Annotated in this window: 96 protein-coding genes and 1 riboswitch (1 of these 97 cut by a window edge); of the genes, 23 read left to right on the top strand and 73 right to left on the bottom strand. The window is 49.2% G+C overall.

The genetic code is table 11. The features are described 5' to 3' along the window. Positions 1–192: 192 nt before the first annotated feature. The 3 genes from Psfp_RS22620 to Psfp_RS22610 are packed head-to-tail and all read right to left on the bottom strand — an operon-like array spanning position 193 to position 1,477. Complete coding sequence (locus Psfp_RS22620) at positions 193–522, bottom strand: hypothetical protein (protein WP_348981102.1); 330 nt, start codon at positions 520–522, stop codon at positions 193–195. Next, a complete protein-coding gene (locus Psfp_RS22615; protein WP_348981104.1) occupies positions 498–698 on the bottom strand; it encodes a transposase in 201 nt (66 codons plus the stop codon). The genes Psfp_RS22620 and Psfp_RS22615 overlap by 25 nt, the downstream gene beginning before the upstream one ends. Before the next feature lie 56 nt (positions 699–754). Then, complete coding sequence (locus tag Psfp_RS22610) at positions 755–1,477, bottom strand: transposase (protein WP_348981101.1); 723 nt, start codon at positions 1,475–1,477, stop codon at positions 755–757. 198 nt (positions 1,478–1,675) lie between these two features. Between Psfp_RS22610 and Psfp_RS03230 the strand changes: the two genes are divergently transcribed. The 4 genes from Psfp_RS03230 to Psfp_RS03215 all read left to right on the top strand — a co-directional run bounded on the left by Psfp_RS03230 (position 1,676) and on the right by Psfp_RS03215 (position 5,485). After that, positions 1,676–2,077, top strand: a complete 402-nt coding sequence (locus Psfp_RS03230) for a hypothetical protein (RefSeq protein WP_243120450.1) — start codon at positions 1,676–1,678, stop codon at positions 2,075–2,077. Between the two features lie 718 nt (positions 2,078–2,795). Beyond that, on the top strand, positions 2,796–3,650 hold the full coding sequence (locus Psfp_RS03225) for a hypothetical protein (RefSeq protein ID WP_134217110.1): 855 nt from the start codon (positions 2,796–2,798) through the stop codon (positions 3,648–3,650). Between the two features lie 548 nt (positions 3,651–4,198). After that, positions 4,199–4,771: a hypothetical protein gene (locus Psfp_RS03220; RefSeq protein ID WP_134217109.1), complete on the top strand. Its 573-nt coding sequence runs from the start codon at positions 4,199–4,201 to the stop codon at positions 4,769–4,771. Between the two features lie 360 nt (positions 4,772–5,131). Beyond that, positions 5,132–5,485, top strand: a complete 354-nt coding sequence (locus Psfp_RS03215; RefSeq protein WP_243120449.1) for an IS110 family transposase — start codon at positions 5,132–5,134, stop codon at positions 5,483–5,485. Positions 5,486–5,565: 80 nt separating this feature from the next. Here Psfp_RS03215 and Psfp_RS03210 read toward each other — a convergent pair whose 3' ends face one another. The 4 genes from Psfp_RS03210 to Psfp_RS22095 form a co-directional block, all read right to left on the bottom strand. Continuing rightward, the gene (locus Psfp_RS03210) at positions 5,566–6,096 is read right to left on the bottom strand and encodes a group II intron maturase-specific domain-containing protein (RefSeq protein WP_192895245.1); all 531 of its coding nucleotides are present in this window, start codon (positions 6,094–6,096) and stop codon (positions 5,566–5,568) included. A gap of 52 nt (positions 6,097–6,148) precedes the next feature. Continuing rightward, the gene (locus Psfp_RS22105) at positions 6,149–6,649 is read right to left on the bottom strand and encodes a group II intron maturase-specific domain-containing protein (RefSeq protein ID WP_282434317.1); all 501 of its coding nucleotides are present in this window, start codon (positions 6,647–6,649) and stop codon (positions 6,149–6,151) included. 78 nt (positions 6,650–6,727) lie between these two features. Beyond that, positions 6,728–7,015, bottom strand: a complete 288-nt coding sequence (locus Psfp_RS22100) for a hypothetical protein (protein WP_134217107.1) — start codon at positions 7,013–7,015, stop codon at positions 6,728–6,730. 161 nt (positions 7,016–7,176) lie between these two features. Further along, positions 7,177–7,401: a hypothetical protein gene (locus tag Psfp_RS22095; RefSeq protein WP_243120447.1), complete on the bottom strand. Its 225-nt coding sequence runs from the start codon at positions 7,399–7,401 to the stop codon at positions 7,177–7,179. 545 nt (positions 7,402–7,946) lie between these two features. Between Psfp_RS22095 and Psfp_RS03190 the strand changes: the two genes are divergently transcribed. The 5 genes from Psfp_RS03190 to Psfp_RS03170 all read left to right on the top strand — a co-directional run bounded on the left by Psfp_RS03190 (position 7,947) and on the right by Psfp_RS03170 (position 11,598). Further along, positions 7,947–8,318: a hypothetical protein gene (locus tag Psfp_RS03190; RefSeq protein WP_134217106.1), complete on the top strand. Its 372-nt coding sequence runs from the start codon at positions 7,947–7,949 to the stop codon at positions 8,316–8,318. Positions 8,319–8,347: 29 nt separating this feature from the next. After that, positions 8,348–10,141: an aldehyde ferredoxin oxidoreductase family protein gene (locus tag Psfp_RS03185; RefSeq protein ID WP_134217105.1), complete on the top strand. Its 1,794-nt coding sequence runs from the start codon at positions 8,348–8,350 to the stop codon at positions 10,139–10,141. Beyond that, complete coding sequence (locus tag Psfp_RS03180) at positions 10,135–10,725, top strand: aldolase (protein ID WP_134217104.1); 591 nt, start codon at positions 10,135–10,137, stop codon at positions 10,723–10,725. Before Psfp_RS03185 ends, Psfp_RS03180 begins: the two co-directional genes overlap by 7 nt. Positions 10,726–10,786: 61 nt before the next feature. Then, positions 10,787–11,323, top strand: a complete 537-nt coding sequence (locus Psfp_RS03175) for a hypothetical protein (protein WP_134217103.1) — start codon at positions 10,787–10,789, stop codon at positions 11,321–11,323. Between the two features lie 98 nt (positions 11,324–11,421). Further along, positions 11,422–11,598: an asparagine synthase gene (locus Psfp_RS03170; protein WP_134217102.1), complete on the top strand. Its 177-nt coding sequence runs from the start codon at positions 11,422–11,424 to the stop codon at positions 11,596–11,598. Positions 11,599–11,869: 271 nt separating this feature from the next. Here Psfp_RS03170 and Psfp_RS03165 read toward each other — a convergent pair whose 3' ends face one another. From Psfp_RS03165 to Psfp_RS03155, 3 genes are all read right to left on the bottom strand, one after another. Continuing rightward, positions 11,870–12,433 (bottom strand): hemerythrin domain-containing protein, encoded by a 564-nt coding sequence (locus Psfp_RS03165; protein ID WP_134217101.1) that lies wholly within the window; start codon positions 12,431–12,433, stop codon positions 11,870–11,872. Positions 12,434–12,468: 35 nt separating this feature from the next. After that, positions 12,469–14,391, bottom strand: coding sequence for an NAD(+) synthase (gene nadE, locus Psfp_RS03160; protein ID WP_348981100.1), 1,923 nt, complete (start codon positions 14,389–14,391; stop codon positions 12,469–12,471). A 91-nt stretch (positions 14,392–14,482) separates the two neighbouring features. Further along, positions 14,483–14,923 carry an NUDIX domain-containing protein gene (locus tag Psfp_RS03155; RefSeq protein WP_134217099.1) on the bottom strand — a complete coding sequence of 147 codons (441 nt, stop codon included), beginning with the start codon at positions 14,921–14,923 and terminating at the stop codon, positions 14,483–14,485. A gap of 92 nt (positions 14,924–15,015) precedes the next feature. On the opposite strand from Psfp_RS03155, the gene Psfp_RS03150 reads away from it, so the two are divergent. Beyond that, a complete protein-coding gene (locus Psfp_RS03150) occupies positions 15,016–15,759 on the top strand; it encodes a histone deacetylase family protein (protein ID WP_134217098.1) in 744 nt (247 codons plus the stop codon). Between the two features lie 12 nt (positions 15,760–15,771). On the opposite strand, the gene Psfp_RS03145 is transcribed toward Psfp_RS03150, so the two are convergent. Next, the gene (locus tag Psfp_RS03145) at positions 15,772–16,959 is read right to left on the bottom strand and encodes an MFS transporter (protein ID WP_243120446.1); all 1,188 of its coding nucleotides are present in this window, start codon (positions 16,957–16,959) and stop codon (positions 15,772–15,774) included. 445 nt (positions 16,960–17,404) lie between these two features. On the opposite strand from Psfp_RS03145, the gene lepB reads away from it, so the two are divergent. Then, the gene (lepB, locus tag Psfp_RS03140; protein ID WP_134217097.1) at positions 17,405–17,929 is read left to right on the top strand and encodes a signal peptidase I; all 525 of its coding nucleotides are present in this window, start codon (positions 17,405–17,407) and stop codon (positions 17,927–17,929) included. 292 nt (positions 17,930–18,221) lie between these two features. On the opposite strand, the gene Psfp_RS03135 is transcribed toward lepB, so the two are convergent. Continuing rightward, positions 18,222–18,842, bottom strand: coding sequence for a nitroreductase family protein (locus tag Psfp_RS03135; protein WP_134217096.1), 621 nt, complete (start codon positions 18,840–18,842; stop codon positions 18,222–18,224). 165 nt (positions 18,843–19,007) lie between these two features. Here Psfp_RS03135 and Psfp_RS03130 point away from each other — a divergent pair, with 165 nt between their 5' ends. Further along, the gene (locus Psfp_RS03130) at positions 19,008–19,775 is read left to right on the top strand and encodes an alpha/beta fold hydrolase (RefSeq protein ID WP_134217095.1); all 768 of its coding nucleotides are present in this window, start codon (positions 19,008–19,010) and stop codon (positions 19,773–19,775) included. Between the two features lie 10 nt (positions 19,776–19,785). Here the strand turns inward: Psfp_RS03130 and Psfp_RS03125 are convergent, their stop codons facing one another. Next, complete coding sequence (locus Psfp_RS03125) at positions 19,786–20,271, bottom strand: ferritin-like domain-containing protein (RefSeq protein WP_134217094.1); 486 nt, start codon at positions 20,269–20,271, stop codon at positions 19,786–19,788. A 195-nt stretch (positions 20,272–20,466) separates the two neighbouring features. Between Psfp_RS03125 and Psfp_RS03120 the strand changes: the two genes are divergently transcribed. The 3 genes from Psfp_RS03120 (at position 20,467) to Psfp_RS03110 (ending at position 23,650) form a co-directional block, all read left to right on the top strand. Beyond that, positions 20,467–20,832 (top strand): metalloregulator ArsR/SmtB family transcription factor, encoded by a 366-nt coding sequence (locus tag Psfp_RS03120; protein WP_134217093.1) that lies wholly within the window; start codon positions 20,467–20,469, stop codon positions 20,830–20,832. A 17-nt stretch (positions 20,833–20,849) separates the two neighbouring features. After that, positions 20,850–23,153 carry a heavy metal translocating P-type ATPase gene (locus Psfp_RS03115; protein WP_205079455.1) on the top strand — a complete coding sequence of 768 codons (2,304 nt, stop codon included), beginning with the start codon at positions 20,850–20,852 and terminating at the stop codon, positions 23,151–23,153. Between the two features lie 275 nt (positions 23,154–23,428). Beyond that, complete coding sequence (locus tag Psfp_RS03110) at positions 23,429–23,650, top strand: hypothetical protein (RefSeq protein ID WP_134217091.1); 222 nt, start codon at positions 23,429–23,431, stop codon at positions 23,648–23,650. Positions 23,651–24,035: 385 nt separating this feature from the next. Here the strand turns inward: Psfp_RS03110 and Psfp_RS03105 are convergent, their stop codons facing one another. The 7 genes from Psfp_RS03105 to adhE form a co-directional block, all read right to left on the bottom strand. Next, positions 24,036–24,770, bottom strand: a complete 735-nt coding sequence (locus tag Psfp_RS03105; RefSeq protein WP_134217090.1) for an ABC transporter permease — start codon at positions 24,768–24,770, stop codon at positions 24,036–24,038. Next, on the bottom strand, positions 24,770–25,609 hold the full coding sequence (locus Psfp_RS03100) for an ABC transporter ATP-binding protein (protein WP_134217116.1): 840 nt from the start codon (positions 25,607–25,609) through the stop codon (positions 24,770–24,772). Before Psfp_RS03100 ends, Psfp_RS03105 begins: the two co-directional genes overlap by 1 nt. Continuing rightward, complete coding sequence (gene cobI / locus Psfp_RS03095) at positions 25,606–26,322, bottom strand: precorrin-2 C(20)-methyltransferase (protein ID WP_134217089.1); 717 nt, start codon at positions 26,320–26,322, stop codon at positions 25,606–25,608. The genes Psfp_RS03100 and cobI overlap by 4 nt, the downstream gene beginning before the upstream one ends. Positions 26,323–26,351: 29 nt before the next feature. After that, positions 26,352–27,323 (bottom strand): ABC transporter substrate-binding protein, encoded by a 972-nt coding sequence (locus Psfp_RS03090; RefSeq protein WP_134217088.1) that lies wholly within the window; start codon positions 27,321–27,323, stop codon positions 26,352–26,354. A 15-nt stretch (positions 27,324–27,338) separates the two neighbouring features. Then, a complete protein-coding gene (locus Psfp_RS03085) occupies positions 27,339–28,133 on the bottom strand; it encodes an ABC transporter ATP-binding protein (RefSeq protein ID WP_134217087.1) in 795 nt (264 codons plus the stop codon). A 9-nt stretch (positions 28,134–28,142) separates the two neighbouring features. Beyond that, complete coding sequence (locus Psfp_RS03080; protein WP_134217086.1) at positions 28,143–29,210, bottom strand: iron ABC transporter permease; 1,068 nt, start codon at positions 29,208–29,210, stop codon at positions 28,143–28,145. Positions 29,211–29,501: 291 nt separating this feature from the next. Further along, positions 29,502–29,690: riboswitch (cobalamin riboswitch) on the bottom strand. Between the two features lie 137 nt (positions 29,691–29,827). Then, complete coding sequence (gene adhE / locus Psfp_RS03075) at positions 29,828–32,515, bottom strand: bifunctional acetaldehyde-CoA/alcohol dehydrogenase (protein ID WP_243120445.1); 2,688 nt, start codon at positions 32,513–32,515, stop codon at positions 29,828–29,830. Positions 32,516–32,837: 322 nt separating this feature from the next. Here adhE and Psfp_RS03070 point away from each other — a divergent pair, with 322 nt between their 5' ends. Next, complete coding sequence (locus Psfp_RS03070; RefSeq protein ID WP_134217084.1) at positions 32,838–33,464, top strand: DUF1847 domain-containing protein; 627 nt, start codon at positions 32,838–32,840, stop codon at positions 33,462–33,464. A gap of 226 nt (positions 33,465–33,690) precedes the next feature. On the opposite strand, the gene Psfp_RS03065 is transcribed toward Psfp_RS03070, so the two are convergent. The 4 genes from Psfp_RS03065 to Psfp_RS03050 form a co-directional block, all read right to left on the bottom strand. Beyond that, a complete protein-coding gene (locus Psfp_RS03065; RefSeq protein WP_134217083.1) occupies positions 33,691–34,017 on the bottom strand; it encodes a type II toxin-antitoxin system RelE/ParE family toxin in 327 nt (108 codons plus the stop codon). Next, positions 34,001–34,273, bottom strand: coding sequence for a type II toxin-antitoxin system Phd/YefM family antitoxin (locus Psfp_RS03060; RefSeq protein WP_134217082.1), 273 nt, complete (start codon positions 34,271–34,273; stop codon positions 34,001–34,003). The genes Psfp_RS03065 and Psfp_RS03060 overlap by 17 nt, the downstream gene beginning before the upstream one ends. Positions 34,274–34,358: 85 nt before the next feature. Then, the gene (locus Psfp_RS03055) at positions 34,359–34,559 is read right to left on the bottom strand and encodes a helix-turn-helix transcriptional regulator (protein ID WP_134217081.1); all 201 of its coding nucleotides are present in this window, start codon (positions 34,557–34,559) and stop codon (positions 34,359–34,361) included. Positions 34,560–34,595: 36 nt separating this feature from the next. Then, positions 34,596–35,894, bottom strand: a complete 1,299-nt coding sequence (locus Psfp_RS03050) for a PD40 domain-containing protein (RefSeq protein ID WP_192895244.1) — start codon at positions 35,892–35,894, stop codon at positions 34,596–34,598. A gap of 207 nt (positions 35,895–36,101) precedes the next feature. Between Psfp_RS03050 and Psfp_RS03045 the strand changes: the two genes are divergently transcribed. Next, on the top strand, positions 36,102–37,301 hold the full coding sequence (locus Psfp_RS03045; protein WP_134217079.1) for a cofactor-independent phosphoglycerate mutase: 1,200 nt from the start codon (positions 36,102–36,104) through the stop codon (positions 37,299–37,301). Positions 37,302–37,538: 237 nt separating this feature from the next. On the opposite strand, the gene Psfp_RS03040 is transcribed toward Psfp_RS03045, so the two are convergent. From Psfp_RS03040 to Psfp_RS03025, 4 genes are all read right to left on the bottom strand, one after another. Next, entirely contained in the window at positions 37,539–37,853 is a 315-nt protein-coding gene (locus tag Psfp_RS03040; protein ID WP_134217078.1) for a FlxA-like family protein, read from the bottom strand. A 348-nt stretch (positions 37,854–38,201) separates the two neighbouring features. Next, positions 38,202–39,413: an aspartate kinase gene (locus Psfp_RS03035; RefSeq protein ID WP_134217077.1), complete on the bottom strand. Its 1,212-nt coding sequence runs from the start codon at positions 39,411–39,413 to the stop codon at positions 38,202–38,204. A 68-nt stretch (positions 39,414–39,481) separates the two neighbouring features. Beyond that, entirely contained in the window at positions 39,482–40,384 is a 903-nt protein-coding gene (thrB, locus tag Psfp_RS03030) for a homoserine kinase (protein WP_134217076.1), read from the bottom strand. Positions 40,385–40,440: 56 nt separating this feature from the next. Then, positions 40,441–41,730 carry a homoserine dehydrogenase gene (locus tag Psfp_RS03025; protein ID WP_134217075.1) on the bottom strand — a complete coding sequence of 430 codons (1,290 nt, stop codon included), beginning with the start codon at positions 41,728–41,730 and terminating at the stop codon, positions 40,441–40,443. 397 nt (positions 41,731–42,127) lie between these two features. On the opposite strand from Psfp_RS03025, the gene Psfp_RS03020 reads away from it, so the two are divergent. The 4 genes from Psfp_RS03020 to Psfp_RS03005 all read left to right on the top strand — a co-directional run bounded on the left by Psfp_RS03020 (position 42,128) and on the right by Psfp_RS03005 (position 44,626). Further along, positions 42,128–42,901: a hypothetical protein gene (locus Psfp_RS03020; RefSeq protein WP_134217074.1), complete on the top strand. Its 774-nt coding sequence runs from the start codon at positions 42,128–42,130 to the stop codon at positions 42,899–42,901. Positions 42,902–42,922: 21 nt separating this feature from the next. After that, positions 42,923–43,354 (top strand): hypothetical protein, encoded by a 432-nt coding sequence (locus Psfp_RS03015; RefSeq protein ID WP_134217073.1) that lies wholly within the window; start codon positions 42,923–42,925, stop codon positions 43,352–43,354. A 74-nt stretch (positions 43,355–43,428) separates the two neighbouring features. Then, positions 43,429–44,016, top strand: a complete 588-nt coding sequence (locus Psfp_RS03010) for a CBO0543 family protein (RefSeq protein WP_134217072.1) — start codon at positions 43,429–43,431, stop codon at positions 44,014–44,016. A gap of 118 nt (positions 44,017–44,134) precedes the next feature. Then, positions 44,135–44,626 carry a CBO0543 family protein gene (locus Psfp_RS03005; RefSeq protein ID WP_134217071.1) on the top strand — a complete coding sequence of 164 codons (492 nt, stop codon included), beginning with the start codon at positions 44,135–44,137 and terminating at the stop codon, positions 44,624–44,626. Positions 44,627–44,653: 27 nt separating this feature from the next. On the opposite strand, the gene spoIVA is transcribed toward Psfp_RS03005, so the two are convergent. The 26 genes from spoIVA to Psfp_RS02875 all read right to left on the bottom strand — a co-directional run bounded on the left by spoIVA (position 44,654) and on the right by Psfp_RS02875 (position 72,032). Beyond that, on the bottom strand, positions 44,654–46,132 hold the full coding sequence (spoIVA, locus tag Psfp_RS03000; protein WP_134217070.1) for a stage IV sporulation protein A: 1,479 nt from the start codon (positions 46,130–46,132) through the stop codon (positions 44,654–44,656). Positions 46,133–46,845: 713 nt separating this feature from the next. Continuing rightward, positions 46,846–47,070 (bottom strand): UXX-star (seleno)protein family 1, encoded by a 225-nt coding sequence (locus Psfp_RS02995; RefSeq protein ID WP_134217069.1) that lies wholly within the window; start codon positions 47,068–47,070, stop codon positions 46,846–46,848. 63 nt (positions 47,071–47,133) lie between these two features. Next, positions 47,134–48,183 (bottom strand): NAD(P)H-dependent glycerol-3-phosphate dehydrogenase, encoded by a 1,050-nt coding sequence (locus Psfp_RS02990; protein WP_134217068.1) that lies wholly within the window; start codon positions 48,181–48,183, stop codon positions 47,134–47,136. An 18-nt stretch (positions 48,184–48,201) separates the two neighbouring features. Then, entirely contained in the window at positions 48,202–48,792 is a 591-nt protein-coding gene (gene plsY / locus Psfp_RS02985; protein ID WP_134217067.1) for a glycerol-3-phosphate 1-O-acyltransferase PlsY, read from the bottom strand. Between the two features lie 209 nt (positions 48,793–49,001). After that, on the bottom strand, positions 49,002–50,324 hold the full coding sequence (gene der / locus Psfp_RS02980; protein WP_134217066.1) for a ribosome biogenesis GTPase Der: 1,323 nt from the start codon (positions 50,322–50,324) through the stop codon (positions 49,002–49,004). 278 nt (positions 50,325–50,602) lie between these two features. Continuing rightward, entirely contained in the window at positions 50,603–51,949 is a 1,347-nt protein-coding gene (locus Psfp_RS02975) for a DUF512 domain-containing protein (protein WP_134217065.1), read from the bottom strand. Between the two features lie 53 nt (positions 51,950–52,002). Continuing rightward, a complete protein-coding gene (locus tag Psfp_RS02970; protein WP_192895243.1) occupies positions 52,003–52,431 on the bottom strand; it encodes a DUF3189 family protein in 429 nt (142 codons plus the stop codon). Beyond that, the gene (locus tag Psfp_RS02965) at positions 52,316–52,930 is read right to left on the bottom strand and encodes a DUF3189 family protein (RefSeq protein ID WP_243120444.1); all 615 of its coding nucleotides are present in this window, start codon (positions 52,928–52,930) and stop codon (positions 52,316–52,318) included. Before Psfp_RS02965 ends, Psfp_RS02970 begins: the two co-directional genes overlap by 116 nt. After that, a complete protein-coding gene (locus Psfp_RS02960; RefSeq protein ID WP_134217063.1) occupies positions 52,930–53,121 on the bottom strand; it encodes a hypothetical protein in 192 nt (63 codons plus the stop codon). Before Psfp_RS02960 ends, Psfp_RS02965 begins: the two co-directional genes overlap by 1 nt. Continuing rightward, positions 53,118–54,038, bottom strand: coding sequence for a YIEGIA family protein (locus Psfp_RS02955; RefSeq protein WP_192895242.1), 921 nt, complete (start codon positions 54,036–54,038; stop codon positions 53,118–53,120). Before Psfp_RS02955 ends, Psfp_RS02960 begins: the two co-directional genes overlap by 4 nt. 14 nt (positions 54,039–54,052) lie before the next feature. Beyond that, positions 54,053–55,351: a stage II sporulation protein P gene (gene spoIIP / locus Psfp_RS02950; RefSeq protein ID WP_134217062.1), complete on the bottom strand. Its 1,299-nt coding sequence runs from the start codon at positions 55,349–55,351 to the stop codon at positions 54,053–54,055. Next, complete coding sequence (locus Psfp_RS02945; protein WP_134217061.1) at positions 55,338–56,126, bottom strand: DUF1614 domain-containing protein; 789 nt, start codon at positions 56,124–56,126, stop codon at positions 55,338–55,340. The genes spoIIP and Psfp_RS02945 overlap by 14 nt, the downstream gene beginning before the upstream one ends. Positions 56,127–56,257: 131 nt before the next feature. Beyond that, entirely contained in the window at positions 56,258–58,258 is a 2,001-nt protein-coding gene (locus tag Psfp_RS02940; RefSeq protein WP_134217060.1) for a bifunctional 4-hydroxy-3-methylbut-2-enyl diphosphate reductase/30S ribosomal protein S1, read from the bottom strand. An 85-nt stretch (positions 58,259–58,343) separates the two neighbouring features. Beyond that, a complete protein-coding gene (locus tag Psfp_RS02935; protein ID WP_134217059.1) occupies positions 58,344–58,922 on the bottom strand; it encodes a lysophospholipid acyltransferase family protein in 579 nt (192 codons plus the stop codon). Next, on the bottom strand, positions 58,919–59,602 hold the full coding sequence (cmk, locus tag Psfp_RS02930; protein ID WP_134217058.1) for a (d)CMP kinase: 684 nt from the start codon (positions 59,600–59,602) through the stop codon (positions 58,919–58,921). The genes Psfp_RS02935 and cmk overlap by 4 nt, the downstream gene beginning before the upstream one ends. A gap of 364 nt (positions 59,603–59,966) precedes the next feature. Beyond that, positions 59,967–61,205 (bottom strand): Ger(x)C family spore germination protein, encoded by a 1,239-nt coding sequence (locus Psfp_RS02925; protein WP_134217057.1) that lies wholly within the window; start codon positions 61,203–61,205, stop codon positions 59,967–59,969. Next, positions 61,202–62,317 carry an endospore germination permease gene (locus tag Psfp_RS02920; protein ID WP_134217056.1) on the bottom strand — a complete coding sequence of 372 codons (1,116 nt, stop codon included), beginning with the start codon at positions 62,315–62,317 and terminating at the stop codon, positions 61,202–61,204. Before Psfp_RS02920 ends, Psfp_RS02925 begins: the two co-directional genes overlap by 4 nt. A gap of 22 nt (positions 62,318–62,339) precedes the next feature. After that, positions 62,340–62,573, bottom strand: a complete 234-nt coding sequence (locus Psfp_RS02915; RefSeq protein ID WP_134217055.1) for a hypothetical protein — start codon at positions 62,571–62,573, stop codon at positions 62,340–62,342. Between the two features lie 60 nt (positions 62,574–62,633). Further along, positions 62,634–64,289 (bottom strand): spore germination protein, encoded by a 1,656-nt coding sequence (locus Psfp_RS02910; RefSeq protein ID WP_205079453.1) that lies wholly within the window; start codon positions 64,287–64,289, stop codon positions 62,634–62,636. Between the two features lie 337 nt (positions 64,290–64,626). Beyond that, entirely contained in the window at positions 64,627–65,061 is a 435-nt protein-coding gene (locus Psfp_RS02905; protein WP_192895241.1) for a PaaI family thioesterase, read from the bottom strand. A 1-nt stretch (position 65,062) separates the two neighbouring features. Further along, complete coding sequence (menC, locus tag Psfp_RS02900) at positions 65,063–66,172, bottom strand: o-succinylbenzoate synthase (RefSeq protein WP_134217053.1); 1,110 nt, start codon at positions 66,170–66,172, stop codon at positions 65,063–65,065. Beyond that, the gene (gene menE / locus Psfp_RS02895; protein ID WP_134217052.1) at positions 66,162–67,517 is read right to left on the bottom strand and encodes an o-succinylbenzoate--CoA ligase; all 1,356 of its coding nucleotides are present in this window, start codon (positions 67,515–67,517) and stop codon (positions 66,162–66,164) included. The genes menC and menE overlap by 11 nt, the downstream gene beginning before the upstream one ends. 14 nt (positions 67,518–67,531) lie before the next feature. Continuing rightward, positions 67,532–68,374, bottom strand: a complete 843-nt coding sequence (menB, locus tag Psfp_RS02890; RefSeq protein WP_134217051.1) for a 1,4-dihydroxy-2-naphthoyl-CoA synthase — start codon at positions 68,372–68,374, stop codon at positions 67,532–67,534. Positions 68,375–68,400: 26 nt separating this feature from the next. Beyond that, the gene (gene menH / locus Psfp_RS02885; RefSeq protein ID WP_134217050.1) at positions 68,401–69,192 is read right to left on the bottom strand and encodes a 2-succinyl-6-hydroxy-2,4-cyclohexadiene-1-carboxylate synthase; all 792 of its coding nucleotides are present in this window, start codon (positions 69,190–69,192) and stop codon (positions 68,401–68,403) included. 23 nt (positions 69,193–69,215) lie between these two features. Continuing rightward, positions 69,216–70,874 (bottom strand): 2-succinyl-5-enolpyruvyl-6-hydroxy-3-cyclohexene-1-carboxylic-acid synthase, encoded by a 1,659-nt coding sequence (gene menD, locus Psfp_RS02880; RefSeq protein ID WP_134217049.1) that lies wholly within the window; start codon positions 70,872–70,874, stop codon positions 69,216–69,218. Positions 70,875–70,889: 15 nt separating this feature from the next. After that, positions 70,890–72,032: an isochorismate synthase gene (locus Psfp_RS02875; protein ID WP_134217048.1), complete on the bottom strand. Its 1,143-nt coding sequence runs from the start codon at positions 72,030–72,032 to the stop codon at positions 70,890–70,892. A gap of 713 nt (positions 72,033–72,745) precedes the next feature. Here Psfp_RS02875 and Psfp_RS02870 point away from each other — a divergent pair. Beyond that, positions 72,746–73,984: an IS110 family transposase gene (locus tag Psfp_RS02870; RefSeq protein WP_134217047.1), complete on the top strand. Its 1,239-nt coding sequence runs from the start codon at positions 72,746–72,748 to the stop codon at positions 73,982–73,984. A gap of 686 nt (positions 73,985–74,670) precedes the next feature. Beyond that, positions 74,671–75,666 (top strand): RNA-guided endonuclease TnpB family protein, encoded by a 996-nt coding sequence (locus tag Psfp_RS02865; RefSeq protein WP_243120443.1) that lies wholly within the window; start codon positions 74,671–74,673, stop codon positions 75,664–75,666. Between the two features lie 187 nt (positions 75,667–75,853). On the opposite strand, the gene Psfp_RS02860 is transcribed toward Psfp_RS02865, so the two are convergent. The 19 genes from Psfp_RS02860 to Psfp_RS02770 form a co-directional block, all read right to left on the bottom strand. Next, entirely contained in the window at positions 75,854–76,165 is a 312-nt protein-coding gene (locus tag Psfp_RS02860) for a hypothetical protein (RefSeq protein ID WP_243120442.1), read from the bottom strand. A gap of 23 nt (positions 76,166–76,188) precedes the next feature. Beyond that, complete coding sequence (aroF, locus tag Psfp_RS02855; protein ID WP_134217045.1) at positions 76,189–77,205, bottom strand: 3-deoxy-7-phosphoheptulonate synthase; 1,017 nt, start codon at positions 77,203–77,205, stop codon at positions 76,189–76,191. 340 nt (positions 77,206–77,545) lie between these two features. Next, a complete protein-coding gene (gene trpA, locus Psfp_RS02850; protein ID WP_134217044.1) occupies positions 77,546–78,352 on the bottom strand; it encodes a tryptophan synthase subunit alpha in 807 nt (268 codons plus the stop codon). Continuing rightward, positions 78,349–79,554, bottom strand: coding sequence for a tryptophan synthase subunit beta (gene trpB, locus Psfp_RS02845; protein ID WP_243120441.1), 1,206 nt, complete (start codon positions 79,552–79,554; stop codon positions 78,349–78,351). Before trpB ends, trpA begins: the two co-directional genes overlap by 4 nt. Continuing rightward, positions 79,544–80,179 (bottom strand): phosphoribosylanthranilate isomerase, encoded by a 636-nt coding sequence (locus tag Psfp_RS02840; protein WP_134217043.1) that lies wholly within the window; start codon positions 80,177–80,179, stop codon positions 79,544–79,546. The genes trpB and Psfp_RS02840 overlap by 11 nt, the downstream gene beginning before the upstream one ends. Next, positions 80,166–80,987 (bottom strand): indole-3-glycerol phosphate synthase TrpC, encoded by an 822-nt coding sequence (gene trpC / locus Psfp_RS02835; RefSeq protein WP_134217042.1) that lies wholly within the window; start codon positions 80,985–80,987, stop codon positions 80,166–80,168. The genes Psfp_RS02840 and trpC overlap by 14 nt, the downstream gene beginning before the upstream one ends. Next, a complete protein-coding gene (trpD, locus tag Psfp_RS02830; protein WP_134217041.1) occupies positions 80,984–82,021 on the bottom strand; it encodes an anthranilate phosphoribosyltransferase in 1,038 nt (345 codons plus the stop codon). The genes trpC and trpD overlap by 4 nt, the downstream gene beginning before the upstream one ends. 119 nt (positions 82,022–82,140) lie before the next feature. After that, on the bottom strand, positions 82,141–82,710 hold the full coding sequence (pabA, locus tag Psfp_RS02825; RefSeq protein WP_134217040.1) for an aminodeoxychorismate/anthranilate synthase component II: 570 nt from the start codon (positions 82,708–82,710) through the stop codon (positions 82,141–82,143). Further along, a complete protein-coding gene (gene trpE, locus Psfp_RS02820; protein ID WP_134217039.1) occupies positions 82,694–84,172 on the bottom strand; it encodes an anthranilate synthase component I in 1,479 nt (492 codons plus the stop codon). The genes pabA and trpE overlap by 17 nt, the downstream gene beginning before the upstream one ends. A 333-nt stretch (positions 84,173–84,505) precedes the next feature. Beyond that, positions 84,506–84,925: a HutP family protein gene (locus Psfp_RS02815; protein ID WP_134217038.1), complete on the bottom strand. Its 420-nt coding sequence runs from the start codon at positions 84,923–84,925 to the stop codon at positions 84,506–84,508. Between the two features lie 117 nt (positions 84,926–85,042). Beyond that, a complete protein-coding gene (locus Psfp_RS02810; protein ID WP_134217037.1) occupies positions 85,043–85,510 on the bottom strand; it encodes a hypothetical protein in 468 nt (155 codons plus the stop codon). A gap of 91 nt (positions 85,511–85,601) precedes the next feature. Beyond that, the gene (locus Psfp_RS02805) at positions 85,602–86,072 is read right to left on the bottom strand and encodes a hypothetical protein (protein WP_190240416.1); all 471 of its coding nucleotides are present in this window, start codon (positions 86,070–86,072) and stop codon (positions 85,602–85,604) included. A gap of 126 nt (positions 86,073–86,198) precedes the next feature. Beyond that, a complete protein-coding gene (locus tag Psfp_RS02800; protein WP_134217036.1) occupies positions 86,199–86,939 on the bottom strand; it encodes a pseudouridine synthase in 741 nt (246 codons plus the stop codon). A gap of 440 nt (positions 86,940–87,379) precedes the next feature. Then, complete coding sequence (locus Psfp_RS02795) at positions 87,380–87,910, bottom strand: nucleoside recognition domain-containing protein (protein WP_134217035.1); 531 nt, start codon at positions 87,908–87,910, stop codon at positions 87,380–87,382. A 4-nt stretch (positions 87,911–87,914) separates the two neighbouring features. After that, a complete protein-coding gene (locus Psfp_RS02790; protein ID WP_134217034.1) occupies positions 87,915–88,505 on the bottom strand; it encodes a nucleoside recognition domain-containing protein in 591 nt (196 codons plus the stop codon). Positions 88,506–88,624: 119 nt separating this feature from the next. After that, entirely contained in the window at positions 88,625–89,902 is a 1,278-nt protein-coding gene (locus tag Psfp_RS02785; RefSeq protein ID WP_134217033.1) for an FAD-dependent oxidoreductase, read from the bottom strand. A gap of 114 nt (positions 89,903–90,016) precedes the next feature. Further along, positions 90,017–91,438: a SpoVR family protein gene (locus Psfp_RS02780; RefSeq protein ID WP_134217032.1), complete on the bottom strand. Its 1,422-nt coding sequence runs from the start codon at positions 91,436–91,438 to the stop codon at positions 90,017–90,019. 250 nt (positions 91,439–91,688) lie between these two features. Then, complete coding sequence (yhbH, locus tag Psfp_RS02775) at positions 91,689–92,837, bottom strand: sporulation protein YhbH (protein ID WP_134217031.1); 1,149 nt, start codon at positions 92,835–92,837, stop codon at positions 91,689–91,691. Between the two features lie 12 nt (positions 92,838–92,849). Further along, on the bottom strand, positions 92,850–93,873 hold the 3' portion of the coding sequence (locus tag Psfp_RS02770; protein ID WP_134217030.1) for a PrkA family serine protein kinase. The gene runs 872 nt beyond the window's last position; the window shows 1,024 of its 1,896 coding nt (coding positions 873–1,896); its start codon lies off the right edge, out of view; it ends in the stop codon at positions 92,850–92,852.

Below are 93,873 nucleotides of genomic sequence, written 5' to 3'. Positions count from 1 at the left end.
TTCCTTTTTCCCCATAGCACCTACCGACATCGGCGGTTCCGTTCAATCAAATTATCTGAAGCCCTACGTAGCCTCTGCTTACATGGGGTTTCTTTTTTGGGCTTCAGATAATTTGCTATTCATTATGTAGAGTTAAATATTATGGGGAGTGAATACGTATTTTCCTGTATTTTACGCTGTTTGTAAGTCATGTTATTTTTCTTCTTTACTTAAAAAGCTATTTATGAGATAATATGGTATAATTTGAAACTGATTCATATAATTTAACTCAACTTTCGCACTAGCCTGCTTCAAAGCCTTCTCTCGTTGCCTATCGCGAAGCTCTATGGGTATGTCGACCTGAAAAAGGTCGCAGGGATTAAACACTTCGCCGGTTTGGAGCATGTGATAAACGGCAGTGAGCATCATTCTGGCAATGGCGATAATGGCTCGTTTTTTGCCCCGACGCTTGGCAATCCGCTCATACTTGATGCGGTAGTAAGAGGAAGTCTTGGATTTCACGGCGGCATGCGCCGCTTGCACAAGAGCGGGTTTGAGGTAAACTCCGGCTCTAGTGATGCGAACGGACTTCTTTTACCGGCGGATTGGTTGTTGCCAGGCGCTAATCCCACCCAACAGCACAAGCGCTTCGAGGATGAAAACTGAGACATATTGGTGCCGATCTCGGAGAGGATCGTGATGGCAGTGTTGCAATCCACGCCAGGGATGGTACACAGCAAGGCAATGGCGCTTTCAAAGGGTTCAACCAAACCGTCTATGGTTTGATCCAGGTCGGCAATGAGTTGCTCCACAAATTGCAAATGTCTGCGGACGAAGCGGATTCTTTCTGTTCCCCGGTCATTTGGAAGCCTTCGATGGATTCGATGACTTCGTCGGCTTTCTTCTTCAAAGAGGGGTGCAGGAGTGAAATGCAATGCTCTGGATCGAATGAATCCGCATTTACAAGGTAGTCCGTGATAGAGGAGGCAGATTTGCCAAACATGTCGGAAACGACAGCATCAAGGGCGACATTGCAAACGGTGAAAGCGTTCTGGAAGCGATTCTTCTCGCTGGACTTGCAGGAAACGAGCTTGAAACGATACCGTGTGTACTCCCGCAGGATGCGAACATCCTTGGAAGGAATGAAGCTGCCGGGTACAAGACCGAGGCGAAACAGGTCGCCAATCCACTTGGAATCCTTGACATCATCCTTGTTGCCTTTAACAGTGGCGACCCACTTGGGGTTGGCGACGGTAACGCGGATGCTGTCCTCCAATAAATTGTAGATGGGAACATAATATTTCCCGGTGCTCTCCATGCAAACGTCAAAGCAGTTGTTATCGATCAGCCATTGCTTGAACGCCAGAATGGAATTGTTGAAAGTGGAAAAGCGCTTCTTCTTGTAACTGGGAACGATGCCCTGCGTTGTGATGAGCGTGGCGACGAGAAATGTCTTGTGTACATCGACGCCACAGCAGATGGGGTAAACGACTTTCAAATTTCTCCCTCCTTGTGTTGAAATCGTGAGGGAGAAGACAGTGACTGGACCGCCGCACATTTAACACTGAGCTAAAACAATGATTAGCGTGCGGCCTCGCGTACCACTTATTTGTGCTTGAAAAGGCGATCCTTACACTGGTTCTTATACTGATTTAAGCTAAGAGGCGGTCTGCAACTCACCCCACCGTGCTTTGTAGTGTGCCTTCCCCTCAGGGCTATTGTACCCAAAGGATGGTTGCTGCACATCCCGGTTTTCATTCCTATTTGTGTCGCCCGCAGGCGGAGAAATGGAGGTTCTTATGACTGTATGCTGGCCCATACCACGATCGTTTTCTGCCGTTATATCATGCTTGCTTTGGAAAATCGGGAGAGCAAGGACCCCAGGACTCTTGGCAACCTATTTTATCTCTGCTGTGACGAGCTTAAGGATATAAGCTTCGCACAAGCGTTTCAGCTGATATTGACAATGCTGAAAAACACTTTGAGAAAATATCTTACGATAACTGATAGTGCTCTACATGGCCTTATTGACGATTTTATTTCCACTCTGCCAGAATTTTTAAAGGGACGGCTTCTACTTTCGTCCTGCAAAAGTTGAGTAATTTAAGATGTTCTCTTGGATGGTAAAGATACACAACACCAAGAGTTAGTGAAGGCCGCAACCTGGTTATATTTGCTTGTGGCACTCTGATACTGAACAAATGTAGAGCATTCAATAGTAACGGATGGTTTTCATATCAATATACATAGTTGGTGCATATACGCTTGACAAACCAGCTTAATCAACTAGTATTATTTAGAAAGACTTGCTTAAATAATCATTGTCGAAAGACAAAAGGATATGTGGGGCAGAGCTAATAATAATCTATACTCGCTATCTGTAGTGTACAAAACGGAGAGCGGAGAGCTTATTCGTATTAGTCTTTGCCACTAATGAGAAGAAGGGGGATGAGTCCAATGGGCAATTAAAAATGGTTCGTAAGGCAAATTAGGGAAGCCTGAAAAACATCGCCCAATGTTAGCCTGTACAAACCATATGGCTTTATTATACCACTACTTGTTTTTTGCGCAACTATCTATGAGTATCAAAGCAGGACAAACGCACCCTTTTATTACCAGGGATAAAAATGGAATAAATACATGATGGTAAGTAGATGGTTTTTTAAAAAACTGGTCTTCTATCAGATGGATTGCTGCAACTTTTGCCACTGCATCAAGATCATAATTCTTTTTTCCCTGGAAAATAATTGATACGTTTCTCCTGAGTGTCAGAGTGTCAATAGGCTTTCAAAAATATTAAGGAGATAGATTATCTAATGAAAAAAATGAAAAAAGCAGTATCTTTATTGCTTATGGTGATTTTTGTAATGTCTTTGAGTACATCGGTTTATGCAAATGAAGTAAAGTCTGCCGAACAGATACCTTCATCGGAATATTCCAGTGAAATAAAGTCTGCCGAACAAAGTGTTTTAGATTTTTTTGAAGCAATTCAAAAAAAAGATTATTACACTTTGAATAGAGTTTCCATGAACGAACTGATGAGCGAAGATGTGCTAAGAAATACTATCGATATGCAACACAAAGAAGGAATGATTGCAGAAAAACCACCAACCATACTATCTAGTGAGATGTATGGCGAAGACATGGTCAATGTTAAAGTTAGTTATGTTCTGGATGGTGAAGAGCACATAATGACCTACCCCGTAGTGTTGGTTAACAACGAGTGGATAGTAAATGTTTGTGATGCCATGCAGTCATCGGGAAAAGCTGTTCTTTTGGGAAATGGCATTCCAGTGATCGATTCTTCCACAACAAATTTAAAGGATGCGGGGAGGAGCTACAGCGTACCTTACTCGGGTAAATTAAATATAGGTTTGTCATATTATGTACCCTTCATATATACAACTGATACTAACATAGTATCAGTACTAGGATATCAAAGCAACTCTTCCTCAGTCAATGTTTCTTATGAAATGTGCTACTATAATGCGTATAATGAATGGATGTCTATAGGGAGCCCTACATCCGTCATTATACAGAATAATTATATCGATTACCCGTTTTATCAAGCTTTTGAAGATCTACTGAGTCCTGGTATTATACATGCTATGTTTATGCACACTTCTAGAAATAATACCGAAGTACATGGCAATATCTACGATGGGCGTTAGTTACAGGCTTTTGATTATTTGACAGCAACAAAACCCAATAAAAGTCAAAGGTTTCATAAGACTGTAATGAATTTACTGGACGTCCGCTCTTGGCTATGGATAACTCTGGGGCAAACTCTCTTTTAGTTTTCCCCAGAGTTATCTTTACGTGAGTCTATAAATTATACCCCAGATAATCCAAAAAACCATATAACGGAGTTTTTCACGATTAACATTACTGTCCAGAGGGTCTGTTTCTGTCTGGCAAATCTGCGCCCCTGCGGACTGACGTTACTTATTGTGATGATGCGGACGGTTGATTAATGCAATAGGCGGACAGAGTGTCTGTGAGGGCAACAAACCCTAGCGAACGACATTCTGCCGCCCCTATCGTACGACCATGTTAAGGAAATTTTAGTACTATACAGAAATCGGCCCTCTGGAAAGTCCGTCATGACACAAGAATTGCCAACACGACACGAAACCGGGGATGTATTCTCACGGCGAAGACGATACGGTAGCACCAAGCGCAAAAATCAATATTACGTTGATAAGGGGTGTGTTTTATTATGAGAAGTAAACTTGTTGTACTATTGTCCTTAATATTACTATTCTCTTTAACTGCATGTAACAATGAGGCAGATAACAGCAGCAATGGTGCCGATCAAGCCATTGAAAATGGTATAGTTAGTGGTGAAGCTTCTGGAACGGCTGAAACAATCGAAGCAACCGTATCTTCACAGGCAGATATGCAAGGTGTCATTTCAAACATTACCTTAAACCAAATAACTCTGGATCTGATCGAGCCAAGGGTAATTTTAGGGTCGACGCTTTTCAACAATATAGAAAATCTTCCCGAGGGAATCGACCCTAAATACTTACGTGAAACACTCGGTGCCAGTAGTATACCTGACGGGTTTGACTCTGAAAATATGCCGGAATCCTCTACGGAACAGGTACTACTGGTAACTTATACCGGAGAGACCGTTTCAATAGCGATACCAGCATCACTACCCATATTGTCAGGCAGCGACACGATCAGCGTCACATCGCTTTTACCAAACCATGTCATGTCAATTTGGTATGGAGAAGATGGGGAAACCATCGTTCTCGCGGTGGTGCAAGGGATAGCATTAAGATAATTTTCAGCAGCAACAATTTCAACCCCTTCTTTGACACTTTGACGCTTTAACAATTTAACAGAAGTTCCAAAGTCCCTGATGCGTAAAGCACAAGGCCTATTAATTAGCACTACAACGTAAGCGTCAAGCACGACGGTACCTAGCAAACACCATTTAATAATGGGATAATTACTCCAAAAGATACCGAAAAGGTATTAAGATCAATTTAGACCAATTAAGACCGCGTCTAAATAGGTCCAAATAGGAGCATTCCTGTAATCATTGAAAAAGGACTTTGAAAAAAGAGGCTCCCTTCAATACAATGGTAATGGGCTGAACGACAAAGAAAGGCACAACGCCAAATTGAGGAGGCGCCTCTATATGAATCGTACACAAAATGAGAAGATAATGCAAATAAAAAATGAAACATTGGTGGTCGGAATTGATATCGCAAAAGAGACCCATTATGCCAGAGCTTTTGATTACAGAGGGATAGAGCTAGCCCCGCTGCTGAAATTTAGCAACACGGCACAAGGATACCAACTCTTTGACCGATGGATGCAAGATATATATAAGCAGCAAGGAAAGACAGAAGTCATCGCTGGATTTGAGCCCACCGGACATTACTGCTTTACATTGGGAGACCATCTAAAACAGCAGGGCCATAAGTTGGCCATAGTTAATCCCTTTCATGTTAAGCGAACCAAAGAACTAGATGATAATAGCAGTGGGTAGAAGGCACCCCTCACGGGATGCCAGCCCCCGTTGTCACGGTAGTACAGTTTTCCCGCATCCGGCGGCCCCAATGCTATCCCTTAGCAGGGAGACTCAAAGAGCTTGAGTTGACGGTACCTGGGTATCTTCAATTCCATGCGTGCCAGACCACTCCCGCGGTCTAACTCCTCCGCTGAGTAGAGCTTCCATCTGCCACGATCACGCCATCGGCAGCGTATATACGCCCGCACCCGGTTCCGCACCCATCTATCCAGGTTGCGGAACAAGACAATGTTGTTCCCGTAACGGTGGTAGTTAGCCCACCCCTCAATCTTTGGGTTCAGTTTGGCAATCACTCTCTTTACCGGGATATCTCCCTGGTTTCGCCGTGTTGCTTCCCGTACTTTCGCATAGACTGATTTCAGCGATTTCTTTCCTACGCCTACATGTCGTTTCCCAAAATGGAACCCCAGAAAGTCAAATCCTTTCTGAAAGCTGCTGATAACCGTTTTCTCCGGTGATAGCCGCAGCTTCAGCCGGTTTAACAGCTCACCTGCCACTTGCAAAGCCGCCTCCGCTTCCTCGCGAGTCCGACAGAGGATCAGACGGTGAGTAGCCCGGGGGAATTTCACCCCCAGGCCCTCTCAGAACCGGACTTGAACCTCTCAGCTCATCCGGCTCCCATTATCCAGCCCCAGGTAGAATCCCCATTTTCCATTGCACAAATAGTTTTGGCTCTTGTCTAGCAATTCTGCCAAGCCAATAGTTAGCTCGCCTTTGATGGATAGCAAGCCTCTTGTATTTACGCCTGGCCCAACGGACTAGTGCTCGATTCATGTGCCTTAGTACTGAGTACATTTCCGATTTGTAAAAGCGCCCGTAGTAGTTGACCCATCCCCTTATTACAGGATTGAACATGTTCGACAGATCCTCAAGGGTCTTTTCACAGACGGCCACAAAGCGGCTGCTGGGCGGGCAGGACGGCAGGACGAAATTATACCGCTTGTCGCTACTCTCAATGTCCTGCTTAAAATTCCCGTAGGTTCCCCGGACAGACGCGAAACGGGGTGTCCCGGCTGCGTCCCTGCCCACAAACACGCAGTTGTGATATTCCCGGCTCTCATACAATATCCCTGCTTGGATGCAGCGATAGATGATTTCCAGGTCAATGCCCCGGCCTTGCAGGTAGCCGATAGCGGCCCGGTTGTCGCGGTTCGGTTCCGGCAGTTCAAAGGGCTTGGGCGGCGGCTCCGGTTTCTTTACCTACTGAAAGGAAACGGCGGGGGCGGCCCGTCCCTCGCAAAGCAGTTGTACGGCTTCCACAAAGCCCATATCCCGTACTTTGATAAGGTAGTCAAGGGCGGTCTTGCCGCCGATGCCTCTTGAAAACCAATGCCATTTGCCGTTCGAGATTTTCAGGCTGTCATGGCTAACGGTGCAGTATTCATGGGGCGCTGTGCGCTTTAGCTCCTGCGGCTCGTACTGTTGCAGGTAGGAAAGCAGGTCGATTTCTTTTGCCTGCGTAACCTGTTCCGGTGTAACGTAAGGCATGGCCTATTCCTCCTTCCTGAATATGAAAAAAGGGCGCTCATTATGAACGCCCAGGATGTGGTATGTTTCTATTACTATCCTTTTCCCAGCAGGTAAAGGGGGTTTTTACGGGGAAGCAAACAGCCCGCCGCATATCTGCAAACGGGCAGTTTTCCCCTGTTTCATGCTTCGGCGGCCTCGGCCATAAAGTCCTGCATGATGTCGTCCATATCCAGCAGGAAGGAAAACAGGAAGTATTGCCGGGCCTCCGGGTGGACTGCCAGCAGTTCCACTTCCTCCGGAAATTGCATACCCACTACATCATAGAGAATGCGCAGGACGGCCAGCATTTCCACTTCCCGGCCTTCGCTGTACAAGTGGGTAAAGATGGCTGAAATTCGCTCCATTGCCTCGGTGTCATTTTCGGAGAACGTTCAAAGGGTTTCAAGGAGCGGGGCGGTCATGGCCCCGGATATGAGGTTGATTTTGTCCCGGCTGATTTCGCCGGACGGAAGCAAAATACCGTTGGCGTAAAGATTGGCTTGCATGGTTTGAGCCTCCTTTTCATGTTTCTCTCCGTATTCTTTTAAGGCGCTTTATATCCCGCTCGTAGATTTTGATAACATTTTTGCAACAATCGGGGGTTTTGCGCCTTTTGAGGATACGGGCATTTTTGATAACATGGATAACATTTGATGGTGTATTGGTGTTTGAGGGCAAATAAAAAAAGCCTCGAAACATAGTAATTTCAAGGCTTTTCATGGTCTTTCCCCATGTGAAGGGTACGATATATTTTGTTTTTTTGGTTTATTGCAACATGCTATCCGGCTCGGCTTTAGCGGAAATTATTTTGTATTTTTAAACCTGCTTGCAGGGAGGAATCCAAAGTAAAGCAGGAAAATACTTATTTTGCCCCGAAGAGAACCTCTAAAACAAAATGAGCGTTGAGAAAATGGAAAATGACCTATGGTATGCCGGCGAAGGTTTTTGGGTGGCCTATTGCGAAGACGCCGATACAATAGCAGAATTTAAAAAGATCAAGGAAATGCAGGAATCAGCCACCTACTTTCATTTCCGGGCAAGAGGAAAACGCGCCTCACAATTCAGGTTTCACCAGGGGGAGATACTTGAACGGGGACAGTGTCTTCTTTCCTATGTCTGCTCACGGCTTCATCTAAACTTTTATGCGGCCCTAGAACTATCCCGTAACAACGAAAGTACTCCTTACATGGAAAAATACCCTGACTCAACCTATCAGCTTGAGTTATTCCCCGAGAAATACCGGAGAAGCTCGAAAAAGAAGCCAGATCTCAACAAAAGTTGATCAACTGCTTGTTCCAGGGAGGCTATAGTATGGATTTATATGGATGGTTTGGTAAAGCTCTCAGAGTTAATCTAAGTACAGGTGTTATTAAAGAAGAGGAAATAGAAAAAACCCTTATGATGGATTGGTTAGGTGGCCGCGGCTTGGGAACACGTATGATATACCGTGAGGTCCCGGCAGTCTGCAACCCCCTTGGGTCAGAAAACAAGCTTGTGTTTGCCGCCGGTCCCCTGACGGGCTCCAACTTTCCGGGTTCGGGCAGGTTCAGCGTATCTGCCAAGTCACCGCTGACCGGGACGATTTTTGATTCAAATGCCGGGGGAACCTGGGGTGTAAGATTTAAGAGATGCGGTTTTGATATGCTGATTATCGAAGGTGCGGCATCTACGCCTGTTTTCCTGTCGATAAAAGACGGGGCAGCTTCCCTGGAAGATGCGGGCGAACTCTGGGGTAATGATGTTTTTGAAACCAACCACAAAATAATAAGCATACTAGGAAAAGATGTTAGTGTTGCCTGTATCGGCCCGGCCGGTGAAAACCAGGTTAAATTCGCGGCAATCATGAATGACGCTCACCGGGTTCTGGGCCGTGGCGGGCTGGGCGCTGTCATGGGAGCAAAAAAAATCAAGGCTGTCGTTGTCAGCGGTAATAAGAAGGTCAGGGTTGCCCACCCTGAGAAAATGGACCTCATGGTTTACGAGTCCGACAAATGGATTCAAGCAAGCCCCATAACCTCTAAAGGCTTGCCTGAATTCGGCACCCCTGTCCTGGTAAATCTTTTTAACGAACTGGGAGTGTTCCCCTCATATAATTTTCAAGGTTCACAATTTGCCAATGCCGGCAAAATATCAGGTGAAGCTATTGCTGAAACTATTTACGCCGGCCGCAAGGGCTGTTACCGCTGCCCGGTTCAATGTACCCGGATGGTCAAAATTGGTGCTTCAACTATACCCGGTCCGGAGTATGAGTCCTTGTGGGCCTTGGGTCCGGAATGCGGCATTGACGACCTAACGGTCATAGCCGAGGCCAATAATCTCTGCAGCCAGCTTGGACTTGACACAATTTCCACCGGGGTAACCATAGGCTGCGCTATGGAGCTTGAAGAGAGAGGTTTGCTAAAAACAGGGCTCAAGTTCAATGATGCGGTTGGGCTCCTCCGGGCTATCAAACAAATTGCCGGCCGGGAGGGAGTCGGCGATCTGCTGGCGGAGGGTTCACGCCGTATGGCTGATAGTAGCGGCTTCTCCCAGTATAGTATGCAGGTAAAGGGACTGGAGCTGCCTGCTTACGACCCCCGGGGCATGCAGGGTATGGGCCTGGGGTTTGCTACCTCCAACAGGGGTGGCTGCCACCTGAGCGCCTATATGGTTGGACCTGAGGCGCTCGGGGTTCCAAAGATGGTGGATCGTTTCAGCACAGGCGGTAAGGCCGGTCTTACCATCACCCAGCAGAACATCAACGCTGCCGTTGACAGCCTGATCATCTGCCGTTTTATTAACCTGGCCGTATCGGAGGAGTATTTTGCCAGAGCATTGTCCGCGGCAACCGGTGTCGATTACAGGCCCCAGGACCTGTACCGCATCGGGGAGCGGATTTGGACCCTGGAAAGACTATATAACTTACAAGCGGGACTGGATTCCTCCTTTGACACCCTCCCTCCGAGACTGTTGGAAGAACCTATTGCAGAAGGTCCGTCCCTCGGTAAAACAGTCGAATTAAAACCCATGCTTGCTGAATACTACAGATTTAGAGGCTGGGATGCGGCAGGCATTCCCACTCCTAAAAAATTACAGGAGCTGGAATTGGAGGAATACTCGTGTTAAAGGATTTTCAGAAGATTGGCAGAGACCTTTTCCTTAGCGGCCTTAACAGCTCGCACAGCGGCAACCTGAGTGTGCGTTACGGTGATAGAATTGTCATCACGCGACGGGGTTCGATGTTGGGACATTTGGAAGAGCGTGACCTGATCGAAACGGGGCTTGCCAGGAACGACTCCAAGATCATCCTGGCTTCAACTGAAATCGGTGTCCACCGGGCCATTTACAAAGGGACCTCCGCTCTTGCCGTAGTACATGCCCACCCGGTCCACGCAATTGCCCTTTCCCTGCTTGAAGATCAAATCATACCCGTTGATTCCGAAGGGGCTTACCTGTTGCACAAAATCCCCGTGATTGGGGCGGAGCATACGATTGGATCTAAAGAATTGGAAAATATTCTACCCGGTCTTTTAAGTGAATATAAAATTGTGATGGTTCGCGGACATGGAAGTTTCGCGGTAGGCCAAATGATTGAGGAAGCCTACCAGTGGACTTCCTGCCTGGAACAGGTCTGCCGGATTATTTGCCTGACCCGGAGCCTCCATGGAGAAATGAAAGAAAAACGGTTCGAAAAGTTTACAAGCTGGTAAAAAGGAACCTTATATAATGGATCTGCCGGCAGAATGATAATTAGGAGAGATTTTTTCTAAAATGAGTATTTTGGACTATCTTATTCACGGAAATTTGGTTATTCGCCAGGAAATCATCAATAAATTTTTGAAAAACCTAATTCAAGAAAACCGGTTGGTCCAAGATATTGAGTTAACAATAAGCCGGGGCCTGATTAACCTTGAGGCTACCTTATGTTCATCAGAGGCCCCAACTTATAAAGTCAACCTGGTGATGTCTCTAAGCAACTTCGCCTTCAACCGTAACAGCCGGTTTGTAGAACTGCCCCTCCAGGGTCCGGTTCTGATTTCCTATCAAGGACTGAATATCAAAGCCAGGTTGGAAGTGGTTATGGACCCTGATCCGGTAGCCCGCGCCGAAACCCCGGAGAACCTGCTCAGGCTGATGGAGTACCTCATGATTGAGGAAGATAAAATAACCATTGACTTTAACCAAATTCCAGGTTTTAATCAGCTGTTGCAAAAAAAGCTGGGCTTTTTGCTGAACAACCTGGAAATATCCAGGCTCGAACTGGGTGAAGGAATGCTTATTGTGCAACCTTCAATTAAGTTCTTCTGAGTTTACCTGTAAATTAAACGTGGAAACACATATTAACAGACATATTAAAATCACTTTCCCCGCAGAATACTATCAAACTCTCATAAAGGGGGAATCTCATGCCACGCGAAGGGTTAATTCCAACTGTTCTCGGTACCGCCGTCACTGCGGCAGGGCTGGCGTTGCGCGGCACTAATCCCGTTGTCGGCTGGGGTGTGGCCGGTTTTGGCCTGGCGCACATATTACTGGGCGCTATCGACCTGATTGAACACCATAAGGCCCAAGGAGAGTTTTAGGGGCTGTAACGAAACACAGCCACAAAATCGCCTAAGACCAATGGTTTTAGGCGATTTTCCACCAAGAAAACATGCTTAAAATGAAATTGTTTTTTTCTGCTCATAGAAACATCTGACTTTCCTTGATATGTACCTGTATTGCCGGCCTGCCTGTCTTGGCCTGGCATTGTTTACTCTTTTTTCATTTTGCCCAATGAAAAGTTTCTCTCCACCTTGTGTCCGAAATATGACGTGCTGCTGTCAGGTTTTGTGTGTTATATCAAGTGGGAAATTATGCTTTTTTGCTGTTTATCTCACTACCGTCAAATTTCTCCACCATTTTTTCCTTCTCCAAATGTTTTTCCAAAAGCTGTAGTATGACGAACCCGTGCTGAAGCAAGTTTTCCTTATCTACACTTTCCTCCAGGGGGGGTACTTCAGAAATTTTATCAAAATTTTTCGGGACCTCCAACTTATCGATGTTGCCCGACCTGGCCATTTCCACTGCAATTCTGCGGCCCCTGCCGGCTTTATCTTCCTGGTAATCAACATCAAGAAGCGCTTTGTTAAACCCGTCAAAAGCCTCGTAAAGCTGATTATGCTCCTCGTAAAGACTGGCAATAAATTCCCTGTGATCTTTACTGGCACCAACAGAAAGCCTGGGGTAAACAGTCTCCTCTTCCGACTTGAAATGGGGAATCACCACATTGCGAACCAGTTCTACGAACTCCCTGAGTTCCCAGATCACATTGACGCCTGCTTCACCATACTCAATGTCCTTGAGGTTTCCTTCCAGCTTGCTGATAATTCTCATCAAAGCCGCATGGTCGTCGTGAAATCTTTTCAGCCAGTCCAATGGCCAGACCTCCAAACCTTAAAAATACTCTTATATTACTCCCCGGCTGCCTTTAGGAGTTCATTCTTTAGCCTCAGGTAACTGCCGGTAAAATGAGCCGCGTTTTGCGCTTCACGGTGGTCGAAGCCATAGGCCCGCCTGCTTACAGCCAGAACCGGCGGCGCCTGAATACGTTTGGCCACGCCCATGCCGGTATACAGCTTCCACCAGCGCTCCAGGTCATCAATAAATTCCGCGGGACCCGGAAACAGTTCTTTTACCAGGCCCGTACGGCAGCCTACCTTTTCTTCAAGGCATCCCTGCGCGTACCAGGTCAATATATCCTCCGGGGCGGCCCTTTTCCAGTGTTCCATGAAAGCCCTGAACAGGTAATCGTGATAAGGATAGACAATCGGGTCGCCCTTGCCCTGATCAACATCCTGCTCGCGTGACAGTTCAGCGCTTGGCACCAGGTCAATGATCTCCTGGGGTATCACGTTTTTCTGGTAGACCTGCTCGTTAAGATAGCGGGCCAGCTCATAGACCTGGTGCTTCCAGAGATCGCCCAGCGCCGCCATAAACCCGGCCAGATCCCCGTACAAGGTAGAGTACCCGACGGTCATTTCACTTTTATTCGCGTTGCAGGTGAAGCCCCCCCCTACCGCCGCAGCCAGGGCGGCCAGGATCCTGGCCGAGCGGTCGCGGGCCTGGATATTCTCCAGGACAAAGGCGGACACAGGTACCTTGAACTCACTGGCGTCAGTCAGGTCGGCCACAGGGGTCTGAGTCAATTGGTTATAGGTGTAGTCAACAACCTCCTGAATCGGCATAACCGTATACATGCATCCCAGGTTCCGGGCCAACCTGGCTGCCAGCCCCCGCGTGGTCCGGGAGTTAAAGACGCTGGGCATGTTGACCAGATATACATTCTTGGGCCCCAGCACCCTGGTGTAAAGGCAGGCGCTTACAGCCGAGTCAATACCCCCCGAAAGACCAACCACCACTTTCCTGATGTTTATCGCGGCCAGGAACTTACTGATACCATAATGAAGAGCCTGATAAATAGCCCCGGTATCCCAATCCGTGGGTACCTCGACCGGAACTAAGTTCCCGCTCCCGCTTTCCAGGTCTATTTCAATAATCTTCAGCTCCTGTGAAAAAGGACGGCAGAAGTCCACGATCTCTCCGCGTCTGTTATAAACCGTACTGTGACCATCAAAGGTGTATACCGTCTTGCCGTTATTCTGGATGCCGACATTATTTACGTAGATTAAAGGCGCCCCGGTCTCATTAACCTGCTTGGAAAACACACGGTTGCGCTTGTCATTCTTACCGAGTGTGAAGGGCGAACTTGAGATATTAACGAACAGGTCCACCGGTCCATTGCGATGAATGGACGCCATCGGCTTCACGGCATAATCGTCGCTCCAGCCGTCTTCACAGAGAATACAGCCCACTCTGACCGGTTTACCTTCGATAGTAATATTTACCGGCTGCAAAAGCTCTCCGATAGTTTTGTCTACTTCCATGGACAGCTTGCGCAGGCTGTAAAAGTGGCGGGTATCGTCAAATTCACGGTAGTTGGGTTGGAGTGTTTTTATCCTGAACGGGTAGGGAAAGTTTTCACCGCCACAAAGCCGCCCACCTTGAGCGGCAAAAAAAGCATTATACTTGCGCACTCGCCCGTCGTCCCCTATTTTCCCCCAGTCAACACCTACATTGCCGAACAACACACATATTCCATCAGTTGAAGCTTCCACTATCCTGCGGCCATACTCCTCGCAATCCCTCAGATAAGCTTCATATTCCCAGGTGTCACCCAATAAATAACCAGGAATGGCCATCTCCGGGAATATGACCAGTTGGGCTTGCTCCCGGCGAGCTTCCCCGATCATGTCCAGCATCGTGGCGCTATTTAAATCCGGCCTGCCCGGTATAACTTCCATCTGGCCTATTGCAATTCTGATCAATGTTGACACCTCGTTGCCTGGTCAAGAATTTCCAGTTAGTTGCTGTTATTATTGCCATAGTAGCATGTTCCTTTTTATTTGGAAACAAGTAAAAGCTATATTATAACTTTTTATCTTTTGAAAGCACAGCTTCCACAATCTCTTTATGGTAAGTACCGATAAAGGTGGTATTCTGGATCCCGGACAGGCCAGCCCACTTAAATTCGGTATGTTCATGGCTGAGGTTGATCACCGGTTTGGGACCATCACCCATACTATACAGGTAAAAGACACCAAAACGTTCGAAACTGTCGGGAAACTTCACTACGTAGGTTTTTAACAGCTCCAGCCTGCCTGTAAGCCGCAAACCGGTTTCTTCCCTTACCTCCCGCAGCAGGTCATCCACCGGAGCACCAGATATATAGTGTCCGCCGGGAAGACCCCATAAACCTGCCACGCTATTGCCCTGATAGCCTGAATAACGAAGCAGCAGGACTTCTCCTTGGCAGACCATAACCACATGTTGCATTACAGCCAGCAGCTTGTGTTTAAATCCTTGCATATTTCTCTCCTTAAATATTTACATATCTATACCATCATATCCCATTCCTGCTATAAAATTATAATAAATCTGAAAAATACGGAGGACTTGCTGTGAAAGTTGTATATCATGATATATTTCGTTTGGTTTATGACTATGACCCCGCTGCCGCCAAGGGCAGAATTGACTGCATCATTGATGAATTACACGGCGCTTACGAATTTATTGAGCCTGATCCGGCACAAGAGGCAGATCTGCTGCTGGTCCACCAGCCCGGCCATATTGAATATGTAAAGGGCAATGACACGCTTTACCGGGTTGCCCTTTTTGCCGCAGGCGGAGCGATTAAAGCGGCTGAACTGGCATACCGGGGCGAACCGGCCTTCGCGCTGGTCAGGCCGCCTGGTCACCACGCCGGCAGAAATTCGTGCTGGGGTTTTTGCTGGTTTAACAATATAGCCATAGCCATTGAGAAACTGCGCCGCAGGGGAGCCGTCAACAAGGTCCTGATTGTTGATATAGATCTCCATTTTGGGGACGGAACGGACAATATTTATGAGGATGCCCCTGAGGTTAGCTATTATCATCTGTACGGTATGGACGGGTTCAGGCAGTGTCTCAGCGTATACACCGACTGCGACCTGGTCGCTGTTTCGGCAGGTTTTGACATGCATGTGAAGGACTGGGGCTTTATCCTCAGGACGGAGGACTACAAGACTATCGGCAAGCTAATAGCCGGCCACGCCCGCAAGTTTTGCGGCGGCAAATTTTTTGCCGTCCTGGAGGGGGGCTACAACCACCAGGTGCTTGGGAAAAGCGTCAAAGCCCTGTTGGAGGGGTTTGACGCCGGACGGTAAAACCATGCGCCTTTATGGCATAGCCTGCCTGCGGGACAACTGCTCCCTGCCGGGCAAAAATATAGCGATCAAAAGGCCTATCACCGGAAAAATGATCATGGTCTGAAATACCGCAGGAAGTCCCCAGTGGTCTGCAACCCAGCCCAGCAAGGTGGTGCCGATCCCACCCAGACCGATAGCAAAACCCAGGATTAAGCCTGAAGCAAAGCCAACATGATTGGGCAACAGTTCCTGCGCCAGCACCACGGTTACCGCAAAGGTGGAGACAACTACAAAACCTGTCAGGGCAACCAATACTACCAGCCAAATACCGCTGAAATACTGGAATAGGTACAAAAATGGAACCATTAAGGCCATGGAGCCGACAATCACTGTCTTGAGGCCCCAACGATCGGCAGCCGGACCTCCCGTCAGGGTGCCCAACACACCGGCGAATAAAAACACCGAGACCAGGGTGGCCGCATAAACCTCACTTTGATGCAGGTGATGGACGTAATACTGAGGCAGGTAGGTAACCAGCCCGAGATGGACCCAGGACCGCATTACTACCAGCAGTACCAAAAGGACAACCGGGACAACAATATTGGGCATATGGCAGGCCGTTTTGCTTTTTCCGCTGGTATCCAACTCTTTCTGAGCAACAGGCTCTATGTAACGTTCTTGAATACCGGAGATGCTGGACAGGTTGGTCACAAGAAACAGGGCCATGGCTGCGTTTAGAAGCAGGAAATACCAGGTACCGTGCAGTCCGAACAGGACAAAAAACCATGTAACAAGGATTGGACCCGCTGCGAAGCCCAGGTTGCCGCCGACCGAGAAGAGGGACATTCCTGAAGCTTTGCGATCTCCACTGGCAAAACGGGCAAATTTTGAACCCTCAGGATGGTAGGCCGCCACTCCCAGGCCGCTCAGCAATCCAGCCGTCAACAGAAATATATAGTTTGGAGCAAACCCGGTCATAGCAATCCCCAGACCGGCCAGCAAGCAACCCAGGGGAATCAGCCAGACCGCCCGGAAACGGTCGCTGAAGACCCCAAAAACTGGCTGCACAATAGAAGAACTGAACGTAAAAGCCAGCATGACAATACCTACTTGCAGCTGGCTCAGGAGCAGGACGGGCTGCAGGAAAGCCAGGATCATGGGCAGTGCGCCCTGGCCGATGTCCGTTATGGCGTGGCCTACTCCAAGCAGGGACAGCACTTTTTTATTTATTTCATCATCACATACCTTTCATAGCGGGGCTATACCTCAATCTGAATTTAAGCGCTTCGACAAGGGGCAACCACAGTTTTTATAACTCATCTGGACGACCTTTGGCAGAAAAAGTGATAGCTTCTAATAATTCAAGACATAATCTGCAGATCCCTGCCTGTACGGTCACCTGCTTAAGATTTCTTCATCATCTACAGCAAGCAGCTAATGTGCCACTGGAAGAGGATGAAAACTTAAGCAATGCAAATGTTTGATTTCAATCAGATAGACATACATTGCAACAGTTAAAGTATCTCTCTTGATTATTGAGATTATTGAAAGTGATTAATTCCAGCTTTAGGAATTCAAAGGCATTTAAGATTATGCTGGTTGACAACATAATATCCGTGATCTAACATAGCAACATAACAACATCCTTAAAAAGGAGATTATTATGTATTCAAAAAGAAAGAACATTACTGACTGGGGCGTCACACTGGTTTTTGCCGTTCTGCTTGCCCTGGGTATACGTGCCTACGTAGCGGAAGCCAGGTGGATCCCTTCTGAATCCATGCTGCCCACCTTGAAAATTGGCGACCGGCTGATTATTGATAAGGTTTCATTCCATTTTAGCGGTATCAGCAGGGGAGATATGATAGTATTCGAGGCGCCCCCGGCAAGCAAGCTGGACGAGGTCCTGATTAAGAGAGTTATCGGCCTGCCCGGCGACACCGTTGCTATAAAGAATGGGATTGTCTACATCAACGGCCAACCCCTGGACGAACCATACGAACTGGAAAAACCCAGAGGCGATTACAAGGCGATAACCGTACCGGAAAACACCCTTTTTGTGATGGGGGACAACCGCAACAATAGTTACGACAGCAGGTTTTGGGGTGTGGTGCCGGAGGAACTCATCATCGGCAAGGCCGTGGCAAGGTTTTACCCGTTTTCCAACGCCACTTTTTTCACCATGTAAAAAGAAACGACCAGCTATAAGAGCCGGTTGCAATACCGAAAATACGTATAATGCAAAGCTGGAACCTCTCGTATAAGCCGGCTTTGTTTTTTTATGTTGCCTTGCTTTGGCGAATGACCGACCCGCTCGGTAATTCGCAGGTGGTTTTAAATGCGGGTGCGATTTCAAATGGCGCTTGCTCTGCGAAGCAGTTTTAAGATACTTATTCTGCATTGCTTTGGGGATTTGTGCGAATGAATCCACACCCGTATTTTTTGCATGAATGCAGTCAGGAGTAGCATTTTCGCCTGATTTACTTCTGTTCAAATCCGATCCAGCGGACTTTATTGTCCTTTCTGGGTGGCGCAGGAGGTTTCTGGTCCGGGTAACCGATAGGGATAACCGAGACAAGTTCCTTACCCTCTATGCCCATTACTTCGTTTATTTCGTCCTCCACGTGCTTGGGAGCAGTCATCCAGCAAGTTCCCAATCCCTCGGCCTTGGCCAGCAGCAGGATATTTTGGATCAAGGCTGCAGCGCTAATAAAACTGAGCAGCCTGCCTTGTTCATTTTGATACCTTTCGAGACTGTTCATTTCCGGGTGTATTTCAACAATTATCTTCGGTATGTAGACCAGCAGGATTACCGGGGCTCCGCCAAGGGTCCTAAAAAACTGCAGGGTAATGTTGACCATTTTCTCCGGGAATAACTTTTCAAGGTGCGGCTTAAAATATTTATTGGTTTTGGCGATAGCCTCCACCAGTTTTTCTTTCTGCTCACCCCGCACGGCTACTATCTGCCAATTCTGCCTGTTGAGCGCCGACGGCGCCCATAGCGCGTCCTCCAGTATCTTTGCAAGTACCTCTTGCGGCACTTCCCTGTCATGATACTTCCGTATGCTGCGCCTTTCCCTAATCAGTGCACTGATATCCATTTTACCACCAACCCTTTTGCTCAGCTTCTTCTGTATTAAATTGTATTTTTTGGCTTTCACCATGTCAATACATATAAGGTCCAATTAGCACTTTGCATCAGTGGTTTGGGGCTTTCTAAAATGTAAGAGAAAGATTACAATTTTAATGAAGGGAGTGTGTTTTTTGTGGCAAGTATTTGGACCTGGAAAAAAATCAGCTACCCCAACAAGCAGGGCTTGAAACTTGCCGGGCTGTTATATTCCGGTCCTGCCCGTGGAACGCTGGTTATTGTCTGCCATGGTTTTACCGGCAGCAAGGAAGGCGGTGGAAGGGCTGTCGCCATGGCCGAAGAAATGGGCGAAAAGGGCTATGCCACCCTCCTCTTTGATTTCAGCGGTTCTGGTGAAAGCGAGGGTATTTTTGCCGATATAACCCTGACCGGCCATATTGAGGACCTGGCCAGTTCCATTGATTATGTTCTGGAATCAGGCTTTCAACAGTTCATAACCCTGGGCAGGAGCTTTGGCGGGACTGCCGTTTTATGCCACGCCGCTCTGGACAAGCGCGTAGCCGGGGTATGTACCTGGGCGGCCCCGGCCGAACCGTCAAAGTTATTCAATGATTTCCGCGAACGGGGAAATGCAAAGGAGGGTAGCCTGATACCCCTGACAGATCACAGCGGCACGGTCATGGTCGATGAAAAATTTTTCACCGACCTGGAACAGCATGACCCGGCCCACAGCGCCGCTATGATTGCCCCCCGGCCGCTGCTGGCTCTGCACGGCCAAAGTGACTCTGTGGTACCGGTTGCAAACGCCCGTATAATCTACAGTTCAGCAGGTTTCCCGAAGGAGCTCAGGATTATACCGCGGGCCGACCACCAGTTTACCCGGCACTACCGTGAAGCGTGGCAGATAACGTTGGCATGGCTGGCGGAACATTTTCCCGCTTAAGCGTAAAGCCTTAATCTGCTTCCATAACGGTAGTGTACAGATAATTCCATTTGGAGGCGTGTTTTAGTTCGTCGGTGTAGATTTCTGTTACCATATTTCTGAAAGGCAGATATGCCATTCCAAACAGAATCCTGCGGTATTTTTCAACCGCCCGGAGCTCACCGAATAAGGCTCTCTCAATACCGCTCAAATAACTCTCCGGTTTTTGGAACACCTCATTTACGGGAGGGATGTCTTTCCCTGTCAGCTGGAAGAAAATTTCTCGAAACATGAGATTGTGCTTTCTCTCATCATCTCTGATGGACATAATAATTTCTTTTTGCTTTGCTGTGGGGGCCACTGTCAGCAGGTAATCGTAAAATAGTTCGTCTTCTCTTTCGCTCTGAACAGATTCCACGATCAGGCGCAGCGCCTCAGGATAAGCGCCTTCGGTGGTATACGGGTAAACAGGAAAATACCTGTGGGAATAGCCGGTCTGCTGGCCTGGATTGAACATACAATCACCCTTTTTAATTCATTCTATAAATTCCCCTTTAAAACGTTCCCTGAATAAATTTGAAGGGATAGCTACATCTCTAAAATTTTGTTTCGAAATTAATATCTATTTGAAACTTCTTTGTAGTGACAAAAATCGTATAATTTTATATTATAATATTCAAGTAAGTATTTTAATGTATTGAGGGTGATTGACATGCCCAAAGCCAGCCACGACGTCTGCGACATCTTTTGTTTTAACGAAGAGAAAGTTAGCCTCCTCAAGCGGGAGATCAAGGGTATCGAGCAGCTCGCCCCTTTGTTTAAAGCGCTGGCCGACCCTACCAGGTTGAAGATCGTCTATGCCCTGTCCCTTGATGAGCTTTGCGTCTGTGATGTGGCCAGCATCATCGGTTCTTCCGTTGCGGCGGCCTCCCACCACCTGCGCTTGTTAAGGAGTTCGGGGCTGGCCAGGTACCGGCGGGAGGGCAAGATGGTATTCTACCGCCTTGCTGACGAATGCGTGGCCACAATTTTGGAAACAGCCATGCGGCACCAGGTACACAACGAAAACCATTCCTGAAGTGGAGGAAATTACCAGTGCTACGACCAGAGCAGTTAGAAGACCCGCAAAACAAAAAAAATACATCCGGAACATGTGGTCTGGACTGCTGCGGTTGTAGAGCCGCCTTACCAGAGCAGCAAAAGATTCTCTACGCCGCCCCTTCATCTGTAGATACCGCAGGTAACAGCTATGAAGCAGGTCAGGCAAACCCCTCCCATATTGAAAATTCCAGCTACAGGCTCACTGGACTGAGCTGCGCGGACTGTGCAGCTAAGCTTCACCATAAGCTGGCGGAACTATCCGGTATCATTTCGGTGCAATTGAATTTTGGAACAGCCGCCCTGGAAGTCAGGCATACCTGTCCGGCCGGCGACATTGTCAAAGTTGTGAAGAAGTCAGGGTATGGCATTGAAGCTGCCGGCCAGGTTAAGCCGGTCGGGCTGAAAGGACTTTTTTACCAGCAGAGCGTTATCCTGACAGCCATCTCCGGCCTGCTGCTCGGCGCAGCTTTGGCACTGTCCCTGCTGGGCATAGAAGGACCGGTGCTGCCATCGCTTTATGCGGCCAGTATCCTCACGGGGGGATATCAAGCCGCACGCAGCGGCCTTTACGCCCTCAAGAGCTTCAGCCTGGACATAAACTTCCTGGTTATTGTCGCTGCAGTTGGGGCAGTCGCCATCGGTGAGTGGTCCGAGGGAGCAACTGTCGTATTTCTTTTCTCACTTGGCAATATGCTCCAAGACTATACCATGGAAAAGAGCAGAAATTCAATCCGTGCGCTGATGTCTCTCGCTCCTAAAGAAGCCATGGTCAAAAGACGCGGTTTTACAATCAGCGTTCCGATTGATGAAATACTACCCGGCGACATCCTTCTGGTACGTCCCGGTGAGCGTATCGCCATGGACGGGAACGTCCTGTCCGGCTGCTCCGAGGTAGACCAATCGCCCGTTACCGGTGAATCCTTACCGGTTGCCAAAGAGCCCGGCGATAAAGTCTACGCCGGCACGGTGAACGGCCGGGGATTCATGGAAATCACGGTAACCAGGACCTCCCGGGACAATACACTGGCCAGAATTATCAGCCTGGTTGAGGAAGCGCAAGCTCAACGGGCGCCCTCCCAGCATTTCGTGGAAGCCTTTGCCCGCATTTATACTCCCCTGGTCATTGCAGCGGCTGCCCTCACCGGCTCGCTCCCATCACTTGTCTTCGGGCAGCCCTTTGCTCCCTGGTTTGAACGTGCGCTGATCCTGCTGGTGATTTCCTGCCCCTGCGCCCTGGTCATTTCGACCCCGGTCTCAATAGTGGCGGCTATCAGCAGCGCAGCCAGGAAAGGGGTCCTGATCAAGGGAGGAGCATACCTGGAAGAGGCCGGCTCACTTAAGGTGGTTGCCTTTGATAAGACAGGGACCCTCACCACCGGCAGACCGGAAATCAAAGAAATTTTCACTGCTCCCGGCTACACCCGGGAGAAACTGGTCGGCATCGCCGCAGCTATTGAATCCTGCTCCGAGCACCCGCTGGCCCAGGCCATCATGCGACTGGCAAAAGAGCGAGGTTTTGATATTCCACAGTGCTCGGCTTTCCGCTCTCACCCCGGTCAAGGCGCAACAGCAGAGATCGGAGGCGTCACTTATTTGGCCGGCAACCGCAGGCTTTTTCAAGGGCTTGAAATACCACCGCTACTAGCCCAGAATCTCTATGAACTTGAAGAAGAGGGAAAAACTCCGGTTATTATCGGGACCGACAGCGAGGTCATAGGTATCCTTGCCGCAGCCGAAAGCTTAAGGGACAACGCTGCGAACACGGTCAAGGAGCTGCGCCAGGCAGGTATAGAACGCATAGTCATGCTGACCGGAGACAACCCCGGCGCCGCAGCCTCGGCCGCCTCCAGCCTTAGCGTGGATGAGGTACATGCCGGCTTGCTCCCCGAAGACAAGCTGCAGGTGGTAAACTCCCTTATGACTCAATACGGCAAGCTGGCCATGGTTGGTGACGGTATCAACGACGCTCCGTCCCTGGCTGCTGCAACAGTCGGCATAGCCATGGGTCCTACAGGGACTGATACAGCCCTCGAAACAGCCGACATTGCTTTAATGGCCGGCGAACTGGCCAGGATACCTTACATCATCCGCTTGGGCCGCAGCACCATAAATATTATCAGGCAGAACATTGCTTTCTCAGTGCTGGTCAAAGCGATCTTTATAGCCCTGACTTTTGCAGGCATAACCAACCTTTGGATGGCGGTTTTTGCAGACACAGGAGCAGCGCTTTTGGTAATTTTAAACGGTATGCGCCTGTTGCAGGCGGATCAGAACAAGTTCCGGAGCTCGGTAGCTTAGTACATGCCTTTTGCAGAAATGCATGAAGCTATTGCATAATTTTTTCAGCAAATAGTCGCAAAACAATAACCCCGCCAAAAAGTCGGGGTTATTGTTTTGCCTTTATAAGAAAAATAGCTGATATCTTCCTGTCCTTTCTATAGTCGATAATATTACATAATATACTATTAAATATAAATATTTTAAATTTTAATAATATCATACATAGAAATTAAAGGAATTTTAAGGAATTTATAGAACTGTACTGTAATTTCAAAAATTAGGAGGCTAGTCTAATGGCCATGCTGACATTTTGGTCGAATTTATTTTTCTCTTTAAAGGTATATATTGTTTACAATTACATTGTTTGGTTGATTCAGGAAAAAGTCCTTCAAGACACAGTAACATTATTATTGCCTCTTCTTTTCCCTGTTTTCTCTGTACAAGTAGCTATCCAGCTGATTAAAAATTTTGTATACAGGATGGCGAGCTTCGGTGTTCTTATCGGGCCATATTAGAAAAGTACGACAAGGAACGGTTCTCAAGTACTCAGCTCCGGAGACTATATCTTTACTAATCACCGTATGAACTGTAAGATCTTCGTACTCAGTTAGCTGCGTCAACAACTCCGCCAACAAGAACCTTCCCCTGTTGCAGATTATTTGCCAAAAAAGTTCGCTATCAAACGTTAGGCTTCCAGAATGATGAGTTGCACATCACTTTTTTATTGTCTCAAGAATTTATTGTAGCAAGTATCATTATAAGTATGATTATATAAATAAATACAAAGAAAAAAACCCCGGCCAGGAGTTTTTCTGTAAAATTTCTTAATTTATACTGGTAGATTTTTCACAGCGCCCTGCTAAAGAACTTTAAATCGAGCAAAAAAGACAAGCGATATCACTACTCAACCTCCAGGCAGGTCTTAAGCCCCCAGACTACAAAAACAGTCAGGTAAGCCAGCTGCAACAGCGGGGCTGTCCAGGGCAGCTCCCAGCCAAGCGCTGCTGCGCGTAGTCCCTGGCTGGCCGGGGTCAGGGGCAGAAGCTTAATCACCCAGTACATGGGAAAAGGCATACGGTCCACCGAGAAGAAGGTGCCGCAAACAAAAATCATCGGCGTGATCAGGAAGTTGTTGAACCTGGTCATATCGGGATGAGACCTAACTTTAAGCGCGGCCAGAAAGCCCAGGCTGGAAAACACCAGGCAGTTGAGCGACAACAATACCAGGAACCGTAAATCAACATTGAACCTGGCTCCAAACAACAAGGCCAGGCCCATGATGATCGCTGAGGCATACAGTCCCCTGGCCGCCCCGGCCAAAATTTTAGCCGCGGTAAAAGAGTAAATGGTAATGGGCGCTACCATGTATTCCTCGAAGGTGCGGTCGTAAAGGCGGGCAATGGACAAAGGTGTGGCCACGGCGTTAAAACTGACATTCATGGTGCTCAAGGCCACGACCCCCGGGACGATAAAATCCAGGTAGGCCACTCCTCCGAGGCTTACGGTTTTACCCAGACCCCAGCCAAAAGCAACCATATATAAAAGCGGCGCCACCATTGAACTGGCCGTGATGGTCCACCATCTGCGTTTAAAAAAGAGAAATTCCCGCCATAGCACGGCCTTGAGACCGGCCATCAAGCATTCTCCCTTTCCCCTGTTAATTTAACAAAAACGTCTTCCAGCGTGGCCTGACGGATTGAGAAAGAGTCCCGCAGTTGCTCCGCAAACTTAAGAGCCTCTTGCTGGTTTGGAAAAAGGCGCAGTTCAGTATGTTCATTTTTAAACTGCTCTACCACTACATGTCCTGCCAACTGCTTTAGTTCCCCGGGCGTGCCGTCCATGATCAGCCTGCCTTTTTTCAAAAGGCCGATCCGGCTGCACAGGTTTTCCGCTTCCTCAAGATAGTGCGTGGTAAGCATTATGGTTATACCCCTGACATTCAAGCTTTTCACTAAATCCCATACTTTGCGCCTGATAAAAACATCCAACCCGACGGTCGGCTCATCCAGGAAGAGGACCTTCGGGTTGTGCATCAACGCCCGCGCAATTAAAACCTTCCGTTTCATCCCGCCGGAGAGGGTATTGACCAGCGCGTCCGCCTTTTCTTCGAGACCGGTAAAGTCCAGCAACTCATCGACCCTGCGCTTGGTCTCCTGCCGTGTCATATCGTAGAGCATGGCGTGCAGGCGCAGGTTTTCAACCACAGTGAGCTCAGGCTCCAGGTTGAGGTGTTGAGGTACCACACCTATCTCGTTCTTGAAACGTGTGTTATTGCGGCTGACCGGATACCCGCATACCTGGATTTTGCCTCCGTCCGGCATGGTTAAGGCGGTAAGCATCCGGATGGTTGTTGTTTTGCCGGCCCCATTGGGGCCCAGCAGCCCAAAAAATTCACCCTGTTTGACGTGCAGGCTAAGTCCCTGGACAGATGCTGTTTGCCGGTAATATTTTGTAACGTTTTCCAGGATAATCATTGTGACCGGCCGTTTGAGCGCTTTTTTGCCAATATGGTAGACAGGTAATTGGGCATTTTGCATTCCCGGCCTTCCAGGGTATAGGTAATTTCCTCGTCCTCAAAACCGCACCTGCTGATCATAACCGTTTCCCCGTCAAAACCATGTTTTTTCAGCTGACCGGCCACCTGCTCGTAATTCTTGTAAACTTTCATGAGGACCAGGTTATCTGAATATGACAGGGCGGTCGCTATTTTGTCCTCTTCCAGGATGGCCGGAACGATGCTGAGAATATCATTGCCTTCAGCCAGCGGAAAATTCAACCGGCTGGCTGCCGCGCAAAAGGAGGTAATACCGGGCACTGTCTCAATAGTAATCCCGTTACCCTCGAGCAGCCTGTATATGTAGATATAGGTGCTGTATAGCATCGGGTCACCCAGGGTGAGGAAAGCGACATTTTTCCCTTCCTGCAATAAATCCAGGATGACGGTTTTATTCTGCTCCCAGGCCTCTGTCAGGAAACTACGGTCAAATACCATGGGGAAAGCCAGCTCAAGGATCCTGGTGTCCTCCCGAATATAGTTTCCGGCTATGGAGAGAGCGATGCTGCCCTCCTTTTTCTCCGTACGGGGCGCAATGATGACATCCACATTCTGCAATAACTTTACCGCCTTCAGGGTAAGCAGGTCCGGATCCCCCGGCCCTACGCCTATACCGTAAAACACGCCTTTCATGGTACCCTCCGCCCTTTTACATTCTTTATTTATTGGCCGTTGCCCAGCTGTTCGAAAACATGGGGATATAGAATACTCCCCACCTCGACGATACCATCCAACAAACGCATGGTAGGCCGGGACATGATTTCCTCGTCCAGCACGTAGACCTGGCGCTCCCGGACTGCCTTAATAATACGGTAACCGGGGCGGTTGTAGACGTCCTGTTCCCTGACCCGGTTCATTTCACCGTTTTGCACGATGTAGACATCAATATCATTGCTCCTGGTCAGCAGCCGCTCCTGACCGTAAGCCGCAATGGTACTCCCCTCCCTGACCGCCCTGGCGTCCGCGGCAATATTTACGGCTCCCGCCCGCTCCAGTACAAAGGCAGCGTTTGAATCTGACGTGCAGGTCTTCAGGTCGTCCTGGTTGGTTTCAAAAAAGACTCTCTTTCGTTCTTCCGGCGAAATTTGCTCGACTGCTTCCTCGATTTCCTGCAGCCTCTTGTTAAAGCCATCCACAAGGTCCCCGGCTTCCTTCTCCTTTCCGGTTAGCTTGCCAAGTTTCTGAAGATACGTAAAGAATTGCTCGATGTTCTCCGGGTACAGGGTCACAACTGGTATACCCGCGGCTTCCAGTTTGGTGATAAAATCGGGATTGGCGTTTGATATAAAAGGCCTGCTTAAGACCAGATCCGGCCTGGCGGCAATAACCCTTTCAGTGTCTCCCCGGAAGCTGAACCCTGGTTTTGTCAGCGCTTCAGGCGGGTAGGTCTCATTACCGGAAACACCTACGATCTCCTCGCTCAAGCCCAGGGCGAAGAGGTTCTCCGTGTGGGCCGGGTACAGCGATACAATGCGCCTGGCCGTTTCTTTAAGCCTGATTTCCTTGCCGAGGTCGTCGACTACGACAATCCCGCCGGATTCCTCCGTGGTTTTGGATGAGCCGCATCCGGCCAGCATGCCAAAAAGCAGCAAGAAGATAAACAAAATTATAAGCTTTCTACGATGCAAAAACATTTGCTTTTCCTCCTTTTAGGCCAGTTCCGGCAAAAGCGACAGGTTATATACACCATTGCAGGTGTTTTTCTGTATTTGCACCTTGATTTTGAAAACCTTGCTTATAACTTCTTCGTTAAAAACCTGCTCTGCCGGACCGCTGCAGACCACCTTGCCCCTTTCCAGGTAGACCAGTTCATCACAAAATATACCGGCAAGGCTCAGGTCGTGCATCGCGGCAATTACCGTCAAGCCTTGCTCTACATTCATTCTTTTCACCAGGCTCATCAACTCGATCTTGTGGCAAATATCCAAATTGGAAGTGGCTTCGTCGAGAAAAAGCACTTCCGGCGTCTGGGCCAGCGCCCGCGCCAGAATCACCCGCTGTCGTTCACCGCCGCTCAAGTTGGTGATGGGCTTTTCAGCATGTTCCATAATCCCGCATACCTCCATACACCGGTACACTACCTCCAGGTCGGCGCCGGTAGACCTGGCAAAGCGGTTCAGGTGCGGCTTGCGTCCCATCATGACGATTTCCGTTACGGAAAAGGGGAAATTTATATAATAATCCTGTGGCACTACCGCAAAACTCCGGGCAATTTCCCTGCGGCTATAGCCGCTCAGGTCCCGGTCCTGCCAGAGAACGCGCCCGGAGGTAGGTTTCATGGCGCCGCTGAGCACACTGATTAAAGTCGTTTTGCCGCTGCCGTTGGGCCCGAGGAGCCCGTAAAAACCACCATGCCTGATTTCCATACTGACTTCCTGCAGTGCCGCTTGAATTCCGTAATCCATTGTTACCCCGTCGGTGTAGAGCAGGGCAGTTGCTTTCATGGCTGCCTCCTAGTAAATCTGCTTTTTGGCTTTAAGCTTGAAAATATAACAGAAAAAAGGTCCGCCCAGCAGGGCTGTAAGGACACCTACCGGGATCTCCGTGGCCAGAAGGCTTCTGGCAATGGTATCGGCGCCACAAAGCAGCAGGGCTCCGCCCAGGGCCGAAGCCGGGAGCAGGATGCGGTGGTCGGAACCCACCAGCATGCGCATCAGGTGGGGCACAATCAGACCCACAAAGCCGATGACTCCGGAGACAGAAACACAGACCGCCGTCATCATTGACGAGGCCACAAGCAGGATCGTGGTCACCTGGCCGTCATTGACGCCCAACTGCCTGGCCTGTTTTGTGCCCAGGCTGAGTACGTTGAGGTCGTCAGCAAAATAGCAGCAAACAGCAATGCCAACCAGGACCGCGGGCAGGCACAGGTAAACATGATGCCAGCTCCGCGAGGCAAAGCTTCCCATCAGCCAGAAAACGATTGAGCCCACTCCTTCCCCGGCTAGGCTCTTGACAAAGCTGATGGCCGCAGAAAGAATGGCGCTGACGATAACACCGGAGAGAATCAGGTTGGTCACAGCTAAAACTCCGTCAGCCAAAGCCAGACCGTACACTACAGCCAAAGCAAGCAGTGCGCCGGCCAAAGCCAATAATGATATGGAAAGGCTTGCCAGGTCACCAGGCAGATAGATCCCGAAGAAGATGGCCAGCGTGGCCCCAAAAGCAGCTCCGGTAGAAACACCAAGGGTATAAGGATCGGCCAGCGGGTTCATCAGAAGCCCCTGAAAAACGGCGCCGGCGGCGCCCAGGCCGGCCCCTACCAGAACGGCTACAATGATCCGCGGCAGCCTGATATCCATGAGTACTACCTGGTGTACGTCATCCAGCGCTCCGGATGTGGCGCTGCCGGCGCTAAATGATGTGAATATAATCCGCGCTATCTCCGCAGGCGGAATCTTGACCACGCCCAGACCGGTAAAATAAAGGCAGGCGGCCACCAGCAGGACGGCCAGTAAAACTATCACCCAAAGCCTTTGGCGCTCTTTTTTTTTGAATTTCAGTACGAACTCCTGCTGCATTGAGACCTGCCCGTCGAATTGATATATTGATAATGACATATCCCGGTTAATTGAGCAGTCAAGGTTTCATTTAAGAAAGCTCGAGGAATCATGATCTATTAAAAAATTGACTATTGTTTGAAAAGTGATCCCGGCAGGCTGCGCCTGCCGGCCCCTTGCGCGGGGAAACCATACGAAAAGGAGGAGATATAACATGGAAAAGCCCGGCTTATAGCAAAAGCCGGGCTGTCCAAAAAAGGCGGTAAAACCTTCTCCTAGCTCCCTGTGGCGCCTTCCTTTCCGAGGCAGGAGGCACGTGACTTTTGCTCAGGCAGGTCTACTGACTCGTGTTTCGCTGCCGGCTCCACCTTCCCAGATCCTGTGACCCAGTGGTAAATTGGAGCGGCTCCACACTTACAGTGGCCGGACCGTCCGGGATTTGCACCCGGTTCCCTTTTCATCCCTGTTAAAAATGGGGACACCTGCAACAAGTTATTACTTTAAATCATACTAACACTGTTTTCTACATTTGTCCATATATTATTTATTCTGGCTGATGCAACCTGCCTTGATATTTTCTTCCTGGCTGCAGAATTAGAATGTTTGGATGCAATAGGTCTGCGCAAAGTCAACGCGCCTTACTGCAGCAGGTTATTTTCGCGCTCCGGCGGGTCGTATAATAAGCCCGGCGACTGCGGCCTGGTTTCATAAACGGCGTCATTTTCCTGATAAACCGCAGAGTCATAGGACTGACGCAGAATTTCTTCAAGCTCGGCAATCAGAGGCAGGCGGGGATTGGTTGTTGTACACTGGTCTTCGAAAGCTTTTTCGGCCACATGTGGAAGCTTGGCCATAAATTGCTGCCGGGCAACACCCAGTTCGTTAAATGTAGCCGGAACACCCAGGCTTTTGTTCAATTTCCGCACCGCATCGACCAGGCTGCGCACACCCTCCTCGGGTGTTGCCGCGGGAAGGCCGAGGTAGGCGGCTATCTGCCGGTATTTTTCAGCGGCAATAAAGTGTCCGTATTTCGGAAAGGAAACAAATTTAGTGGGCAGCGCGGCATTGTACTCAATTACATACGGGAGCAAAATAGCATTCGCCCGGCCGTGCGGGATATCAAATTCTCCCCCCACCTTGTGGGCCAGGCTGTGGTTTATACCCAAAAAGGCGTTGGTAAAAGCCATGCCCGCTATGGTCGAGGCATAGTGCATGTTTTCCCTGGCCGAACGCTCGCCTTCCTGCCAGGAACTCGGCAGGTAGCGGAAAACCAGTTCGATGGCCTTTAAGGCCAGGGAATCGGTAAATTCTGAAGCCATCACCGACACATAAGACTCTATCGCATGAGACAGCACGTCCAGACCAGAGTCAGCAGCCAGAGAACTTGGCAGCGATTCCACAAAATCAGGGTCAACAATGGCCACGTCCGGGGTCAGTTCATAGTCCGCCAGGGGGTACTTGATATCTTTGCCCCGGTCCGTAATCACGGCAAAGGCAGTGACTTCCGAGCCGCTGCCGCTGGTTGTAGGTATTGCCACCAGCCTGGCCTGACGGCCTAATTTGGGGAACTTATACGTCCGCTTGCGTATGTCGAGGAACTTAAGCTTCAAAAATTCAAACTCAACCTCCGGGTGCTCGTAAAACAACCACATCCCCTTGGCCGCGTCGATGGCGGAACCACCACCCAGGGCAATGATCGTATCGGGCTGGAAACGCTTCATGATATCGCGGCCTTTCAGCACCAGTTCCAGCGAAGGGTTGGGCTCGACCTCGCTGAACACCTCCACCTGGGGCCGTTCTGTTCTCTTTTCCAGGTGGTACCTGACCTTGTCGAGATAACCGAGCTGTACCAGCGGCGGATCGGTTACGATAAAGGCCCGCCTGATCTCCGGCATTTTGGAGAGATACTGCACCGAGCCCCGTTCAAAGTAAATTTTCTCCGGTACCTTAAACCACTGCATGTTGACCCGTCTTTGGGCTACCCTTTTAACGTTGATCAGGTTAACCGCGCTGACGTTGGCGGTTGTGGCGTTTCTGCCGTAGGAACCACAGCCCAAAGTCAGGGAGGGTGTGTTGGTATTGTATATATCTCCTATAGCTCCATGCGAGGAAGGTGAATTGACAATAATCCTGCCCACCGGTATGCTGCTCGAAAATTCTTCAATGACACCGTCATCAGCCGAGTGAATCACGGCTGAATGGCCCATTCCGCCGAATTCCACCATCTGCCGGCAGCGTTCAATACCCTGCCGGACCCCATCTACAATATAATAGGCCAGGATGGGGCTGAGCTTTTCCCGCGACAGAGGGTACTCCGGCCCAACCCCGTCCAGCGGCGCAACCAGTATTTTAGTTGCATCAGGTACGCTAAAACCGGCCATTCCGGCAATTGTCGCAGCCTTCTTGCCGACCACCTCCGGGCTCATTGAGCAGGTTTCGCCACAGGTGGCCAAACTTTCCAAGCTTTTAGCCTCCTCAGGAGAAACAAAATAACAGCCGTTCTCAACCAGGAGACCTTTCACCTCTGACGCCACCTCGCGGTCGACGATTACCCCCTGTTCAGAAGCGCAGATCATCCCGTTGTCAAAAGTTTTGCTTAAGATCAGGTCGGTGACGGCCCTTTTTACGTCGGCGGTTTTTTCTATGTAACAGGGCACGTTGCCCGGCCCCACTCCGAGGGCCGGCTTGCCGCTGCTGTAAGCGGACTGTACCATCCCCGCTCCTCCCGTGGCCAGGATCAGCGCCACTCCCGGGTGAGACATCAGCATCCTGCTGGCGTTAAGCGAGGGGCGGTCAATCCAGCTGACGCAGTCAGCCGGAGCCCCGGCGGCCACTGCCGCCTCCAGTACGGTTTTCGCGGCAGCCACGCTGCTTTTCTGTGCCCCGGGATGAAAGCTGAAAACAATCGGGTTTCTGGTTTTAATCGAAATCAGGGACTTAAACAATACGGTAGAGGTGGGGTTGGTTACCGGGGTAACGCCCGCAATCACTCCTACCGGTTCAGCTATCTCATAATAGCCCTCTTCCTCATTCTCGTGAATCACACCAACAGTCTGGTGCGCCTTAATGTCGTGGTAAACGTATTCCGTCGCGAAGATGTTCTTGGTGATCTTGTCCTCGTATACTCCGCGTCCGGTCTCCTCCAGCGCCAGCTTGGCCAATTCCATATGCCGGTCCAAACCCGCCAGGGCCATGGCCTTCACAATCCGGTCCACGTCCTCCTGGCTCAACTCCATCATCCGCCGCAAGGCTTCCTGCGCCTTTTCGACCAGGGCGTCGATCATCTCCCTGTCTTTAGGATCGTCTTCCCCTTTTCTCCCCGTCATGCCCATCCCTTCCTTTTAAAAGAACTATATATTAAGAAGTATCTCCGCCAGGAGCAGTAATATTCCGCAACGGGAAGATCAAGAGCCGCAGCCGGGGGCAAAATAGCCGTAAAGCTAATTCTGCACAAGAAAGCCCGTATAGCGCCTAGAGGGCTTTCACCAATTGTGAAAAAAGATAAGATATTGTACAATAAAGGAAACATGTCCACAAACCCGTATATGTGCTTTTTGCATGCGAACCTATAGCTTTATTTATTGCGACTCTTGGGCATGGGTTTAGCTGGAACCCGGGATATTCTTTATAAGGAAGGGGGACCTTGTCTTGCTGAGCTGCGCAAAATGTGGAAGGTATACCTGTAGAGAGGGGAAGCCGGGGAACTTGCCTCAGGACTGCCCGATGCAGTCCTATGGGGCAGTATACGAAGAGGCCGGGCAGGCCTACCAGGGAACAGACGGGCGCCTGGCCTACCTTGCGGCCAAAGTCGAGGCAACCGGCTACGGGATATGGCCCAGACTGCGTGAAATCATGGAGTTCTCAAATATGGCTGGTTTTACCAGGCTTGGCCTGGCTTTCTGCGTAGGGCTCCGCCGGGAAGCCCTGGAGGTTACCAGGATACTGGAGAACAATGGTTTCACCGTGCTGTCTGTCATGTGTAAAACCGGGGCAAAAGCCAAGGAAGATCTGGGCATACGGGATGAAGAGAAGGTCCGCCCCGGCCAGTTCGAAGCCATGTGCAACCCCATCGCCCAGGCCAAGCTCTTAAATGTTGAAAAACCAGATTTGAATATCCTATTAGGCTTGTGTGTCGGACACGATACCCTGTTTATCAAGCATTCCGACGCGCCGATAACAGTCCTGGCGGCCAAAGACCGGGTTACGGGCCACAACCCGCTGGCGTCCATTTACGCCTCCCACTACTTCAGCAGCAAGCTAAAGGTGGACAAATAAACAGTTTAACATTCAGCAGTGAATTTACCGTGATGGTCTTACCGGCCAAGAAGCGTAGAGTCCCGGCGCCGGCGGTAATAGTGTGGGTAACGGCATTCGCCACAAAGGTAGATGTCGGTCCGTACAGTCCTGAAAAAAATTAAGTACAGTCATTTTGTTAAAATGACTGTACTTTTTGAGGGTACCGATATATTCGATTCAAACAAATCTCAGTCTAACTACGGGTTCATTCCTGTACAATAAATAACTCGCGAAGATAATCTCTGCGACCGTGCAATATTCTATGTATGATAACGGTATTATCTATTATTCTGTAGAAAACAAGATATGGCCGAACAACGATAAACCGATATCCACGATTAATAAGGGTATACTCTTCTTCCGACAATACCGAACCCATATTGGGAAAAACTGCAAGCCTGGTTATTCCTTCAGTTATTTTTTTCAGCAAAGTTTCTGTGCCAATAATATTATCCCTCGATATGTATGAGAAAATCTCATCCATATCGTCAACTGCTATCGGCGTATATCTAATCTTATACTTTTGCGGCATCAATCTTCCTCTGCATTCTTGCGGTTACTTCATCGTGTTCAAGCAATTGCTCACCTTCAGCAAGCTGCTTCTCCGCAATCAGTAACTTGGACTGCAATTTAATGCGGGCCTCCATACGCCGGAACGCATCATGACTCATAACAACCAAGTCTGCTTCCCCATTACGTGTAAGCACAACCGGCTCGTCAAGCTCATGACAGTATTTTGAAAAGCCATTATAGTCCTGTCGGATGGTTGTTGATGGCTTAATATTCATCTTGCAGACATCCTTTCAAATAACATTATTATAACTATATTCTATCATTTCTATAACATAACACAAGATGGTGTCTACCTTAATTCTATTTATTGCCCGCAGAATTGGCGCTTTCTCTACCAACGTAGGCGATAGCCTGGGCACGGTTCTCCAGGTGAAGCAGCTCGATGATTCTTTCCATATGATACTTGACGGTGCGCTCGCTTAAGCCAGGGGTGGCTCCCACTTCCTTGTAGCTCAGGCCTTTGGCCACCAGGCCAAGCACTTCGGCCTGCCGCGGGGTCAACCGGCCGGTGTCCGGTTTGACACTGGCTAATGATAACTACATGGGCAACGGTTTGAATAGCTCAGCAGCACCAATAGGAACCAAGCTGAAGCCGGTCAGCACATAATGGGAATCCAGCACATTTTTTTCCAGCACCCAAACCTCATGCCCTCCTATACCCCAGAAACAGGCCTCGTAATTATCCCTTCCCTGTGACACTACAGTGCTGTTTCCTGTTGATGGATCCAGGATTTCTATTACTATCTCAACCTGTGCCTCACCGGGGCTTGGCAGATAATGCATTGTTAGAATACGGCCGTCAGAAGCATAGGAAGCGCTGGTGTATACCTGACCGGCCTGACCCAGATCAAAAGACTTTTGCAATGCCCCCGTACCATCATATATTTCGATTAGTCCTCCTTCAGCAACCTTGAAAAGCCTGCCCCCACCAGAAACTGCAGTAACATAACCACCCTGGGCATACTCATTATTATTCTCGCCAAGGTCGGTGATTTTTCTGCCGTTAAAATCCATGATGTGCTGGTAATACCCGTCATCCCAGCCGCTGACCACGTGTAGAGATTCACCGGGGACAATCCACCCCGCGGAACGAAACTTGCCTGTTTTCTCCGGGAATAACGGCTCAATGCTCCCGTCCGCTACCGAAATTTTCGCCATGCCCTGCAGGCGGCCCGCCCCGTCACCGAGCTCCTGACCCAGATCGTTGAAAAAGAACAGGTGTTGGCCGTCAGGATACCAGACCGGATACCAGTCCTCATTTGTATGAGTAAGCCTTTTTTGGCTGTTACCATCACTGTCACAAATCCATAAGCCGCTCCTGCCACGCGCATAGGCGATCATAGAGCCATCAGGGCTGTAGGAGCCGTAATAGGTTTCTTCGGCAATGGTATTGACGGCGCCCTCCTGCAAGGAAAACCGGGTCAGATTGCTGTCTTTCACGTATAGGACATTTTCTCCGGCCGGATCCCAACCCAGAGCGCGAATGATATTCCCCCGGTCTAGCGTTGTTATTTTTTCTGTCGTCAAATCCAGCAGCAGGAGGCTGCTCTCCACCTCCACTCCTTCCCCGGGCGGATAATGACAGGCGCTGAATACAGCTTTTTTTCCGTCGTTGGTCAAACGCATATCGTTGTTATAGCCCGTAAATACCAGGTCCCCAAAGCCGATAGTCCTATTGACATGGTTAGACTCGGATTCACTGGAGATGTTAAGGATGCCGGTGCTTTCTTCTCCCTTGTCATCTACCGCCGTACCGTACAAGGTTAGTACGGCAATAACCATTAGGACAGGAACAACCAACAGTATTTTGGCAGGCGGCATGCGATGCTTGCTCAATCCAATCCTCCCCTTTTTCAACCGGTTAATGTTCAATCCTTTTAATTGGACGCTTTCCGGTATTTTTAGGTTCATACACACCAAAATCACTGCGTGCCCCGCGAAAGGGAGGGCAATAACAGTTCAAATTGTTTTTGTGAAAATAATTGCAGGATTCACTATTTGGCGGGAGAATAATTAACAGGATTAAAATATTAGAGGTGTAACATGAAATACATAATATTGCTCGGAGACGGTATGGCTGACGAACAGTTGGCCGGCCTTGGCGGTAAAACTCCGCTTCAATTTGCCTCCACCCCCAACATGGATTTTGTCGCTTCATACGGTGAAATAGGTGTTGCTGGAACAGTACCCGCAGGCTTTCCACCCGGCAGCGACGTAGCCAACCTTTCCGTTATGGGCTACGACCCGCGCCTTTACTATACAGGCCGCTCACCGTTGGAGGCGGTCAGCATGGGCGTCAGCCTGGACAGCGACGATGTGGCTTTTCGCTGCAACCTGGTTACCCTTTCCGGTGAGGAACGTTATGAAGATAAGACCATGGTCGACTACAGCGCTGATGAAATCACCACCGCGGAGTCTGGAAAAATTATTGAGGAAGTAAAAGCCCGCCTGGAAAGCGCACAATTAAAATTTTACCCCGGCTTTGGCTTCAGACACCTGCTTGTTTGGAAAGGCGGGCCGACAGGCGGGGAACTCACACCTCCCCATGATATTTCGGGAAGGGTGATCGGACCTTATCTGCCAAAAGGCCAGGGCGGGGAAACACTCTTGAACCTGATGAGGGAAGGCGCCGGCTTCTTGCCCGGACACCCGGTCAACGCGGCCAGAACCCGAAAGGGCCTGCGGCCTGCCAATGCCATCTGGTTCTGGGGCATGGGCAAGAAACCGCAGATGCCAAAATTCTATGACCGCTACCGGCTGAACGGCTCGATTATTTCGGCGGTGGATTTGATCAAAGGCATCGGCATCTGCGCCGGTTTCAACGTGGTTGAAGTGGAGGGAGTCACCGGTACGGCCAACACCAATGCCGACGGCAAGGTCCAGGCTGCTCTGGATGAGCTCGGCAAAGGCCGGGATTTAGTCTACTTGCATGTGGAGGCGCCGGACGCTGCGTCGCACCGGGGAGAACTCGACACCAAGATTAAGGCCATTGAAATGGTTGACCGGATGCTCGGCCGCTTGCTGCAAGAGCTTGATATTTACGATAGCTATAAGATTATGGTCCTGCCCGATCACCCCACCCCGCTCGCGACCATGACCCATTCCAGCAACCCGGTACCCTTCGCCATTTACAGCAAGGGACAGACTAAAAAAACAAACCGCGCTTACGACGAACAAACCGCCTCCAGGGGTTTGGTCATAAAAGCCGGTCACGAGTTGATGGACTATTTCCTGTACGGTTAAACAAACGACCAAGGGCACGTTCGAACTGAAAACAACATTGCGAGAGGCTTTCTAAGATAAAGCCTCTCTTCCAAACAAGTTTAATGTGGGGTAATAATTTTGGAATTGCCGAAAGATTGGCCGAAGTGTCCTTTTTGTGGTAAAAACTTAGATTTAGCACTGTGAAGTTTTCAAAACCCGCTTAAAAGGCTGGGAATAGAAGGGAAAAAGCCCCGCTCCTAGAGCGAGGCTTGGCCATTAAACCAGAGTGTCAATAGTAGAGCTTATATTTACTGAAGCGGTTGCCGACATTGACTGTTGCCCAGTATTTTGACTTTGGTTACTTTTTGCTTCTTTTGCTTGCTGAATTTCTGTCTCAATCTGCTGTATTTGCATTTGTAGCAGATTCACTTTTTGCTGTTTTATTTCTTCGTCCTCTTTACTTTGGCTAACCTCTTGCAGTTGCTGCTCAAGCCTTTCCTTTTGTTGTTGAAGCTTTGCTACGAGATTAGTATTATCAGCAGATGAATAAGACCTGCTTGATGATGAAGACAAAGCTGATGAAATGTTCATATCAATATCACCTCCCTTACTGTGTTCAATAGTTAGAACTAGCTCACGTTATGCTGTTCTAATTAATAAATCGGTTCAAAGTATTTAAGTCTTAATACCTGAAACGTCTCCAAAAAGCTTAAAGAAAACTGAAAGGTTTTTTACAAACTGGAATAAACCCAAAAGCCCCGCTCCGGAGAGCGAGGCCTTTTGTATGTCTGCTTATTTTATTCTCTCCAGAGAAAATACGCCATAGTGGATATCTTTGAGAAAATATTCCTTCTCTGACGCTCATCTCCTCTGGTGATGCCGGCATCATCATACAGCATCTCTTTATCTTTCCAACTAGTTGTAATACGGCGCTCAAACTTATCCGGCCAGGTTGAACCTTTGATGCAGGGCACGTACGGCCTGTTCGGCTTGTCCGGCCTTGATGATACAGGACACCTTTATTTCCGAAGTGCTGATCATCTCCAAATTTATACTCTCCTGGTAAAGCGCCTCGAACATCTCGGCGGCAACACCCGGGTTGCTGACCATCCCCGCGCCGACAATAGACACCTTGGCCACACCGTCATCACAGGTAAAACCTTCCGAACCCACTTCAGGCTGCAGCCTTTCCACAACTTCCAGCGCTTTTTTCAAATCGCCCTGCGGACAGGTAAAGGCAATATCGTTCCTGTCATCACGCATGGCGCTCTGGATGATCATATCAACATTAATTTTTTCATCAGCCAAGGCCTTGAACAGGATATAGGCGATGCCCGGCCGGTCAAAGACGTCAAAAAGCCCAATTTTAGCGACATTGTAGTCGCATGCGACACCGGTTACCACATGTTTTCTTTCCATATCATCTACCTCCTTGACCAACGTACCTGGATTATTGTTGAAGCTGGAACGCACGTGCAACGGCAAACTGAACTGCATAGCCAGTTCTACCGCGCGGGGATGCAGGACGGCCGCTCCCAGGTTGGCCAGCTCCAGCATTTCATCATAGCAAACCAGGTCAAGCTTTTTGGCTTCAGGAACAACGCGTGGATCAGTGGTATATACCCCGTCGACGTCGGTAAATATTTCACAAACATCGGCCTTTAAAGCTGCCGCCAGAGCAACCGCGGTGGTATCCGACCCGCCCCGCCCGAGGGTTGTTATATCATTATGCTGGTCAATTCCTTGAAAGCCGGCCACTACCACAATATTGCCCTGTTTGAGCTCTTTCTGCAGGCGGTCGGTATTGATCTTCAGTATTTTAGCCTTGGTGTGAGCATCATCGGTTAAAATTCCCACCTGACCTCCGGTCAGTGATATGGCAGGACTCCCCATATCTTGAATGGCCATCGCCAGCAGAGCTATGGAAATCTGCTCGCCGGTCGACAGAAGCATATCCATCTCCCGATCCGGGGGACTGCCGGTAATACCACCGACCAATTCGATTAAATCATCGGTTGTATCTCCCATGGCTGATACAACAACCACCACACTGTGGCCTTTATCCCTCTCCTGTATTACCCGGCCGGCCACCCGGCGGATCCGCTCAGCGTTGGCTACTGAACTCCCGCCATATTTCTGAACTACCAGCATGAAAAACCGCCTTCCTATGCCAGACAACTGCTGTCGACATCAAAGTATTGATTAAAGCTCGCGACACCCTACTTTATCTCCAAAGCCCTGGCTCCAACGGGGCTGGGTTTCAAAACCAGCACGCGGCACTTGACGCCGTTTTGGCGAAAAGTTTCGCCCATAACCCTGGCAATCAACTCCAGGTTGGAGTCGGCAAAGGCAATCACTGTAGGACCTGCTCCGCTCAAGGTAACCCCTCTGGCTCCGGCCAGCTTTGCCGCAGCCAAAACTTTCTTGAAGCCTGGGATCATTGAGGAACGCATCGGCTGGTGGAGACGGTCTTCCATAGCCGCTCCCAAGAGGCTTAAGTCACCCTGCTGCAGCGCCGCCACCAACAGAGACGCGCGCCCGACATTAAAGGCTGCGTCCTGAAAGGGCACCTGAGAAGGGAGCATTTCCCTGGAAACTTTCGTGACCATGGAAAAATCGGGAATTGCCACGACCCCTTTTAAGCCGTGCGGCGGCTTTATTTTTAGGCATTTTACTTCTCCATCGGCCTGGACCGAGACCACGATGCCCCCGAGTACCGCCGGAGCCACATTATCCGGGTGTCCCTCCAGCGAACTGGCCAGGCTAATGATATCTTTTATCGATAGTTTTCCTCCTGAGAGAAGGTTGGCGGCAATCACTCCCCCAACGATAGCTGAGGTACTGCTGCCTAATCCCCTGGCAACCGGAATTTGGTTGGCCAGGCGCAACTTTAAGCCAGACGGGGAGTAACCCACCTGTCGAAAAACCTTTTGGGCAGCCTGGTAAACCATATTGTGCTCGTCCTTGGGGATTTCGTTAGACCCTTCACCAGACACCTCAATAACCGTTCCCATGGGAATCGGGATTATTTCAACCACGTTATAAAGCTCCAGCGCCATACCCAGACAGTCGAAACCCGGACCAAGGTTAGCCGTGGTGGCCGGCACCTGTACACGAATCATCAGGTTGCAGCCCTCCTCTGAAAGAGGAATAAAAAAAGCTCATAAATATGTCTTTGCTATTCCTCTACCCTGATTACGTTTGCTATTTCGTTAACCGTAGACAACTCTTTGATAATTTTAAGGGCGTCCTGCAGGTTCTGCTCCAATACCCGGTGGGTAACCAGGACTATTTCAGCAGCCTGCCCGGTGGTATGTTTTTGGATGACTGAAGCCAGGCTCACGTCGTTATTACCCAGGACAAAGGCGATGCTGGCCAGCACCCCCGGACGGTCGTCTACATTGAGACGGATATAATACTTGGTTGAGGTCAACCCCATAGATTTAACCGGCTTTTCATCAAAACAGGTGCAGTTGTACAGACCCGGCACATGTTTCAGTTTACTGCGGGCAGCGCTCATGATATCGGCGACAACAGCGCTGGCGGTAGGCAGTTCTCCGGCCCCCCGGCCAAAAAACATCACGTCGCCAACGGCATCCCCGCTGACAAAAACAGCGTTATACACATCATCAACTGGAGCAAGCGGGTGCGTTTTGGGCAGCATGGCCGGGTGCACATGTACCTCAACTCCTGCTTCACTTTCCTTGGCAATACCTAAAAGCTTCACCACATAGTTCAAATCAGCCGCATAGCTAATATCTTCGGCGGTTATCCGGGTAATTCCTTCAACATAAACCTGGCTTAAGGAAACCCTGGTGTTGAAGGCAATGGAAGCTAGAATCGCCAGCTTGCGCGCCGCGTCATAACCCTCGACATCCGAGCTGGGGTCAGCTTCGGCATAACCTAAGGCCTGCGCTTCAGCAAGCGCCGTCTGGAAATCGAGACCCTCCTTGCTCATCCTGGTCAACATATAGTTGGTGGTGCCATTTATGATGCCAATAACCTGTTGAATCCGGTTGGCTGCCAGGCATTCCTTAAGCGGCCTGATTATAGGTATTCCTCCGGCCACGCTGGCTTCAAACAAGAGGTCGCTGTTGTTCGCCTCGGCTGCCTCAAACAGTTCTTTGCCGTGCTCAGCAATCATATCCTTGTTGGCTGTGACCAGACTTTTTCCATTTTTCAAAGCTTTTAGGGCATATGGCAGGGCAGGTTTTATCCCTCCCATAACCTCTACAACAATGTCAATGTCAGGGTTGTTGATGACTTCGTCGACATCTGCCGTTAGAACTCCTTCTTCCAATTGAACACCCCTGTTTTTGGCGGTGTCACGAACCAGTATCTTTTTAATTTCGACAGGCACGCCTACTTTTTGCTCGATGCCGGACCGGTTTTCGGTGAGGATGCGGTATACTCCCCGGCCCACAGTACCCATACCCAAAAGCCCTACACCAATCACATTCTTGGACAACTGCTCTCCCCCTTTATCCTGGAACTAAAAATATATAAAAAAACAGCAAAGTCGGCTTGCCAGCCACCTGTTATGGGTTGTTATTTATGCCGCATGACACCCTATTACCTGCTCTCCCGTCCAACGGTCTGTAGGAGCTGGCAACACTTGTCTAAACCGTACATGGGTATGGCGACATTATAGCACCAGGCGCGGCGTCAGGCAACACCAAGGGACCACGGTTCAGATAATATTCTCCACTGCGCTTATTTAACGGTATTATAGCTAATTGCGAAGACAATAAATACATGATCCGAGCTATTAATGCAAAAAATAACTTTGTTCATGGTAACAACACCTGCTCCTTAAGCAAACTCCCTGTGAACAGTTAATACCCGGCCCGCAGAGGTGCAAACAAATGAACAGCTGCTATTTATATGGAGAAAACCGCTATAAGAGATCCCATATTACACCATACGCCATCAACCTGGTACAGCACAGAAACCCCTGGGTGATCATATGGTGGTCGGCGGCTTTTCCCGGACTGGGGCATATGCTCTTGGGAAAATCCGTCAAAGGCCTTATTTTTTTGTTATGGGAGATTCTGGCCAATATGAAATCCAGTCTCAACACAGCAATTTTTTATTCCTTCACAGGCAATTTTGACCTGGCCAGGGAGGTCGCAGACGTTAGTTGGCTGGCAATTTATGCGGGCGCCTATATATTTATTATTTGGGACAGCTACCACCTCACGGTGGAATTAAATAAAGTTTCAAAAATGGCCGAAAGAGAAAGACCTTCTCTACAGTTTATGAAAATTAATTCCAATGGGCATAACTTTTTAAAACAGTTCAATCCCCGGCTTACCGCAGTATGGTCCGCTTTCATGCCGGGGTTGGGGCACCTCCGCCTGCAGCGATCCCTCACTGGTTTCACGCTCCTGGTTTCATGGATCTCCATTACCGGGTTATCCCATATGTATAACGCCGTACAATTTACCTGTACAGGTTCTTTCAGCAAGGCGTTAGATGTCCTCAATCTCCAATGGCTCCTTTTTTTGCCTTCAATTTTTGTCTTCGCCATTTACGGTTCTTACGTTGACGCGGTTGAGATTAATAAGTTATACCAGGCGGAACAGAGGTCCTACCTGGTGGAGAATTACCAGAACCCGGCCTTCGACATGCCTGTCTAGTAAATAAATTAAGGTGGTTAGATGTACCTCGTAGCAGCTTTTGAACATTCCTTATTCCTGGAACAGGCGATTTCCGACCTCTTGCATAACGGCTTGGCCAGGGAAAATATCCTTGCCGTCCCGCTTGAACATCAGAACGCGGGCAGCGGCGGCAACAGTCTTATTGATGGCGCAGCCGTAGCCGGGACAGCCCTGATGGTCCTTGGCGTCATATACGGTTTTGTTTTGAGGTGGGGTCCGGTTATCTGGGGTCTAATCGGCCTGCTGGCGGGGATAGCGACGGGAGCGCTCCTGGCCCTTGCAAGAAGCAGGATACCGCATAGTACTAAAAAGCCCAATAGTATGGCGGCAGAAGTGGTTCTAATAATCAATTGCCGCGACAATAACGTTAAGGAGTCCGAACAAATCTTGTGGAACAACCAGGCGTTAGGGGTTGGAAGATTGTACAGGTGAATCATATTGGGATGAACCGGCCGAAAACAATAATGCCCGAACCCTATGGCGGGTAAGGAGGCAGACACAAAACAATGAACGCGGTTCCTTCTTTTGAAGAGGTTATCGAATTACAGAATAAAGCCATAGAAATGCAGTACCAACACTGGCTCCACAAAGAGTTGGGCACCTTTCAATTCTGGATACTCATTTTTGTCCTGGTGGTCCCCTGGCTGCTTTGGTGGAAATATGCAGATAAAAAACGTCTGGTTGAAATATTGCTGTACGGGTTCATGGTGCTAACTGTGGTTACTTTTCTGGATGAAATGGGCTGCCAGCTAAACCTATGGGAATACTATTACGATATCGAACCTTATTTCCCGCGTTTGATACCGGTCAACTACACGGCGCTGCCTGTTACTTTTATGCTGGTTTATCAGGTGTTCCCGACCTGGAAAAAGTTCACCATCGCACATACGGCGCTGGCGGCTGTTTTTGCTTTTATCGGTGAACCCCTTCTCATATGGTTGGGAATATACAAATTATACCAGTGGGAACATATTTACTCTTTTCCTATTTATATTATCATACCTGTTTTTTTGAGGTGGCTGGTATTAATTGTTGCAGGAAAACAACACCAGGCCAAGACCAAAGATAAACCATCCCGGGACGGGATAATCTGATTATGACTCACTACCAATATCATAGTCGACTTGGGTTTGCAGCCGGTTGCCTGTATCTTGTGCGAATGAACCGGCCCCATATTGACTATTAACAAGTTGGAGTCTCAAGGAGGAAAATATGGTCATCAGCCCTGAATTGATTATAAGTATAACCTCTGCTCTGATCGGTTTGCTGCTGCTGGTTTTCGCCGTAGACTGGCGCTATTTCAGGGACTGGGTGGTGGTATTCCTTTACAAAAACGTTCTTGACGGTCTCTGGGGGGCTGCAGTGGTAAACCTGGACCTCTTGGAATACCCTTTCCGGCAGTTGCCTCTTTTATATAAGGTGAGCCTTTTGTTTGATTTCTGGGTTTTCCCAATTCTTTGCATATTATACAACCAGCTTACCAGGGAGCGTGGCTTCCGTCATATCCTTGTTTACGCCATACTTTTTAGTGTTGGCATAACCGTGATAGAATATCCTCTGGAACTCTATACGGAATTAATCAAGTACCATAAGTGGAGCTGGTATATTACCTTCATTACATTGACTGTAACACTTCTGTCTTCCAGAGCGTTTGTAGCTTTTTACCGCTGGGGTTGCGAGTATTTTGGAAACAAAAGGTTTTAAAAAAACCGGTCGTGCGACCGGTTTTTTTTATATTATAATGCAGATGAGGCCACCCGAGCCTTCGTTGACAATCCGCTGCAGGGTCTCCTGGAGCTTGAGCTGGGCGTTTTCCGGCATGCGGTGGAGTTTATTCTGAATACCCTCACGGACCAGGTCGTGAACTGATTTGCCAAAGATCTCCGAGTTCCATATTTTCTGCGGATTGTCTTCGAATTCCTTGAGCATGTACTGGACCAGTTCTTCGCACTGTCTCTCGGTGCCTATGAGCGGGGTTAATTCGGTGGTGATATCGGCCTTAATCAAGTGGAGGGACGGAGCGGTCGCCTTCAATTTCACTCCGAAGCGGCTTCCCTGGCGAATTAGTTCCGGCTCTTCCAGGACCAGTTCGTCAACGGTCGGAACTACAACCCCGTAGCCGATCTCCCTGACCTCGTCCAGGGCTTGAGATACTTTATCAAACTCCCGCTTGGCCACGCTGAGTTCTTTAACCAGGCGGAAAAGCTCCCTTTCATCCTCGATAACAAAGCCGGATTCCTCACTCAGCACCTTATAGTACAGCGAGGGATCGGAAGTGATACTAATGGAGGCCGAGCCCGAACCCATATCCATGCTGCGCAGGCTGACCTGATCTACAAAGTCGTAATCCCCTAGAGACTCCACGGCCATGTTCACATCTCTGAGGCGGCGGACATTTTTAACAGTCTCACGGACTGATTCCTCAAACTTTTGGCGCAGCCAGTGCCTGATTTCCAGTTCCTCCACCCAGGGCGGCAGGCTGATATTTACCTCATTGACCGGAAACTCATAAAGCAGTTTTTCCAGTATATTTAAGATGTCGGCCTGAGTCATCTGGACACAGTCGACCGGTATGACTGGAACATCATATTTTTCGCTTAGTTCCGCAGCAAGCTGCAGGACTTCCTCGCTGGCCGAGTTGGTGCTGTTGAGGAGGACCAGGAAAGGACGGTTAATGTCCTTCATCTCCTCGATAACCCGTTCCTCGGCCTCAACATAATTTTCCCTGGGGATCTCCGTAATCGAGCCATCGGTGGTCATAACCAGCCCCATGGTCGAATGTTCGGCTATTACCTTTCTGGTTCCCACCTCTGCCGCATCCTGGAAGGGAATTGGTTCCTCGAACCAGGGAGTGGAAACCATCCTGGGACCGTCTTCCTCCTCATAGCCAAGGGCTCCCTCAACCCGGTAGCCAACACAATCAACCATACGCATCTTAACAGTCAAGTTAGGGGTTATCTGAATTTCCACGGATTCATTCGGCACAAACTTCGGTTCCGTGGTCATTACCGTCCGTCCGGCTGCGCCCTGGGGCAATTCGTCCTTGGCCCGCTCCCGATCATGCACGTCTTTCATATTCGGGAGCACCATTTGTTCCATAAAACGTTTGATAAACGTTGATTTCCCGGTGCGAACGCCGCCGACCACCCCGAGATATAAGTCTCCCCCGGTGCGTTCCGCAATATCGCGGAAAATATCGGTTCTTTCCAATGAACACACTCCCTCCCTTAAAGAATCATAAAAATTATATATAAAAAAAGGTTGCATCCCTCCCCCGCTCAGGCGAAAAAAAGATTATGTTATTAATCTGCCGTGAACCCTAGTCCACGTCTATTTTTTTCCAGTTGCATACAATAACAATATATATATATGAGCCTGTTGGGCGAATATGACCTGGAAATATAAAAACCGGTAAAAAAATATCCATTATTTCCCTGCCACATTTGAAAAGAAAAGCCGCCCTTCATAGGCAGCTTGTATTATTAATTCATATTATCAATGTAAGTGTATCACAAGATCACTGTTAACTGGTCTTCGAAGACCTCTGGGGTAGTGGGCTTGGGGTTATCCTCCGCTCGCTTCGCAATTCTCCATTTGTGAAACAAGAGCGTCATGCCGACCGCATATACATACAGCCATCCGGTAGCTACGCGCTATATAAGCTTTGATTTTAAGCTACGTACGCGCTAAGGAACGCACCCAGGTGCTCCGAAACGCTTTCGGATAACCCCAACAAGCCCGCAAGTCAAGCCTTTTCGGGCAATATTCTTGAGACAGATGAGGCAGAATAACGAGACATATGTCTTCCTATTGACACTCCCCAGTGTGCATTTTTATTGGTATTATCAGTGGAAAAAATCATGGCTGGTGCATTGCACTGACCCCATAGGACTGCGCCACATACCCACGTCTCACGTCCCATTTCACACCTGACAGGCCCCGCCGAAACCGATCTTTATGCAGCCCTGCTCAACGATTACCGGGACCAAACGGGCTCCTCCGGTCAGTTCGAGCATCCTTTGCAAAGCTTCCTGCTCTTTTACAACATTATGGTACTCGTAAGGCCTCTTACGCCTGGCCAAATCCTCCTTTGCGGCTGCCGTATAGGAACAACCGTCTATACCAAATAAGATAATCCTGTTCAACATTTCGATCACCCCGTTATAGTATCTACCAAACTATGTTTCGTTATAGCGGATGATCTTGTGGAACTAAAACTGGCTTCTACCCAGGGCGGCGGCAGCCAGGGCCACTTCTTCCGTTTCGTGTTTTTTGCCCCTGGTCATGAGCTTGTTAACAGCTGTTTCAGGCGGGAAACCTTCGAACAAAACCTCGTGCATCTGTTCGGTAATGGGCATATTGACACCGTAAAGCTCGGACAGCCTGCGAGCCGCCCGGGTAGTGCGGACGCCTTCCACCACCATACCCACTTCAGCCAGTGCCTCCTCCAGTGATTTGCCCCGGCCTATAGCCATACCGGCGCGCCGGTTGCGACTGTGCATGCTGGTGCAAGTTACGATCAGGTCACCAACCCCGGCAAGGCCGCCAAAAGTAAGCGGGTTGGCGCCCAGCGTGATGCCCAGGCGGGTGATTTCAGCCAGCCCCCTGGTCATCAGGGCTGCTTTGGTGTTGTCACCAAAGCCCAGCCCGTCGGCAATACCTGTGCCAAGGGCAATGACATTCTTTAGCGCGCCCCCCAGTTCAACTCCGGCGACATCCGGATTGGTATAGACTCTGAAATTGTCGCACATAAACAGGTCCTGCGCGTATTCAGCACTCTTTATGCTGGATGACGCCGCTACCACTGCAGTGGGCACCTGCCTGCCCACCTCCTCGGCATGACTGGGCCCGGAAAGCGCCACATACCGCTCGAGTGCCCGCGGACCGGCAACTTCCGCAAATGCCTGGGATAAACGACGCAGGCTATCCTCCTCAATTCCTTTGGCGGCGTTGATAATCAGCCCCGTGCCGGACAGATGGGGGAGAGCGGATTGGAGCGCCTCCCGAAAGGCGTGGGACGGCACAGCAAAAACGACCGCGTCAGCTTCGCGCACCGCCTCTTCAATATGGACCGTGACCTCGACCGCCGGGGGCACAATCACCCCGGGAAGATATCGTATATTTTCTCTTGTTATTGTAATCTCCTTCGCGAGAGCTGCGTGTCTCGACCACATCCGCACCGTGTACCCTTTGTGCGCCAGTAGTACCGACAAAGCCGTAGCCCAACTGCCGGCGCCGGCTACCCCAATAATTTTACTCACCAATTACACACCTCCCGCCTACCAGAACTTCCGTTTGATTTTTGGTTCGGCGCCACCGGCCAACCTCTTAATATTAGGTTTGTGCTTGTATATCACCAGGGCCGCCACCAATATACCCAGGACTAGGTAGGGCCACTCCAGATGAAAAGCCCAGATTAACAAAGGTATGGAAAGAACCGCGGCAATGGATCCAACAGAAACGTACCCGGAAAGCCCGACCACGGCCAGCCACACAACCGCGGCAATAAGGCCGACCGGCAGGGCTATGGCGGCGATTACGCCGACAAAGGTGGCAACCATTTTCCCTCCCTTAAAGCCCAGGAACACCGGCCAGCTGTGTCCCGCCAGTACGGCTATACCGGCTGCGGCTACTACTTCAGGCCCGCCAAAATGTTTGGCCAACAGTATTGTCAGGACTCCCTTGCCCAAGTCTCCGGCCCAGGCCAGTACCCCTGCCACAGGACCGGCATTACGCCAAACATTGGTCATGCCAACATTGCCGCTGCCATAGTTGCGGATGTCGATCCCTTTCCATAAGCGGGCAACCAGGTAACTCACCGGAATAGAACCAATCAGGTAGCTAGCTATTATAACTAAAAAAACCGACATATCTGCTTCTCCTTCGGCATTCAGCCGCCGGTCGTCAGACACCGGACGCCGGCGCTTACTGTATTACTCCGGGTCAAAACTGCATGCGGACGAACCAAATATCATTTTTAAAAATTTAAGAGTATCGCACACAGCGCGCCAGCGCCGCACTTGTGGCAGCCAATGGTGCAAATTCGCACCTACATCTTCAAGGTAGATGTCAGGTCTCCTTACTCCTCCTTTGACCGTCTGCGCAGGCTAAAGCGGAGCGGTGTCCCTTCAAACCCGTAAGCCGAACGGATTTGGTTCTCAAGGTAGCGCTGGTAGGAAAAATGCAATAATTCAGGATCATTAACAAACAGCACAAAGCGTGGGGGCTTGACCCCGCTCTGAGTAGCATATAAGATCTTCAGGCGCCTGGTCTTATCCGCCGGTGGCGGGTTCTGCTGAGTCGCTTCCCTGATCAGGGTATTTAAATTGGCGGTACTTACACGGGTGGCATGCTTCTCGGCTACAAAATCGACCAACTCCAGCACTTTTAAAACTCGCTTTCCAGTTAGCGCAGAGGTGAAGATAAGAGGGGCATAAGGCATAAACGCCAGTTCCTGACGTACTTTATCACTATAGCGTTTCATAGTTTTATCGTCTTTTTCCACCAGGTCCCATTTGTTCACCACTAGAATTGAGCCCTTACCGGCTTCATGGGCGTAACCGGCAATGCGCTTGTCCTGTTCGGTAACCCCTTCAACCGCGTCAATAACGACTAATACCACGTCACACCGGTCAATCGCCCGTAAAGAGCGGATAACACTGTATTTCTCCGTAGTACGCTCGACCCGGCTTCTGCGGCGTATACCGGCAGTATCGATGAGCATGTAGTTTTTGCCGTCCCGCTCAAAGGTTGTATCAATGGCGTCGCGCGTGGTACCGGGAATATTGCTGACAATGACCCGTTCCTCTCCCAGGAGGCTGTTTACCAGTGAGGACTTTCCCACATTGGGTCTGCCGATAACGGCAATTTTGATTATATCCGGAGAGTCTGCCACTCCCTGATCCGGAGGAAGCAGTTCCACCAGCCTGTCCAGCATATCGCCGGTGTTCAATCCCTCCGCCGCAGATACGGGTACCGGATCCCCCAGACCAAGCTGGAAAAAATCATATATCTTCTCGGGAGAGTCAAAATTTTCAACCTTGTTAACCACAAGCACGGCCGGTTTATGCGCACGGCGAACGACCGAAGCCACTTCCAGGTCGTCCGGATTTAAACCGGCCCGGGCGTCCACAACAAAGAGCACCACGTCCGCCTCGCGGATAGCCAGCTCTACCTGAGTCCGGACATGGCTGGTAATTTCGCTGTCTTCCTGAAAGTCAAGTCCTCCCGTATCTACCAGGGTAAAATGGCGCCCTGACCATTCAGCATCCATGTAAAGGCGATCCCTGGTTACCCCGGGTGTATCCTCCACAATAGCCACGCGGCCGCCTACGATGCGGTTGAAAAGCGTCGATTTGCCCACATTTGGCCGCCCCAGTATGGCCACTATCGGTTTGGACATATTATTGTCACCTTTCTGATTTAAGTAAAACTCTAATAAAACTTCAATAAATAGGACACCGTCCTTAACCCGGCGCCATTACTGCATAAAAATCAATGTTAAGTATACTAATACTATTATAACCATTCTGTTGCAAGTGCGGATGCGCCAACCATGATTTTTTATTAAGATGCTCCCAATTAAAACGCACCCACATTGTCTTCACTGTGCCTGCTTTCATGTGGGTGCGATTCCAATCGCGCTTGCACTGCGGCGCATGATAACCTAAAATTATTATTTCAGTAATCCCTGTCTTCGACAAAAAGCTCTGCGTGTTCCGGCCCTTCCAGCAGAGCCTCAACCAACTGGCGCGGCCCCTTGACCACGGCCACTCTGGTTTTTAAACGTTCCGCCAGGTCAGCGACAGTGAGGCTATCTAAAAAGAGCTCCCCCTCCTCTTTCAGCATTACCGCGGGGAGAACCAGGAGGTCGCCTATCTTTCGCGGATCAATTTGGTCCATTAAGTCCTGCCCCGTGACCAATCCGGTTACAGTAACCCGCTCTCCAAAAAAGGTGTTCTCTATTGTTTTTACGGTAACCTGTAGTCCCTTTATTTTATTTAGTCCCGCCGCGACCTGCCGCAGCACGATAGCTCCCAAAACTCCAGTGGCAATGGTTACTTTTAGAGGCTCTATCTCCAGGGGCAGATCCTGTCTGACTTCCTCCCATTCTTCCAAAAAGAGGCGTACCAGACCCACCCCGTTCTCAAGCTGTGGAAAACCGGCATAGGAATCTAAGGGGGGAACCTGCTCTCCAGCCAGCAGGTAGAACTCATCCGAAACAAAGACAAAGGGGTCGCCCAGACCGGCCAGGAACTCATCCTGCCTTAAACCCACCCACTCGACAACCTGATGCGCTTCGGCAGGGGTAACATTTCTTAACGGGTAGCAGGACTCCCTGAATTGCGTCAACCCGACCGGCACCACCGCCAGGGAACTGACCGACGGCCACAAACCGGCCAGATCTCTTACTGTGTTTTCCAGTTCCCGGCCGTCATTAATGCCTGGACACAGCACAATCTGAGTGTGCATCTCAATCCCGGCAGAAGCCAGAAACTTCAGCTGTTCCAGAATAAGTCCGGCCCGTTTATTACCGAGCATAACCCTACGCAGCTCAGGGTTGGTGGTATGGACGGATATATAGAGGGGGCTCAGGCGGAGCCGGGCGATTCTCTCCAGTTCTTCATCTCCAACGTTGGAAAGAGTGATAAAATTACCGCTCCAGAAGGAGAGCCTGTAATCATCGTCCTTGATATAGAGGGACTTGCGCAAGGCGGGCGGCATCTGGTCGACAAAACAAAAAATGCATTGGTTGGAGCACCAGGTAGTGCGCCCGAACCCCCCGTCTGCAAATTCCAAACCCAGATCCTGGTCGTAGTCCTTTTCAACATCAAGGACCCACTCCTCACCGGCTGCAGTGATCACCTCAATGGTGAGGTTTTCTTCAGTCTCAAAAAAACGGAAGTCGATAAGATCCCGCACCTCTGACCCGTTAATGGAGATTAAACGGTCCCCTGGCGCAAGATCCATTTCAGCGGCAATACTCCCGGGTAAGACCTGCGCAATAAGCAAACCCCGATCCTCCATACGGGACGACCTCCCCCCTAGCTCTAACAACCATTATCTAAAAATTCCAGAATCTAGTCAAGGGATTTTCCGAGGCCGTCTCTAACACCAGCACTCAGCCGGGTCAGTTCTCCATACATTTTTTTGATACCGGTATAGGTAAAAAAACGCCCTAAAGCGGCGAGAAAGCCCGCTCTGTTGAGAAGGCGTCCTGCCAATAAAAAAAAGTTGTCGCCAACCCCGCTGTCGATCATAAGCAAGTTGCCGCGAGGAATTTTATAGATCCGGAGAAAGCTTTCAACCAAACGATGGGGCATACCACGCTCCCCTTTTATGGAAAGAGCGTAAATATCATTGCCACGGTCATCTTTGCCTATAACAAAGATCTCACCCTCTCCGCCGTCTTGCATATTCAAAAACGGCAGCTCCCGAAAACTGACGGCGCCCGGGTCTTTCCCCGCCGGGAGCCGGCCTGTATGAATAGCGCCGGCAACAATCGCCACGGGAAAGCGGCTGTTGCTGAAATAAAGAACTTTTTTCGCCATCCGCCCTCAACTTTTCTTTGGTTTTTTTAACCAAACCAACCAATTTAAAGTAAGCCACCCGCGTACCCATGGTCACGATAGGCCGCCCCACCCCGATTAACCCCCAGCGCCGCGAAAGATATCCTCCAAACATCATGATCCAATTGACCTGGCTCATAGCGTTGACCAAGCAGTAGCTTGAAGCGGGGATACCAAAAATCCCCCCCAGTCCGGCAAAGACATTTTCCAGAACTGCCGGCCGGCTGCGGCGGGCGGTCAGGTAAACTTCATGCCCGTACTCATCGATCCCTATGAAAAAAATATGGCCGTGCTCGCATGCATCCTGCCGGTCATAAAGCGGTAATTGCAAAAACTCTTCCGGTCCTGGAACGCGGTCTTCCGGCAACATCCCCAGGTGTATAGCAGCGGCGGTAACCGAGGAATGAGTACCCCCATAACAATGGTAAATAACCTTCATCAGTGCTTTACCAGAATTAATGAACCGTTTTCCAGGTCGTGGACATTGGCGTCAAGTATTCTGGACAGGTAATTGGCAACCTTTTGCTGCTCTTCCTCGTCTCTAGCCAGGAAAACAGGTGTGCCCTCGCCAACCATACTCATCTGCAGTGTTACAATGGCCAGGATGGTACCAACCGACTCTTCACTCATGTGGATTTCACCTGCTCTTTGGCTGCTTTTATTGAAGCTCCCGCCTTCAACGGTTTGCTCCTTGCGCTTTCCAGCACAGGGGTCAGCTTGACCGCCGCGATAAGCTGCTCCAGGTCCCGCTCAACCGGCATGATATATAACCCAACTTCGCCTGTATCGGGATTTTTTCTGGCCAGTGGGGTAAATTCCGGGGTGTCCACGTCTTTTTTGGTACCCAGGATGACCGACGCGGTAAAGGCAATGGCATTGCGCTGTCCGATATCATGTAAAGTGGACCTGGCGTTGCCGTCCCTGGGGATAAGCTTAACCGCCAGACCATCTTTTAAAATTTTATCGCGCATTGATTTGAGACCTACATTCATGATGCCAATCTCGTCTACCATCAAAATAGCGCCCTTAAAGCTGATCCGGGCCGGTACCACTTCACAGATGCTGCCGACTACCTGGCCGGACATGAAATATCTGCTAAACAGAACCGCCAGGATGGCGACCACAAAAGCCACCGCCTGCCCGCCAAACTGGGCCGCTAGGCTGGTAACAAAGGCAGTTCCCATCACCAGGTAATTCCTGGCCTCAAAAGTACGGGCAATCCCCTCAATATAATCTAGACCTCTTCTGACCAGTTCACTTCTTTCCAGGCTTTCCAGGGTGCGTCGCTCGATATTACGGATTTCCCGGAACTGCTGCGCCGCCAGGGCCAAAAAGGTGGCCGCGGCGAAATCCGGTTTCATTATTGCCGGAATCGCCACAGCCCCCAGAACTGAAGCGATAAACCCGAGGAAAAGGTGGCCCAGGTAGCCGTGCGGGTAACCCGGGTACTGCCGGTAGTCAATGCGCAGCAGGATAACCCTGGTAACGGTCCCCGCTACTACACCGGCCAGGATCACCAGCAGGTATTCGGGTATTAAGTTAGACATGCTATCCCCCAAACCTAGTCTTTGGTTATGTCGTCTTTAGTTTCCTTAAGCGCCTTGTTGGCAAGAGGGTCCTGTTCTTCCGGCCCTTTCCGGTGTCCAGGCGCTTCTTCCAGTTTTACATTTTTACGGGCAGCGGGACGCGGGCCAAAGAAGCTGGTGAATTCCCGTCCGAAACCTGAAATACGCTTCTTGGCATTTTCCCAACTACCGGAACTGATCAGCAGGAAGCCAACGCCACCCACTATAGTGATCCCAAGGATCCAGGCAAGCGCTCTCCCGGCGCCCCCGGCAGCGCCCGCCGGCCTCCCGCCGGCGCCAGGCGCCTGCGCCGCAGGATTACCGGTCGTACCGGCGGCAAGTCCCAACACATTGGGTACAGCCTCAGAAAACAAAGCTATACCCATGGCAGCCTCTTCCTTGGTGTTTGTATGTGTGCCGGCCTCGATGAGGAGGGCCGTTGGAGTCAGATCCTGATTGTAATCACCCTTACCGACAAAAATTTCTTTTACTACCTGGTTGTGCATGTTATTGGCCGCTGCCATCATACGCTTGGCAAAGTCCATATTGGCGTCCATACGGGGGTTTTCCCGCCCTACAACCAGGCGCAGCTTGGCAATTTGTTTGCCGTCCACCGTAGCCCGGTAATAAGAGGGGTCAGGAACTCCGTCTCGGTGGATGTCGAAAATTGCGGCAGGGTTGCTTTTCATTAAATTGGCGGCCGTCCTGCGGGAGCGGACATAAGCGTTGTTATCGTGCGGGTCATGGGGCGTCTCGTCGTAGTTTACAGTAACCCCCCTGCCTTGCAGCTTATCGACCAGGGCCTTGCCGACCTGGTAAATACCCCCTTTAAAGGGTATAGACTCTGTTCCGTCCGAAGGCACATAGGACTCGTCAGTATGTGAATGATAGATTGCGATTGCGCTATTCTTCTGTTCCGCCAGGTTGGTCGTGACAGGCGCTACCTGATTCCCATACAATTCGTTATAGGCGACAATCTGTGGATCCATCCCCAGAAACTGCGCCTCGGCCTGATCTCCTTCGACTCTGCCGATGCGGTAACTGCGGCCCTCGGCTGTATACAACTGGTCTCCTATAAAAACCGTGCGGGACATCATGCTGAGCATTTCGCCTTGCTCATCAACAATTGTCGTGAACCTATCGACCAGGTGGTCCGGCGTGCCCCGATCAAAAAGCTTCGGCATAGCCAGGGCGTGACGCAGGCTGAGGCTCCCTGTTGAATAAAAAGCTACAAGCAACAATAAAGCTAAAACCCCCAGAGTACCAAACAGGATTCTGAGTTTACTCCCGTTCATCAAGGTCAGCCACCTTTCTTTCGTCTTGCGCCAGTCTATCTTGTTCCACGTTCTTGTCGCCTTGCGTACCCGTCGCGTTTAGCTCCGGCTTTTTCAAACCTTTAACCAGTTCCGAAGGACGTCCCTTGGCGCTGGGTCCACCTGAAAGCCTTTCAAAAGATTCACCAATGATTTCAGCCAGCAGGATGGCCACAAAACCAGCCAGGACTATAGTATCAAAAGCCCCGGCGCCGCCTATGCTGACAGCATAGTTGGCAGGGGCATTCTGACTCAGTAGCCAGATGTAATGAAATACATCGACCAGCAGGACACCGATGGTAGCGGCAATAAAGGCCGCTCTCCTGGATCTGCCGAGCAGGTAGGCCACGATACCTCCGGCCAGGGGGTAAAGGTAGATGGCGTCGATTATAGCGTAGCGTCCCGCAGGTTCTATGGTTGTTCCGGCGTTAATCAGGGATCCGATGATATAGACAACGACAGCTGTTATGACCGCCCCCACCAGAGACCTGGTCCACTCCCTGCTGGTGCCGGCTCTTACCAGAAGGTAAATCGCCAACCCCACGGGTACCAATGCCCCCCCAACGTTTATTGAGGTCCTAAAAGGTAGAAAAGGGAGGGGGATGTTGATAAAGCTGCCCAAAATAATGGCTCCGATTACAACCAGGGCTCCCCGGTCGGAAAGCCTCATCCGGTCCAGGGCGCGTTGGGCCAGACCCAGATATATGAGCACCGAAACAGCGATTAAGATAATAATACCTATGGGAAAACCCTCCAAATGTATCAGCCTCCTTGTTCTGGAAATATCAAAGTTAGACTTCCCATTTGGCCAAAAAATATGCAAAAGCGGCTTCCGCCGCTTTTGCATATTGTTGTTACTTAGTTATAATTATTCACTTATTATTCCTTTTACTTCTTATCGAACAAGTCTCCCACCATGTCACCTATGGTAACCACATCTCCGGTATCCTCAGTTTTCTTATGGTTATAGTCACGGTATTCCCGCTCCTGTTTTTCCCTGGACACCTCTCTTATAGATAAACGAATTCTCTTCTCGGCAGGATCTACGCTAAGGACCTTGACGTTGACCTCTTCTCCTTCGGACACCACCTCGTCCGGCTTGGCCACATGTCTTTCCGCCAGGTGTGAGATATGGACCAGACCTTCCACACCGGGTTCCAACTGCACAAAGGCGCCAAAAGGAGCCAGGCGGACTACTTTTGCCGGAACAACGCTGCCCACCGGGTATTTTTGGTCAACTGTGTCCCAAGGATTGGGCAGGACTTGTTTTAAACCCAGGGATATTTTTTCATTATCCCGGTCTATTTTAAGTACCATAACCTCAATCTCATCACCCACCTTGACCACTTCAGATGGATGGTTGATGCGGTGCCAGGACATCTCAGATATGTGCAGCAGGCCGTCTACCCCGCCGATATCTACGAAAGCCCCGAACTGAGTCAGCCGCCGCACCACTCCTTTAACAACCTGACCTTCCTCAAGGTTGGTCAGCAGTTCCTGGCGCAGCTTGGCGAAATCCTCTTCCAGCACCGCCTTGCGGGACAGAATCACCTTTTTCCTGGCCCGGTTCATCTCGATCACACGCGAGGATATGACCTGTCCCAGGTATTTGGAGAGATCTTCCACATAACCGCGGTCGACCAGGGAAGCAGGTAGAAAAGCTCGCACCCCTATATCCACCAAAAGACCACCCTTTACTACTTCCCGCACCGTGCCCTCAACAGGCTGCCCTGATTCAAGGGCTTCCTCAAGTCCGGCCCAGGCTTTTTCGGCATCGGCTTTTTCTTTGGAAAGGATCAGCTTGCCTTCGTTGTCCTCTGCTTTCAACACGTATACTTCTATTTGATCCCCCACCTGGACGATATCCTGGATGGAGGTAACTTCACAGCAGGACAGTTCCCTTATTGGAATAACGCCTTCCGACTTAGCTCCAACATCCACCATCACCTCGTCCTGGCCAACGTGGACAACCGTACCAGTAACAATTTCACCGTGCCGAACAGCTTTGACTTCAACCGCGTCCTTCATACCTTCCTCAGAGCCGTTCAGTTCTTCAATCTCACTCATTCGCTTCTTAACCTCCTCTATTATCCAGTCAGGTGTAGACGCACCCGCTGTTAACCCTGCTGCCTTCACACCCCGGAACCACGCCGGATCAAGTTCACCCGCCTCCTCGATATGGTAAGTTGTCGTACCACAGGCACGGCAGAGGCTGGCCAGTTTTCTCGTGTTGGCGCTGTCAGCGCCTCCTACCACGATCATCACATCAACCTGACAGGCTAGCTCAAGGGCAGCTTTCTGGCGCTCAGATGTTGCGCTGCAGATGGTCTTACAGGCCTGGACAACCGACCCGGTTTTTTCCAGGGTCTCCACAACAGCGTTAAAGTTTTCCATGTGTTGGGTCGTCTGGGCCAACACCCCTATCTTTTTTCCCCGTGCCTTTACGAGACCTGCTTCCCAGGGATTTTCCACGACCTCCGCCTTGCCATTGGCCCAACCCATGATTCCCTGTACTTCCGGGTGGTTTTTATCACCCACAATCACCACCTGGTAGTCTTTGGTCATCAGGTCACGGGCAACGACTTGGGTCCTGCGGACAAAGGGACAGGTTGCGTCAACAATGTCCAACCCGAGCTCCTGGGCGGCGTTTAACAAGGCTGGACCTACCCCATGAGACCTAATGATAAGCGTGCCTTCTTGTATCTCCCCTAAATTATTAATTTCCCTAACTCCCAATTTTCCGAGGTAGGCAACTACCTGAGGGTTGTGAATTAGTGGCCCCAGGGAGAAGACCGGGCCAGGCCTGTTGCGGACGGTGTCCTTGGACATCTCAATGGCTCTTTTGACACCGTAGCAAAAACCGGCTTTTGAGGCTACCCTCACTTCCATAAAATCACCTTTTATCCATCGTGGAAATATTCGATAAGGTACGCGAATTTCCTTCCTATCGCCATATATTTTCAGAAAAATCCGTTTAGCTCCCGAGCAGCAGGGCAATCTCGTCCATAATCCGGTCGCTGATAATTTCAAGATCTTCCTTGGTTGCCTTTGTCATGGACTGAAAGCGGATAGGACTGCCCACATGGACCGCTATCTTGCTAAACACACCTCTGGTCCCACTTACGGCAACCGGCACGATCGGGGTTCCCGCCTTAAGAGCAATCATGGCGGCGCCAAGGTGCGGCTTTAACATATCCCCGGTATGGCTCCTGGTCCCCTCGGGGAAAAGTCCCACGACTTCGCCTGCTTGGAGCAGACGTAAGGCCGTCCTCACAGCATTCCGGTCGGTCACATCCCGGCGTACCGGAAAGGCTCCGGACGAACGTACGGCGTAGCCGACCAGGGGTATCTTAAAAAGCTCATACTTGGCCATAAAAAAAACCTGGCGTTTTTTAAAGGCACAAATAATCGCAACCGGGTCCCAGTAGCTGACATGGTTGGCCACCAGCACCACCCCGCCGGTGGCGGGAAGGTTCTCCGCCCCCCGGATTTCCCAGCGCCTCAGCACTAATAGGACAAGCCTGGCGCCGGCTTTAAGTAAACTGAAAATCATCGTTCCTTCCTTTCACCCGTTATCCTTGCCACAATCAGGTCAACTACTCCCTCTACCGTACAGGAAGTGCTGTCGATAATGACGGCGTCCGCAGCCGGCGCTAAAGGGTCCATTTCCCTTGAAGTGTCAATAAAATCCCGGTTGCAGATATCTTCTTCGATTTGACGCCGGTTAACTTTTATTCCCTTATCAGCCAGTTCCTTCCAGCGTCGCCTGGCCCTTTCCCCGGTGGCGGCAGTGAGGTAAATCTTGATCCGGGCGTCGGGCAATACCACCTTCCCGATATCCCGGCCCTCCATTACAACACCGCCCCCCGCGGCCATTTCTTTCTGCAATTCAATCATTTTCCGGCGTACAGCCGGGACTTTGGCCACCAATGAGACGCTGTTCGAAACAGCCGGTAATCGAATTTCTTCAGTTACGTCCTCTCCGTCCATCAACACGGTAAGATTTCCATCAGAGCCTGCCTTGAGACTTATTAATACATTCGACGCCAGCCTGCCGAGTTTTTCGTGGTCGTTTAAGTCTGCCCCGTCACGCAGCGCCTTTAACGTAACGGCGCGATACATGGCTCCCGTATCTATATACAAATAGCCAAGACTTTTAGCAACCAGCTTTGCAACTGTACTTTTGCCGGCCCCGGCCGGCCCGTCAATGGCTATGTTGGGTTTGCAATTCATGGAACCCCTCCAAGAAGCAGCTATTATTTATAAATAACAATGCAACTTTGATTATTCGACAGCATATAATTTTTCTCCTTTGTAAATCTTAAACAAAAAGCCTGAAAGGAATACCCTTCCAGGTTGTATTATTCTACCTGAATATTTATTAATACACGGGGGAAGTACTCACTCAATTTTTATATTGCCCTGGTGACCTTTTACCGCGAACTTTAACCGTTGTCCATAGTGGAGCAACCAACGTAGGTGCCCTTTCCGCCTATCAGGTAAGCCCCTTCATAGAACTGGTGCTCGAGACTATGAATTCCCAATTAGTTATTTACCTTTTATTGATAGGTCCAGGTTATTTAAAGCTCGCGCTTCCCTACGGAATGGGTTTTACCGGCTCTGCAGTTAGACCGGTGCGTGTAAGCTTACAGCTCACAGTGATTTCAGTCTGTACGTTGGGAAGCCATTCGTCGCGCCAGGTTTGATTGATCTCTTTCCAAAGCTTCGGGTTCGTTTCGTAAATTTTTCCCCCTAAACCCAGAAAATCACTGTGCAGTTCCCGGGACTTGTTTACAGCAGCCATGACCTCCTGATAGATCGCTTTTTCCTCCTCCTGTTCCAGCAGCCGCATATCGTCGGGCTTGTTGAGGTCGATATCCCCCTTCTGCACACTGGATACATACCCTTCCACCTCGATCTCGATGTTGAATATAAACCCATTCTCGGTAATGATTGGTGTGATTTTGCTTCTTTCTGAAGAAACCAACAATGAGGCCCATGGTTTCTCTGCGTTTGCAGGAACAGTGACGGTGCCCCCTGCAGCCCTCCCTTCCATCCAGACCACACCGCGGGATTCAGACAGCTCAAGGAAAGAGACCAGCCTGCCCAGCTTCAGGACTCCCATGCTGCTAATCTCAAAGGTCTGTTTTTCTACCCGAGTGCCGTCAGCTGCCCTGCTGACTTCTGGCGCCAGTTTAATAGCAGTTATGAACGGGTCAATGCCCGACCTCTCCACCTTGCTTAAGAATTGTCCGAAATTTACCGGGAGAATCACTGACACTTCCTGCCTGCGCTGGAATATTGATCTGAATGTTTGAGCCGGAAAACTTCCCGGTTCGGGCTCCCCTTTAAGCAAGATATCCTCCGCTCTTCCCTTGGCCACCAGGACCCAGACGGAGCGGCGCATCATGGGTTTTCTGGTAAAAAAATCCAGAGACGGCAGCATACTTTTACGGGCTTCGTCTTCCCCCATAATGATAACTGTAGTCGTCTTGAACATGGCGGAACGGGGGTTCTTCAGTTCAAACATGCGCACAGCGTCGCTGACATTGCGCGCCCGGACACTGTAGTTGGCATACGGCTTGACCGGCACGCCGCCGCCACCGCCCCCACCGCCGCCACCCTGCGATTTCCCGAGCATACGGGGAATAACAGTCTGAAAGGTGACGAGCACGCCGTCAGAATCAGCACTGTCAATACCCACTGCAGTGACATAGGCCAATTGTTCAATTTCAACACGGTCCCAGCAGCCGGAGCACATACCTGCGAGCAAAATAATGATTAAAAAGAGATAGATCCGCTTTGCCATACACCTTGACACAAGCTGTCTCTTCATTCTTTTGTCTCCCCAGTCTTAGGTACGCCTTTTTTCCTGAGCAGGGCCAGGATATAGAGAAGGATAAATACTGACATTTCAACGGATAGGGCAAAGATATTCCAGGTTGTCGAAAGGAACCCCCTGGCCTGGGCAACATCGGTAAATATTAGGGTAGCAAATGCCGCCAGAATTACTGCGCCGGGCCATACCAGCGGGCGGTGGTCACTTAAGTTGACCGACTGGGCAAAGGCGATCAGTGCGGTGTAAAAGAGAAGCGACACTTTCAGGCATACCGTCGTTACCCAAAAAGCCAGGAGAAATGCCTCTACCCGCTCAAAAAAACCGGCGACACTAATCATCTTGACCAGTTCAAAGGAGGGGAAAAGGATCCGGCTGTTCTCTATATCTCCAAACGTGGCGATCTGCAGCATCACCATTGTTAGTATCGGAACGTTTAATAGTAAAGTAATTTTTAAATTAAGGCCGGGCGCCTGTTCAGGGTGGCGCATGTACGGAATGAGAAAAAGGATGGCCAAGCCTTCACCGTAGAAAGACAGCATATTAACAGCGCCCCGCGTCAGTTCCAGCGGCGAGTGCTCCAGGAAGGGCTTGAGCAGCTCCCAATTCGCCACCGGGAACAAAAACAATGAACCGGTTAGCAGCGCTATCAGGAAAAGCGGATAGAGAATTTCACAGGCTCTGGCGAATACTTCCAAACCCAGGTAAACCCCATAGGCTATCGCAAACATATATAAAGCTATAAAGACGACCAGCGGGGTTCTTGGCATGACAGCGATAACCAGATGGTCGGCCAATTCACGGACTGCGGCAGCTGCCACAAAGAAAAAGAAAAGGCTCAGGATCATGCCCAGTACCCGCCCCCCCCATTTGCCCAGGAGATCCATGCCGTATTCGACCGGGTTCTTACCAGGGAAACGCAAGCCCAGGGAAATGATCGGGATACCGAAGAGTATCCCTAAAACAGTTACAATCAACACCACCACCCAGGCGTCCTGCCCGGCGTACTTGGTTAAAAAAGCCGGGACAAACTGGACCTCGGTGGCGAAGACCATGTTTGCAACCAAAAACATGACCTGGCGGGAGGAAAGCCTCCCTTTTTCCAAACTCATTCTTTCACCTCAATACTGTTTGCTATTCGGGATAAAATAACCTTGTGACAGGGCGAAAGACGAATTCGATGCCGTTGGTAGGGTTAGGAACCGGCAATTTCAGGGTTATGGCCACGGACAGGGCTATACCAATCAAGAGAAAACAGCAGAAGGCGATCAACTCGCCTCTCTTTTCCTGTTGCAATAATCCGGGAAGTTCCAAGAGGGTTATTACACTCCCTATCACAATGATTAATAGCAAATTAAAGTACACCATCAGCCCATCACCTCTTTAATTACACTGGCTTGCAGCCCCCGGATAAGTTAACAGCGTCACTTAACCCCGCTTCTTTTTATCCGGCATAACGCTCTGCGGATCGTCCCCTTCCCCGCTGGACTCTTGCGGCGCTTTGGGCATCTGGCCGGGCGCCTGCCGCCTGAGCTTGCGGGCGCGTAAGAGGCTCGGCCTGAAGTCCATCATCCACCGGGGGGCTTTGAAGAAGACATCTTTCCACTCTCCCGGCGCGCCGGGAGCAACCGGGTAAAGGTAGGGAATACCAAAGGACCTGAGCGACGCCAGGTGTAAGAGAAGCACCAGTATACCCCAGAAGATGCCCGGCAGGCCGAAGGCTCCCGCCAACAGGAGAAACGGGTAGCGGATGAACCTGATGGCAAACGAGGCTGAGTAATTGGGGATCATGAATGAGGCTACCGCTGCCACGGAAACGATAACCACCATGATCGGGCTGACGATCCCCGCTGCCACAGCTGCCTGACCCAATATGAGCGCCCCGACGATACCGACCGCCTGCCCCACCGAACGGGGCATCCTGGCCCCTGCCTCCCGGAGAAAATCAAAGGATATTTCCATCGCGAGAGCTTCCACTACCGCCGGGAAGGGGACTCCTTCCCGCCCGGCAGCCATGCTTAAAACCAGACCGGTCGGGATCATTTCCTGGTGATAAGTACTCAAGGCTACATAAACTGAAGGCAGAAATGTGGCAGCAATTAGCCCCAGCCACCGGAATGGGCGGATAAAGTCAAAACTCTCGTAATAGTCCTCCGGCGCCTGCAGAAACTCACTGAAAACAGCCGGGACAAGCAAGGCGAAGGGCGTGGTGTCAACTAGAATGGCAACGCGGCCTTCCATTAGCGCCGCCGCGACCCTGTCAGGGCGTTCGGTACGGTCGAGGAGTGAAAAAGGCGTCCAGGGGTTGTCCTTGATAAAATCCTCAAGATAACCGGATTCCAGAATCCCGTCGGTATCGATCCTTTTGAGACGGCTGATTACTTCATCCTTGAGGGCAGGGTCGGTGAGGCCGTGGATATAAGCTACGGAGATATCGGTTTTAGTCAGACGCCCCAATTGGAGGGTATCGAAACGAAGCAGAGGTGTCTTGAGCCGCCGTCTGACCAGGGCTGTACTGGTACGGAGGGTTTCGTTGAAAGCATCCCGGGGACCGCGTACAAAGGCCTCGGACTTTGCTTCTTCCACTGCCCTGGCCTTCCAGCCCTTGACTACTATAACAAGGACCTGGGATGTCCCGTCGATAAAGAGGGCCGCACAGCCCGTCAGCACGTAATCTAGCACTTCGTTGATCCTGATCGCTTCTTTGATGCTGCCAAAGGTGATCAGCCAGTCACGGATCATAGGGTAGGCACTATCTGGCAGAAGAGGAGCCTGATCATCGCTCAGCGAACGATAGAGAAAAGGTTTTAGGATGTCCTCGTTAATCGAGTTCCTGTCGCTCAACCCGTCGATGTAGACCAAGGCTACTCTGATCTCCTTGCGTACACCAAAGTTAAACTCCCGTACCAACAGGTCGCTGGCGTTGCCAAACAGGTTTTTGAACACAGACACATTCTCATCAAGATTTGAACTGAAAGAATTGTTCAGTTCCTCAGAACCGGGTTGGAGAGCCGCCAGTTTCGCATCTATTTGCTGCCGTTTCCGTTCTTCCAGTGTTTGCGGTCTGCGTGGTTTGCGGAACATAACCATGCTCCTTCTGCACCATATTGGTGTAACTGTCTATTGCCGCCGCTTGTTGCATTTATTTCCACAGCTATGATATTCTCTGCAAGAAAGGTCCAGTTTATGCTAAAACCTTCCATTGAAATAAAAGTCAAGGAATAATGTGAATCTCTTAAAACATAATCTCTAACCATGACACCATGGCTAAAGCTCTTTGGAACCACCTGCATATAGGTGGTTTTCTATATAGACGAGAACACTAAAAGCCGCGAAATAAGCGGCTTTTAGTGTTTCTCGTTTTTTATATTTTCTATCCGCATGTCTTGATCACATGAAAGGATATTTTTTCTTCGTTGACTCATTCTAAAACATCAAATTGCCGGGTGTTTAAAGTACTTGACAGCAAGCCCTCCGTTTGGCTTTTATTTAACTTAATGATAGCATTCACAACTGTCATATATGATATTAATACATTATTTTCATCATACATTTCAATACCCCAAACATGGGATGTCTTTCCCTTATGCATGAGTTTTCCTTTGGCTATGATATAACCTTCTATCTTTTTCGATTTCATATGATTGGCAGTAATGGTCTGGCCGATTGCTGCTTGATCTTTGTCTATTATTTGATTTGATGCATAGCCTGCCACAGTCTCTCCTAATGAAATAAGTGCACCCCCGTGCAAAATCCCGAAGGCCTGACTATGAAAGTTGGTTAAATTCATTTTAGCCTCAAGTTTATCAGTACCCGCACAAATATATTCGATATTTAAACCATCAATCAGGTTCATCCTATCCACCAACCATTCTGATGTGATCAATCGTATAATCATTTAAAGAACTTTCTTCAATTTCCACCCCTAAACCACAGCCTGTTGGTACTTGAATCATGCCATTTTCAACTATAATTTCAGGTTTAATGATATCTTTTTGAAAGTAACGCCGGGACGGTGCTAAATCTCCGGGAATATAAGTATCTTTTAAGCTTGCCAAATGAACGTGTAATATTTTAGAAATACCGCTCTCAACCATACTCCCTATCCAATAGAGAATATTATTCTCCCTGCAAATTTCAATCATTTGCTTGGCATAATACATTCCACCGATACGGCCTATTTTTAAATTCACGACTTTGCAGGCTTGTAACTGAATGGCTTTCTTTAAATCATCCACTGTTTGAATGCTTTCATCCAGGCATATGGGGACTTTTATCTCTTTCTGTAGTTTTTGATAGGCTAATAAATCCATTGAGGCCAGTGGTTCTTCGATACAAAGCAAGTCCAGTTGATCTAATTTTTTTAATTCATGCATTTGCTGCAATTCATAGCTCCTGTTGGCATCTGCCAGCAGTTTAAGATCAGGGTATTTTTCTTTAATTAACTTTAATTTGAAAAATCCATCTTCCGGTTTGATTTTAATTTTAAAGCGGATATACCCTTCTTTCTGAAAATAATCTATTTGTTGCATGAGGCTTGAAATATCCAAATCTCCCAGGACAATGCCTGCAGCGATCCTATCATGGGTTGCTTCAGCAAAAACAACATCCATAATAGGCTGCTGTTGACGCCTGGCGAACAGATCCAACAGCGCGTTTTCCAAACCGGCAATTGCCATTGGATAGGTTAAGTCAATCCATTTATGGAGTTCAAATGGATGCTTTATTTCTCGATTAACAACCCAAGGGATATAACTATTGATTAGTACGCTTTTCGAATCCATGAGCAATTCACTGCTATAAAACGGTTCATTAAAGGCAACAACTTCCCCATATCCTGTATTCCCCAGCTCATCTACCGCTCTGATGACAATTGTCTCCCGGTGGTTTAAGCTGGTTTGAGAAGTTTTAAATGTAAAATTCAAAGGCATTTTAATTTGAAAAAGTTCTATACTTTTAATCCACATAGTATCTCGTTAATAAATCCTTTTTTAATATTTTGCCTGATGGATTTTTAGGTAGTTCGTCCAAATAAACTATTTTTTGCGGAAGTTTATATTTAGCTATTTTCTTTACAAGATATTTGTATATTGCATCTTCATTCAATGAGGATACAACGAATAATACAGGAACTTGTCCCCATTTTTTGTCCTCCATACCGATAACTGCGCATTCGAATATCCCAGAATGCGCATACAAAATATTTTCAATTTCTTGAGGGTAAATATTTTCGCCGCCAGAAATAATTATATTTTCACGGCGGTCAAGGATATATAAAAAACCGTCCTCATCTAAATACCCGATATCTTCCGTATTGAAAAAACCGGAGATGGTTTCCATTCCAAGATATCCATCCATTAGCATCGGACTTTTAATTAAGACTTCACCAGCTCCATCTTCATCAGGATTTTTAATAGAAATCCTTACTTCCTCAAGCGGTACGCCGACCGAATCAATTTTTTCAGGGTAGTTAAATACACAGAAAGTTACAGACTGACTTGTGGTCTCCGTCATCCCATAGGTTTTATAGATGGGAATATTTTTGCGTAGACACTTTTCAACCAGTGGTTCAGGAATAAATTCACCGCCTACCAGGACTACACGCAAATTATGTCTTTCTATTCGATCAATGATTCTATTTAACATGGTCGGGACAATCGACAGCATATTGATTGCAGCGTCCCCAATCAATTTTAGTACTTGTTCTTCATTAAATTTATCAACAATAGTAACCGCTGTCCCATTGTACAAACTTCGCAGTAAGATGGTTAAACCGCTAATATGATACATGGGTAATACCATAAGCCAATTATCTTCTTCATTTATTCCCACACTCTTCTGCGACGCTTCGACATGGGCATAAAACTGCTTCCAACGCAAAGGTACTGATTTAAATTTACCGGTTGTAGCACTTGTATTCATTATGACAGCTATTTGTTCCGGATTAAATTCTCCGGCTAATTTTATATCTTCTTTTTGATCACTTTGATAAACTTCCTGAAAAGATATAAATTTTTTATTTTGAGAAAAGACAACTTTTATGTTTAAAGTCTTTAATTGCTCCGTTATCTCCTCATCTGTTAAACGCGTATTAAGCATCAATACTTCAATTTGCATAACTTGCAATGCCAGAAAAAATAAAGCCACGTCCACGGAGTTATTGGAGTAAAGAGCAACTCTTCTCTGATTTTTTACATAAAGATATAGTCTTTTCGCCAAATCTGTTACACGCTCATATACTTCTTTAAAGGTTAGACTATTAAAGAATTTTTTATCTGGTTTTTCAATGGATTGTTTTTCAAGCCAGTTCATTTTACCACCCGGATTTACGGAAATTTAGGAAACTGTTGAAAATCAGGATTGCGTTTTTCTTTAAAAGCATCCCGTCCTTCTTTGGCTTCCTCTGTTGTGTAAAATAACAAAGTCGCATCTCCGCCCAGCTGCTGCAAACCGGCTAAACCGTCCGTATCGGCATTAAAGGATGCTTTAAGGAAACGCAGGGCGGTAGGTGAATGCTTTAAAATTTCTTTCGCCCATTTTACCGTCTCTTCTTCCAATTGGCTAAAGGGAACAACCGTGTTGACCAATCCCATTTCAAGAGCTTCCCTGGCGGTATATTGACGGCAAAGATACCAAATCTCGCGTGCTTTTTTATGACCGATGATGCGCGCTAAATAACCAGCGCCATATCCTGCATCAAAAGAACCCACCTTAGGTCCTGTCTGGCCGAATTTAGCATTTTCAGATGCTATGGTTAAATCACAAACGATATGCAGTACATGTCCCCCGCCAATGGCATATCCATTGACCATGGCAATAACAGGTTTTGGTGTAATGCGTATTAAATGCTGCAGATCCAAAACATTTAACCGGGGAATCTGGTCATCTCCCACATAACCCCCATGGCCGCGTACCCGCTGGTCGCCACCGGAGCAAAAGGCTTCTTTATCCTGACCTTGTCCATGGTTGGCGCCTGTTAAAATGATGACCCCTATTTTGTCATCTTCACGGGCTATGGTAAAAGCATCAATAAGTTCCATCACGGTTTTGGGGCGGAAGGCATTGCGGACTTCCGGACGATTAATTGTGATTTTGGCAATTCCGCTATATGTTTCGTAAATAACATCCTTATACTTTCGGTTCAATTTTTCCCAAGGAAACTTATTCATTAGCAAGAACCCCCTGTAAAATTTGTTTATAAGAATTGTTTTATAACTGCAATAAAAGCATGAGGATTTTCAATATGCGTATTGTGCCCTACGCCCTTGATTATTTCATGCTTTATATTTGAATTTAATTTTTTAAACTCAAGACCTACATGCTCGTATTTTAAGTCGTATTCCCCGTTGATGTATAGAACAGGCATTGACAGCTTACAGATTTGATTTTTTAAACATGGGAATTTCCCTTGTCCACTGCCCAGCAAATTATTTGACAGGGCATGAGGGATATTCAATAAACGTCTTTCACTTATTTGATCGATAATAGCTTTGGGTAACAGGGTCTGTGTGGTAAATATGTCCAATCCGGACCAGTAACGGTTAAACCATTCTATTCCATTTCGCCGGATATTTTTTGCCAGATTCAAATCATTTCTGCGTCGTTTTAACCGCTTGATTAACCCACATTCCCCATAAGATGCACTTTCCAAAATAAGTTTGTCTATCTCTTGAGGATAAGTCAGGGCATAGGCCAAGGCAATTCGTCCACCCATAGAATAGCCCAACAGCGAGTATTTTCTGATGCCTAATTTGTAAAAGAGCTTATTTAAATCCCTGATTATTACTTTCCAGTAATAAGCTTGCCTGGAATAAGGTTTTTTACTTTCTCCATGTCCGATCAAATCTATCAAAATCATTTGATGGTCCGCTAATTGTATCGATTCCCAGGTGCTTAAGTTTTCCGAAAAACCATGCAAACAGATTATTGGCTTTCCTGTACCTCTTATTTCAAGGTGATATCTTATTTTATTAATTGTAATGAACATACTCCAATACTCCTTAAACCCGTTCACCACTCCTGTAACATTGTATATTTATCATGTAATGCTTTACTTAAATCTAAATCAATTTTTACCTCGATTAGCTTAATTCCTTTTAAAGTTAGTGCTTCCTTTAAGTCATGTTCAAACTCATCATAACTCTGTGGTTTAAAATAGGTTACACCGTATAAGGTTTTTAGCCCAGCAAAATTCATTTCATGAGGAGTTAGGAATAAATAATCAAAATGCTTCTCGTTACTTTGCGGCAAATATTTAAAAATTCCTCCGCCATCATTATTCAACAAAACAATCACTAAATTCAATTTATGTGTTATGCCAATTAATAATCCATTCAAATCATGGTAGAACGATAAATCACCTGTTAACAGAACCGTTGGTTTATTAGATATAGATATACCCAAGGCAGTTGAAACAACGCCATCGATTCCATTTGCTCCTCTGTTGCCTAATATTTTAATATTTTGATCGCAAGCTTCAAAGAAGTAATCTACGTCACGAATTGCCATGCTATTGGCAACAACTAACCTGCTTTCCTCCGGCAGTATAGCCTGCAGCATTTGAATCAATTTACCTTCGAAGATGCCGCTTTCATCTCTGGCATATCTTATCTGTTTACGCATTTGTTTTTGATAGTTTTGCCACTTGGATAAATATTCCGTGTTTCTATTTTTAATTTGAATCGACCTGGCAAACAATCCTGGCGATGAGATAATGAATTTATCCGTAGAAAGAGATGGATTTCGATATTGAAATGTTTGATCCACTTGACAATATAATACATCCTGGTGCATAGACAAAAATCGGTGCAAACGCTTGGATACCGGAGCTTGCCCGAAATGAATGATGAATTCAGGCTTTAGTTCTTTATTAATTAAATAACTTTTTAAAAAGGCATCATAACTATCAATGATAATAGCATTTGAATAATTTCGAAAATTTGAAATAGGATCAGCCAATACCGGCGCTTTTAACCGTTCTCCTAATTCCAACACATCATTGTGATAATCTGCGTAAGCGTCTCCGCCACAAATGATGATCCCGTTCTTATTTTGGAAAACCAAATCATTAAAAGAAATAGTCCCTTCTTTTTGTATCAATTCAAACTTATCTTTTGTCTGGCCTGCGGTAAAATCCAGCTTACTTAAATCCGGGATTAAAGGTTCACGCAGCGGTACATTGATATGAGCCACGCCATATTCTTTTGACATAGCACTAGCATATGCCTTTCGCATCACCACACGGACATACCGGTACATGCTTTCTGTTTCTTCAGGCAGAGCTAATTCTTCATAGCATTTTGTATAATCGTTAAAGATCTTATTCTGATCAATTACCTGAGGCGCACCGACATGGCGTAATTCATGAGGCCGATCAGCAGTTAAAACAATTAAAGGGACTCTTGAATACTTTGCTTCAACAATAGCAGGCAAATAATGCGCTACAGCAGAACCTGAAGTACAAACTAACACAACAGGTCTTTCATGTTCTTTAGCAATACCCAGTGCGAAAAAACCCGCGGAACGTTCATCGATATTTAAAAATATTTTAAATTGGTGCTCACAAAACAATATGGATAATGGAGTCGATCGTGAACCAGGACTAATTACAACTTCACGCACACCCAATTTATATAATTCATCTACCAACGCCGCAATATAGTTCGTCATTTCTATCCCCATTTATTATAAACTTTCAATGATCGTTTTTAATTTATTATTTGTCTCGATATATTCAGCTTCACACTCTGATTTATCTACTATACCACCACCTGTGTAGGCAAAAACCATATTTTTACAAATGAGTGCCGAGCGTATTCCCGCCACAAAAATTCCATCCCCATTTTCATCCATAATGCCAATTGGAGCGGCATACAATCCTCTCTCATGTTTTTCATACTTTTTTATTATTTCCAACGCTTTATACGCAGGATTTCCTCCTAAAGCAGGAGTAGGATGTAATCGAGTTACCCATTCAGATAATGTACTATTATCCTTACCATAAATACGTGTTTGGAGATGGTGTAAATTTTTAAGTGTCAAAATTTTTATTTCATCAATTATAACGTCTCTGATATATTGTTTCATCACATCCGCTATTTTATCAATCACTATTTGATGCTCATAACGATTCTTTCTATCATTGAGCAGCATCATCTTTTGCAACTCATCATCTTCATCATTTCGTAAAATTGTCCCTGCCAAAGCATAACTTATAATATTATCCTTTTCCTTTTGAACCAAGATCTCCGGGGTCGCACCCAGAAAAGTTTTACCGTTCTTGAAATACGCAAAAATAAAACTGTTTTGGTTTTTTTCTAAAAGATTTTTTAATACACTCTCTGTATTCACCAAAGTTTCACACACAATCTTAACTTCTCGCGAAATAACAACTTTATTTACCTTTCGAGATGAAATTTCATAATATACATTTGCAAATAGTTCCTTCCATTCTTCATAATCATCTGCTGAAATATTGTAAAAATGTTCATTGGATTTTATTTTCAGATTTTCTATCTCCACTAAATCTTCAAAGTAATAAAGAGTCTGCTTGCCTTTTTTTTCAACAAGATAATATTCAAAAGCAACCGTTTCATTCCCAAACTCTGCCCACTTTTGATCTTTAACTGAGTCAAAGAAAGTCCTTGAAGAAAATACATATAAATAGTTGTTGTAGTTTTCTTCTTGCCCAAAGGTTTTTAAGCGTTTAGCTCCAATAATAAGCTCATTATTTAACGGATTATAAAATAAAACACGCTCTTCTTTGTCAAAATGCTTCCAGAACGAAAGTGAGTTATCTAACTTAACTTCTGTTTTCTGATATTTCAAAGTATACATCTCCGAATGTATTGAACAATAGCTGTTGCTACTTAGATCAAAAAAACCGGCGTACTGGCCACCGGCGGGAATGGTAGAGGTATTAATTAGGAAAGCGACCCATATATCCAGCCGGTTTCGAAGTTCAGAAACTTAATAGCCTGTCCTTCCTGTCTGTAGGTGTTAAACCTGAGGCATCAGTGCATAACATTTTAGTAATGCATGATCAAAGGCCTCCTCCAGGTATCGTAACCAACCATATATTTCGATAAGGACAAGGGCTTTTCCTTCAAATAACTGAATCACCATTCATTTTTTCACCTAATTATTTCAGAAACAATTTATCATCTCTACTGTGTTATTTTGAATTTAGAAGCAGTGTCAAAATTATAAACTGGACTTACGCCTAAACTTCTGTTAAACTACGGTATTGGGTAAGGCGTAAGGTTATCTCCCTTGCGGGCTCTTTACGAGTACACGCTTTTTTGAGGAACCGGCCTTACCTTTTTGTTTTTACTGCAGGGGAGAGAAATTTAACAAAGTTTGGTGGACGGGTAAGGTTTTATCATCTCTTGCGGGCCCATATTCACGGGTACAAGCTCTTGCCGAGACTACCGCCCGTCCGCCTTCTATCACCAGATGCGGTTAATAGGACGTTGCGCTAGAACGCTAAAACAGTAGAGCCCGACTGGTGATGAAATATTTTTTTAAAGGAGTTGTTCCTTATGGAGCACCAGCAGCATGTGTTTGTCGGCGTAGATACCCATAAGGACCAGCATACTGCGGCGGTTTGTAATTGCTGGCATAAGACTTTAGAGGTAATTGAAACTTCCAATAACCCAGTTGCCTTTCCTGCTTTTTTGGAGCAGGTGCTGGCCTCAACACCCAATGGTTTAACGCCGGTATTTGGGCTTGAGGATACGGGTGGACTGGGGCATGCTCTGGCAGTGTTTCTCTTAAAAGCCGGGTATGTAGTTAAAGAGGTTAACTCTATTCGGTCGGATCGCCAACGTAATCGCTCTCCACACCCTGACAAGTCTGACCCCGATGATGCCAAGGCTGTCGCCAAGGTACTGATCAATGACTTTGATGAGTTACCTGACGCCAGGGCAGATGAATTACCCCTGGCTATTGCCCAGTTAGTCTATCACCGCGAGCATTTGGTGAAGGAGCAAACCCAGGTAAAAAACCGCTTCCATGCTGCCATACACCAGCAGTATGCAAACTACCGGCAGTTTTTCAAAGACCCTTTCGGCCAAGCTGCATTAGTTTTTTGGCATCGCTTCCCTTCATCTGAACACCTTAAAAATATTGGTGTTACCCGTCTAGCTTCTTTCCTGCGTAAGCACAGCAATAACCGGGTTTCTACGAAAAAAGCGGAAAAGATACTTTCCCTGATAAACCGGGATGATAACCCATCTCTACCCCAACAAACCCGTGATTTTATTATTAGTAGTTTGGTTGAGCGCCTATGGTTGCTGAAAAAAGAGCTCTCGATAGTTGAAGAAAAGTTAGCTTTACTTATTGAGCAAACTGGTCTTCAACTGGAGACTATGGACGGCATCAATACAATCACTGCAGCAGCCCTAATTGCTAACATTAAGGACATTTCCCGGTTTGCTTCATCCGCTAAACTGGCCCGCTACGCAGGCGTGGCGCCCATCAAAAAAAGTTCTGGACAAAAGAAACGATTTAAAAAGTCTAAGGGTGGTCGCCGTAGTTTAAATACAGTGCTTTACCAGATCGCTCTCAACCAGATTTGCTTAGATCGTAAAGGCCAGCCACGAAACCCTGTAGCCCGCAACTATTTCATTAGAAAAGTAGCGGAAGGTAAAACCAAGAAAGAGGCACTAATCTGTTTAATGCGGCGGTTGTGCGATATCATCTTTGTGCTTATGCGTGATAAATGTGCTTATAGTTACCCGCAAAAACCAGACGCTGACAAAGCTTCTACAGCGGCTTAGAAAAGCTTTCCTCGGAGTCCTTTAATCATGTTTCTGGTGAGCTCTGGAGTTTTATTAAATCAAAGCAGCGCCGCAAGGGAAGTCTTGACAGACGGGGGCGCCCTGCGTGTGGTACAATGGGTTGCTGACGAGGGCTTATAATCCAGTTACATGTCTCCGGAGCCGCCCTGTCGTTGGTTTACCTGGACCACACGCGGGGTGGATGTCAAGGCCGCTGCTTTGTTCATCTGTTAAATCATTCTTTTGTTTCCAAAATTAAGAAATGTTTTCAAGGTTAAAACCCAGTTGAGATTTCTGAATTTTTAATCTTTTACCGCCTGCTTATTTTCACATTGACATAGGACGTCTCGGCAGAAGATCCCCACTTCCAAAGTGGGGGATGAATGCCGGTTACTGTCCCAGAACATATGTTTCAATCGCTGGCATTTTGTGGTACAATGAAAGTGGTCAATACGCGATAAAAAGAGGTGAAAAGCTATGATACGCGTTCTTAAGACCACTTTCCGAACATCAAAACACGAAATGGACAGATTGTTTGCCTGCAACCGGGAATCGGCAAAAGCATGGAACGACTGCCTCAACTATGCCAGGGAATACCACAAAACCAACGGTAAGTGGATCGGCAAGAGTGACTTGCAAAACTTACTAAGGGTCGGTATTATCTGCATAGCCAGAGTATCCAAGCTGTGCAGGAACGCTACCTGGATGCCAGGACCAACGCCAACAGAGCCAAACAAGCAGGGCATGGACATGTCCGCTACCCATGGCGGCAGAAAAAGAATTACCCGACCAGGTGGAAAAAAGACGGTTTCACCATCCAGCCTAACGGCAAGATCGAGCTATCCATGGGCATCCACAACGGTAAACGGGAGAAACCTATCATTGTTCACGTCCACCGCATCCCTCCACGAAAAGTCAAAGAGATTGAACTTGTCTGGGACCGCAAGCTGACACTGGCGATAAGCTACGATGATGGTACCCAGCCCCGGGAAAACCTCAATCGAGGCATCGCCGCCATCGATATGGGCGAAATTCATGGGATTGCCGCTGTAGCCGACACGGGTGAGGCGTTGGTTGTCACATCCCGGAAACTGCGCAGTGTCAAACGGCTGCGCAACAAGAAATTCAAGGAAATATACCAAAAGCGCAGCCGGTGCAAAAAAGGCAGCCGGAAGTGGAAGAAATACACCTGTGCCATTGCTCGCATAGGCAGCAAGACGGACAACCAGCAGCGGGACATTTTGCACAAGATGAGCCACAAGTTTGTCGCCTGGGCCAACGACCAGGGGGTCAAAACGGCCGTAGTCGGCAACGTAGAGGGCGTGCAAAGGAACACGTCCAGGCGCAATAAGAAAAACCTTAAGCAGAAACGTCATTCCCGCGGATTAAACCAAAAGATGAGCCAATGGCCATTCGGGTTGTTGCTGGCTTATCTTACATACAAGCTGGCTGCTCTTGGTATCGACCTGATCAAGATTGATGAGAGTTATACTACGCAGACATGCCCTGTCTGTGGTCGGAAGAAAAAGCCTTCCGGCAGGACGTATCAGTGTCATTGCGGGTACATATGCCATCGGGATGTGCATGGCGCAAGGAATATCTACGCCAAGCACAAATATGGCGAGATTCGAACACTGGATTGGAGTGTCGAAAACATCAAGTATCTACGGCCTGCTTCGTGAGAAGTAGAAAGTAGTAGAAGCCTGGAACCGGGCCCGATGGGAGGCAAAAGCCGTTGGTACCATTGTTGTCGGGAGAATCGGCAGGAAGGAAAGCATCCTTTGTGGATGAGGCTACCTGAACAGGTTGCTGCCAGAAATTCTTACCGGTAAGCTCCCTGAAGCCCCCACTTCTACAAGCGGGGGAGGTTCACTTGCCCAGACGAAGTAACGAGGGACCACCTTCCTGCTCGACCAGCAATTTTTTAAGTACATCCTCAAATTCAGGAAAGGATACTTTAATGCATTCAGCGTCACGTACCAATGTTGTTCCCTCAGCCAGCAGGCCGTCCGGCAGTTCCTCCACCTTAGCTCCAAAGCCGGGCAGCAATCCGGCAACAGTTGAGATACGGTTGCTTTCTTTAACTTTCAGTTCCGCAGCAACCCGGATTTCTGTTGTTCCTGCAGCCAGCGCGGCGGCTCCAGCCTGGACCGGCACCTCGTAAATGAGGCGGGGAATCAATACCCCAATGCTTCACAATAAGATCAAGGCATTTTCCTTCCCATGACCCCGGCGATTTTCTTCAAGTCGGACATTACGTTAATAAAATTATTGGGGGTCAGTGACTGCTGCCCGTCACATAGAGCTTCGGCCGGGTTGGGGTGCATTTCTATCATCAGCCCATCGGCGCCCGCGGCTATTGCAGCCATAGACATGGCAGGGATATAGCGCCATTTGCCGATAGCATGACTGGGATCAACTATTACCGGGAGATGGGAAAGGTGCTTGACCACCGGGACAGCGGTGAGGTCAAGCGTATTCCTGGTATAACTCTCAAAGCTGCGGATACCGCGCTCGCATAAAATCACGTTGTAGTTGCCGCCGACCATGATATACTCAGCCGCCATCAACCATTCTTCGATGGTAGCGGAGGGCCCCCTCTTCAGCACTACGGGTTTATCTACCTTGGCTACTTCCCGCAGCAGGAAAAAATTCTGCATATTGCGGGCGCCTATCTGTAATATATCGGCATATTCAGCGACCAAAGGGAGCGTCTTGGCGTCCATGACCTCGGTTACGATCAGGAGGCCGGTGGCCTCCCTGGCCTCGGCCAATAACCTTAAGCCCTCTTCCTCCAAACCCTGAAAGGAATACGGGGAAGTCCTGGGCTTGAAAGCCCCACCCCGCAACATTGTGACGCCGCAACTGCGTGCGATGCTTGCCGCCTCCATGAGCTGTTCCCTGCTTTCCACAGCACAGGGACCGGCTATCATATGAATGGTGTCCCCTCCGATTTCCAGGCCGCCGACCCTGATTACGGTATCTTCCTCCTGAAAGGTCCGGCTGGCAAGCTTGTAGGGTTGAAGAATAGGGACAACCCTCTCAACAGAAGGCATCGCTTCCAGGCTAACGTCACCCAGGCTTATTTTATCCCCAATAGCGCCGATGATGGTACGCTCAACTCCACGGGAAAGGTGAATCTGGAAGCCAATCTTTTCCAGACGGAGCACAACGGCTTCTATCTCATCATCCGTAGCTTTATGTCTCATGACCACAATCATTTTTTAACCCCCTTACCTCCCGTAAAGACAGATTAAATAATTATAATTCCCATTTACGTCAAGAGCACTCCACATGGAGTGCTGTGCCCGGCCATAAGGCCACCTTATCGCCCACACTGAAAATGAGAGTCCAGCAAACACCCATGCCCGATAAATGTGGGAGAAGAAATTCAATATATATAAAACTGCATCGCAGTTTTCTGCGATTGGAATCACATCCACATAAAGTATGGACAACTTTACCATCCTCTGTCAGTATAACATATTACTCTGATTCCACGATAAATAGTTCTACAAATTTAAATAATATTAGCATACCGGGCAATAAATGGCAATGTTCTTAAATCGTATCCAATGCGAACCTGAGCCTCTCAACCAGGCCGGCAGCACATACAGCAGGTGATACCATTCCGCTCTCCGCAATAGCCTTCACAATAGCGCTTCCAATAACCACAGCATCGCAGTGAACCGCCGCTCTGGCCGCCTGTTCCGGGCCGGCGATCCCGAAACCTACGGCCAGAGGCAGGTTGGTATGACACCTGACCCTTGCAGTAAAGGCGGCCAGGTCGGTTTTTATTTCTGCTCTGGCGCCGGTAACACCTGCTACTGAAACACAGTAGATAAAACCTGTCGCAGCTTTTGTGATTTTATGCAAACGGCCGTCGGTGGTGGTAGGCGCCACCAGGGGAATCAGGTCCAGGCCGGCCTCCAGGGCAGCTTCCCGCAGTGGAGCTGATTCCTCAAAAGGCAGGTCGGGTACGATTAACCCGTTGACTCCTGCCGCAGCGGCATCCCCGGCAAACTGCCGGATCCCGTACTGGTAGAGAGGGTTGTAGTACCCCATCAGGATGATTGGTTGGGGGCAATCCCTCCTTATATTCTCTACAGCATGCAGGATGCCGCTTAAGTCTACACCTGCAGCCAGGGCCCGGCAGGAAGCCTGCTGGATGACCGGGCCATCAGCCAGGGGATCGGAGAAAGGTATCCCGAGCTCAATAACATCGGCACCATTCGCAAACATTTGCCGTGCTATCTCAACTGTAGCTGCTAGGTTTAGGTCGCCCGCGGTGATATAGGCGATTAATCCTTTTCTCCCCTTAGACCGGAGCTTTTCAAGGCAGTCCGTAATTAGACCTTGCGCACTCACACCGTCACCCCCTGGGCGCCCGCCACGGCTGGGATGTCCTTGTCGCCTCGCCCTGACAGGTTTACCATGATTATTTTTTCCGGAGAGAGAGAAGGCGCCAGCCGCACTGCCTCGGCCAGGGCATGCGCGCTTTCCAAAGCCGGTATAATACCTTCGGTGTGACAGAGCAGATGAAAAGCAGACAGCGCTTCAGCATCCGTCACGGAAGTATACCTTACCCGGCCGCTGTCTTTTAAATAGGCGTGTTCCGGTCCCACCCCGGGATAGTCCAGCCCGGCCGATATCGAATGGGCGCACTTAATCTGGCCGTTATCATCCTGCAAAACATAACTCAGTGTCCCGTGCAGCACGCCGGGGCTGCCACAGCTTAAGGTAGCGGCATGTTCTCCGGTTGCCAGTCCTCTCCCTGCCGCCTCAACCCCAACCAGCTTGACCTGCGGTTGATCTAGAAAGGCATGGAAAATTCCCATAGCGTTGCTCCCTCCACCTACACAGGCCACCACGTAATCGGGCAGCCGGCCGGCCTGTTCCATGGCTTGCTTGCCGGCCTCGTCGCCGATTACCGACTGGAAATCCCGGACCATGGCCGGGTAAGGATGCGGACCGGCCACCGACCCAATCAGATAGTAGGTATCTTCCACGTTGGTCACCCAGTCCCGGATGGCTTCATTCATAGCGTCCTTCAGGGTCCTGCTGCCGCTTGCGACAGGGATCACCTTGGCGCCCAAAAGCTGCATACGGTAAACGTTGGGGCTCTGCCGCCTGATGTCCTCCTCGCCCATGTAAACAGCACAGTCCAATCCGAACAGAGCTGCTGCGGTTGCAGTGGCCACACCATGCTGGCCTGCCCCCGTCTCGGCGATAACCCTCCTTTTTCCCATGCGGCGCGCCAGGAGTATTTGCCCGATGGTATTATTTATTTTGTGGGCGCCGGTATGGTTTAGATCCTCTCTTTTAAGGTAAATAGCAGCTCCCCTGCAGTGCTTTGTCAGCCCGGCGGCCTGGTAAAGGGGAGAAGGCCTGCCTACATAATTTTTTAGGTACAATTCCAGTTCACGGTGAAAATCCGGATCTTCCTGTGCCCTCCGATAAGCCTGCTCCAGTTCCTCCAGGGCAGGCATCAGTGTTTCCGGCACAAAGCGCCCGCCATATAGCCCAAAGTAACCTCTATTGTCCGGCAGAGCTGCTTTTTTATTGCTCAAATCCAACACCCCCCTTGGCTGCCTGAATAAACAGCCTGATTTTTTCGGGATCTTTTTGCCCGCCGCTTTCCACCCCGCTTGAAACGTCCACGGCGTAAGGTCTGGTGGTTTCCACGGCCATCCTCACATTATCCGGCCTCAAGCCCCCGGCCAGGATGACCCGTCTTGCCGCCGCCAGTTCCCTGGCTATATTCCAATCGAAGCAGCGGCCCGTCCCCCCTGCTGCGCCCGGGACGTAGGTGTCGAGAAGGATAGCCTCAACGTCATAGTCCTTGACCAGATCCAGGGTATTGGTGTTCCGTACCCGGAAGGCCTTAATAATCTTGTATTTAAGAGAACGGCAATACTTCGGCGTCTCTTCCCCGTGCAACTGCAGGGTATCCAGTCCACAGTAAGCCGCTGTTTCTTCGGCCAGGGCAACTGGGGCGTTGACAAAAACCCCCACCCTGGCTATAAAGGGCGGCAGCTGGGTACAGATATCCCGGACTACTTCCCTTGGCACCTGACGTGGTCCCGGTGCAAAGACAAAGCCTAAAGCGTCAGCCCCGGCGTCTACCGCTGCCATTGCTCCAGCCAAATCTTTAATGCCGCATATTTTAATTCTAACCGGGTTAATTGTTTTCATAATCTTGCTCACCTGTATTTTTCCTTAAGCCGGGTCCGGCCAGTTTTAATAAAGCGCGGCCTGGGAAAGGGTTAGCCGACAGGGCTTCACCCACCAGGGCTGCGTGTATGCCCGACTCCAAAAGCCGCAGGATATCGTTATGGTCCTTTATCCCGCTCTCCGACACAACCGTGATATTTTCCCTGTCAATCAACTCCGCCAGCCTGAAGGTATGGGTCAGGTCGGTTTTAAAAATTTTCAAGTCACGGTTATTGATACCAATCATTTCAGCTCCCGCGGCAAGAGCGCGGTCCAGTTCCTCTTCCGTGTGAACTTCCACCAGGCAGGACATGCCCATTCCTTCGGCAAGTGCTTTTAATTGAGCCAGTTCTTCATCCGTAAGGATAGAAGCAATCAGAAGCACTGCATCGGCCCCTAAAATTAAGGATTCATAAATCTGGTAGGGGTCGATGATAAAGTCCTTGCGCAGGAGCGGCAGGTGGACCGCCTCTCGTACCATGGCCAGGTGGGAAGGGTGACCGAGGAAGAATTTTTCCTCGGTCAGTATCGATACCGCGGCTGCGCCGGCTCCCTGGTATTGAACCGCAAGCTCCACAGGATTATAGGATTGACGTAAAATCCCTTTGGATGGTGAGGCTTTTTTGGCCTCAGCGATAATGGCCACCCGGCCAGGCCGGCGCAGTGCGGCGGTAAAATTACGAGCAGGTGGACTATCCGGCAGCCGGGTCTCCAAGAAGGCGAGGGGCATGACCTGTTTGCGTTCAACCAGTTCCTTTTTCTTATGAGCTACAATCTGCTCAAGGATCATTGAACCACCGCCTGGGAAGGCGCACAGCGCCGGGTAAAATCGACCAGTTTCTGGAGTTTACCCAGGGCAGCGCCGCTATCGATGCTGCAGGCAGCCATTTTCAGGGCTTCTGCAATACCACCGGCAGCTCCCCCGGCAACTAACCCCAGGGCGGCATTAATGAGGACTACATCACGACGCGGCCCTTTCTCCCCTTCCAGGATGGACAGGGTAACCATGGCGTTCTCACTTGGTGTCCCCCCCGCCAGGGCGGAAACAGGCGCGTATTTAAAACCAAAGCGTGCCGGGTCCAGGGTGCCCTTACGGACAGAACCTTCTTTAACTTCACAGAGGACGGAAGGACCGGCCAGGGAAACCTCGTCAAGACCTCCTGCCCCGTGCACCACGAAGGCCCGGACCGAGCCGAGCCTGGCCAGCACTCTGGCCAGCGTCTCCGCAAGCGGCGGGTTGTAGACACCCAAAACCTGCGCCCCGGCCCCGGCCGGGTTGGTGAGGGGCCCCAGAATATTAAAGACGGTGCGGATACCGATCTCACGGCGCGGGCCTGCGGCGTATTTCATAGAGTGGTGCAGGGACGGCGCAAACAGAAAGGCTATGCCAACCTCACGCAGGCAGGCCTCCACAGCTTCCCGTGCGAGGTCAACCCTTACCCCAAGTTCCTCCAGTGCGTCAGCGCTGCCACTGCGGCTTGAAACAGACCGGTTTCCATGCTTGGCGACGGGTAAGCCGGCTCCCGCCACCACAAAGGCAGCAGTGGTGGAAATATTGAAGGTCCCTGAACCGTCTCCCCCGGTTCCGCAGGTGTCAACCAGGACCGGGTAGTCCGATTTGACCGGCTCTGCTTTCTGCCTCATCACCCGTGCAAAACCGGTAATTTCCTCCACAGTCTCACCCTTCAGGCTCATCGCCGTCAGCAATGAGGCGATCTGCGCGGAGCTCGTTTCCCCCGCCATAATTTTCTCCATAACTGCGGCAGCCTCTCCTTCTGTAAGGTGCTGACCGCAAACGACCTTTCTAATTGCTTCTTTAATCACTCAGCTTACCTCCTCTCAGCTATGCTAATGGTCGTGGGACGTGGGTATATCCTGCATTCCTATGGGGTCGTAGGAAGCAAAAGAACCGTCCCCCTGCTTCCTGAGCTAAACAAAATCCGTTAATAGGCTAGTGCCAGGAAGTTCTGCAGCAGGCGGTGGCCGTGCTCGCTAAGTATAGATTCCGGGTGGAACTGCACTCCCTCCACCGTACAGCTGCGGTGCCGGAGACCCATCACCTCGCCTTCCATGGTATAAGCTGTTATCTCCAGGCAATCGGGGATGCTTTCCCGCTCGACCAGGAGCGAATGATAGCGGGTGGCGGTAAACGGCTTTGGAATCTGGCGGAAAATTGTCCGGCCGTCGTGGTGAATCGGGGAGGTCTTACCGTGCATCAATCTCTCCGACCGCACTACCCTGCCGCCGAAGCACTGCCCAATGGCCTGGTGCCCGAGACAAACACCCAGGATGGGTACTACGCCTGCAAAGCGCCTGATTACCTCCATGGATACACCCGCCTCGTTTGGAGTGCAGGGACCGGGGGATATTACCAGGTGCTGCGGTTTGAGTTCCTCAATTTCTTCGCAGGTAATCGTGTCATTGCGGTACACCCGGACCTCCTGGCCCAGCTCACCCAGATACTGGACCAGGTTGTAAGTAAATGAATCATAATTGTCAATCATCAGCACCACACTGTCCGACCTCCTCCAGTGTTTTAATCAGCGCCATAGCTTTGTTTTGGGTTTCCCGGTATTCCATTTCGGGGTCGGAATCGGCGACAATCCCGGCTCCGGCCTGAACATAGGCGCAGCCATTATGGATAACTACCGTCCTTATGGCAATGGCCGTATCCAGGTTGCCTGAAAAACCGAAATAGCCGATTGCTCCGGCATATATTCCCCGCGCCTCCGGCTCCAGCTCGGAAATTATTTCCATAGCCCGCACCTTGGGGGCTCCAGTGACCGTGCCGGCGGGGAAACATGCTTTGAGTGCGTCAAAGACATTTAAGCCTGGAGCTATACGGCCCGTGACATGGGATACCAGGTGCATCACATGCGAAAATTTTTCTACTTCCATCAAACGGGACACTCTTACACTGCCTGTTTCAGACACTTTGCCCAGGTCATTGCGGCCCAGGTCTACCAGCATCAGGTGCTCGGCCCTTTCTTTGGCGTCTTCCAGAAGGTCTTTGGCCAGGCGCTGGTCGGCCTCAGGCCCATCCCCGCGCGGACGGGTGCCGGCAATTGGACAGGTCTCCACCGTACCGCCATCCAGCCGTACCAGCATCTCAGGTGAAGACCCGATTATCTTGGCGTCGCCAAAATCCAGATAATACAGGTACGGAGAGGGATTCAGAGACCGCAATCTACGGTAGACTTTAAATGAATCACCATGAAAAGGCATGCTAAGTCTTCGCGACAGTACCACCTGCAGAACATCCCCCGCCTTTATGTACTCTTTGGCCCGCGCCACACCAGCCTTAAACTCTGCAGCTGTAATATTGGACTCGACCGGACCAAAACCGGCGGAAGGTTTGCCAGCCCCATCCTTTGCGGCCAGTCTGCCACAAATTGCCCTGGCCACTTCCGCAATCCGCCGTTCAGCCTCGTCGTAGGCATGATCAGGGCAATTGCCGGGCCGGCTGTTAATAACGATGGTCAAGGACCTGCTGACGTGGTCAAAAATCAACACCGTACCAGCGAAGATAAAGCTGCAGTCCGGCAGATCCGGCGCCCCACAGCGAGGCAAATTGACTCTTTCCATAAAACGGACTGCGTCATAGCTGAGATAACCCACCGCGCCTCCGGAAAAACGGGGCAGTCCGGGCGCCGGGTAAACCCGGTACTTGGAAATAATCCGGGCCAAATTTTCCAGCGGGGAGCCCTGTAAGGCTTCCTGCTGCCCTGCTGCGGTAATAAACGATGTTTCTCCACGGGAGGAAAAGAGTAAAAAAGGGTCACAGCCGATAAAGGAGTGCCGGGCCAGGTTCTCTCCACCTTCGACGCTTTCCAGGAGGTAGGCCGGGCCTTGTGGTGATACTTTTTTGTAGACACTGATAGGTGTGTCCAAATCGGCGTTGATTACTTGACTGACCGGAATCAGATCGTAGCGCTTACTTAATGACAGGTATTCTCCTTTGCCCGGTGAACTCAAGGGCTTTACCTCCTTAAAAGAACACATTACCTCTGCTGACCTGTGTGCTAACAAGCGGCCTATGGTTCGGGACTATAATCGTATGGGTAATTACCCCAAAAAAGCAAAAACCGGCACTCAAACGAGTGCCGGCGGAATTCCAATTCCAGCAACCGAACTCTCATCTCAGCTAAGCTCAAAACTTCTCAACTTTACTCTGCTCTAAACTTACTGCTCTAACTACCTACTTAAACTTAATGCAAATATTAACATGATGGACAAGGGAACGTCAAGCATCATTTTCAACAGACCACCCTGGAAATAACATTCCAGGTTAGCCATAGTCTACCACCATTAAGATTGTACTGCCCTGTGGCCCAAACCGATAGCTACATCATCCATATGCAGGAGGCCAACACCAAAGAATACGGCTACACTGATATGGTCACCCTGCCTGGCTATCCCGATTTTTCCCCCAACGTTAAAACCAATGGACTTTGTCATAATTTGCGTGATAGCTTCGTGGGCAGCCCCGGCAATGGCGCCTTCGTCGGCGTGCACTTCCTTGATCACGCCTTCCCGCTTTGCCGCAACTACAGCGCGCTCAATCATTTTGTTTACCGAAGCAATAAAATCTCCACCATAATCAACGGCGGCCGTCTTAATCCCTTCCATGGCAAAGCGCTGCTTTAATGTCTTTTCTTCTTCCCTGCTCTCGGTTAACGCCATTTCAATTGCCACTCGCGCTACTTTCCTGCTTCCGTAAAGGGCCATAAACGGCATCTCCTCCCGCATACATTAAAATACACTCCTTAAAGGGAGTGTTACAGCCAATATTATTATACCCCTGGCAACATTATACTGGAGGGATTTTTAAAAAGCAACAAGGCTCTATCTGTTCCCCAGCCGCACCCGGGCCAGGCAGGATATACCACCTTCAACACGTAAATGGTCGCCTGCGGATGGAACCAGCACTTCCTTTGACACGTCCAAGACCTCTATATCGAGAGGCCTGCTGTAACGGGAACCATCCACTTCAATCAGGTCACCTTCCTGGACAAAAACTGTAACGTACCGATCACGGAATTCCCCACGGGATTCACCGTTAACCAGTATCCTGGCCAATGGCAGTGTGGAATAATTTTTTAGCTGAAAGGTAACCACAGGTTCCTGCAACAAGCCGGCTGTAAGAGGGGGGTGGGTCCGTTCAAGCGAGGCAACCGGCACAGCGTCCTCCGGCAGGGGATCACCCGCTCTAAGCGACTGTACCAACATTATTATCGCGGCTATAACTACCACCAACCGGATTAGAGCCCGTTCCAGCCTATCCCGGCCCGGCCTGCGCATCCCTGTTTTCATCAATACACCCCCGCCCAATTTTCACCCAGTAAAGTCTATGAACTCACCTGGAAGAAAATACACTGACAGGCGTTTCAACCAGCATAAAAACTTATTTTAAGTTATACTTTTTTTCCAGGCGCAACCTGTATTCTCTCATTTCCTCATGCACTCTGAACAAAAGCCTCTCCAGGTCGGAATGACTGAGATTGATAGACGCAGGATCCAGTATTTCAATTTTTCTAAAATCCTCTCTGGTTATGAACCGGACAATATTCTCCAGGTTATCAGCCTTAATCGTCATTACCAGGGGGGCGTAGGCAGCATATGTATTGGCTATTTCGTCATAAACAGAGTAAACATCAGTGCTTACGTCTATATCGATAATCTGAATACCCTGCAGGGGAATGTTCCGGAAAACAGCAACCTGTTGCTCCCTGACCTCCTCCGCTGCTTTTTCAGAAGGCTTTCCTCCAAAAAGCAGCCGTCCCGGCTTGCCATTTGACTTGAAATCAAGACGGACCTTAAACAGTACGCCATTCCTATCAAGAAGGTTGTTGTCCTCACTTAATGGTTTAGGCAAAAAAAACCCTCCCGTCAAAGGGGATTACCCTGCTAAAGGTAATTCAACCCTAAATTAAAAATTCCTGCGCGCTATTGCCAGATTGTGCCATTCTCTACACAAGGACAAGTACTTCAACAGGTTAATTTACTGCTTGCCTGTGCCAGGCTTCAACCCGGCCAGCGCTTTCAACTGCTTCACTTCCAGCTCACTCAGGTGCCGGTACTCCCCCGGTCGCATTGTCTCCAGGCCGAGGTTTCCAAGCTTGCTCCGTTTTAACCGTAACACCCGGTACCCAATATGATCAAACATGCGCCTGATCTGGCGATTGCGGCCTTCCCGGATGGTCACCTCCACCAGCGCGTTACCGTCATGCTGGCCAACCAGCCTGACTTTGGCGGGCGCGGTCAGGCCGTCCTCCAGGTTGAGTCCTGCGGACATCTGTTCCAACTGTTCCTTGGCAGGAACGCCTTCTACCCGCACCAGGTAGGTCTTCGGGACGAGGTGACTGGGATGAGTCAGCGCGAAAGTAAGTTCTCCATCATTGGTCATCAAGAGCAGGCCTTCACTATCGTAGTCCAGCCTGCCGACGGGATAAACCCTGGCAGTGATTCCTTTAAGCAAGTCGGTTACCTGTTTGCGGCCTTTCTCATCGCTCATGGTTGTGATATACCCGCGAGGCTTGTACATCAAGAGATAATATTTTTGTGACGACAGACGCAGGGTCTCGCCGCCTACCTGGATTTTATCCTTGTCCGGGTCAACCTTGGTACCCGGTTCGGTTACGACCCGGCCATTGATTTTTACCATCCCGGCTGCAATCATAGCCTCGCAGTGCCGCCTGGAGGCAACCCCGGCACGCGCCATCACTTTTTGTATGCGTTCCATATACCACCTGACCGTATTCCATGTATTTTAACGATTGTGCCCCTTTACTTAATTATACCCAATAATATCATTATGGGTAATCTGTGGACTGCATTTCTCCTGGGCATGTGTAAATGAATTCGCAGCCGCATTTTCGGGGATAGTTGCCCATGCCGCCAGCGGCGCCACGGATCATAAAAATATCTTTTAAAGTCTCGCTGTTTTATACTGAAGCCTTTTGCTGCACACTGCGGACAAAACCGACCCTAAGAAAATTTAATCAGAACCAAACTCTGTTGTCAAATAAAAACAATGGGCCGCTTTTTCGAGAAACACTCTCTTATACGTAGAGGTTACGAAAATTGAGACCATCGGGGAGGGAACCAAGTAAACTTTGCCGCAAAAAAATACCGGAGCTGTGAGTCTCCGGATTAAACAGTACTGTAATCAATTTTATATCCTCAAAACAAGGTACTGACGATAAAAACCGAGGCAACCAGGGTGGTAAAGTCCGCTACCAGTCCCAGGAGCACCGAGTAACGATATTTTCTGATACCAACCGATCCAAAATATAATGTGAGGACGTAGAAGGTAGTATCGCAGCTGCCCTGCATGGTGGAGACCAGCCGCCCCAGGAAGCTGTCCGGGCCGTAGGTTTTGACAATATCCGAGGCAATGCCAAGGGCGGCTCCACCGGAGAGAGGACGCATGATCGCGTGGGGCAAGACCTCCGCCGGCAGACCGACAAAGCCAAGCAAGGGCGAGAGAGACGCGACCAGCACTTCCATTGCTCCAGAAGCCCGGAAAATACTGATGGCGACCATCATAGCCACCAGGTAGGGAATGGTTTTAACAGCGGTTGCAAAACCAGCCTCGGCCCCTTCCACAAATGTTTCGTAGACCTTGACCCCACGAAGCACCGCCACCAGGGGAACCACCAGTAGAATAACCGGTATGGCCCAGCGGGACAGCTCCGAAATAAACTCAAACAACACCTTACCTCCTTTTGCCCGAATAAAACAACCTTAGCAGCCGGTCCACCAATATAGCTACCAACATGCTGAAGGCGGTCGCTATGATGGTTGGCCCTACGATATCAGTGGGGTCGCTGGAACCGTATAGCAGGCGGATACCGATAATAGTGGTCGGGATCAGGGTGACACAGGAGGTATTAAGAGCAAGAAAGGTACACATGGAGTCCGAAGCAGTGTCTTTGGAGTGGTTCAGTGTCTGTAGTTCCCGCATGGCAATCAGTCCCATGGGTGTTGCAGCGTTCCCCAGTCCCAGGATATTGGCGCTGAGGTTCATAACAATAGCGCCCATGGCCGGGTGTTCCCTGGGCACACTGGGGAAAAGAAAACGCATTACCGGGCGCACCAGCCACGCCAGCGCGCGTACCAGTCCAGCCTCTTCGGCCAGCTTCATGATACCGAGCCAGAAGGTGATAATAGCAATCAGGCTGATGGATATTTTTACCGCATTATTAGCGCCGTCAAAGGCAGCCTTCGTTACAACCTCGATATTTCCGTTGATCCCGGCCACAACAATGCCGAACACAACCATCGCCAGCCAGACAAAGTTGACCACTTCCACACCCCCACTAAAGCTTGTCCTCTGATACTTTATGAGTCGGAGCGGACAAATAGTACAAATAATGGTAATTTTTACTATCACGGAAATAACGCTAAGGGTGTCTTTAAAAATAATCACATGATCCTGCGATTGAAGCTCCCTGCCAGCCCGGTTTTGCCGACCCGTTCACGGATTTGCGCCATGTCGGTAGTATAGAGTCCCCGCTCCTGCATCCTCTGGAAGTATACTGAACCGGAAAAAGTATATTTCTTGCTCATCCCTTTAGAGGTTTTCATTTCCCTGTGCATAAAGGAAATAATATCGCCGCAGGCCAGTTCGGACGGCAGCACGAGCAGTTCGCGCCCGGCCAGCATCCTTACCGCATTGTGGCCGGCCAGAAAGCCGGTTACGATAGCCTCAGTATGACCAACCAATAGGCCTGTCTTCTCCCCGGCGCAAAACAGGTTTAGCGAGCCTGAAACAGCAAGGCTGTCATCGCATGGCGCCATCGCCATAAAACGGACTGAATTTCCCATCCCGCCTGAATAGGGATCGGCATAGCGGGCATCCTCTAAGCCTTCCAGGGTGCGGAGTATTTCCAGCGGAAAATAAGAGGCCATTAACTTGGCGTGGCCGGTGTCAAGGAACACCAGGTTATCCGCAAACTCAGGCAGGGAGTACTGCTGACAGGCCTTGCGGTCCAGCCTGGCTTTGGCGCGGAGGGTTTCAGGAAGGGGAATGATCAGCACCCCAGTTTGCTCCAGCTTTGCCACCAGGACAGGTGATATGGACTTTTTTTCAAGCTTGCAGGACCCGCTCATGGCCTCAAACTGGGGGAAACCCTCCCCGGCCGTTATTTCGCTAATACCGGCTTTGGCTGTAAGGCTAATACGTGGTCCGAAGGTGGGACAGCGCAGTATGCACATGGCGCAACCAGAACCATACCGGGTGCAGTATTGTGCCGGTCCGGCCGTACCGGTACAGTCAATAAAGACAGCCCCCTCGATGTGATCACCGTCGGCCGTATCAATCCCGGTAATAAAACCATTGTTATTTGTAACACCGGACATCCTTTTCTGCAGCTTTAAGCGAACCCCTGCTGTTCGAAGCGCCATTCTGATCGATGGCTCTATTCTGGTTACGTCGTACAGCATGGCATGGCGATGCCCCGGGAAATCAACGTTCAGATGGGTGGCAGACTGCTCAATGAGCTTAAGGAAATCCCCGGCGCCGAGTTCCCGCATTTCTTCCATAGCCGTGAGGCGGCCGTTGTTGCGCATAATACCGCCTACCAGGCCGGTGCCCAGGAGCATATCAGTTTTTTCAATAATTACCGTTTCAGCTCCGGCCACAGCTGCGGCATAAGCGGCAGAACACCCGGCCCAACCGCCCCCGACAATAACAACAGTCATAAAAAAGCCCTCCCCAAAAAACAGTATATTCAATGGGAGCGCTAAAAGCTTCTGCCTTTACCAGATTAAGGCTGAAAATATAAATGCTGTTATCTATATGCACTTTATTTTTCTCTACAAAAACTTTTTGGATCCCTTTTCACCATTGTAGGAAAAAAGCACCGGCTTGTTGTCCAGGCGTGTTTCCAGGTGAACGGTCTTACCCCACAGGGTATACACGTGAGGGAGGGTCTTTTCCAGGTAGAAAACATCAAGTTCAACCCCCTCAAAGTAGTGCTTGAGGTAGAGCTCACCCTTCTTGTTAAAGTCACCGTCCTGTACCACGATATGTGGAAAACTGCAATTGGTAAGATTGATTACCAGGCCGTCCCTGACCTTTTCCCACTCCTTCTGGCTGATTTTCCAGTCGTAACCCATTTTTTTAAATAAATACAGGTCCAGATCGTCGACCAATTCTTTGGTGAGGTAATTCCGGAGAAAGGAAATATCATTTTCCATTGCCCTCACCTCAAAAATTTTCTGCTTCCCTTCCCCGCCCGGACGGCCATATTTTTCCCTTTCTTCCTCCGTAGGGTTTTCCCACCGTTTTTCAATGTCCTCGAAAATTTTTAAGCCCAGGGTGTAAGGGTTGAGGCGGGTGCGGGAGGTCTGTACGATGCCTGAGTGCATCTTGGCCAACTCGATTGTTTCCGCCTCGTCAAGTTCAATTTCCCGCATAATCCTGAGATGCCAGTAGGACGCCCAACCTTCATTCATTATCTTTGTCTCCATCTGAGGCCAAAAGTAGAGCATTTCCTGACGGATTACCGACATGATATCCCTCTGCCAGTCCTCCAGTTCCTTGCTGTTTTGCGTTATGAAAAGCATCAGGTCTTTTTCCGGTTCAGGTGGAAACTTCCTGGGGTGATCGCAAGTGTCGCATTTAAATATCTCTTTATCACCCAGGGACCAGAGATCGTCGTAAGGCGTTTCAGGCTTTTTATGCCGGCATTCATGCTTTGGAGCCTCGTCCTGGTTTGAGCTTTTCCTGATCAGTCGCCTTGGCTCCACATGTTCCTGTATTGCAATCGCCGCATCGATAAAAGACTCTACTTTGGCTCTGCCATACTTGAACTCGTATTCCCGGAAGCGGTTGGCAGCCGCAGCCATGGATTCGACCATAGCCCTGGAAGTATTTTTGAAATAAATATTGTTCTTAAAAAAATCACAGTGGGCAATGACGTGCGCCATGATCAATTTGTTCTGGATCAGGCTGTTCCCCTCCAGCAAAAAAGCGTAGCAAGGATCGGAGTTAATTACCATCTCATAAATACGGCCCAGATTATAATCGTACTGTGTCTTCATTTTGTGGTAGGCCTTGCCGAAGGTCCAGTGAGAGAAGCGGGTGGGCATGCCGTAAGCGCCAAAAGTATAGATAATATCAGCCGGGCAAATTTCGAAGAAAATGTCATAAAAATCAAGACCAAATTCCCTGGCCTTTGCCGAAATCTTTTCCATGGCCACTTCCAGGCAGCCCATTTCTTTCTGTGGGTTCAACAGTCATCACTCCTTGGTTTTACAATATGCTAAGAAATCTTTTTATTGCCACTGTCCGGGAAACGGTAGTGATGCAAGGATTATAAAAAAGTCCCCCGTTTAGGGAGACCGAGGCTAATTTGGTCGTGGGTCGTGAGTCGTGGGTCGTGGGTATATGCTGTAATCCTTTGGGGTCATTGTACGAATGTATTCGCACCTCGGGACGCATTAGCTGTTTTCATTAGCGTTAGGGTAGGTTCCGTGCAAGAGCTTACTTTTGCTCCTGGGTCTGGCTGAAGAATTTTTTCAGGGCGGGGTAGACTCCACTTTTGTCGCGAATGGTAACGCAGGTAAATTTAGGGTTCTGGATCTTTTTGAACGTGTTGCGCAGAGTACTGGTGTAGTAGTACGGACCCTCAATCTCACCGTAGCCCACCATATTGCAGATCTCCAGCAGCGCATTGATGTGCTTGACACAGTTCTCATTATCTGAAGACAGGTTATCACCATCGGAAAAATGAAAGCCGTAGATATTGTAGTCTTGAGGGCTATAGCGCTTTTCAATAACATCTAAAGCCAGCTTATATACTGAAGAGCAGCGGGTGCCGCCACTGGCCCCCTTGGTGAAAAACTCCTCTTCGGTTGTTTCCTTGGCTTCGGTGTGGTGGGCCAGGAAAACTATCTGGACGTTGTTGTACTTGGTACGCAGGAAACGGACCATCCAGAAGAAAAAGCTGCGGGCGATGTACTTCTCAAAGGGCCCCATCGACCCCGAGGTATCCATCATGGCCAGGACCACGGCGTTGGATTCAAATTTGTAGGTTGTTTCCCAGGTCTTATAGCGCAGGTCCTCGGGAGTAATGCCGTGCAGACCGGGGTTTCCTTGCAAAGCGTTGCGCTTGATGACCTCCATAATCGTCCGTTTACGGTCGATGTTGCTGGCAATACCTTTTTTACGGACATCTTTAAATTCGGTCGATTCCGAGGCAAGTTCCGGTTTTTTCTTCTGCTCCAGGTTTGGCAGGCCCAGGTCCTCGAAAATCATCTCGGCCAGCTCATCGACGGTAATATCAGCCTCGTAGTAATCCACGCCCGGCTCTTCGCCGGCGCCCTTTCCTTTACCCTGGCCATGTTGTGGATCGGAATAAATTACGTCCCCTTGCTTGCTGTTACCATCACCCTGACCGCCATGCTGCTGCTTGCCGAAGTCATAGCGGAAGTGAAATTCATCCAGGGAGCGTATCGGCACCTTGACCACCTTGCGCCCGTCGTGCATGATAATACTCTCTTCACTGACAATATCGGCAAGGTTCTTTTTTATAGCGTCCCGTACCTTTTCCTGGTGTCGCTGCCGGTCAATCTCACCCTTGCGGTGAAGCGACCAGTCCTCCCGGGAGATGATGAAGTTAGTTTTGGCCATGGCGCTTCCTCCCTATCGGTTCAGCAGGCTGCCGACATATCTCAATAATTCATTGGCACAGGTCGGGCAGTACCCGTGCTCAGCTATCAACCTGGCGCTAACCTCATTGATCCTCTTCAACTGTCCGGCATCCGGCGTCTTTGTAGAAGTCGTTATTTTGACTACGTCCTTGAGGTCGGCAAACAATTTTTTCTCAATGGCTTCCCGCAGGCGTTCATGCGAGCTGTAATTAAAACGCCTGTTTTTACGGGCGTAGCTGGAGAGCCTGATCAGGATTTCCTCCCGGAAAGACTTCTTGGCACTTTCAGAAATACCGATTTGCTCCTCAATGGATCGCATCAACTTTTCATCCGGATCCATTTCCTCGTCGGTCAAGGGATCCTTGATCTTTACACCGTTACAGAATGCTTCAACATTGTCGAGGTAGTTATCGAACAACACTTTGGCCGATTCCTCGTAAGCGTAGACAAAAGCTCTCTGGACTTCCTTCTTGGCCATTTCATCATATTCTTTGCGTGCCACAGAAATGAAATTGAGCAACCGGTCCTTCTCTTCTTTGGTAATGGATGGATGCTGATCAAGCCCTTCCTTCAGCGCCCGCAACACGTCAAGCGGGTTGATGCACTGAGTGGAGGTGCGAATGAGAGCCGATGAAAGCCGGTTGATCACATAACGGGGATCGACACCGCTCATACCCTCGTCGATTGCCTCAATCTGGAGTTCATGAAGGTCTTTTTGTTTAAAACCTTCGACATCCTCACCGTCGTAAAGCTTCATCTTTTTGACCAGATCCATACCCTGCTTCTTGGACTCCTTGAGCCGGGTCATAACCGAGAAGATACTAGCCACCCGCAAGGCGTGGGGGGCGATATGGATGTTGCGCAGGTCACTTTGCCCGATCAGCTTCTCGTAAATTTTTATTTCATCGCTAACCCGCAAGTTGTACGGAATTTTCAGGACGATAATACGGGACTGAAGGGCTTCGTTTTTTTTGTTGCTGATGAAGGTCTTATACTCGTTTTCGTTGGTGTGAGCC

It is taken from the genome of Pelotomaculum sp. FP, assembly GCF_004369245.1.
GTDB lineage: Bacteria > Bacillota > Desulfotomaculia > Desulfotomaculales > Pelotomaculaceae > Pelotomaculum_C > Pelotomaculum_C schinkii.
The sequence above is the reverse complement of the archived record's forward strand: the minus strand, read 5'-3'. Positions and strand labels throughout refer to the sequence as shown.

Bases quoted from the DNA above. Each gene is read 5' to 3' on its own strand.
- Psfp_RS03225 (WP_134217110.1), top strand. From the start codon at position 2,796: ATGAAAAAAATGAAAAAAGCAGTATCTTTATTGCTTATGGTGATTTTT.
- Psfp_RS03220 (WP_134217109.1), top strand. From the start codon at position 4,199: ATGAGAAGTAAACTTGTTGTACTATTGTCCTTAATATTACTATTCTCT.
- Psfp_RS03215 (WP_243120449.1), top strand. From the start codon at position 5,132: ATGAATCGTACACAAAATGAGAAGATAATGCAAATAAAAAATGAAACA.
- Psfp_RS22100 (WP_134217107.1), bottom strand. From the start codon at position 7,015: ATGCCTTACGTTACACCGGAACAGGTTACGCAGGCAAAAGAAATCGAC.
- Psfp_RS22095 (WP_243120447.1), bottom strand. From the start codon at position 7,401: ATGGAGCGAATTTCAGCCATCTTTACCCACTTGTACAGCGAAGGCCGG.
- Psfp_RS03190 (WP_134217106.1), top strand. From the start codon at position 7,947: ATGGAAAATGACCTATGGTATGCCGGCGAAGGTTTTTGGGTGGCCTAT.
- Psfp_RS03185 (WP_134217105.1), top strand. From the start codon at position 8,348: ATGGATTTATATGGATGGTTTGGTAAAGCTCTCAGAGTTAATCTAAGT.
- Psfp_RS03175 (WP_134217103.1), top strand. From the start codon at position 10,787: ATGAGTATTTTGGACTATCTTATTCACGGAAATTTGGTTATTCGCCAG.
- Psfp_RS03170 (WP_134217102.1), top strand. From the start codon at position 11,422: ATGCCACGCGAAGGGTTAATTCCAACTGTTCTCGGTACCGCCGTCACT.
- Psfp_RS03155 (WP_134217099.1), bottom strand. From the start codon at position 14,923: ATGCAAGGATTTAAACACAAGCTGCTGGCTGTAATGCAACATGTGGTT.
- lepB (WP_134217097.1), top strand. From the start codon at position 17,405: ATGTATTCAAAAAGAAAGAACATTACTGACTGGGGCGTCACACTGGTT.
- Psfp_RS03135 (WP_134217096.1), bottom strand. From the start codon at position 18,842: ATGGATATCAGTGCACTGATTAGGGAAAGGCGCAGCATACGGAAGTAT.
- Psfp_RS03125 (WP_134217094.1), bottom strand. From the start codon at position 20,271: ATGTTCAATCCAGGCCAGCAGACCGGCTATTCCCACAGGTATTTTCCT.
- Psfp_RS03120 (WP_134217093.1), top strand. From the start codon at position 20,467: ATGCCCAAAGCCAGCCACGACGTCTGCGACATCTTTTGTTTTAACGAA.
- Psfp_RS03110 (WP_134217091.1), top strand. From the start codon at position 23,429: ATGGCCATGCTGACATTTTGGTCGAATTTATTTTTCTCTTTAAAGGTA.
- Psfp_RS03105 (WP_134217090.1), bottom strand. From the start codon at position 24,770: ATGGCCGGTCTCAAGGCCGTGCTATGGCGGGAATTTCTCTTTTTTAAA.
- Psfp_RS03100 (WP_134217116.1), bottom strand. From the start codon at position 25,609: ATGATTATCCTGGAAAACGTTACAAAATATTACCGGCAAACAGCATCT.
- cobI (WP_134217089.1), bottom strand. From the start codon at position 26,322: ATGAAAGGCGTGTTTTACGGTATAGGCGTAGGGCCGGGGGATCCGGAC.
- Psfp_RS03090 (WP_134217088.1), bottom strand. From the start codon at position 27,323: ATGTTTTTGCATCGTAGAAAGCTTATAATTTTGTTTATCTTCTTGCTG.
- Psfp_RS03085 (WP_134217087.1), bottom strand. From the start codon at position 28,133: ATGAAAGCAACTGCCCTGCTCTACACCGACGGGGTAACAATGGATTAC.
- Psfp_RS03080 (WP_134217086.1), bottom strand. From the start codon at position 29,210: ATGCAGCAGGAGTTCGTACTGAAATTCAAAAAAAAAGAGCGCCAAAGG.
- adhE (WP_243120445.1), bottom strand. From the start codon at position 32,515: ATGACGGGGAGAAAAGGGGAAGACGATCCTAAAGACAGGGAGATGATC.
- Psfp_RS03065 (WP_134217083.1), bottom strand. From the start codon at position 34,017: ATGCCGCAAAAGTATAAGATTAGATATACGCCGATAGCAGTTGACGAT.
- Psfp_RS03060 (WP_134217082.1), bottom strand. From the start codon at position 34,273: ATGAATATTAAGCCATCAACAACCATCCGACAGGACTATAATGGCTTT.
- Psfp_RS03045 (WP_134217079.1), top strand. From the start codon at position 36,102: ATGAAATACATAATATTGCTCGGAGACGGTATGGCTGACGAACAGTTG.
- Psfp_RS03040 (WP_134217078.1), bottom strand. From the start codon at position 37,853: ATGAACATTTCATCAGCTTTGTCTTCATCATCAAGCAGGTCTTATTCA.
- Psfp_RS03035 (WP_134217077.1), bottom strand. From the start codon at position 39,413: ATGCTGGTAGTTCAGAAATATGGCGGGAGTTCAGTAGCCAACGCTGAG.
- thrB (WP_134217076.1), bottom strand. From the start codon at position 40,384: ATGATTCGTGTACAGGTGCCGGCCACCACGGCTAACCTTGGTCCGGGT.
- Psfp_RS03020 (WP_134217074.1), top strand. From the start codon at position 42,128: ATGAACAGCTGCTATTTATATGGAGAAAACCGCTATAAGAGATCCCAT.
- Psfp_RS03015 (WP_134217073.1), top strand. From the start codon at position 42,923: ATGTACCTCGTAGCAGCTTTTGAACATTCCTTATTCCTGGAACAGGCG.
- Psfp_RS03010 (WP_134217072.1), top strand. From the start codon at position 43,429: ATGAACGCGGTTCCTTCTTTTGAAGAGGTTATCGAATTACAGAATAAA.
- Psfp_RS03005 (WP_134217071.1), top strand. From the start codon at position 44,135: ATGGTCATCAGCCCTGAATTGATTATAAGTATAACCTCTGCTCTGATC.
- Psfp_RS02995 (WP_134217069.1), bottom strand. From the start codon at position 47,070: ATGTTGAACAGGATTATCTTATTTGGTATAGACGGTTGTTCCTATACG.
- plsY (WP_134217067.1), bottom strand. From the start codon at position 48,792: ATGTCGGTTTTTTTAGTTATAATAGCTAGCTACCTGATTGGTTCTATT.
- der (WP_134217066.1), bottom strand. From the start codon at position 50,324: ATGTCCAAACCGATAGTGGCCATACTGGGGCGGCCAAATGTGGGCAAA.
- Psfp_RS02975 (WP_134217065.1), bottom strand. From the start codon at position 51,949: ATGGAGGATCGGGGTTTGCTTATTGCGCAGGTCTTACCCGGGAGTATT.
- Psfp_RS02965 (WP_243120444.1), bottom strand. From the start codon at position 52,930: ATGAAGGTTATTTACCATTGTTATGGGGGTACTCATTCCTCGGTTACC.
- Psfp_RS02960 (WP_134217063.1), bottom strand. From the start codon at position 53,121: ATGAGTGAAGAGTCGGTTGGTACCATCCTGGCCATTGTAACACTGCAG.
- Psfp_RS02955 (WP_192895242.1), bottom strand. From the start codon at position 54,038: ATGTCTAACTTAATACCCGAATACCTGCTGGTGATCCTGGCCGGTGTA.
- spoIIP (WP_134217062.1), bottom strand. From the start codon at position 55,351: ATGAACGGGAGTAAACTCAGAATCCTGTTTGGTACTCTGGGGGTTTTA.
- Psfp_RS02940 (WP_134217060.1), bottom strand. From the start codon at position 58,258: ATGGAAGTGAGGGTAGCCTCAAAAGCCGGTTTTTGCTACGGTGTCAAA.
- Psfp_RS02935 (WP_134217059.1), bottom strand. From the start codon at position 58,922: ATGATTTTCAGTTTACTTAAAGCCGGCGCCAGGCTTGTCCTATTAGTG.
- cmk (WP_134217058.1), bottom strand. From the start codon at position 59,602: ATGAATTGCAAACCCAACATAGCCATTGACGGGCCGGCCGGGGCCGGC.
- Psfp_RS02925 (WP_134217057.1), bottom strand. From the start codon at position 61,205: ATGAAGAGACAGCTTGTGTCAAGGTGTATGGCAAAGCGGATCTATCTC.
- Psfp_RS02920 (WP_134217056.1), bottom strand. From the start codon at position 62,317: ATGAGTTTGGAAAAAGGGAGGCTTTCCTCCCGCCAGGTCATGTTTTTG.
- Psfp_RS02915 (WP_134217055.1), bottom strand. From the start codon at position 62,573: ATGGTGTACTTTAATTTGCTATTAATCATTGTGATAGGGAGTGTAATA.
- Psfp_RS02910 (WP_205079453.1), bottom strand. From the start codon at position 64,289: ATGTTCCGCAAACCACGCAGACCGCAAACACTGGAAGAACGGAAACGG.
- Psfp_RS02905 (WP_192895241.1), bottom strand. From the start codon at position 65,061: ATGAACCTGATTGATGGTTTAAATATCGAATATATTTGTGCGGGTACT.
- menC (WP_134217053.1), bottom strand. From the start codon at position 66,172: ATGTGGATTAAAAGTATAGAACTTTTTCAAATTAAAATGCCTTTGAAT.
- menE (WP_134217052.1), bottom strand. From the start codon at position 67,517: ATGAACTGGCTTGAAAAACAATCCATTGAAAAACCAGATAAAAAATTC.
- menB (WP_134217051.1), bottom strand. From the start codon at position 68,374: ATGAATAAGTTTCCTTGGGAAAAATTGAACCGAAAGTATAAGGATGTT.
- menH (WP_134217050.1), bottom strand. From the start codon at position 69,192: ATGTTCATTACAATTAATAAAATAAGATATCACCTTGAAATAAGAGGT.
- menD (WP_134217049.1), bottom strand. From the start codon at position 70,874: ATGACGAACTATATTGCGGCGTTGGTAGATGAATTATATAAATTGGGT.
- Psfp_RS02870 (WP_134217047.1), top strand. From the start codon at position 72,746: ATGGAGCACCAGCAGCATGTGTTTGTCGGCGTAGATACCCATAAGGAC.
- aroF (WP_134217045.1), bottom strand. From the start codon at position 77,205: ATGATTGTGGTCATGAGACATAAAGCTACGGATGATGAGATAGAAGCC.
- Psfp_RS02840 (WP_134217043.1), bottom strand. From the start codon at position 80,179: ATGAAAACAATTAACCCGGTTAGAATTAAAATATGCGGCATTAAAGAT.
- trpC (WP_134217042.1), bottom strand. From the start codon at position 80,987: ATGATCCTTGAGCAGATTGTAGCTCATAAGAAAAAGGAACTGGTTGAA.
- Psfp_RS02815 (WP_134217038.1), bottom strand. From the start codon at position 84,925: ATGGCCCTTTACGGAAGCAGGAAAGTAGCGCGAGTGGCAATTGAAATG.
- Psfp_RS02810 (WP_134217037.1), bottom strand. From the start codon at position 85,510: ATGAAAACAGGGATGCGCAGGCCGGGCCGGGATAGGCTGGAACGGGCT.
- Psfp_RS02800 (WP_134217036.1), bottom strand. From the start codon at position 86,939: ATGGAACGCATACAAAAAGTGATGGCGCGTGCCGGGGTTGCCTCCAGG.
- Psfp_RS02785 (WP_134217033.1), bottom strand. From the start codon at position 89,902: ATGACTGTTGTTATTGTCGGGGGCGGTTGGGCCGGGTGTTCTGCCGCT.
- yhbH (WP_134217031.1), bottom strand. From the start codon at position 92,837: ATGGCCAAAACTAACTTCATCATCTCCCGGGAGGACTGGTCGCTTCAC.